The organism is Opitutaceae bacterium (assembly GCA_041395105.1).
Lineage (GTDB): Bacteria > Verrucomicrobiota > Verrucomicrobiia > Opitutales > Opitutaceae > B12-G4.
Genome location: JAWLBB010000006.1, coordinates 57,672 through 173,014, shown reverse-complemented (window position 1 = coordinate 173,014; position 115,343 = coordinate 57,672). Strand labels below are relative to the sequence as shown.

Here is a 115,343-nt window from a genome sequence, read left to right as displayed (position 1 = left end):
CCTTCTGGAGCTTGCCAATCTCCCTCCGGTGCAGGAGCAGGCGGCGCGGGCGCCGAACGGCGTGATTGTTGATGTTCCCGAAGACGTACTCGCTGATATAGGCTCCGTAGAGGAGAACCTGGCCTTTTTCGATTTTGCAGAACGCATCCGAGATCTGGGCCTGGGCCCCGCGGACCGATTTGACCTCGGTTCCGGTCAGCACGATTCCCGCCTCAAAACGCTCCCCGATCACATAATCGCGACCCACCTTGGAGTTGCGGATCTCCGGCAGTTTTCCCGGTTTCTTTTGGGCCGCGGACATGATGAATCGGAACCCTCCTTCAATATGGATGAAAGAAGGTCACCCGGAAAGGGCGCCAGCCTCAGTCGATAAACTCGTAGCTGATCTTTCCCTCGATGACTTCGCGCAACGCAATGTCCTCCAGGCTCAGCTTTTCCAGCGATTCCACCAGGGGGCGGTTGCCACGGCGCAGCTGCTTGACCCGACGCGAAATCACGTTGATCAACAGTCCCGAATCCGGGATGACCGCGCTTGCATCTCTTAGATAGTCGTCTCTCAAAACAAAACCTCCTCGTTCAAGGTGAAACGATCTCTCAAACAAGCCCGGCTGACGAGGTCAAGAGCCAATTTCCGCCGGCCACCCGGCTTTGGCCAACCGGGCCGCGGCCGGCCCGTTCATTTCGTATCGACCTGGGAGGGCGGCAACCTCTTTCAACTCCCGGCACGCACATCTTGCAGAAAAAACACTTGATCTGCCCGGATTGAGCCTCTACCTAGACCGTTTACTTTTTTTCCAGTCATGTCACAGCATCCCAGTTTCAAGTCCTCCAGCAGTCTCCAGGTCAAGCGCAACGTCCTCAAGCGCTTCGAACGCGTCGATCTGCTGAAAAAGCGCGGCGAATTCAAGGACGGCGACCGCGTCGTCGGCCTGAAGAAGACCAAGCCCGAGGAATAAGCCGTTCTCCACGGGACCCTTCCCCAGCCCGCCGATGACACTCGGCGGGCTTTTTTGTGTCTGGACGATCGCGGCGATGTCCAAACCACCCCCCCTTCGTTTCACCGATCCATCATTCTTCGAAACTTTCCATGAATCGACTCGCATCCGGTTGAACTGATGGAAAGATACCCTGCTTTCGCCAATCGAACTGAATCGACCATGAAGCCTAAACTGAACTGGGGCATCCTCGGAACCGGTAACATCGCGCACGCTTTTGCTCGCGGACTGCAGAGCTCGGAAACGGGGGTCCTGAAGGCCGTGGCCAGTCGGAAGCGTTCCTCCGCTGACGCCTTTGTCGCCGAATTCAAATCGGGCACGGCCCACGACTCCTACGAGGCCCTCCTCGCGGACCCGGAGGTGGCGGCCGTCTATATCGCGACGCCCCACCCGCTCCACGCCTACTGGGCGATCCAATGCGCCCGGGCCGGCAAGCACATTCTCTGCGAGAAGCCCATCACCCTCAATCATCCCGACACCATGGCGGTGGTCGAAGCGGCCCACCGGGCCGGAGTCTTCCTGATGGAGGCCTTCATGTACCGCTGCCATCCCCAGACGGCCCGAGTCGTCGAATTGATCCGCTCCGGTGCCATCGGCGAGGTAAAAATGATCCAGGCCGCCTTCGGCTTCCGGGCCGGGGCCAATCCGGAAAGCCGTTTGATGAACAATGCCCTTGGCGGCGGCGGGATCCTCGATGTCGGATGCTACCCGGTCTCTTTCTCCCGCCTGGTGGCCGGCGCGGCCCTCGGACGCGATTTCGCCGACCCGGTCGAGGTTCGCGGTATGGGGTTTGTCGGACCCGAGACTCGGGTCGACGAATACGCCGCCGCTCTTCTGCGCTTTGACGGCGGGATCATCGCCCAGGTCGCCACCGGAGTGCGCCTGCAGCAGGACAATCATGCCCGGATCTTCGGAACGGAGGGCTCGATCGATCTGGCCAACCCGTGGATTCCCGCCCGCGACGGTGGCGAATGGTCCTTCACCCTTCATCGCGCCGGCCAGAAGGATCCTGAGACGATCAGGGGAAACGACCCCCGCGGGCTCTACGGAATCGAAGCCGATACCTTTTTCCGCTCGCTCGAGGCCGGTCACACCATCTCCCCGGCCATGTCCCCCGCCGATACCCTCGGCAATATGAAGACGCTCGACGCGTGGCGGCGGAGCTTCGGCTTCCAGTACGACGAGGAGAAAGCGGACTTCAACCGGCCCGCCGTCCACCGTGGGCCCGTCGTTCCCTCCCCCTCGCACAATATGCGCTACGGCCGGATTGCCGGGCTTGAAAAGGATATCTCCCGCCTGATCATGGGCGTCGACAATCAGCAGAGCCTCGCCCACGCCTCAGTCATTTTCGATGATTTCTATGAACAGGGCGGCAATGCCTTCGACACCGCCTACATCTACGGTGACGGCTGGTCGGAACGCTTCCTCGGTCAGTGGATCAAGAACCGGGGTCTGCGGGAGAAGGTTGTCCTCATCTCCAAGGGCGCCCACACCCCGGATTGTCATCCCGAGGCACTCACCCGGCAGTTGCTCAAATCGCTCGAACGCCTCCAGACCGACCATCTCGACATCTACATCATGCATCGGGACAATCCGGATATCCCGGCCAGTGTGTTTGTCGACGTCCTGAACGAGCACGTCAAAGCCGGACGCATCCGGATCTTCGGCGGATCGAATTGGAGCATCGCCCGGATCGAGGAGGCCAATGCGTATGCCGAGGTCAATGGCCTCCAGGGCTTTTCCCTTCTGAGCAACAATTTCAGCCTGGCCCGCATGGTCGACCCGGTCTGGGACGGCTGCGTGGCCGCCTCCGATCCGGAAAGCCGCGCCTGGCTGACCACCCACCAGATGCCCCTTCTGCCCTGGTCCAGCCAGGCCCGCGGTTTCTTCACCGACCGGGCCGGCCCGGACAAGACTTTCGACCGGGAACTGGTCCGCTGCTGGTACAGTGACGACAACTTCAAGCGTCGCGAACGGGCCATCGAACTGGCCGAGAGCAAAGGGGTCCTCCCCATCAATATCGCCCTCGCCTATGTCCTCTGCCAACCCTTCCCCGTCTTCGCCCTCTTCGGCCCCCGGACCCTGGAAGAGACCCGGACCTCCCTCCCCGGCCTCGATGTCGCGCTCACCCCGGAGGAGCTCCGTTACCTCAATCTCGAGACGGGCACTGTTTGAGCCGGAACGGCGCGCCCAGCAGTCACGCCCTACCCAACAGGCGAATCGGTAGGGACGGACCGCCGGGCCGTCCATCGAAGCGTTGGCCGCCTTCAAACCCTACGTAGCATAGACCGTAGGGTTTGGGGCCGGTAAACAAACCGTAGCGTGCTACAGTTTGTTTACCGGCCCCGTCGCGACCCGCTTGTGGCTGTGCCACCGCCAGGAATCGAGATCCGACCAGCGGTCGACCGCCAAACGGGTTTCGATCTCGTCGCCCACTTCATAATCCTCGCGATCGGTCCGCAGGATGCGGTAGCCCCAATGCGGCGCACGGTGCGGGTCCGTCGGATCGGTGGTCAGGCTCAGTTCACCCGCCCGGGCCCGGAAGTAGATCGCATACCCGTCCAGACGTCCGGCCCGGACCACGCGGCGCGTGAACGTAAGGTCGCGGGAAAGTTCGGCCTCGCGGACGGTGTGCAGGTCGAAGGAGAACGCGGGCATTGGCTCGCAAAGGAAATGGTCGACCAGTTCCCGGTCGCCGCCCACCTGTCGGTAGTAATTGGGGTCCTCCGGCCGGTGTCCTTCGAGACTCGAGTAGTCGTAGCCATGAACATTGAGATCCCAGATGAAGGGCACAAAACGGAGGTCGTCCAACATGACCGGCTCGCAATGGAATTCGAAGAGGCTCGGCAGGATGAGTCCTCCGGGCTTGAGCACCCGGTCGCGCAGATCCGCCACGTTGGCAACCATCCCCTCGTCAAAGAGGCAGTCCCCCATCTGCTCATGCAGGATGACGTCGACCGGCTCTTGTGTTTTGAACCGGCTGCTGTGGGTCGCGATGAACTCGACGTTCTCCACGTGATTGGCCGCCGCCAGGGTCCGCGCCTGGGTCAGGATCTCGGAATGATCAATCGCATAGACATGCCCGGCGCCCTGCCGGGCTGCCAGGGCAGCGAGAATCCCGGTCCCGGTCCCCAGATCGACGACCCGGTCGCCGGCCTTGATGTGGCGGTTGATCAGTTGGTGGTAGAAGGCCATTCGCGGTTGATCCGCGAGCATCCGTTCCTGCTCGAAGAGGTCGGCAAACATCCGGCCATTGTACAGTCGATACTCCGTTTCAGCGGAATGCTCCGGGAAAAACCATGCGGCCAGACTGGGTCGGTCTTCGATCCAGCTGCGCATCATCGCCATGAGGTGTCGGAAGCGGCTGAAGAAGCGGACGCTGAGACTCTGCAGGTTTTTAAGAGACATCGGTTGAGCCCATCAGGGCGGTGGATCGCGGTTCGCCATCCATATCGGGAAAGGTCCCGACGGCAAGCCGGGTATCTCGCGAGATTCAGTCCGCCTGCCCGACCTGGAGCCAACCGCTGTCGATCAGCCATTCCTTCATCCGCTCCGGCCAGTGACGGACAGAAAGGAGGTCCGAACGATCGCCCATATTGAAGGCATGTTTGCCCTGGGCGAGCATGTGCAATTCCACCGGGACATTCGCGGCCCGGAATTTGGTGAAGAGTTCCACCGTTTCATCGTCGCACCCGTAATCGTCGTCGTTCGCGCAGAGCAGAAAGGCTGGAGGGGTATCTCCGGGAATCGTATCCGGAATGTCTCCTCCGGGATAGACCATCATCTGGAAATCCGGGCGTCCGTTGACCCGGTCAATCGGATCGGGCGCCGAGGGATCTCCATCACCCTTTTCAAAGACAATTGAGAGCACGACCGCCCCACCGGCCGAGAAACCGAGCATGCCGATCCGGTGCGGGTCGATTCCAAACTCGGCCGCCCGACTCCGCACCAGGCGCATCGCCCGATAGGCATCCTCTCGGACATTCTCGTAACTGTAGGGTGACCCCGCTTCATCGGGCAGCCGGTACTTGAGGGCGAAGGCCGTCACTCCGATGGAATTGAGATACTCGGCCGCCTGCCGGCCCTCCGCGTCGAAGACCAGTTCACGGAAGCCTCCGCCCGGTGCGATCACCACCGCGCATCCGTTGGCCGCTTCAGCCGGCGGGCGAAAGACGGTGATCGACGGATTGTGAATGTTCCGGACCCAGTAATCCCGGGCCAGTTCCGGTTCGTCGCGGCGATCCTCATAACCGGGTGCCCCGTTTACCCAAAGAGGAATCACGACCGGTTCCGATTGCGCCTGGATGAGTGCGGACATGGCAGGAAGAATCACGAACAAACGAATCAACCCAAAACCAAGGGTTTTCATGCAATCAATCTGACACCTCCGGCCGGAATGCCCAGATGATTCACGGGAATTCGTGTCCGCCGGGATGGGTCAAGGGGTCATCGCATCGATCACCGCCTGCGGAATCTCATCGAGGAGGATGTGTTCCTTCTTCAGGCCGTACTGAACGAAATGTCGGCCGTCGCACGCAAAGTATTGAGGCATGGAAATGCCGGTGCAGGTCGACGCCCGGAACCCATCCAGAGCCTCCCTTTCGTCCGCCGAGGCCAGGATGCGCGGCTCGCCGAATACCAGCCCGCCATTGCGTGTCTCGCCGGCGATTTCCCGGCCGATGACAAACCACTGCGGATTGCGCGTACGACATCCTCCATCCCACACATGCTCGGCCCCGTTACGGGTCCCGTCGTTGTTGGTGAAGAGAAGGATGAACCGACCATCGGGCAAACGGGCCATCGGACACATGGTGTGCGGATGGTCGATGAACCCGCCGTCCGGATGGTAGCGCAGACGCTCAACCGGGGACCACGTATGGCCCTGATCCGAAGAGACCGTGAATCCCGGTGAACCGAGGTAGGTCCGGCAAGCCCCCACCCAGCGTCCGTCGGATAAGGGCACCACGGTCAATTCCTGCGAATTGTAGGCGAGGCTGTCGGGGTAGCCTCGAAAAGCTTCTGCCAGTCGAATCACCGCCGGGTTATCGACATGCTTGAGGAGATCGGCGCGGATGCCCCGGGGACTTTCCGGAAGAAGGGTGAAGCGCAGGTTTCGCGGATCCGGTTCCGTCAGGATGTTCTCGCACCAGAGCAGCGCAGTCTCGCCGGCCACCAACTGCCAGTCACGCCGCATGCTCCCGGGACGCGCGTAGAAACTCAGCGGCAGCACGACCCGACCACCCGGCATGAGCTGAGGCGGATGGTTGAGGTGACCATGGATCCGGTCGGGAAACATGCTGATATCGCGATCGGGCAGAACGATCGAAGAGACGTCCGACCAGGTTGTTCCATGGTCGTCGGAGTAGAGGAAACCGAGGCTTCCGCAATCCACCTCGGGGCTGTTCGCGGCGATGCCGTTTCCGGGATGGCGACCCTCATGGAGAAACAGGTAGACGCGCCCGCTCCCTGGCACGACGAACGGACAGCCATAGGATCGGCGGTATTCGCGGGTCGAGCCCGTGATTTTCAGCGGGGCACTCCAGGTCAGCCCCAGGTCCCGGCTCACCGCACCGACAATCTTTTCATCTTGGGATCCCTCAAAGGAGCCCTGGCTCCAAGTGACGAACCAGCTTCCGTCGGCCAGGATGACAACGCAGCTCGATTCATTCTTGCGGACCGCCGCCAACTCCGGAGGTGGATTGGAGCCGCTGACGGGGGGATGGCGAAAGATGTCGGCTCGGGCAAACGGCCGCGCGGCCATGCCCTCCATCAGGCCGGCTGCCCGGTCCGGCGAATTCGGAGGTGATCCCATGACAAAGGGTAATGACCTAGCCACTGCCGTCCGGCAATTGAATTGGGAAACCGCTGAGCCAGCTGCCGACGACCATCGGGCCGGGAACCGAGTCCGGCGGAAGGATTCCTCCTATTCAGCTGATCCGCGCATCTCCGCCACCGCCAGCCGGATGAAGTTGGCGGCGGGAAACGCTGTCCCTTCGTAACCGCGAAGGGGCTCGGCCGCCACAATTTCCTCGAGCGACAACCCCTGCTCCACCAACGGCCGAAGCCGGCTCTCGAAGACCTTCAGCATCGTGATGAAGTCGATCAACTCACAGCGACCGCCAGTCCGCCGTGCCCGGTGATGATGAGCGTATCGTCGTTCACCCGCGGCAGGAGGGCTTCGCAGGCCGCGATGGTTCCCGGAAGGGATCCACCATGGGTCGTATCAATGAACGGATAACGGTAGAGCACGAAGATGTCTCCGACGTGCACGATATTGGCCTGATGGAAGAAGACGATCGCATCGCCACCGGTATGGGCGGGGCCCGGATGGTAAACCTCCACCGTCTGACCGTTCAGGTTCAGAATGATCCGATCGGGAAAGGTGACACCCGGTATCGCCGGCGCCGCAAAGGCGTCCTGGCTCATGTCGAACGGCCAGAGATACTGAGGCGACTCCAGTAGACGGCGGGTCTCCTCCTGGGCAAAAATGACCGCACCCGCGGATCCAAATCCCAGATTTCCTCCGGTATGATCCAGATGAAAATGGGTGTTGATCAGGTAACGAACCGGATCGGGAGTCAACCCGGCCACCGCATCACGGATCATCTCATAGCCTTCGGCATATTGGGAATCCACCAGCAGTGGACCGTCCTCCCCCGTGAGCAGGACCATCACGCCTCCCTTGTATTCAATCATGGAGATTCCCGCCCGCAAGGGGGTCAACCTGACCGAGGGTTCGGCCGCGGTGACACCGGCAATCAGGAGCATGCCGGCCAGCACGCCGGAAAGATTGTTCATGAGGGCAGATTCCGACGACGATCAGTTGCGGTCAACTCAAGATCCCGATGAGGTTCCCCTCCTTGCGTGCGGCGTTGGCTTTATCACACCCCGTCGGAACCTGGTCGATGGAGACGGCCGCATCCTTGCCAACGGCAACGGTTTGGGTATGCTCAAGCCATGGAATCCACTCAGAAACAGTCATTCACCCTTCCATTGGGAGCTTCGGCCCCTGACTTTCGTCTGCCCGCGACCGATGGGAAGACCTACAGTCTCGACGACTTCAATGACGCCCGGGTTCTCGTTCTCTTCTTCACCTGCAACCACTGCCCGTATGTGACCGGGTCCGACGAAGTCACCCGCCAGACGGCCGAACGCTTCGCCGGTCAGGGTGTCCAGTTCGTCGGGATCAACTCGAACAGCGTGAAGACCTACGCGGAGGATTCCTTCGATCACATGGTGGAGCGGATGAAGTCGCACCAATTCCCCTGGATCTACCTGCACGACAAGAGCCAGGACGTGGCCCGTGCCTACGGCGCATTGCGCACCCCTCACTTCTACGTCTTCGATGCCGCGCGCAGGCTGGTCTATACGGGACGCGCCGTGGACAGTCCGCGCAATACCGAACGCATGACGACCAACGACCTCGCCGATGCCCTCGAGGATCATCTGGCAGGGCGGCCGATCCGGAAACCCCTGACCAACCCGATCGGCTGCAACGTCAAGTGGGACGGCAAGGACGCCCACTGGATGCCGGCCGAGGCCTGCGACCTGGTTTAGTGTGGCGTCAGAGAAATACGGCGTCCTAAAGCCAGAACGACTTTCGTGCCCTCTCGAGGCGGGTTCAGGCCTGCGGGTCCATTGGCTCTCAGACCCAACTCAACCACCCAGGAACTTCCGGCGGCGGGGCTCCGCGTATTCACGAAATACGGACGTCTGCCGCAGACGATCGAGCAGGCCTTCCTCCTCCGGAGAAAGTTGCGGGGAATCGAGCACCGACAGGCAGTTCTCCAATTCCGAGACATCCCGGGAACCGATGATTGAGGTCGTCACTTCGGGCACCTGCAGATTCCATTTCAAGGCGAGTCGCGCCAGCAGATGGGTGTCGGCGAGACCGGCCTCCGCGCCCATCCGGAAGAGCTGCCCTTTTTGAAAAAGCTCGCGCGTGATCACCGCCATGCCGGCCGCCGCCGCCCGGGGCAGCACCTGTCCGCGGGCCGCATCGTCGGCGAAACTGAAGTTCACCACGAGGGCGTCAAAGCAACCCGCCTCGATCTGGGCCAGATAGGTTGCTTCACCGGAGAAATTGTCCGACGTGGCAAACCGGATGAGGCCCTCGCCCTTGAGGGTCTCCACAATGTCACGGGTCTTTGCCAGGTAGTCCGGGTCTTCGTCGAGGGCACTCTGAAGAATCGGGAAATTCAGGAAGTCAATCCGCTCGCGACCCATCAGCGCCAGGATCCGCTTCACCTCCGCCTTGAGGACGGCGATGTCCAGCATCTTGCGATTCCCCGGATCGTATCCGTAGCCCATCCCCTCCGGACGGGTCTGGATAAACACCGGATCGACTGTCCCGATTTCCTTGAGGTTGCGGCCCAGCGCTTCCTTCTCGGGGTCGATGGTCACGTCGAGGAAGTTGATTCCCCTCTCGAGGGCCTTCCGCAGCAGATCCCGACGCGTCGCCGTCCCGTATCCACTCGCTTTGTATCCCGGTTTGACCGCATTGGCAAAATCCTCGTTGAACCCACGGGACCGGCCGTCGGGCAGGAATTCATGCCCGCCGAGACCAACCGCGGAAAGCGGGACCCCCGGCTTATCGGGATTGGTATAAATCATGATCGGTTCGGTCGGATCCACCTTCATCGTGTTTTCCCGCCGCCTCCAGCCAAAACCGAAGGTTCCGGATATCCTCTGCGATCCGCTCGTGCTGCCGGTGCGCCTCTTCGCGCAGGCGGTCGACCGACAGGCCTTCGAGCCCCATCAGGTAGCCGGCAGCGGCCGCCGAGTCCCGGTCAGGGAAACAGGGAATCCCGGCATAGTCTGAAACCGGACTCAAATCCGCGCGATCGAAACGGTTCAACCTTGATGAATAACCCGTCGTATCCTGCAGCAGCAACCGATCAAGTGAACCGGTTCCCAGGATTTCCTTGAGTTGGTTCCGCAGCGGAAGATCGCCCGTTCCCAGAGGAACGCCCACGCTGTAAACCGCCTCGCCAACCCGGATCAGTTTCTGATCCTTGATGTGAGTGGAAATGGCCCGCGGCGCCAGCAGGACCGCCGCCTCCATCGGATCACCGTAAACGACCAGATCGTTCCCCGTGTCCAGACACGCGCCGACAAAGGGATCTTCCATACCGTCGAGAAACGTTCGCAATTCGGCTGCCTTCACATCCTCGTGGTTCTCAAAGGCGAGGCGCACACCCAGTTCGCGGGCCAGCGGGAGCACCGCCTGCATTTCGTCGCGGGTCCTCTCGAACGTCCCGGCGGCGGATTCCCGAAAGACCAGGAGGGTCCGCAGGACATCCGCACCCAGCGCGGCCGCCAATCTCAATTGGGGCTCCAGGCGTTCGAGGCAGGTTCCGCTCCCACCCACCTCCACGAAGAACCCTCTCGATTCGATGGCCCGACGCACCTTTTGCACGTGGCGGCGGTCTGCCGGATCTCCACCGAGAAATCGCCCGTTCGGGCCATTGATATTGATCTGAAGGCCTTGCAGCCCCCATTGCTCGAGAAGATCCAGGGTGGCAAAGACGTCGTAGTCACCGGCCGCCTGGTTGATGTGGAAGGAGAAGGTATCAATTCCGATTTTCATCCGTCGCTCGGCTCTACCCACGCTCATGTGCCGCCTCCGGGATCGAGCGCCGCGGACCAGCGAATCCGCGCTGATTTCATTCGATCCGATCCGTCAGTCCACCGGTTCATTCAAAATCCGTTGACAGATCGTTTTTAAGTTGTATACACTAATACAAAGAGTATTTCCTACCCCATACCATCGGAATTCGATGTTTCTCTCCAATCCATCACTCGTCGAGCTCCCATCCGATGCATTGCAGCGGGCCACCCTTCCCGACCGCATCTATACCATCCTGAAGCGACGCCTTCTAACCGGAAAGATCAAGCCCGGCCAGCGCCTTTTTGAGAAAGATCTCTCCACCAGCCTGGGCGTGTCGCGCACACCCCTGCGAGAAGCCCTGAATCGCCTGGCCAACGAAGGTCTCGTGACCAGTCTGCCCAATACCGGAATCAGCGCCACCCCGTTGACTTCCGCAGGCTTCCGCAAGCTCAACGAACTGCGTCTGGTGGTGGAATCGCAGGTCGCCATGCGCGCAGCCTCCCGGGCCACTCCCGAAGATATAGCCGCCATGCGCGAAGCCGCCGACATGCCGCCGGTCGACATTTCACGGTCCGAGACCTTCGAAGCCTATTGCCAGGCCAATGCCCGGTTCCATCTTCTGGTTGTCCGTTCGACCGGGAACTCGCTCTTTGAAGGGATCGTCATGGCGGCCCTGGATCACTTCCAGATACCCGCCTACCTTGGTTTTGGACCCCAGACCGATTCGAACAATCCCAGCCAACGCCATAACGAGCTGGTCGATGCGATCGAGGCCCGCGACGAAGCCAAAGCCCACGCCATCATGAGCCAGCACGTGATCAGCGGAGGCGATCGGATCCTCGCTGCCCTGATCGAGGCCGGCTACTGATCCAACCGATCCACCTAACGCCAACCCTCGATTGACCGCACGACCGGAATGCCATCAGTCCATCGACCAAGAAACACTCTGACCCGCCCACAACCCGGCACGACAAATCAACCCGCAGAAAAATGAACACACCTGGAACCTGTCCTGACACCCCTACCGAGTCGCCCCGAGGCCGTCTCGTTCTCGCCCTCGTCTTCTCTCTCGTCCTGAGCAGCCCGATCATCGCACAAACCACGGCGACTCCCCCAACCGGCGTGGAAGAGAGCCCCATCGTCCTGGAGGAGTTCAATGTGACCGGTTCCAATATCCCTCGGACAGCCGAAGAGGATATCCTGCCGATCAGCGCTTTCCGCAGCGAAGATTTCCAGGTCATTGGTGCCGCCACCGTCTCGGAAATCCTCGAGACCATCCCCTACTCGCAAAACATAACAATCAATGAGGGCGAAACCGGGGCCAATGGCGCCCGGGGCGATGTCACCACCATCAATCTCCGGAACCTGGGAGCCGGACGCTCCCTCGTCCTGATCAACGGCCGCCGGATGGCCGCCCACGGAGTCACGCCGGGAACCCCGCCGGTCGCCTTCGTCAACATGAGCTCCATCCCGGCCGCCGCGATCGAGCAGATCGAGGTCCTTCGCGACGGTGCGTCGGCCATTTACGGATCGGATGCCATTGGCGGTGTTCTCAACACCAGCCTGAAACATGACTATACCGGGACCGATCTGAGCGTCCGTTTCGGATTCAATGATCCGTCGCGGATGGAAACCAACGTCAACCTTGCGTCCGGCTTCGACTTCAATGACGGCAAGTCCAACGCAACCGTCATTCTCTCCTACTACAAGCGTGATGCCCTTTACGCCCCGGACCGCACGTATTCCGCACATGCCGACAACCGCCCCCTGGCACCCGAGCCCTGGGCTTCCGCCAGCAACCTGAACCGCCAGTCATCCTCCGGCCCCTGGGGTCGCTACACCGCAGTCGACGATGAGGGCACCCCCGTGCGCGTCACCGGAGTGACCGCCAGCAATGGGCGCTTCTACATCGAAGAGCCCACCAATGCAGTGAAATCCGGGACCGGCCCGTCGGCGACCTGGGATTTCCAGGGCGAAGGGCAGCTGATTCCCTCGACCGAACGCTACTCCGTCTACAGCACCTTTGATCATGAAATCAACGATCGCCTGAGACTCTTCGGCGAACTCTCCTACTACGACGCCCACAGCAAGACCCAGGCGGGCACCACCCCCATATCGCAGAGCACCGACGGAGTGGTCGTCCCGAAGACCAATTACTACAACCCCGTCGGGACCCGATTCTACGGACCGGGTACCGCCAATCCGACGGGCACGCCCCGGGACGTCGTCATTCGCAACTACCGTCCCATGGAGCTCGGCCCGCGTACCTACGAAACCGACAGCAATTCGTTCCGGGTCGTCGCCGGGATCGAGGGTGCGTTTTCCGAAAACTGGAACTTCGAGGCCAGCGCCCTCTACATGCGGGGCAAGGTCTATCAGGATTCGCAGAATGCGATGTCGCAAAGCCTTCTCACGGCCTCCCTGGCCAAGGATACCCCTGACGCGATGAATCCGTTCAGCGGACCCAACGTCAATCCGTCGAATGTCATCAATTCCTTCCGGATCACCGCCTGGGACGAAGGTATCGGCACCCTGGGTGTCCTCGATGCCCACGTGAACGGCAAGCTGATCGACCTTCCGGGGGGCAGCCTCGCCATGGCCGCCGGCGTCGCCTTCCGCAACGAAGAGATGGTCCAGAGAAACGACCCCTACGGGCTGGCCGACGACATCATCGCCCAATCCGAACAGATCGACGTGGACGCATCACGCGATGTCTATGCGGGCTACGCCGAAGTCCTCGTGCCGATTTTCGGCAAAGACAACCGCGCGCCGCTCTTTCACTCAATGGAGCTTCGCGTCGCCGGCCGCTATGAGGATTTCGGCGAAGAGTCCGCCTTCAAACCGGGTCTGGGACTCTCCTGGGCCCTGACCGACTGGCTGATGTTCCGCACCTCCTATAACGAAGGCTTCCGCGCGGCCTCTGTCACCGAACTCTTCCAGCCCCAGCGCGGTCGGCGCAACTTCCTTTACGATCCGGCCCGGGAAGGCCAGGAGGACGCCAGTGACACCGTGTCGAAGCTGGTCATCACCGGAGGCAACCCGGAGCTGCGACCCGAGCAGTCCGAGGCATTCAACATCGGCGTCGTCGTCGATGTGAAGCCGATCAAGGGCCTGTCTTTTTCGGTGGATGTCTATGACATCAAGCAGACCGACCGCATCGACAATCCGAATCCCCAGAGCGAGCTGAACCTTGACGCGGAACTGTGGGAAGCGAACGGCGGCAGCAATGTCCGCGTCACCCGTGAAGAACGCACGGCTGAAGACATCGCCCTGGGCATCCCGGGCAAACTCGCCTATGTCAGCGGCACCTACCAGAACCTCGCTTCCCGCGATGTGGCGGGCATCGACAGCGTCATCATGTATCGGCTGCCGGAAACCGCCATCGGACGCTTCACCCTGCGGACCGAAGCCAGCTACACCTCAAAGCTTGAAACGGTCGACGCGGAAGGAAACGTCTCCGATCTGCTCCGGCAGACCGCCACTCCCTTCTGGAAGGGAACCGGGAGCCTGAGCTGGGCGAAAGGCAATTGGTCGGCCGGTGCGCTCATGCAGTACACGAGCGACTATGAGGACGCCTCCAATTACGACATCGACGGCCAGCCTTGGATCATCGCCTCGTGGACCACCTTCAACGTCAATGTCGGCTATGCCTTCAAGGGCGGCATGCTCGAGGGTATGAGCCTGCGGGTCGGCGCCAACAATGTCTTCGACGAGGACCCGCCGCTGGTGGTGAGCACGGCTGACGCCTTTGACTCCGCCTATCACGATGCCCGCGGTCGCACCTGGTGGGTGCAGGCCGACTACCGCTTCTGACCGATCGGAATGACCTCTGGCCCGCCGCTCGATCAAGCGGCGGGCCATGGAGGGTGCAATGCATCGTCGATCTGACGTCGCAGCCACTGGTCTGTCTGCAGGAGAGGTGCCAGTCTACCCTGAGCCTGCCGAATGGCTCCGTCGGCCCTCCCGTCCTGTTCCGGCACATGGGAATGTCATCCTGAAGAATCCAACCGAACCGTGGCAGAGCGCGGTTTCACCAAACCAAACGTAGCATCCTAAAGTTTGTCTTGGGTATGTATTCCCGAAGACTGTGTCTGTAGCAGGAGAGACATTACGCCTCGATGCAGCGGTTGATCGAGGCGTAAAGCCTCTCCTGCTCGGACGGAAACGAGCCTCCCTCTTCTCCTACAGCGGAATATAGCAGACCGTATTGGAAAGCAGGATCATGATGAAGATCAGGCACATCGTCATGGGTCCGAGATAGATCCGTCCCGTCATCCGGAAAAAATACCGGTTGAAATAGGGCAGGACAAACATGATCGGGACCACCGCGAAGAGCAGGTTGACGTAGAGCCAGCCATCCGTCCAGAAGACCGTTCCGGTGGCCGCAAAGGTCACATACTGGACCAGGACAATGAAGAAAAGCCCAAGGGAGTTGGCGACCCCGGACACGAGGAGGCTCTTCCATTCCGGATCCCCTTCGAGGCGCATGGCCCCGTTGACCCGCAGGGAATTGGAAAGAAAGAAGACGAAGAACATCGGGGCATACATCAGGAGCAGCACGAACATGACCGGCTGAAAGGCCCGCACTCCGTTGAAGAGGAAGCGATAGTCGACGTGCAGGAACCAATAAACCCCGAAGAGCAGGAGAAAGAAGAAGAGAAAAAGGGTCACCGCGAGCAGAAAGGTGCGCTTGAGTTCCCGGAGGCTGGTCGCCGTTCCCCACATGGCGGGATGGATCCCCCGTTTCCTGCCATGAAAGCGGTAGCTCAGAAAGAAAATCAGGAATCCGACGAGACCATTGAAAATCGCCCAGAGCATGACGGCATTGTTCATCCGCTGCGGGAAGAACCAGGTCTGCTGCCGGCTCGAGGCCGCAACGAACAGCTTCTGAGAGAGCTCGGCCATCGGGATATAGGAAAAGCAGGCAATGAGGGCGCCGATGACAAAGAGACTCCAGAAGAGAAGCCGTCCCCTGCCCTCCGGCCTGGGCAGCGCTTGCGGCACCGGGCGCACCAGAAAGTTGAAGTAAGGCACTTTGGCCAGAAGGATCCGCCCGAGCGGAACGAGGGCGACCATCGACGAAACAAGGGAAACCAGGGTCAGTATCTCCTTCCAGAACCAGACCTGGTTCCGGCTGGAGAATCCGCTCTCCATCCCAAAGACCCGTTCAAAATACTCAATCTGATTGGCGGTCGCCTCGATGCTGTAGGGTTGAAAGGGGTGGATGATCCGCTCGTTGTAAACCACCCGGAGGTTCCGGTCAGCCGCCTGCCCGTAAACATGCCCGATTTCGACTTCCTCGATCGGCGGTGCTCCCGGATCCCGCCCGCTGTTGACCAGGCGGATAGCTTCCGGCGCCCGGCGCATGTCCCCGTTTTTCAATTCGTTCCGATAGGCACCCTCGTCGAAAAGGGCGTAGCTGACACCGACATTGGAACGGACATCCTTCAGCACCCGATCGGTCAGGGTGAGAACATAACCCGAGACAAAGACGGATTGGAGCTTGCTGGGCCGCCCCGTCGCCATCGCCTCGCGGCCAAAGTGACTCGCCCCCCGGATCGCGGCATTCCCGCCGGCCGAATGCCCCGTCGCCCCGATCCGGGTTTTGTCAATGTAGTTCAGATTCGGAGTGTTCGCCGCATAGTCGACCACTGCGAACATCCCGTAGCCTTCCGAAGTCGCGGCATTCGACTTCATCGACGAGCTCGATCCACCCTGCGCATAGGGGTCGATGGCGATCACCACCATGCCTCTTCGCGAAAGCTCAAGCGAGATGTTGGCGAGAGTTTCCTTGGAGCGCTGGAAACCCGGCACGACCACCACCAGCGGCGCGGGATTCTCCTCGGTTGCCGTGCGGGGTTTGAAGAGGTCCGCGACGACCCATTGGCCGTTCTGGGTCGGGATCTTGATCCCGATGACCTTGACCCGCCCGCCCGAACGCTGAACGAGCGAGGCCAGGAGACTGGCCAGGACAACCAGGAGGACACAGACGAGAAACAGGACCTTTCCGGCGGGTTCGCCGGCAGATCGCGGATGCAGGGGGGATGGGCGGGGCGGCATGATTGGGGTTACAATTGTATACAATCATACGAAAGAGGGAGAGGACCCGGGTTGTCAACCCGGTTGTCGTCACGGGCCTCAGGAATCCGGCTCTTTCCCCGCCAGACCGGTGCCTCCATCCGGCCCGCGCGGACATCTGCTTCCATCCGATGCTTCACCCGCCGCGGGCGCATCTTCCGAGCCCCCCGCGGAGACGTCAACCCAACCAGGCACTGACCAAAACCATCACGACCACCCCCCCCAGCATCGGGACGGCCGTTCGCCTGACGATGCGAAACGGGCTGACATTGGCGGCGCTGGAAACCGCGATGATGACCCCGGCAACGGGCGACATGCTCCGGAAGAGCCCTGCCGCGAGTTGACTGGGAAGCATCAGGGCCACCGCCGACAATCCCATCGGCGTCGCCGCCGCCGGGATGATCCCGGCGAAGCTGAACAGGGCGGCGTTGCCGCTGCCGGTCAGCAGCGCGATGCAGCCCACCAGCAGAACAAGGGCGATCATCATGACAAGCCCCCCGTGACCGCCGGATTCAACCAGTCCGAGGAGATCGCCGATCAGGCCCGTCGCCTTCACCCCGGTCGCGAAGGTCTCCGCCGCAACGATCAGGGTGACCACCTTGGCGAAGATATCCCCCATCCCCTTGAAGAAGTGGACGATTCCCGCCAGGGCCAGTTTCAGACTCCGGAGACGAATGATCTCGCAGGCGATGCCGACAAAAAGGCTGATCAACATGGCGGTGACCACATCCAACCGGACTTGGTGGACAACCAGCGGACTGAAAACCAGGAGGAGTGCGAGCGGCAGGATGGGAAGAAGAGCGTAGAGAGCGGGTGCCGGGGTGTCGTCCTGCGCACCGACCACCAGCTCGTCGGCGACCGATCCCGCCGCCTCTCCGTCCATCGCATCGCACCGTCGTTGCCAGAAGAAATGGAGGGCGGCAACCACCGGCATGACGAAGAGGGCGACCGGCAATTGGTGACGCACGAAATAGACAATCGGCTCAAGCCCGCTGACCTCGGCGGCCAGGTTCGATGCACCCGAGGCCGGCCCCAGATCAAGACAGGCCGTGGTGCCGATGACCGCCGCCACCGCGGCGGGTCGAAGACCGAGCCGGACCAGGGTCGGATACATGGCCACGAGCAGAAGCATGGCGAGGCCCGCCGCGCTCGGAACAAAGATGTTCAGGATCTGACCGACCAGGTAGGAAAGCGAAAGCAGGATATAGGGATTCCGGATACATGAGAGCGGACGAACGGCCAGCTTGACCAGAGCGGTCGATGCCTGGATCGACGACATGTAGCGCGCGAACCCGCCCGCCGCCATGATGATCATGCCGATTCCCGCCGCACGGGTGGAGAAGGATTCCTGGACAATCTGGAAGAGATCGAACCCGAACCATCCGGTTCCCGCTTCCGCCAGACCCGGGACCGGCTCGCCCGAAAGAAGGTGGTGCCCATAGGCGAGGAGAAGAAGGGAGAACCCCGAGAGAAAGAGCACCGCCTGCGTCTGGTACTGTCGGACGATCAGGATGATCGTCAGGCCGATGATGGCGATGGCGAGAAACCCCATGTCAGTCTCCCGCCTCGCACGAGTGTCCGGCGCGATCCCCGCGAATCGCCTCTGCCATCAATGCGGCGGCCACCGGGGCCATGCCGCCCTGATCATGCGCCACCCCGGGGACCACCTGGATTCGCCAGCCAAACGGCACCCCCATGCATGCTGCCTGCGCCTGCCCCACCTGGAAAAACCGATGCCCCCGCTCGAAGCGGTGCCTGCCCTGAAGCATCGCTTCCGGAGTCCTCCGCAGGTTGTCCTGGGTTTCGTCGATGTCCTGATCGCCAAGCAGGATGACCAGATTCGCTCCGAGTAAGGGCGGCAGGTCCGCTTCGGTCAGGCCCGTCCCGCGGAAACCATAGGGCCAGTCGTCGGTCACATTCGGATAGGTGTACCATCCGGCGTTGGCCGCGATGGCAAGACGCAGGCGCGGATCCGGGTGGAGGGCGATCATCCGGTGGACGAATTGGGCACCGGCACTGTGCCCGAAAACCATGTAGCCGGCCGCCTCCGTCTCCCCGTCCGAGGATGAAAGGTGGTCAAACACCACCTCGGGGATCCGAAAGCTCGAGACGCTTTCCGGCTTCCTTGTCCGATCCGATTCAGAAGAAAAGAGATTGCCCAGATTGTATCCGGACGTGCCGGGATAGTCCTCTTCGCTGAAGTACGGAACGACCACAAACAGGCCGAAACGTTCGGCGTCCTCGATCCAGGAGTCACGATAGTCATCCGGGTTCCGCTTCATCCCGTGAAAGACGATCACCGGAGGATCGCTCCGCTCGTAGGAATCCGCCAGGACATACCAGCACGCGATCTCCCGGCCTGTCTCCGGATCGTTGAAGACAAACTGCCCGACACCACGAGGCAACGCCCCTGAAACCGCGGCCGGGATCAGGATCGCGACCATCCAGAACAGGAGTCGAAACAAGCGCTTCCCCGGATCAGATCGTGCCATGACAGATAGCCTCAACCATATCGCGGAAGACACACATCCGCTCCCGCAGTCCGGGAACCTCGATGTATTCGCGTTCGGTGTGGTAGCCACCGCCCACCGGACCAAGCCCGCAGAGAGTGGCGATCCCGAAGGCCGAGGCAAACGACGCGTCCGACCCTCCTCCGGAAAAACTCCAGCCCAGATCCAACCCGTAGCCCCGCGCGATCCGGTTGATCCCCCGGATCAATTCCTCGGACCGGTCGTTCGGGATCATCGGCGGACGGGTGATCCCACCCGAGAGATCAATCCGGACTCCGGGATCAACCGGATGGTCCGCCATCCTTCGAATGGCCGCATCCAACCGCCGGGCGTCGTCGGGCCGGTTTACCCTTACGTCCAGCCTGCATTCGGCGAAATCGGGAACGGCATTGACCGAAACTCCCCCCTTGACCAATCCCGGGTTGATACTGATCCCCGCCTCCGGGTCGGCCAGTTTCTTCAGGGCAAGGATCATCCGGGCCATTTCCGTGACCGCACAGACTCCCTTCTCCGGGTCGACTCCGGAATGGGCGCTGCGCCCGTGGAATTGGATCGTGTAGCGAAGGACACCCTTCCGCTGCCGGACACAGGAGCCGTCCGCCCGCGCCGGCTCGGTCGTCACCACCACCTTGGCGGCCCTGGATTTTGCCTCGATCGAAGCGCGGGTGTTGGGACAACTGAGCTCGTGCTCGCCATTGAAAAACACACCGACACTTCCGTGCAGGCGGCCGGCACGATGCAACAGTTCCATCGAATTGAGGGCCATCAGACATCCCGCTTTCATATCCGCAACCCCCGGTCCCAGATAACGATCACCGCTGACCTCGAATGGTCGCCTGGCGGCTGTTCCGGCCGGAAAAACCGTGTCCAGATGGCAGATGACCAGCAGATCCAGTGCGAGGGGATCCCCATGCCATGTAAAGACACTCTTCCCGAACAGTCCGGGCTTCGGCTCCTCGATCACGACGGGCCAACCAAGCGCCTCAAAGCGCCGGGAGAACCAGGAAGCCACCTCGTTGACACCCTCCACACAGGTGGATCCGGAATCGATATTCACGAGGGTACGCAGATCGCCCTCAAACGCGCCGAGATCGAAGTCCATCTAGAGCGGATCGGCCCGCGTGAACGCCGGGCGGTTCGGTGTGTCCGGGATCTCAATCCCGCCCTCTTTGCACTGTGATGAATCCTTCATGCCATGTACTGATTGCCGAGCGGCCACCGGACTCCATCCGGGCCGTGCACGACTTCGATCGTATACATTGTATACATTCTCCTTGACAGAAGAACAAGAAATTCCGGTAAGATTTCTTCCGGACCCGGTCCAAAGACAACCGCGACCCGACTCTGTCGTCACCCATCCATTCCGTGTAGTCAAACCGCCCCCGCCAGGAACTCGATCCGAAGGATGAACCCCCCGAAACCGTCGCTGGTCGAGATCGCCGATGATGCACCGATCCAGTCGAATCTGCCGGATCGCCTCTACGCGGAACTCAAACGGCGGATTCTGACCGGCGCGATCGCGCCGAACGAGCATCTTCGGGAAAAGAAACTCTGCGAGAACCTGAAAGTGTCCCGCACACCTCTCCGGGAGGCCTTGAACCGACTGGGAAACGAGGATCTCGTCATCTTTCGGCCCCATTGCGGCTACCAGGCCGCCGCCTTGACTTCGGAGGATTACCGGCGCCTCCAGGAAGTCCGCCGTATCGTTGAGTCAAAAGTGGCCGCGCTGGCCGCCGTCCGCGCGACCGAAATCGAAATCGAGGCCCTCCGGAAAGCGGCGACCATGCCGGAGATCGTCCCTGGCGAGGACGCCAGTTTCATCCGTTTTTGCCGCGCGAACTCCCGTTTCCACCTTCTCCTCGTCCGAACTGTCCGCAATCCCCTCCTTGAGAATATCGTCATGTCGGCCCTGGATCAGTATCAACGGCCCGCCTATCTCGGGATCGGACGGGTAACCGACTCCGGCAAGGCGAGCCGCTGTCACCTTGATATCGTCGACGCCCTGAGCGAGCGGGATGTCTTCAAGGCCGAATCCGCCATGGCCAATCACGTCATCGGGGGCTCGGAACGCATCATCCGGGCCCTGGTCGAGGCGGGCCTGTAATCCAACTCCGATCCAATGAAATCTTCGCGCATGACTCCGGGAAGACCTCGATTCCTTCACTGGTCGTTTCTCCTGCTCTCCGCCGCGGTTGTCGGCACTCAGGCAATCGCCGCACACCGGATCGAAGCGGTCCGGGGAGCCCACGGCATGGTGGTGGCCGGCCATCCGGAGGCGGCGGAGATCGGAATGAGAATCCTGGCCGATGGTGGCAATGCGATCGATGCCGCCGTGGCCACCTCCCTGGCCCTCGGCGTGGCCGAACCCTACGGATCGGGGATCGGCGGCAAGTGTGCGATTGTCTATTTCGATGCCGTATCAGGCGAATGCGCATTTGTTGACGGCATGGATGCGGCGGGCATGCAAATGGACCCGGAGGCCTTCAGCGCACTCTCCTCCAGGATGAAGAGCGAAGGAGCCCGGTCGGTCGGCGTCCCGGGGTTGGTCGCCGCCCTCGCACTGGCCCATGAGAAATGGGGCAGCCGGGCTTGGTCGGAACTGGTCCAGCCCGCAGCCGAACTTGCCAGCCGGGGGTCTCTTGTCGTCCCCGGAATGCCCGTCTTTTTCTCCCGCCGGGTCGAGCGGATCCGCTCAAATCCGGAAGCCGAACGTCTCTACCTCCCGGCCGGTCAACCTCCGCTTGCCGGGAGCCGGCTCCCCAATCCGGATCTGGCCCGAACCCTGGGGATCATCGCCCGGGAGGGCCGCAGCGGTCTTTACGAAGGCGAAGTCGCCCGGACAATTGTCGAGGAACTCCAATCCGGCGGAGGGGTCCTGACCCTCGCCGATTTCAGCACCTACACCGCCCGACTCTCCCCCCCTCTCAAGATCGACTGGAAAGATCTCACCATCGTTTCCAGTCCCGCCCCGACGACCGGCGGCGCCACGGTCCTGCTGACTCTGAAGGCCCTCGAAAATGAGGACTGGAATCCCAAGGACACCCTCCTGACGGCAGAAAACATCGACCGCTGGGGACGTATGCTCCGGCAGGTCTATCCCATGATCCAGGATCAGGTGGCGGACACGGCCGACGCCCCGGACCGCTGGCAGAAGCTGGTGGACCCCGCCAACCTGGCATTTCTCCGGGTCGCAGCCGGTGAGCGTCCCGAGACCGCACCGATTGCCGATGTAGCCATTGCCCGGGACGGATGGACGACCCACTTCGTGGTGGCCGACGATTTCGGGAACGTTGCCTCGATCACCCAGTCACTGAGCGATCATTTCGGCTCCGGCGTCATTGCCCCCGGCACCGGCGTCGTTCTCAACAACTCCCTGAAGAACTTCAGCTTCGCCGAACCGGGGACCGTCAATTTCCCGGCACCGGGGAAACGACCCCGAAGCACGATCGCGCCCACACTGATCCTGAAGGACGGATGGCCCATCGTGGCGATCGGTCTGCCCGGCGGCCAGCGCATCCCCACCGCGACCCTGCAGGTCCTGCTCGACCACCTCGTCTTTGACCGGAACCTCGGCCAAGCCATCACCGCTCCACGGGTTCACCTCGTGCGCAGTTATTCCGAACGGGCCGATTCCACTCTCCTGCAATGGGAGGGGCCTCCCGCCGAAGGCGTCGCCGAGGGTCTCGCGGCAGCCGGCTGGGAAATTGAAGTCATCACCGACCCCGAAGCTTTTGGCGGATTCACCGCCATCGAGATCGGGGCCGATGGAACAAAAACCGGGTGGGCTGATCCCCGCCGCACCAATCACGCCTCCGGCTACTGAACGTGCACCGCCACCTGCCCTGGAACCGAATAGGTCTGATTGCCGGTCTGACCGCGTTCGGTCTGATCCTCCTTTTCTACCACCCGGTGCCCGATCGCCCGGAGGTCGGGGTGATGGCGGCGATCGCCGCCCTGATGGCGATCTACTGGATGACCGAAGCCATCCCGCTCCCCGCCACGGCCCTGATCCCCGTGGTGGCCCTTCCTCTGGGAGGGATCGTCGAAAGCAGCGTGATCGCCAAGTCCTACATCAACTCCATCATCTTCCTCTTCATCGGAGGTTTTCTCATCGCGCTTTCCATGGAACGCTGGAACCTCCACCGGCGGATCGCACTGGCCATCATCTACCGTATCGGCCGGCGGGCGGACCTGCTCGTCCTCGGCTTCATGGCCGCTTCGGGCTTTCTCTCGATGTGGATATCGAACACCGCAACAGCGGTCATGATGTTGCCCATCGGCCTCGCCATCATCAGCAAGATGGAGGAGGAATTCGGCAAGGAGAAGACCCACGCACTGGCCCTCGCGCTGATGCTCGGAATCGCCTACAGCTGTTCGATCGGGGGAGTGGCCACCCTGGTCGGCACGCCGACAAACCTCGCCTTCGCCCGGATATTCCAGGAATCTTTTCCGGAGGCGCCGCCGATGAGTTTCAGCCAGTGGATGATCCTGGGATTGCCCTTTTCCTTCATCATGATGGGCATTACCTGGCTGCTCCTGACCAAAGTCCTCTGCCGGTTCGACAAGTCGATGACCCTCGACCGCTCGATCATCAAGCGGGAAATCGACGATCTGGGGACAATCACCTATGAGGAACGAGTCGTGCTGGCCGTCTTCGCCGTGACCGTGTTTCTCTGGACCTTCCGCCAGGACCTTCACCTGGGAAACATCACTCTGCCGGGATGGGCCAGCCTCTGGAGAGGTTTCGGTCGAGTCGATGACGGGACGGTGGCGATCGCTTCCAGCCTCGTTCTTTTTCTCGTGCCGGCGGGGAAGGACTCCGGTCAAAGACGGATTCTCGAAGGCGACACCTTCGCGCGGCTCCCTTGGGGAATCATAGTGCTTTTCGGAGGCGGTTTCGCCCTTGCCAGCGGATTTGGGGAGAGCGGACTATCCCGGCATATCGGTGAGTCCTTCCTGGCCATCGGTCCGATCCCGATCATGATCCTCGTCGCTGTCATCTGCCTGAGTGTGACCTTCCTGACCGAACTCACCTCGAATGTGGCAACGCTTTCCATGCTCCTGCCCATCCTCGCCGGCTGGGCGGTCAGCATTCATGTCCATCCCCTGATCTTTGCCATACCGGCGACCATCTCGGCATCAATGGCCTTCATGATGCCCGTGGCCACCCCTCCCAACGCCGTCGTCTTCAGCAGCCAGCGGATTCGCATCGCCGAGATGGCGCGAACCGGACTGATCCTCAACTTCGTCGCACTCCTGGTGACGCTCGTCGTCGTCAGCCTTCTCTTTCCCCTCGTCGCCGGCAATCCGATCGACGCCTTCCCGGCCTGGGCACGATAGGTGCGGCCCAGACGCCCCCCCATCGGGCAGAACCGGCAGTCAACGCCGCCTTTATCGTCCAATTGCGTTCGCCATTTCCACCGAACGGATCGCTTCCACCAATTCCTCGAAGCCTTCGCCCTCGATCGGCGAACCCGACGGAACGGTCAGGGACCGACCGGCCCGGATCTGCCACTTGCGGGCGTCATTCCATACAAAGAGCCCCCGGTCCCCGAGGTCGCCGACGGCCTCCTCGACCGTCTGCCTGGATACGGTGTGCAACCCGGGAAAACTCCGGGCCAGAACGCGGCGGAGGATCAGGCGATCCTCCTTGGTCGAACCACTTCCGATCAGCAATGCGATCGGAGACTCGGCGTCTTTCCCGGTCACAAAGAGACGGTCCCTGACCGCTGACTCAAGCAGGCCGAGGGGGTCGAGGTAGATTAGACTCCCTTCCCGCTCCCAGTGCAGCCAGTTCGTGAAATCGACCGCCGTCGGCGGGAGCGACAGCAGATCGTCACGCAGCAGGGCGGTCGAGACATGCAGGTGCGACGCGGTGATCGACTTGGGATTGTTCGACAATTTGATCCGGCCGATGTCCGTTCCTCCGCTGACCTCTTCGCCGAGCGCGGCCTTCTCGAAGTCGATATGTGAATACTGAATGACGAAACGGAAATCCTCGATCTTCTCGCCCGTGGCCACGATCACGGTGTCACCCACCAGATCGGCAAAGCTCCAGATGATCCGGCCCGTCGTGAACACGGGAACCCTCATCCCCTCAAGGCCGGCTTCCACCCGCCCGGTCGAGGTCATCTCGGCCAGGGCGAAATCAACCCCCTCGTGGGGGCCTCCCCCATAGGACTCCTCCCGTGATTTGCTCACGTCGCCCCACCAGATCCACGGACTCGCAAACTCTTTTCCCCGCCGCAGCACCCACCGGCGGACAAGCCCGTCGCCGAGTCGTTCCAAACCGCGCGAATATTCGGAACCGATCCGTTCCCTGAGCACAGCTTCCATCTGACTGCGGTCCATCTTCAGCGCCACGGCCCCATGAAGGCAGAAGCCGGAGAAGTTGGAAGGATTTTGTTCCGGGTGCTGGCCCCGAATCCCGCATCAATGGCGCCGGTCTCCGTGAGCAATGGATCCTCCCTTCACCACCATGCGGATCGGGCGAACGGAATCAAAGAGGAAAAGAAGCGCCGACCCGGCACAAACTCGCGCCGGCGGTGTCCCTGACTTAAGCCTTTTCTCCGTCCGAGGCGCACAAATTGCAAATCGCTGCCCATCCATTGATCCCCACGCCATTTCCGTTGCCAGCGGGGACCATTCCAGACACACAAGGACACCATTACCCAAGAAACCATTCCAGAAATGAAGTTGCCCAAGATCATCCAAGGAGGGATGGGCGCGGGTGTATCCGATTGGCGATTGGCCCGCTCCGTTTCAACCAGGGGCCAGATCGGTGTGGTTTCGGGCACCGCTCTCGATCTGATTCTCGTCCGGCGACTGCAGGTCGGTGACCCAGGCGGCCATATGCGCCGTGCCCTTGAGGCCTTCCCCGATCCGGTTATCGCCGATCGCATCCTCACCCGTTACTTCATCGCGAATGGCAAGGACGCCGATCGCCCGTTTGCCGGGAAACCGATGGTGGGCAATCGGCCCAGCCGGCAACTTGAGGAATTGATCGTCGCCGCCAATTTTGCCGAGGTCTACCTCGCCAAGGAAGGACATGACGGACTGGTCGGGATCAACTACCTGCACAAGATTCAGGCCCCGCTGCTCGCCTCGCTCTACGGCGCCATGCTCGCCGGAGTTGACCTCGTCCTCGTCGGTGCCGGAATACCGATCGAGATCCCACGGGCCATCGAAAGCCTGACCCGGGGCGAACCCGTCGAATCCAAACTTCAGATACGCAAGACCGAGAGCGGGAAGGAACATTTTCTTTCCTTCGACCCCCGGAACGTTCTTGAGACGCCCCCGCCATCACTTCCGCGCCCCCTTTTCTTTCCCATCGTCTCATCCGCGTCCCTTGCCGGTCTCCTGGTCAAGAAAAGCAACGGCGGAGTCAACGGTCTCATCATCGAGGGCCCGACGGCCGGAGGTCACAATGCCCCTCCGAGGGGCAAGACTGAACTCAGTGCGGAAGGCGAACCGGTCTACGGGCAACGCGATGCGATCGATCTCGTCGCCATCAACGCACTCGGGGTGCCTTTCTTTCTGGCCGGGTCCTACGGCGGGCCGGGCCGGCTCAAGGAGGCCCTGGCCGCCGGTGCCGCCGGTATCCAGGTCGGCACGCTCTTTGCCTTCTGCGACGAATCGGGGATGCGCGCCGACATCAAGCACGACCTGATCCGGAGGTGCCAGGACAAGCAGCCCCGGGTCTTCACCGATCCCCTGGCTTCACCGACGGGTTTTCCCATCAAGGTGCTTTCCGTCCCCGACACTCTTTCGGAAGCCGGTGTCTATGACGGCCGGCAGCGCAAATGTGACCTCGGTTACCTTCGCGAAGCCTATGAACTCCCCAACGGCAACCTCGGTTGGCGCTGCCCGGCAGATGAAATCCACCTCTACACCAAGAGCGGTGGCGCGATCGAGGATACCGTCGGCCGCAAATGCCTCTGCAACGGCCTCATGGCCAATATCGGACTTCCTCAGGTCCGCGCTGAAGGCATCGTCGAATTGCCGCTGGTGACCTGCGGCGACGATCTTCAAAGCATCTTCCAGGTGGTGGGATCAGACCGGAAATCGTATACCGCGTCCGAGGTCATCGATTATCTGCTCACGGTAATTGAGTGAGCCGTTCCGGATCTTCCCAATCGAACGGAATTCCGATCGGCGGGATTGATTCGAGCGGTCAACTGACCCATCGTTCCCAATCCGATATCCTTGCCCTGAAACCGCCCGCGTGGCCCGTTCACCGGCTTCCAGCGTGCTCATCCGAACCCTCATCGTCGCACTCGCCATGTCTTCCCTGACCGAAGGCTCTCCCGCCGCCTCAAGGCCGCCCGATCGAATGCCGGATCCCGTTGTCTGGGATTCTCCCAGCGCCGACGCCCGTGGCTCCATGCCCCTGGGCAATGGGGACATTGGCCTCAACGCCTGGGTCGATGCCGGAGGCGACCTCCTCTTCTACATCGGAAAGACCGACGCCTGGGAGGACAATTCCCGGCTGGCCAAGGTCGGCCTCGTCCGGTTGAGACTCTCTCCACCCCTTCCGACCAATTCTTCATCCTTCCGTCAGGAACTCCACCCGGCGCGGGGAGAGATGATCGTCAGGACGTCGGACCCGACCAATGGCACAAGAGCGGTCCGCCTCTGGGTGGATGCCAATCACCCTGTCATCCACCTTGAGGTGGAAAGCGACACCGCGTCTACCGCAACGGCATCCTTCGAACTCTGGCGGACGGAGCCCACCGTCCTGCCCAGCATCGAGGTCGGTGATGTCCTGCTCGACCGGCTGGTCGACGGTGCCCAACGTGAACCCACGGTTGTCGAACCGGACACCGTTCTGCACAACCTTGAATCCGGAATCGGCTGGTATCACCGGAACGGGAAATCCGTCGGCCCGGAGATGACCATGAGGATTCAAGACCTCCTCGAGGCGCCGTGGAGGGATCCGATCATCCACCGCGTTTTCGGGGCCTGGATCATCGGAGACGGGGTTGAGCGTTCCGACGACTATCACCTGGTCAGCCCGGATCAAACGCACCACCGCTTCCGGATCCATGTGCTGACCCGCCAACCGGCGACGGCCGAGGAATGGTTCGAAGCGATTCTGCTCTCGGAATCGAACATCCAGGCGATCGGCCATGATCCGGCCCGTGCCGCCCACCTTGCCTGGTGGCGGGATTTCTGGTCACGCAGCCATATCCGGATCACGCCACGCGGGTCGTCCCCCCCGGCCTCCGTTCAAGCGGTCAATCGCGGCTATGCCCTGCAGCGCTATATCATCGCCTGCGGAGGCCGTGGCGACTACCCGATCAAGTTCAACGGCTCCATCTTCACCGTCCCCTGGCCGGACACCCCGGGTGGGCCCGACTACCGCCGATGGGGAACCGGCTACTGGTGGCAGAACACACGCCTCTCCTACACCGCGCTCTGCACCTCCGGCGACCTCGACCTGCTCCCCTCGCTCTACAAAATGTATGCCGGAGAGGTCCTCGATGTATCCATCCATCGGACCCATCGCTATTTCGGAATCGAGAACGCCGCCTACTTTCCCGAATGCATTTATCCCTGGGGTGCCGTCTTCAGTGAAGTCTACGGGTGGGACCCACCCGCCGCGGAGCGGACGGACAAGCTCCAGAAAAACCGCTACCACAAATGGGAGTGGGTTTCCGGTCTCGAGTTTGTCTTCATGTTGCAGGACTATTATGCGCATACCGACGACAAGGCTTTCCTGAAGGAAACCATCCTGCCCACCGCCCTGCCCGTCCTGAGGTTCTTCGACCTATTCTACCAGACCGGTCCCGACGGCAAACTGGTCATGCATCCCGCCCAGGCCCTCGAGACCTGGTGGGACGCCACCAACCCGATGTCGGAAGTGGCCGGACTCCACGCCGTTATCGGCCGGCTTCTCGACCTGCCCGGGCCGGACCTGCCCGCAGAAGACCGTCACTACCTCGAGGGCCTTCGGGAAAGGATCCCCACCCTGCCCACTCGGGAGGTCGACGGGGTCCGAATGCTCGCTCCGGCCGCTCGGTTCGAGGAAAAGCGGAACATCGAAAACCCGGAACTCTACGCCGTCTTTCCCTTCCGCATGGTCTCCTTTGAGAAGCCCAACGCGACCCTCGGCATCGAAGCGCTCCACCACCGCCTCGACCGGGGGGCGTTCGGCTGGCGACAGGAGGATATATTCATGGCCTACCTCGGACTGGCCGACGAGGCCCGCGATTACGTGGTCGAGCGTGCCTCCGTCCATGATCCCGACTCACGTTTTCCGGCCTTCTGGGGTCCCAATTACGATTGGACGCCCGACCAGGATCACGGTGGAGTCCTCGTCACCGCTCTCCAGGCCATGCTCCTTCAGTCCGAAGGAGACAGGATTTTCCTCCTGCCCGCCTGGCCGGCCGACTGGGATGTCGACTTCAAGCTCCACGCCCCCCATCGTACCACAATTGAGGGCACGGTGGAGGCCGGCGTGCTGACGGTCCTTCGGGTCAACCCGGAAGCACGCCGCCGGGATATTGTTGTCCCTGATCGCTTCCGCCCGGCGGAGGGCTGAGGCCGGAGCACTTGCCTGCCGGGTTCCGCGCAAAGACGCCCCATCACAAATCCGCATGGACCGGGAAGACCTCGCTTCGCTCCTCAGCCGAGTCCGCAACTGCACCGTCTGCGCCGACTCCCTGCCCCACGGACCCCGGCCCGTCGTTCAGATCCACCCGGATGCCCGCATCCTCGTCATCGGTCAGGCCCCGGGGACAAAGGTCCACGCCAGCGGAGTGCCCTGGGACGATCCGAGCGGCCGTCTCCTGCGCAACTGGATGGGCATTGACCCCACTGTTTTCTACGACGCCACCCGGGTGGCCATGATGCCGATGGGATTCTGCTATCCGGGGAAGGGAAAGACCGGAGACCTGCCACCCCGCCCGGAATGCGCCCCGCTCTGGCACGCTGCCTTGCGGGAGCACATGTCACGGATCCGGTTGACTCTCGTGATCGGCCTGTATGCCCAACGTCACTACATGAGTCAACGATTCGAGGGCAACCTGACCGCGACCGTCCGTTCATTCCGCTCTTTTCTTCCCGAACTCCTTCCCTTGCCGCATCCTTCCCCGCGGAACGGGCGATGGCTGGTTCGGAACCCGTGGTTCGAGAGAGAACTCGTGCCCGTCCTGCAGAAACGGGTAGCCGCGGCGCTTGCGCCCGGACGTCGCCGCAGCCGGCGGGATTAACCTTCGCTCCCATCTTTTCCACCCGCCACGCCTGGCCGGTCCCGGGACCGGCCATCGGGCGGAATCATTCGACCAGGTTCCGCATGTCGACGATAAAGACCCGGCGGGTTCCTCCGACAAACCCGTTGATGGCGACATGGCGCCAGGTCCTGTCCCAGGCCGGATGCGGGTCGACCCGCAGGACCACGTCGTCGATCGGCTGGGCGGTATTGATCCGGACGATCACCTGCTCCTTCCCTGTCTCCAGGTTCACCCAGCGCAGGGGAATCGTCCCGTCTCCGTAGGCCGTCGGTTCATGGGTGTAGGTGTCGGTCAGGATATGGGTGCCATTCGGATGAACCGTGGGGTGCCCGGAACCTGGGACCGAATCCAGGATCTTGCGAAGATCCGTTCCGTCGGCATTGACCTGGACAAAACGCAGCCCTTCCCGGTCGATGTTCAGGTTCATCGAGATCCTTTTCCCATCGGGAAACCAGGTCGCGTGGTGCCCACCTTTCACCCACTCCTCCGGACCGACCGAACAATGAAGCGGCCCACCGTTCAGGTCCGCCGTGATCCAAGCCATCCGGACCGCAAGCCGATCCGTCTTGAAAAGATCCCACTGCGGCTCCGGCTTCGCGGGAAACCAGCGGATGCTCAACATCAGGCGATCTCCCTGAGGATTGAACTTGCTGTGAAAGCCGTAGATCTCGAAACCGGCGGGATCGTTTATCCGCACGGGCGGATCGGCCTGTTCCAGGATCTCGGCGATCGAGACCAATAAACGCACCTCCCCGGTCCCTGTATCCGTCAGGTAGAAACCATCGTCCGCGGCCGGCCCTACGTTGCGTCGGGCGTTCCCAACGGGGATCCTTACGCCATAGCCGGGCTGGCTCTTGCGCATGGTGGTCATGTTGGCGGAAATCAGCCACCGTCCGTCCGGTGACGCATGATAGACCGTGCCCTGCATCCTCCTGCGCTCACCGGTGAGCGGATCCAGTTTCCAGGAAAAGGGCTGCCAGGTTTCCGTATCGACGTCGTTGAAGAACAACTCATGATCGGATCCGCCCCAGTTCAGGTTGGCCCCCATCTGCGGTTCCCAGCCGCGGGTCTCTGCCACCACCCGGTCCTTTCCGGTCTCCAGGTCCACAACCACGATATGGCCGACATCGCCCGGCTCCGGTTGTCGGTCCTCAAAGGGCATCTGAAAGACAGCAAGGTAGCGCCCGGACGGGCTGAAAGGCGAGGTGTCGAAGAAACGGTGGATACAGCCGGTCCGCTCCGGCGTGACGCACCAGACCGGCGCGAGCGGATCGAACTCGGAGTAGCTGGGAAAGTGATCGAGGTTCATGGACTGGAGGTATTCTCACTCGATTGCAGGCGGAGGGCAACGGATTTGGATCGGGATTCCCCGGAAGCCTGAAGATAGCTTCGGCAGTTGCAGGACCCCAAAACGGGGTCACCGGATCACTCAACCGAATGCCCCGTCGTTACACTCTGACAGTTCGCGTCCCCACCCGGATAACAGGACCTTCGTTCCCGGAAATGCCGTTCCAGCCCGTCCATGATGGCCGGACAACTGTGTTGCCAGCGGTCAAGAGGGATATTCTCGGTGATTCCCATGAGGAATCCCCGGGGATCCCCGGCTTCCCCGGCCAGCCGGAAGGCGATCGCCTCGACCTCCGCATCATTGAGGAGATGCTGCGATGACGGGAAATTGATCCAGAGGACCTTGTCCGGCCACGCCGCCCGTGCCTCGGCCACACTCATATCCGTATCGGGAGAAGGAGTGAAGGCTTCGATGTAGTCGAGCTCGGTTCCGTCGATCGCCTCTGCCAGCATCCGGCAGTTCGCATCAAAGTGACACCCGATCAGCTTCCCGTGCCGGTGCATGACTTCGGCCGCCTCGGCGTAGTGAGGAAGGTAATACTCGGAGAACACCTCGGGACCGATGATTTCGGGGACCACGTTCCCCCCGTAGTTCGCATGGAGGGCGGGCGAAGCGGCCACCAGCTCGTAAACCTCGCGCCGCTTCTCCACCAGGGCGCGGTAGAGCCTGAGGAGTTCGTCCCTCCGCTCCATCCACTCCAGACAGAAGGTCTCCATGCCGATCATGCGCCCGGAGATCAGCTGCTGGAGCGGTTCGAGTCCGATCTGCGCTCTCAGGATGGTGTCTCCCCCCGATGTTCTCTCGGCTTCGGCGTAGGCCGCGTAATCCTCCTCGTAGACTTCGTCACGGATGAGAAACTCGATGACCTTGTAGTCGTCCGGGGAGCGGAACATCCGCTCGTGAACCCAGGTCGTGAAACCGGCCGGTTCGAGCAGGAGACGGACCGTTCCGACCGGGGTTTCGTAGTGAACCTGCAGAAGATCCCGACCACCTTCACGGATCCGTTCCTCCGTGGCCTTCACATTCGGACAATGCGTCCTGAAGACCGCACGGCGGTCGACAATGCACATGCCCCGGTTGCGCATTTCACGCTCCGCCCTCGTCTGGGGAATCATGCATTCATACATGGTGAACGGAATCCGGTCCGCGCACCCGCCCCGCAGGGCCGTCTCAACCCGATCGCGTGGTGTGAGTCGATTCATACGGATGTTCCGCCTCCATGATCCGTGTTCGGGCGAAAGGGTCAAAACGATCGATCGGGTTCGATAAACACCCGCCTCGAGGGCTACCGCACGGTCGACTCGGGCGTCGACAGGTGTCTACGGACGTCCGAAAATCCGAGCCATGCCATCTGAATCCATCGAAACCGGGTCAGGTCAGGCCGAGGCGTTCGGCTTTTCACCCGACGCAACCGGCCTTGAAAACGCCGCGGCTCTTCAGCGCGCCCTCGACCAGGGCGGAACCATCACGGTGACCCGCCCCGGCACTTACAAGCTGGCGGCAACCGTGTTGATCGGCAGCGATACGGCGGTCCGCTTTGGGACCGGCGTCTTCATTCAGAAGGTCAACGAGCAGGGACCATTTACCCATGTGCTGCTCAATCGGGGTGCCCTGACCCGCACCTGGGACCGGAATATCGTTGTCGACGGCCTCCACGTCATCGTCAACGGCCTCGATCATGCCATGAGCGAGATTTACGGTCTCCGTGGCCAGCTCGCCTTCTCTTACGTCAGGGATCTACGGGTCACCCGTTTTCGTTGCCTCGACCTCGGGAAAACCCAATTCGCCATCCACGTCTGCACCTTCGAGGACATCATCATCGACGATGTCAGGGTGACCGGCGACAAGGATGGGGTCCACCTGGGACGGGGCCGCCGATTCACCATCCGCAACGGTGTCTTCAAAACCTTTGATGACGCCGTTGCCCTCAACGGGCACGATTACGCTTCGGGCAATCCTGAACTCGGGTGGATCGAGGACGGCGTGATCGAGAACTGCCACGATCTGCCGGATGAGAAGGAGCCGATCGGTTTTTTCTGTCGGATTCTCGCGGGCGCCTGGATTGACTGGACTGCGACCATGGAGGTTCAGAACTCCGATTCGGTCGTCTCCGAGGGGCGCCTCTACCGTGTCCAGGCCAAACCGGATGGCACCACCTGGAAATCCCTGACCCGACCCACCCATGAGAGCGGCGCGCAGATCCTCGACGGCATCAACTGGGGAGTCGTCCAGGCTGACGGAGTCCATTCCGCGGGAGTCAGGAATATCACTTTCAGGGATATCTTTCTGAGCAAGCCGCGGATCGCCTTCTCCGTCCATTTCGACAACGACCGCTACAGCCGATCCTACTATCCCGGCGCAGAGATCCCGATCCAGGAACAGATCACCCTGGATTCGATCCGGGTGCTCCATGACGCTCCGGTCGACCTGGTTTCCATCGACACTCCGGTCGATGTGTTGACCATCGCCCATTCGACCATCCGGCAAAACGGTATCCGTTTCCTCAAGAAGAGTGCCCTTGGCGATCACGGCCGGACCTCGATCAACCTGGTCGGTTGCGTCTTCGCTCACGACGGTCAGGTCGAACTCGTGACCAACCGGGTGCCGGGCAAGGAGATCATCCTCCAAACGACCGCCAGCATCGCACCGGGATCGTCATTCTCTGCGTCCGTTGATCCGGGGGAGGCAAGACTCCTCATCCAGGCGGACCTGCCGGGCCTGAAACCGATGGGATCCTGAGTTCAGGATCGCGCAGAGGCCCCCTTTCGCCATACTCCAATTGGATACGAGGATTCCCGCTTCCATTCACATATTATCGCTCATGACCCCTCCCGAATCACCCAACGAAAGCATCGCCCTGTTGATCGATGCTGACAACGCACCCGCGGCAAGAATTGACTTCATCATCGCGGAGCTCGCCACCTACGGTGTGGTCAACATCCGGCGCGCCTACGGAAACTGGAAGAAAAACGAGCTGATCAGCTGGGAAAAGGTGCTTCACGAATACGCCATCCAGCCGGTACAGCATTTCGATATCACCAAGGGGAAGAACGCCACCGACATGGCCCTGGTCATCGATGCCATGGACATCCTCTACACAAAGAATGTCGGCACCTTCTGCCTGGTCTCCTCCGACTGTGACTTCACTCCTCTGATTCTCCGACTCCGGACGGATGGCAAGAAAGTGATCGGCTTCGGCGCCCAGAAAACACCCTCCCCGTTCGTCAACAGTTGCACCCGCTTCCTCTTTCTCGATGATCCCGAAAAGATCCGCTCAGCCAAGAAGGACACCGCGTCCACCGCCAGTCAGCTGAAGCAGGACACCAAGCTGATGACCGTCCTGCGCAATGCCGTCGAGGCGGCGGCCGACGAAGACGGCTGGGCCCGGCTCGGACCGGTCGGCTCCCATATCTCCAACCAGGGATCCTTCGACTCCCGAAATTACGGGTTCAGCAAACTGAGTGATCTGTTCTCCGCCATCGATCTCTTCGAGGTCGAAAAAACCAGGAAAAACAACGTCACCGTCTATGCCGTCCGCAACCGCCGGCGGGGACGGGGCGCGGACTGAAGCGCGGGTTGACGCGCTCCGGAAGACCCTACCCACCCGGGACACAAGTGAACACCCAGCCCGTCCTCGAGTACATCAAAGCCAATTGGGAACGCTCCATCTACCGGGATGCGAACGGATCCGGTTACAAGGGCGACGACCTCCCCTACCCCTACACTTCGCCGTGCATCCGGGGTGAAGGTACATTCTCCTTCTTTTTTTACTGGGATACCTACTTCACCAACCTCGGCCTTCTCGCCCACGGGCATGATGGGACGGCAAAGGACAATATCCGCAACATGCTCTGGCTCATCCGCCGCCAGGGTTACATGCCCAACCACGTGGCCCTCCACAACCGGTCCCAGTCGCCCTATCTCTGCCGGATGGTGACCGAATATTTCACCCACGTCGGCGGACCGGAAGCCGATCCCGATTTCTTCGTCGCCTGCGCCGATGGCCTGCGCCAGGAATACAACTTCTGGATCACCGCCCGCCACTGCCCGATCGGCCTTTCCCAACACCGCCACCATGAAACCGACGAGGGCTGTGCCCGGTTTCACGACGACATCTCCAGGCGCCTCCCCTTCCTGTCCAGGGAAGCCCCCTACGCCGACAAGGTCCGGATCGGAAGCCACTACCTCGCCGAGGCGGAAGCTACCTGCGATTTTACCCCGCGCTTCGGGCGGCGCTGCCTTGACTTCTCCCAGGTCGACCTGAATGCATTGCTTTTTGAATACGAAACCATCCTGGCCGGTTATTCCCAACGGCTCGGATGGGGCGATCACGCGCTCTGGCTCGACCGCCAGGCCGCCCGCCGTGAGCGCATGAATGGCTATTTCTGGGATGAGAAACAGGGCCTCTTCCTCGACTACGACTTCGTCCACCGGCGACAGTCAGCCGTGCCGGCCCTGACCGGCTACCAGACCCTCTTCTGCGGTTTTGCCACTCCGGCTCAGGCCGACCGCCTGGTCGCCAACCTCCCCCTGTTTGAGCGCGATCACGGCATGGCCTACACGACCGAGGTTCCGGGTTGCCGCGACTACCAATGGGCCTACCCCAACGTCTGGCCTTCGATGACCTGGATGCTCATCGCCGGCCTGCGGCGCTACGGCCATGAAACCGACGCGCGGCGCCTCGCATCCAAACACGTCGCAACCCATACCCGCCTCTTCGAGCAGACCGGACGACTATGGGAAAAGACCGATGCGGAAACCGGAGAGATCGCCGGCGGCGAATACGAGGCCGCCCCGATGATGGGCTGGGCCGCCGGGGTCTACGTGGCCTGCACGGACTTTCTGGCCGGAACCTGAACAAGCTCCGTTCGAGGTCCTCCTGGAACAAGGAACTCGGAGTCACCTCCGACCACGACCTTGAAGACTTCCCTTCATCACCGGGGAAAGCTGCCGATTTAGGGGTCTCCGGTTGTTCACCCAAACACCCCTACCCATGACCGTCGCATCGAGCCTGACAGGACTCTCTCTCAACGCCTTGCGCACGGGACTCGAGTCCAGTTTTCAGTCGGGAGTGGTTGCTCTGCCGGTCCTTCCCCAGGTGGCCGCCCGGGTCATGACCATGGCGAATGATCCAAACGCGGACGTTGCCGATCTTTCCGATCTCATCCACCAGGACCAGTCATTGGCCGGAAATGTCCTCCGGATTGCCAACTCCGCGGCCTATTGCGTGGGCGAACCCGTCGTTTCCCTGAGGCAGGCCGTCATGCGCCTCGGGATGACCCTGCTCAGCGAGATCGCGGTGACCGCCTGCCTGATGGGCGAGAACTTCCGCACTCCCGGCTACGAATCCCTAAGGAAAAAACTGCTCGTCCATGCCTTTATAGCCGGAGGATTCGCCAAGGAACTGGCCCGCCAGAAACGTCGCAATGTGGAAGCCATGTTCCTCTGCGGTCTTCTCCACTCCATCGGCAAACCCGTGGCCCTCCGGCTCATCTGCAATCTCCAGGCAGACAGCCGGAGCCAGATCACAGAGACCGACATCGAAGGGCTCGTGAATCAGTATCACACCCGGGCGGCCGATCTCGTCATGCAGGCGTGGGATCTGCCCGAACAGGTCCGCCTCACCACGCTCCACCATCCCGACCCCGAAAGCGCACCGGCCTTTCAGGATGAGTCACGCATGACCCGACTTGCCGCCAGTCTGGCGGATTGCGTCGTGGACCCTGAACCGGTCGACGAAAACACCCTCCGCGGGTTTCCGGATTGGGAACCGCTCAACTTCTACCCCGACGATGTCGAGGCGGTGCTCGCTCGTCGGGAAGCCCTCGAGAAATCCGCAACCGTATTCATGTCATGAACACAGAAGACAACCATTTTGACCTGATCGTGATCGGCAGCGGGCCCGGTGGGCAGAAGGCGGCCGTCCAGGGAGCCAAGGCCGGTTTGAAAGTGGCCCTGGTCGAGCGCGAACCGAAGGTCGGCGGCGCCTGCGTCTACACCGGCACCATTCCGAGCAAGACCCTCCGCGAAGCGGCCCTGGCCATCCTCGCGGTCAAGCGAAGCGCGGGTTTTCTCGACGTGAAGATGACCGGGCAGACCGAAATCGCCACCCTGATGACCCGGCTCGACTCCGTGTTGGCCGCACACGACCGGTTGATCAGCTCCGTCTTCGCAGACAATGACATCCGCCTTTTCCGCGGACGTGGCCGCCTGCTCGACACCCACACGGTCGAAGTCCAGTCCGTAAAGGGCAAGCGCACCTCGCTTCAGGCGGAAACCATCGTGATCGCCACCGGATCACGGCCGCGAAACCCGCCGGAGATCCCGGTCGACCACGAGAGCATTCTCGACAGCGACTCCATCCTGAGCACGCTCTACCTGCCCAAGTCACTCACCGTTGTCGGCGGCGGGGTCATCGCAACCGAATACGCGACGATTTTCTCCCTTCTGGGCGTCCAGGTCACCATGATCGACAGGGGCCCCCGACCACTCGGATTTCTCGATCCCGAGTTGGTTGATCGCTTTCTCGAGGAGTTCGCCAATCACGGCGGCGTCTGGCTGGGCAACCGCGCCATCGACTCGGTCGAAGTGGGACGCCTGGGCGACGTCGCCACCACCCTTCGGGACGGCGAGGTGATCCGGAGCGAGAAAATGCTTTGCGCGCTCGGTCGTTCGGCCAACGTCGAAGACCTCAATCTGGCGGAAATCGGAGTGACCCAGGGGAAATACGGAGTGATCCAGACCGACGATCACTACCGGACATCCGTTTCCAATATCTTCGCGGTCGGCGACGTCATCGGACCCCCGGCCCTCGGATCCACCTCGATGGAGCAGGGACGCCGTGCCGTCTGTCATGCCCTGGGAATCGATCCCGGCGCGCCCTTTGATCTTGTCCCGATCGGGATCTACGCGGTCCCTGAACTCTCCAGCGTCGGATTGACGGAAGCCCAGGTCATTGAGCGCCATGGAGGTGCCCTGGTTGGCCGAGCCGATTTCTCCGAGGTGGCCCGTGCCCACATCGCGGGCCATGGAAACGGCATGCTCAAGCTCGTGACCGGTCCGGAGGGCGGCAAGCTGCTCGGCGTCCAGATCGTCGGCGATGGCGCCACCGACCTGATCCACGTCGGCGAAATGGCCCTGATCAACGGAAATGACGTCTCCGTCTTTCTGGAGAACATTCTCAATTTCCCGACCTACGGCGAGGCCTACCGGATCGCGGCCTTGAACCTGACCAATCAGGCCAGGGCCAGGAAGATCGCCTCCGTCGAACCAGCCCTGGCTGAAGTCTGGCGCGACAGCATCGATCTGCAATTCGGTGCCTTGAGCACCGGCTGAGGGCGCGGCGGCGCCACCGCTTGAAAGGTGTGGTCGGCACAGGATCCAGGCGCGGCCCCAAAAGGAAATGCCGCGCCCGGACATACATCGAACCCGTCTGGGCACTCTTGCAACAGCCCGTCGATTGAGAACCTTTGACGGATTCCCCCGATCGTGGTCGGATCGGGCATGGCTTTCCCAGACCCTTTCGTCCGGTGGGTTGCCCTGACCTGCCTGCTATCCGGTTCCGTCCTCGCCCAGAGCGAACACGTCCAGCCGCCCAGGAAGGACTGGCCCGACCCCATCGAGATCACCCTGACCGGTCATCCCACCTACTTTCACCGCCATCGGATGGAGGTCGAAGGCGTTCCCTGGGATCGCCAGGAAATCTATCAAAGCAGCTGGGCCGGCGAGATGGGGTTCCGCATCTCGGGTCTGGGTGATGAGCCCTGCACCCTCCGCCTCGAATACACCGAAATGGACATGAATGCCCCGCTCATGCGGGTCTTTGATATCCTGATCAACGATGCCGTAGTCGCCGATGAGGTCTGCATCTTCCGCCGGGTGGGAAACCGCAAGGTGCTCCGCCTCGATTTCGAGGCGACCCCTCAAGACGGGGTCATCGAGTTCTCCCAGAAAAAGAGCGTTCCCCAGGCAGATGCCCCAAGTTTCACCCTGCTGCAGCTTTACGACAAGGAGGGCCAATTGGTCGCCGAACGCTCTGCCTGGGCGATGCGTCCCGCCGATTGGGGTCTGAACGGCTACCTCGACAAGATCTACTTCGGTCCGATCCTCGACGACCATGACGCGCCTCCATGGAAGGCCACCTACAAGATCCGGGCGCACGAAACGGATCGTATCACTCCCGCCGATGTGATCGGACCCGATGGCATCGCCTACCCCAACTGGCGGCATGTGGGCATCCCGGGAGGCATTCCCGAACTGGCGGGCACCCACAACGCCGCCGACTTCGGTGCGGTTCCCGGTGATGGGATCGACGACTCCCCTGCCATTCAGGATGCCATCAATGCGGTCGAGTCGGCGGGCGGTGGCGTACTCCTGATCCCGGCCGGCACCTACCATCTGGACCGACCGATCAGGGTGACGGCCGACCACGTGGTCATCCGCGGCGCCGGCGCAGGAAGAACAAGGATCGTCTCCCGCTTTTCCATGCGGGGGCGTTCACCCGAACTGCGCGGCTTCAACACCGGTGACTCCATCGGGCCGGATACCTTCTTCTACGTCTGGGCCGACCCGAAAGGTCTGGTTCAACTCCGGATCAAGGCAGGCGATCAGGTAGTCCAGAAGATCGACCGGCCCGGCCTCTGGGAAACCCAGATCGAGTTTCGCTTTCCGGGAACCACCCTGACCGGTTCGGTGCAGCCGGGACCGACCGTTCTGACCGCCGAAGTGACCTATCGCGACGGCTCCGTCCGCTCCACCACCGCCCGGGTGGTGGTCACCGATCAGGCCATCCCGGCTGCCCGGGCCCAGGGTTCCTCGGGATGATCCTTTTCCAAGGCCGGGGCAGGTCGGCCAACCCATCCTGCTGGCCGCGGACGGTCAGAGGGGTGACTCGATTCTCTCAGTGACGACCGGTCACGGCCTCCAGGTCGGCGACCGCATCTACCTGCACGCTCCGACCACCCCTGAATGGAATGCCATGACGCGCAATGCGCATCGCGGCGGCGATTACCGGGCGAATCAATACGATGTCATCTCCGTGGAGGGCGATCGAATCGGAATCGGAGAGCCGCTGCGCCTGCTTTTCCCGACCGATGCGGGAGCCTACCTGCAGAAACTCACCCCCATGATCCGCAGTGGCATCGAAGACCTGAGTCTGGAGCAGGAGGAGGAAGCCATGATCCACGGAATCGTCTTCGAATACGGCTGGGAATGCTGGGCCCGGGGCATCGAGGTGATTCACGCCGGCTACAAGCCGCTTTACATGCCCCATGCCAAACGGAGCGAGGTGCGCGATTCCACCTTTGACCGGGTCTGGTACAACAGCGGCGGTTCGGGCTACGTCGGCTGGGAACATTCCTTCGACTGCCTGATGGAAAACGTGACCACCTTTGACATGCGCCATGCCCCGGTTCTCCAGTGGTCCTCTTCGGGAAATGTCATCCGCAGGAGCCAGTTCAACAACAGCGATGCCCAATGGCATGCCGGCTGGACCAATGAGAACCTCTTCGAGGAGCTTGTCGTCAGCTCTTCCCAGGACGGAGGTTCCTACGGAAACGGCGGCTGGGCCTCCGGGCCGGAGGACACCGGGCACGGCCCGAACGGCCCGCGCAATGTCGTCTACAACTGCGACATTTCCTCCCCCAAGGTCGGCCTCTGGATGGGCGGAATGAATGAGAACTGGCTGATCATGTACAATCGATTCACGGTGGGACGCGGTCCGGCCATCCTGGCAAAGGCCGCCAGCTTCGACCATATCATCCAGGGCAATGTCTTCGTCACGCTGGAGCCGTATCCAGGAGCCATCTACATCGGGTCAAGGGACTGCACCGGGATCGAGTTGATCAACAACCGGTTCTTCGGACCCGTCGGCCAACTCGTGGCCGGTCCCCTGCGCCCCGCCGTCGACTTCGACAACCAGGTGCTCCCATCGGGCAATATCAACCGCCCGCATGCCCCGGTCCGTTCAATCTACGAGTGGCAGAGGGAGGCGGAGAAGGCAGTCGGTGGGCCGTAAACAGTGGACGGAATTGTGGCTTTCGAGGCTTCGTGCCTCAATCCGAAACCGTCATCCGTCCACCGACCTCCGACTACCGCCCTCCGGATCCCAGAACCTTGAGGATCTTCGCCAGGTTGCGGTCCCGCTCCTCGGCCAGTTCCTGGACACTGCGATCACCGACCGATTCCTCGATCCCGCGAATGACCTGTTCCTTGGCCGCCTCCGGTATCTCCGTCCAGGTCGCCATCGATTCCCACCAGGCCGTGGCCGATGCACCGATATGCTCGATCAGGTGACGGTAGCCGCCATCGCCTCCGCCGAGATGGTAGATAAGGTGCTGTCCCATCAGGGCCCAGCGCAGACCCGGCCCGGCCCGCAGCGCCTTGTCCACATCCTCCACGCTGGCCACGCCCGAGGCGACCAGATCGACGGATTCACGCCAGAGCGCCGCGGCCAGGCGATTGGCAATATGGCCCGGGACCTCCTTCCGCAGGACGACAGGGACCTTGCCCAGGCCTGAAAAGAACCCCTTCACCCTCTCCACTACGGCCGGGTCGGTGCGGGCGCCGGGAACCAACTCCACCAGCGGAATGAGATGGGGCGGATTGAATGGGTGGGCGATCAGGGCGCGCTCCGGGTGCGTGAGCACCGACTGCATCCGCGTGATGAGCAGGCCGGAGGAACTGCTCGCAATCACGGTATCCATGCCCATCAACGGTTCAATCCTTCGGAAGAGGTCGGCCTTGACGGCATAATCCTCGCGCACCGACTCCTGGATGAAATCGGCCCCGTCCAGCGCTTCTTCCAGCCCATCGAATGCCGCAATGTGACCTTTGGCGATCCCGGCCTCATCTGCGCCCAGCAACTCGGCCTGCACCAGCCGGTCAAGATTCCCCAACGCCCGCGCCAGTCCGCGGCCAAGGGTTGGGCCATCGATGTCGTAGAGACGCACGGGGACGCCCCTCGCGGCAAAAAGCGTCGCCCAGCTGCTGCCGATCGTTCCCGCCCCAAGGCAGGCCACCGTCCTGAAGGAATGGGTGCTCATGATCGCAGGTTGCGCGCATCCGCGGCCCGTGGCAAATCCACAAAATCGGGCCGAGGTTCCGGGAAAACGGGAGGCGCGCCCGGAGGTCACGCCCTGCCCGGCCGAACCATTGGCAGGTGGGGACGGACCGCCGATCCGTCCTCGAAGCGAACGAATTGCCCATGCATGATGATCCATCGGGCAACGGTAGAGCATCGTCGCTCGGTCAACGCGTCCGGGAACCGCGAAGCCGCGGCAGGGCGCGGCTGCTCCAGTGAACAGGTAACATCCGGATCCGCCCAAACCAAACGAAGAACGTAGGGTTCTTGACGAGAAAACAAACCGTAGCAGGCTACGTTTTGTTTTGAATTGCGAAACAATACGTAGCCTGCTGGAATGGCGCTTGGTTGGCGAAAGAGTCGGATCAGCCAACGCGGTGTTGACTGCTGGTCGACGGCGGGTCCGGAGGCCCTCGCCCTACCGACCGAAATCAGAGCATCCGTGGCAGGGCTGGACGTCCTCTCCGAGGCGTAGGCTCGACGAGCCGGAGGCCCGGCCAGCCGCAAAAGTTGTCCGAGACAAAACAACGACAAGCACCCTCAACTAAGCGCCATTCTAGTCTGCTACGTATTGTTTGCCTTCAACCATGCCCTTCCTGGTAGGCAGTCCGCAGGATCCGGCGCATGACCTTGTTGGAGGCCGTGCGGGGCAAGGCGTCGATTCGGACGACGTCCGCCACCCGGAAGAGCGGATTGAGGTGCTCCCGGATCGCCTTCTGCAAGGCGGTCATCCACGCCTCCTGTGTCTGGTCATTTCCCGGCTCGACCACCAGATGGACTACCAACCGGTCCGGGCCGCCCCCGGCCGGCGGCACGGCGATCGCCGCGCTCTCCCGGACACCGTCGACCCGGTTCAGGATACGCTCGATCTCAACCGAACTGACCTTGATTCCGCCGAGATTCATCGTGTCATCGGCTCGTCCGTGGTGACGGTAGTAGCCGCCACCAAGTGTCTCGAGCTCATCTCCGTGCCGGCGGCGTGGCCGGCCGTCGCCTGACGGGGGCACCCCCCCGAAATAGACACCTTCATGGTCGGCATTGAGCAGCTCATTCGACAGGCCGATCGACGGCGGGACAAGCAGCACTTCTCCGGTCGACGACAACTCGCCTTCCTCATCGACGATGTCAAAATCGAGCCCGAGGGCCGGGCTGGAAAAAGTCGCGGGTGCCGAGGCCTGGACCACCGTCCCGGTAAGGTAGGCGCCGCCGATCTCCGTGCCCCCGCAATACTCGATGACGGGACGGTACCCGGCCAGCCACATCAGGTAGTGCATGTCCCCGGCATTGGAACATTCACCGGTGCTGCTGAAAACCCGGATCCGGCTCCAATCCAGCCCCTCCATGCAGCGACTCGCCCGCCAGGAGCGGACCAGGCTGGGGACAAGCCCGAGCATGGTGACGCCGGCGTCCTGAACAAACTGCCCGAAGGCCCGACCCGTCGGTGCATCCGGGAAAAGTGCGATCGTGGCGCGATTGATCAGGGCCCCGTAGATCAGCCAGGGTCCCATCATCCAGCCGAGGTTGGTCGGCCAGGCCAGGACGTCGCCCGGATGAATATCCTGGTGCAGCCAGGCATCGGTTGCGCACTTGATCGGCGTGGTCTGACTCCAGGGGATGACCTTGGGCTCACCCGTCGTGCCCGAGGAGAAGAGGTAGTTCGTCGACGCAGCGGGATCGGCGACCACGGCCTCGAAACCGGAATCATCACTGAGGAAACCACTCCAGGTCTGATCACAATCGCGCAACAAATCGACTGAATCTGAGGGATCCCGACCGATCACAATGGCGGGTGGCGCAACGGACTCGACGACCCGCTGATAGAGGTCGATCGACTTTCCCATCCGGACAAGCCGATCTTGGGTAAAAACCCCCTTCGTACCGGTAATCTTGAGACGCGAGGCCATCTCTTCCGCGGCAAAGCTGTCGGAAATCGAGACCACCACGCACCCCGCAAGCACGATGCCCAGATAAATGGCCACCGACTCCACGGTCATCGGCATGATGACGGCGATGGGATCACCCGGAACAAATCCGGCGTCGGTCAGGCCATTCGCCACCCGGCCACTGAGTCGTGCCAATCCGCAATAGGAAAGCCGATCGAGGTTCCCTTCGGAATCGACAAAAACCACCGCCGGCGCATCTGCCTCGGCCTGGAAACAGCTCTCCGCGATATTCATCCGCGCTCCCGGGAGCCAGTCCGGTTTCTCGAGGGGACTTTCCGGAAGCCGAATCTCCCGGAACGGTTCGTGAAATCGGATACCGAGCCGATCGATCATCGCCGCCCAGAAATCGTCCCGATTCCGGGTCGACCAGCAATGGAAATCACGGTAGTCGCCGATCCCAAGATCACCCATTACCCGCCCGATATTGCTGGTCTCCAGACAATCCGATCCGGGCAGCCAGGCCGGACGCGGGCCGTCCGCTTCGTCCCAGTCGGCATAGATCCATTCGTGGACGAACCGATGGACGGGAAAAGGCACTTCCGGTGACAACGGACCTGCAATCAACTGCCGCCACTGGTCCGACGGAGGAATCTCGAGCTCCCTGAGCGCCTTGAACGCAGCCACCAGACCGTTGGCGTCGCCCTCGGAGAGGCCCAGGCGGATCAGGTCGGTCGATGAGATTCCTCGATTCATCCGGGAGGCGTGAGAAGGCAGACGTCCGAAGAAAGTGCTCCAACCCTCACGACAACCCCTTACGCGCGGGCCCAGTCTTCCACCTGCAAGCCGGGAATTCCCACGAAATGACGCGCATTGAGCGTGGCGAGGATCAATCGATGGGCACGCGCGGTGGCGGCAATCAACAGGTCAAAATCCGGTCTGGGCTGACCTTCCCGCTCCATCACCGCCTTGATCTCACCGAAGGCATCCGCCACGGCTTTGTCGACAGGGAGGAGAACAAGGCGATTCTCGAGAAATTCGCGGTATTCCGACCAGAGGCGGTTCGAGTCTTTTTTGGCCAGGCCATAACGCAGTTCCGCCTCGCAAATACCGGAGACAGCCAAGGCCGAGTCGCCAAGTCGTCTCCAGCGATCAACTACGGATTCCAGCGGATTCGGACGCAAACGCTGCGAATAGACCGAGGTATCCAGTAAATGGGTCAGCATGCCTCAACCAATCGGGCTCGGGCGATTGTCACAGATTTCCCGGTCCGGCAATTCCAGGTCATCCTGGATGGGCCCGTATTTTGCCCGCCCTTCCTTGACACTGTCCCAGACACTCGACCGTCCCACATCCTTGGCGTCGGTCGCCGGAACGACCCGCACCAGGGGCTTGCCGCGGCGGGTCACCAGGACCGGCTCGGAAGTCCGCGCTACCGTGTCGCAGAGTTCCGAAAACCGGTTCTTGGCATCGAATAAACCCATCTCCTTCATTCGAACAAGCTAGCTGTCCAGATTGGATCTGTCAAGAAGAACCAGAATCCGACCCCGCCCTACTCCGTCTTCTGCTCGATCAGGGTGCCGAAGCGCTTGTGGATGGCCAGGGCAGGATCGATCGGGACCTCGGCCGGGACACAGTCCGGCGGTATCAGGATCGTCGGGGTCGGGCGGATCGACCTGCCCTCGAACTGCGGGAGCCAGGTGCGCTGGGCTTCCAGCATCTCGGCCGCCATTTCGCGCATTTCCTTGAGGGTGCAGACTGCCGCGGTGAGCGGGTCGAGGGCCAGGGCATGAACCAGGTGCTCCGGGTCGCCGCTCAAGGCCGCGTCCGCCACCAGCTGCTGGACGTTGACGTTGGTCTGGCAGAGCGCCGCGCATTGGGGCGGGAGCTCACCGACAACGGTGGGGCGCAGCCCGGTGTCGTCGGCAAAGGTGGGCACCTCCACACAGCAGCCCGCCGGCAGATTGGTGATATAGCCGTCATTGCGCACATTGCCCATGAAGCGGAAGGGTCGCCCAGTCGCAACGGCTTCCATGATCCAGGAACAGTATTCGGCCGACCGGCCTTCGATCACAGTGGTTTCGAACTCGAGCGGATCGTGGACGGCGTACTTCGCGGCCATGGTCGTGCCCCACTTGTAATAAGCGCCGGTCTCGCCACCAAAGGCGGGTTCGTCGCAGTAGAGATCCATCGCCTTGGCGTTCTTGCGAAACCACGGCACGTATTCCGAGAGGTGACCGGTCGATTCGGTCATGAAGTAGCCGAAATGCCGGAAGACCTCGCCGCGTACTTTCTCGTTCTTGTAGTACTCCGGCTGCTCGAACTTCTCCCGCAGCTCCGGATAAAGGTCCCGGCCCCGGTGTTCGAGGCGGAGGAACCAGTCCATGTGATTGACCCCTCCGCAGGTGTAGGTGATCTCGTGCTTGTCCGCGATTCCGCAGTAACCCGCGATCAGGTCGAGCGTTGTCTGGACGCCGTGACAAAGGCCAACGAACGGCACCGGCGAGATTCTACCCAGAGCCAGACAATTGGCCGCCATCGGATTGGCATACTGGAGCATGATGGCATGCGGCCGCGCCAGCCGCTTCATGTCGTCAGCGATCCCCACCAAGACCGGAATGTGGCGCTGGCCCCGGAAAATCCCGCCCGGACCGAGGGTATCGCCGATGCATTGGTCGACGCCGTACTTGAGCGGGATCTCGTAGTCGAGACCGAACGCCTCATTACCGCCCACCTGGATCATGACCACGACAAAATCCGCATCCTTGATCGCCTCCTGCCGATTGGTCGTGGCCCGGCAGGTTGCGGCAAAGCCATTGTCGCGGATCATCCGGCTGACGAAGGACTCCATCCGCCGGAGCTTGGTCTCGGTCGGCGCCATCAGGACGAATTCGGAGTCCTGCAGCACGGGGGTGGCCAGCATGTCGGCAATCAGCGTCTTGCAGAAGACGACAGAGCCGGCTCCGATCATGGCGATTTTCTTGGGCATGACTTTGGTTTGATTCAGGTTGAAAGAGGTCTTGCCGGCATAGGCCGGTGGTTCAGGAACCCTCATTGAAGAAGACGGCCAGGCCATCCTTGCCCGGCGCCACGATATCCAGGCGACCGGTTCCCCGCAGGTCGGCCAGGGCGAATTGAATGCCGCATCCCTTGCCCACCCCGGGCGGTCCGTACGCGACGACATGCTTGGCAAATCCGGAACCGGTCCATTTGAAGATATAGATTCCCAAATCGTCGTATTCTCCGGGGTCCCGACCGCAATGAGCCAGGTAACGCTTCCCGGTAATCAGTTCGGGCTGTCCGTCGCCGTCAATATCGGCCCATTGCAGATCGTGATACTGGCTGTTGAACGGATCGATCGGATGTTTGACCCAGGTGTGCCGGCCGGTTGTGGCGGTGGACGGTTTCCACCAGCTCAGGCCATAGCTGTGGCTGTTGCCGACGATGAGTTCACTGACTCCATCGCCGTCCAGATCGACCACCAGAATCGGAATGCTGGCATCCCCGCCGAGTTCGAATTTCTCGGAGAATGACCATTCGCCGGAAAACGGACCCGCTTCCGGAGCCTTCAGGATGCCCTTCGGGGTGATGAACTCGCCTCGACCATCGCCGTCAATATCCCCGAACCCAAGCCCGTGACCGAGAGGTTTGGTATGAAGGACATGATAGGCGAACTGACCGTGAGCGATCCGCTTGTAAGCGCAGAGCGGGCTGTTCGGCGTATTGGGAACGATCTCCAATTCACCGTCGCCGTCGATATCCCACGCACGGGTGGTTTCGATATTGCCGACATTGTCGGCGATGGTGAACTCGTCCCATTTGGCTTTTGCATCACCGGGATTTCTCCGCCACCTCAAGCTGCCGCCCCACCAGCCTCCGGTGACAAAGTCGAGACGTCCGTCTCCGTCAACGTCAATCGGGATGACGGAAAACTCGTCATAATAGTCATTGAAACGGGGCAATCGATCACCCACGAGGAACCGTTCCCGGAAATCGGGACCTTTGTACCAGAATCCGCCGGTCACGATGTCAGGCACGCCATCGCCATCAACATCGAAGACCCCGGCGGCCTCGAAGGCCTCGGCGGACAGGAAAACGCGGGAAAAGCGGATGGGCATGGATGGGGGGTGCGCTAGGTTGTCGTCTTCAGAAAGAGGTCCATGTATTCGCGTGCCGTCTGCAGATCCTTGAGCGCTTCCTCCGCCCGGCATAACGGCGTGGGATTCCCGCGCAGCGCATCGGCAAAATGGATGGCCTGCTGGCGCATGGCGTGGACCGGCGGCAAGGACGGGGAGAGCGTCTCCGGCGGGGTGCCGTCGAAGCGATCCCGAAAAACCGTGACCCGTCCCGCCGCGTCCGCGGTGAGTGGCCCGGGAATGTCCACGCGGATATTGGCCTTTTCAAAGGCGATGAAGGCCTGCTCCTGCCACTCGCTGGCCGATTGATAGGGCGCCATTTCCAGCGTGCCCGACACACCCGATACCGAGTTTACCCCGAGAACCACACCGGCCGGATCGGCGTAGCTGACCGAGTAGTCCTCCCCCATCAGGTGGCGCATCAGGTTGACCTGGTGGATATAGTAATTGACGAAGGCGTCGAGCCGGGCCACCGCCTTCTCGTCCAGCCCGGTTCCGTGCGGATCGCGCTCGAGTTCCGGATAGGGCTCGTCGGTGCGCAGCATCGGATCGTACCCGGTGCTTGGTGACGGCCACCCTCCCGGCGGCATGGTCAGCCGGATGTACTTGAGGCGTCCGAATTCGCCGTTCTGGCGCCACCCCGCCATGATCTTCCTCGCATGGATAACCGCAGGATCACTGCGTTTGTGGTAGGCGACATAAAGAGGAGTCCGGGCAGCCTGGGCCGCCTTCAGGATCCCGGAACCGACTTCCCAGGAGCGGGCGAGCGGCTTCTCGGTCAGGATCGGAACCCCTTGCTTCAGCAATTCGGGAACGATCTGTCCGTGCCGGGTGAATTGCTGGATCGCCACGATTCCGTCGACCTCCTCTTTTTCGAGGAGCTCACGATGATCGGGGTAGAGGCGCGGAATGCCATAGCGCTCACAGACCCTGCGACCCAATTCGGGCCGAAGTTCGGCCGCGGCGACAACGGTGACGCCCGGGTCGAGGACATAGTTGCGGAGGTGGGCGACCTGTCCCATGCCTCCAAGACCGATGAAGGCCAGACGCACGGGTGAAGAAGACATTGTCATAGGGTCAGAGGTTGGCGGATCGGAAGAAAGAAGGAAATGACAGAGATGGCCTTTGCGGATGGCGCGCGCTTGACTCAGGCCGGATCCGCCACCCCGACCTTCCCCAGTTTGACTCTGCGGTCCCGACTGTGAACCAGCGAAAAGACGGCCGGAATCAGCACCAGCGTGATCAGGGTCGAAGCGGTCAGTCCGCCGATGACGGTCCGCGCCAGGGGGGCCTGGGCATCGGCTCCCTCCCCGATTCCGAGAGCCAGCGGAAGCAACCCGAGGATGGTGGTCAGCGAGGTCATCAGGATGGGCCGCAGGCGGCGGCGCCCGGATTCCACGACCGCCTCATTGACGTTCATCCCTTCGCGATGCAACACACTGGCCTGGTCGACCAGAAGGATGGCATTGTTGACGACGATGCCGCCCAGCATGATGCAACCGATGGCCGACTGCAGATTGAAGGTGGTGCCGGTCAGGAGGAGCGCGAGCACCACTCCGATCCCGGCCATCGGCGCGGAAAGCATGACCACCAGGGGATTGAGCAACGACTCGTATTGGCAGGCGAGGACCATGTAGACGAGGAGAAGCGCAAGCCCCATCGAGATCAGCATTTCGACGGTCGCCTTCTGTTGCTCCTCAAAGCTCCCCGCCAGAATCATGGTGTAGCCGTCGGGCCGGGGGATGGCATCGAGGCGACGGAGCACATCGTCGGCCACCGATCCGAGATCGCGGTCGGCCACATTGACCCTGACCCGGACCAGCCGCTGCTGGTCCTTCCGGTCAATCTCGGTTGGAGCGCGACTGACACCGGTGGTAACCACGTTCCTCAGGGCGACCAGATCGCCCGTGGGGGTGGTCAGCGTGAGATCGAGGACCTCATCGAGGGTCAGTTTTCTCGCATTGGCCAGTTGCACCAGGATGCGGTAGGCATTGCCCTCCGTCCGGAAATTCCCGGCATCGGAACCCGCCACTGCCGTGCGGAGAATCGAGGTGACATCCCGCGCCGTCAACCCAAGTGCCGCCGCCTTGTCGCGATCCACCCGGATCTCCTGCTGGGGCACCCCCTCCTCATAGGAGGAATCCGCGTCAGACACACCGGGGACGTCGGCGACCGCCTGCAGGACAAGGTCGGAAAGTGCGCCGAGCGTCTCGATCTCGAAACCCCGGATCTCAACAGTGAACCCGTCCCCGCCCCCACCGAGAAGCCGCTCGAGCAGGAATTGACCCTGGGGGGCCCAGACCCGGACCTCCATGCCGGGAATGCTGTCCTCGAGTCGATTGCGCAGGGCCGAGGCGATTTCCACATTCGATCGCGACCGGCCGGCCGCCGGTCCCAGCGACGCCTGAATATCGGCGCTGCCCCCGCTCACCCGGACAACCGACGCAACCATTTCCGGCACCATATCCCTGACCACCTCCTCGACCTTCCTGATCTGCTCATCGACCAGCTCCACCCGTGTCCCCACTTCCATCCGTCCGTAGACCCGGACCTCGCCTTCGTCACTGGGGGGAAGGAATTCCCGGCCGATGAGGGGCAGCAGCACGATCGTTATGGCCAGAACACCCAAAGCGGCCGAAACCGTGGGCCAGCGATGCTTCAACGCGGCCCGGAGGAGTTCCTGATAAAAACGATCCAGCCGGTGAAACGCGACGTCCGCTTTCCGGCTCCATTTCTCCAGGCGCGGTGGCCGCCGCGGCGACGCCGCTTTCGAATGCTTCAGCAGTTTCGAAGCGAGCATCGGCAACAGACTGAGGGAGACCAGGAGGGAGCAAAGCAGGGAGAAGACGATGACATACGCCAGATCCTTGAACAAGATTCCGGATACGCCCCGAACGAACACCACGGGCAGGAAAATGACCAGGGTGGTGATGGTGCTGGCGATGATGGCGGCGCCGACCTCGCCCGCCCCGATCGCAGCGGCTTCTTCAGAGCTGTCCCCGGTTTCGTTCTTCCGGCGATAAATGTTCTCCAGGACCACGATGGAACTGTCCACCATCATGCCCACTCCCAGCGCCAGCCCCCCAAGGGTCATCAGGTTCAAGGTCAGTCCGCCGAAATAGACAAGGGCGAAGGTGGCGATGATCGAGATGGGAATGGCGACTGCGATCACCACCGTGCTGCGAACATTCCGCAGAAAGAAGAGCAGGACGAGCACGGCGAGTCCGCCCCCGTAGATGACCGAACGCGCCACGTTTTCGATGGAACGCTCGATGAAATTGCCCTGGTTGATGACGGAAACCACCTGCAGCTGCGGAAACTCCCGGTTGACCTCCTCGATCTCCTTGAGGACCGCCCGGGACACTTCGACCGTATTCGCGTCCGCCTGCTTGCGGATTCCCACCCGAAAACCACGCTGACCGTTGACCCGCTCGATCCTTGACCGGTACTGGTAGGTGTCGACGACATTGCCCACCTGCCCGATCGAGACAATCGAGCCGTCCGTCGACTCGATCATGGTCTCGCGAATATCCTCGATCGTCCTGAACTGCGCCGGAGCCCTCAGCGTGATCTCATAACGACCCGATTCGATATTGCCCGAGGGCAGGTCCAGATTGGCATCCCGCAGGGCGGCCATGACCGAGCCGAGGGGAACCCCGAGTGCCTTCAGTCGATCGGGATCGACCTCGACGCGCACCTCCCGGTAGTAACCGCCAAACAGATCCACCTGGGCGACCCCGGCCAAACGGGAAAACCGGTAGCGGATCTCGTTTTCCACCAGGGTGGTCAGTTCCACCGGGTCGAGATTGCCCGAAATGCCGAGGATGACCACCGGGAAGCTGTTGACGTCGTACTTGCTCACCCGTGGCCGCACGATGTCCTCCGGCAATTCATTGATCTCATCCTCCAACGTGGCCTGAACGTCCAACGCGGCGGCATCAATATCGGTCCCCCAGCTGAATACCACGGAGACCTCGCTGCGCCCTTCCCGCGAGGTCGAGGTCAACTCCTCGACTCCGGGGACCGTGGCGATGATTTCCTCGATGATCTGGGTGACCTGGCTCTCGATCACCTCCGGGCTGGCGCCGTCGAAATCCGTGCGGACACTGAGCGTCGGCAACTCGATCGTGGGCAGCAGATCGATCTTCAGCCGGCGGAGTGAAAAGAGGCCCAGGACGATCACGATGAGCGCGATCATCATCGTGAAAATCGGCCGGCGAACGCTCAATTCCGGAAGCTTCATTGCGTCGGATCCGCCCCGCTGCTTTCCGGAATGCTCACCATGGAACCGTCATCGAGAAGCTGCTGTCCAAGCACCACGACTTCACCGTTCAGCCCATCGCCAAAAACCTGAACACGCTCGCCATCGCGGAGGCCGGTTGAGACCTCCACCCAGCGGACCGTCTCCCGGGCATCGTCGAGGAGAAAACACCCGTCCACCCCTTCCCGCCGGGTCAGTGCGGATTCAGGAACAATGGTGGCGGACTCCACCCGGTCCAGAACAAGGGTCGCCCGCATGAACATGCCCGGCTTGAGCTTTCGCTCCTTGTTCTCGATCAGCATTTCCACCCGCGCCTGCCGGGTGGTTTCCCGGAATACCGGCGCAATCCTTTCAATCGTTCCGAGGAACGTCACACCGGGATAGGCGTCGGTGACAATCGTTCCCTCCTGACCGGGCCGCAGGGAGGCATAATCCCGCTCCGTGACGGTGATGACCGCGATGATACGGTCTATCTCAACGATCCTCAGCAATGGCGTGTTGGCGGATACGGTCTCGCCCTCGTCGACAAAGCGCTCGGCCACGATCCTCTGGGCATCCTCGCCATCCCAATCGGCCACCACACTGGAATAACCGCGGCGGATCCGCGTGGCGTTGAGGGCGGCCCGGGCCCGGACCACCTGGGCCTCCGCCACCTTGAGCCGCGCTTCCCGCGCCATCTGCGCCGCTTCCGCCACCTCGTATTCCGAATCGGAAGTGAAGCCTTTGTCCCGCAACTCATCGAGTCGCTTCAGATCCCGCAAAGCGATCTCCGCCTGGCTCCGGGCCTCGACCAGGCCGGCTTCCGTCACCGCCAGATCGGCCGCGGCCTGAGCCTCTTCAGACTCGATCTCCGCATCGTCGAGCCGCGCCACGATCTGTCCCAGATCGACCGGATCGGAAATATCAACGTAGACGCTGCGAATCCTTCCACCCACTTTGGGGGCCACGATGAACGAGGCATACGCCTCCAGCGCACCGGTGAACGTGCGTCTGAGCTCGATGGGGCCCTTTACAATCGGCGCCACCGCAACCGGAACGCGCCGGCCGCCGCGATCATTCGAGGAAGACGGTTGATCGGACCTGAATCGCAAAGCCACAAGCAGAACCAGAACCGTCACCAGGGAGACCGAGATCCAGAATGCGGGGCGTCGACTCTTCATCAGTTGCACAGGTATGGGAGGATGCCAGGGGAGCGGGTGCGGCGGTTTGTTGCGATCGGGACGTTCAGGGTCATCATCTGGAGAATCCTGGGCCGCGAAGGCGGTTCATCCCGTTCATAAAAGGCCGGCCGACCGTGGAGTCAACGGTGTCACCGGGATTACAGGCTTGCGGTGTCATCTGAATCGTTGCATCCTTGAAACAGTCACCCCTTCCAGTTCTACCCCCAAACCCTCCCACACCGTGGCCGACGGGACGCCGGATGTATCAGTCAGGACCTTGATCGATCGCATTGCCGTGATCGAAAGGCAGATCAGGCGCATCGAGGATCGCATGGGGCTCGAACCCCTGACGGTCGCATCCGCGCAGCAGGAAACCGCGGAAATCGCCCCACAGGCCCCGGCTGGCCCTTCGTCGAAACAAGACGAGTTCGAGTTCGAGGTCGGCCAGAGCTGGTTCGCCAAAGTCGGTATCATCGTGCTGGCCATCGGCATCGGCGTCACCCTGACCCGTCCCTTCCCGGGACTCCCCCCGGTCCTGCCCGCCCTTATCGGATTCGCCACCGTCGGGCTCCTCGCCCTTCTGGCCTGGATCGGGCGAAACTCATTTGAGATGCTCGCGGCCTATCTGCGCCGGGCCGCCATGGCCCTGGCCGCCTTCTCAGCCTTCCGTCTTTTCTTCTTTGGATCGCCCCCGGTCTTCGCGACCGATTCCTGGGTCGGCCGGTCGATCCTCCTGGGAGTAGCCTGCGCCAATCTGGCCATCGCGATCCGGCGCAAGTCGCCCTACATGACGGCACTCTCCCTTCTCATGGGCTTGGCCATCGCGATTCTGATCCCGTCGGAATGGTTCTCCCTCCTCGTCATCGCGGCAACCGCCGCCAGTGCGGTCGTCATCGCCCTTCGACTGAACTGGCTGTCCCTCCTTCCGGTCACAATCCCGCTGACCTACATCTCCTACGTCGCCTGGGTCTTTCTGAACCCGCTTCCGGGAGCCGAACGAGGAACGATCGGACCTCCCGACGCGGCCGTCTATCTTGTCCTCGTTTATGCGCTCATTTTCGCCGCCGGCAGCCTCTTGCGCAGCGACCGCCGGACCGAGGATGGTCCCAACGTTCTGAGCTGCGTATTCAATTGCGCGGGCGGCTACCTGACGTTCCTCCTGCACACCCTGGCCGCCCCGGCCTCCACTTTCGTCACGGCGAACCTGCTGGCCGCCGTCCTCTACCTCGGCATCGCCGTCGCCTTCTGGGTTCGCGAAAAGAGCCAGATCGCCACCTTCCTCTATTCGATGACGGGATATATGGCGGTGTCTGCCGGCCTCGTCCGTGCCTTCCAACCGCCGGATATCTTCATCTGGCTCTCGGTGCAGAGTCTGCTCGTGGTCGTAACCGCCGCCTGGTTCCGGTCGCGCTTCATCGTCGTGGCGAACTTCCTCATCTTCCTCGTCATTGTGGCGAGTTATATCGGAACGACAGAAGAGGAATCGGGCATGAGTCTTGTCTTTGGCCTGGTTGCCCTCCTGACGGCGCGCCTGCTCAACTGGAGGACGACCTACCTCGAGATGAAGTCGGAGCCCATGCGCAATGCCTATCTCTTTACGGCGTTCATCCTCTTTCCCTACGCGCTCTATCATCTGGTCCCCGATCTCTATATCAGCCTGAGCTGGATCGGCATTGCCCTGCTCTATTACCTCCTCAGCCACCTCATCCGAAACCGGAAATACCGCTGGATGGGTCACGGCACCCTCCTGCTCTCCGCGCTCTATCTCGTCTTCGTCGGAATCAATCGCCTCGAGCCCACCCAGCGCAGCATCTCCCTGCTTCTTCTCGGCGCCGTCCTCCTGACCGTTTCAGTGGTCTTCACCGTGGTCCGTTCGCGCCAACGGGAAAAGTCCGCGGCCCCGGTCGAAGACAAGGATGCCGACGGAGCCGGCTGACCCGGGACATCCGGCGCGGCCGGATTCGCACCTTTCTTTTGTCACCTCCCAAGGGCTCCCTGCGCGCCCCAATCCGACTCACCACCGGCAAGGCGCGCCCAGCGGTCACGCCCAACCTGATCGGGCTGAAGCTTGTCGCACCGATTGAATTGGGCAGTGGGTAGCGCGTGACCGCTGGGCGCGCCTTCGGAATCGCGTCTCAGATCCCGGTCGTTGGCTCCAACACTGCCGGTTTGAACCGCGTGTTCGACGAAATAGAGGACGATCCCGGTCCGGACAAAAAGGGTGAAGACAAAGAAACCCGCCCCGAATATGCCGACGGAAACCTGCAGTTCGGTCATGCTCGGCACATACTGGTAGATCTGTCCCAGGGGATCGGGCGTGTAACCCGGTATGATCAGGGCGATCCCCTTCTCAATATAGACCGAGAAATAAATGAGGATCGCCCCGGCATTCATGGTGAAGAAATTCCTTCGGGTTGCCGGTATCAGAAAGAGCAGGAATGCGACGACCGAGAAGACAATCGACATCCAGGCAAACGGCGCAATGGGCGACGGCTCGCCATGCAATCCGAAAAGGAGATACTCGTAATGCAGGAGATGCGTGGTGTTTGAATAATACTCCTTGAAGATCTCCGCCCCGAAGAGGAAGAGGTTGAAGCCCATCGCATAGGCCATGAGCTCGGCAATCTTGTGGATCGCCTCATCCTTGATCTCGAACGGAGAGATCTTCCGCAGCACCTGGAAAAGAATGAGGAGCACCGCCGGCCCCGAACAGAAGGCCGAGGCGAGAAACCGCGGTGCCAGGATCGCGGAATTCCAGTAGGGACGGGCCGCCATCCCGTTGTAAAGAAAAGCGGTCACCGTATGGATCGAGATGGCCATGGGAATCGACAGGATGACCAGCGGCGTGACGATCTTCGCGTTGTAGGGCTCACCCCGGGCCGACTTCCAGAGGACGTAGACCACCACGAAGAAGTTCAGCCCCAGGTAGGCGTTGAGGACAAGCGCATCCCATGCCATCAGGGACCGCGGGAAGTTGAGTCGGCCGATAAAGGGGATGATGTGCCAGAGGCGGTCCGGGCGGCCCATGTCGACCAGCACAAAGAGCAGGCACATGAAAATCGCGGCAACCGCGAGAAGCTCGCCGAACAGGGCCACTTCCTTGATTGGCTTCCACTGATAGACATAGGCGGGGATCACCAGGAGGACAGCCGACGCCGCCACCCCGACAAGGAAAGTAAAATTCCCGATATAAAAGCCCCACGAAACCGAGTCGCGCATGTGGGTGACAATGAGCCCGTCCCGGAATTGCCCGGCATAAGCGAAGAGCCCCTGCGCGACGCAGATGATCAGGAAGGTGATCCAGATATAATAGGATCGTCCCCCGTGGGTCAGGATTCGAATGATGGTCCGCACGTGATAGTCCCTTTCAGCTGGAGAAATAATAGAAGAACTTCGGCTGGGTGTTCAGTTCCTCCTTCAGAACAAATACGCGATGGTGATCCAGGATGTAGCGGATTTCGCTCGAAGGATCGAGCAGGTTGCCGAACTTGCGCGATCCGACCGGACAGACCTCCACGCAGGCTGGATAACGTCCCTGACGCGTCCGCTGGATGCAGAAGGTGCACTTCTCAACCACCCCCTGGGGACGCGGACGATTGCCCAGGTACTCCGTCTTCGGATTGAGTTCGTCCGACGGTATCGCCGGCTTCTTCCAGTTGAAGTGGCGGGCGCCATATGGGCAGGCCGCGACGCAGCAGCGGCAGCCGACACACCAGTCGTAATCGATGACCACGATGCCGTCATCCTCCTTCCAGGTCGCATCAACCGGGCAGGCCTTCACGCAGGGAGGATTCTCGCATTGCTGACACTGAACCGGGAAATAGAATTTGTCCTCCTCGGGCACCTCCGGAGGGTCGTAGAAGGCATCGGCGTGTTCCATGTCGACTCCCTTGCCCTTGTCCATCTGCAGAACGGTGATCCACTGGACCTGGGGATCCCGTGACTGATTGTTTTCGTCCACACAGGCATAGACGCACTTACGGCAGCCGATACACCGCGAAACATCGAGCGCGTATCCAAAGAGCACGCCCTCCATCGGCGGAGTGGCGCTGACCGACACCGGCCGGTCGAAACGTTTGCTGTAGCGGCTCTCCCAGCGCGCCAGGGTTGTGGCAAGCTCTTCGGCATCCAACTCCTTGAAGTGGGTGTTGAAGAACGAAGTGAGCGCCTCGTGATCCTTCGAACAGCCGCTCGCAGTAAAGGCAGCCGCCAGTGAAAACAGGGTCTTGATAGCGTCGCGGCGACTGATCTCCGACCAGGGATCTGCGGGGTGGGTCTTCATCGGATGTTCTCCTGTCTGCTGGGAGGGGGTAATGGCTTGATCGGCTTGAAGGCGGGGGAATGGGGATTGTGGCAACTGGCGCAAAGCAGGTATTCCTTCTGGCCGTTCCAATACCCCGTCCGCCGGCCATGATCCCCCGCCCGCCAGTTCTTCAGCTGCGGTCCGTGACACTGTCCGCAGAGCCGGTAGGACTCGGTGAAGGGAACGGGGCGACCGTCCGCGAGATGCAGCACGTCGCGGTTGCGCACGTCATGGCAATCAAGGCACCAGCGGTTCTTTTCGTCGTGCTTGAGCAGGATATTGTCGTGGAAATCGACCTCATGCCGGGTCGTGTTCACCTTGTCCGTCGGATCGTGGCAATCGGAACACGGGAAGATGTCCTCGCTGAACGGCGGCGGCGAAACGGCAACGAGCTCCTCGTCGGATGCCGGACGGTCCGGGCTCTCTGCAGTTCCCTCCGCCAGGACCCGGTCGGCCAGCAGAGAGCTCAAGCCGATGACCGCGGTGGTCACGCAAACGGACACAAGCATCCGACCCTTTCGAACTGAAGTGCCGGAGACTGCGGAAGTCTTGTTTTCAGCCATTGATCGGGATCCAGACCGGAAGTCCCCGCTTCACTGATCGCCTTCTCCAATTCAGGGCGTCAACAAACCGGCGCCGGGCCAGCCTGATCCGTCCTGCAGCGTTTCGGAACGTGAGAGGGGAACGCACTCCGTATCCTGGGGTTTGGGGTTACGACAACGGTTATACCCGAATCCCCGAAGCAAAGCGCACCGGTTCTTGTCCGACACTCCGCATGGCTTGGTTTTCCGGAAGGCCACTTTCGACCTAATCTCCAGGGCGGGCGATTTCTTGAATGCAGGCTCTCGACTCCATCCGCTCGCGGCGCACCGAAACCGCTGGTTCCGCCGTCCACGTCTTCTCTCCGGTTCTACTTCTGAAAGGAATACAGAGACCCCAGATTGAGGAGGTCTGTCAGGTCATCCAAAGCCCGGCGCGTTTCTTCGAGAAGCTGGGGATCGGCCAGATCCGCCGGATCGAGATCCGTGCGGTAGTGACGATCGATCCAGGCCTCCAGCTGGCCGAAGAGAATCTCGTCGGGAATCACCCGCGCGCGGATCGCCGCCCGTTCCTCCTCATTCATCACGATGCGCTGCCGCAGACAGGCGGGACCGCCCCCATTTCGCATGCTCTCGCGCAGATCAAAATAGTGGACCGCTCCGATCGGGTTCCATGAATCCGACACGACCTCGTCAATCAGGGAGGACACATCCGGATCCTCAAGGCAGTCCGCCGGTGCCACCAGCACCTCTCCCCGGCCCGGGACGGTCACGATCTGGCTGTTGAAGAGGTAGGTGCGGACGGCTGTGGAAACGTCCACCCGCGCGGCGGGCACTTCAATCCGGCAGAGGGCTTCACCGTTGATCCGTTCGTAGGATTCATCGAGACGCCTCAGGGCGTCCTTCCGTTCGGCGAACGCTTCTTCATGATGGAAAAGCAAGCCGCGGTGACCTACCGCGATAACGTCATTGTGAAAGACACCCGAATCCACTGCGGCCGGATTCTGCTGCAGGAAGATCACCCTTTCCGGATTCAGCTGATGAAGACGGGCAATAGCCTGGAAGGATTCGAGAGTCTGCCGGGCTGGAAACCGCACCGGACCGGTCGCGGATTCCCCCAAGGCTGAATTCCCGTAGACAAACACATGAAGTCCGGATCCGCCGAATTCCGGAACCAACCGGGTATGGTTGGCGGCTCCCTCGTCCCGCATGGCCTGCCCCCCCGGCAGCGGAGGATGAACGACAAATCGATCGGGATCCCGAAAAATCGCACGCAAGACCGCTGCGGTTTCCTCCGCCTCAAGCGCGCGATGAAGATGGCTGAGAAGATTGGCCGGAGTCAGATGAAGACGTCGATCCTCCGCATCCGAAGAAGGCGCCACCGTGGCCGCATTCGCCGTCCACATGCTTGAAGCCGAGCAGCAGGCAGCCAGAATCTCCGGCGCCTCACGGGCGGCGCGGGCGAGGACGGCCCGATCATCCTCTCCGTGAAATCCAAACAGGCGCAGGGCGGGAACCGAAGGCCTTTCGAGCGGCGGAAGCACTCCCTGGGGAACCCCCAGTCGTGCGAGCGCTCTCATCTTGGCCAATCCCTGAAGCGCAGCCGCCTTCGGATGGGACGTCCGGTGACGGTGACGGGTCGAGGCCAGATTACCCCGGGCCAATCCCGCGTAGTTGTGCGTCGGCCCAACAAGACCATCGAAATTGAACTCCAGATACATCGGGTAAAATGGGATGAGCGGACAGTTGATCGGATTCCTTCTCCAGGCAAATCGCAGACTCCAAACCATCGCGAAGCCGGAAAGATCCTCTTACCCCGGATAACGATCGACCGAGTTGAGGTAAACATCCGATTCCCGAATCAACCCGGGAACAGGTGGTCACCCGGAGTTTCCGGGCTGCCGGATTGACAGGGAGCCAACCCTCAATGACGGTCGACGCCATGAGCCAATCTGAATCGAGACGAACCTTTCTGCGTCATGGTCTGGTCGGAACTGCCGCGGCCGGGGTGGCCATGGTTGGCCTCCAGAAGACCCGGGCTGCCGAACCGCCAAAACCGCGCAGGATCGACCGCAGGGTGCTCGGCCGGACCGGCGCTGAAGTCTCCATCATCGGGCTTGGTCTCGGCAGCGCGTTCACGGCGAATCACGACGGAAAGTCCGAAGAGGTCACCGCGATCCTCCAGGCCGCACTCGATCGTGGAATCAATTACTGGGACACCGCCCGCTCCTACGGACCGAGCGAGGAACTGGTCGGTCCCATGGTCGAGAAACACCGGTCCGAGATTTTCCTGGTCAGCAAGACGGCCGACCGAAGCTACGATGGCTTCAAACGCGAACTGGAGACCAGCCTGGCCAAACTGAAGACCGACCATCTGGACCTTTACCACCTGCACAACTTCGAACCCACGAGAGACGCTGACCTGGCGGCCATCGAGAAAGGCGCCGTCCGCGCCGCCCGCGAAGCCAAGGAACAGGGAATCATCCGGAGTTTTGGCGTCACCGGGCACAGCGGTCCGGACATCCTGATGGCCGCGATACGGCAGTTCGACCCCGACTGCATCATGACGACCTTCCCCTGCACCCGTCCGGACGACGGTCGATACGAGGATGAACTGCTGCCGCTGGCCCTCGAAAACAAGATGGGCGTGATCGCGATGAAGATGGTCCGTCGGGCCCGCGATGCCGATTTCGCCGGCACGGACCTGATTCGCTACGCGATCAGCCTGCCCGGAATTAGCGTGGCCAATGTCGGGTTGGATACAATCGCTCACCTGACGGAGAACGCCGAGATGGCCACGAATTTCGAACCGATGAGTCAGGCCGCGAGGGTCGCGCTGCACCAACGGATCACCCCGCTTCTTGCCCATACGGCGACTCCCTGGGAGCGCCCCGGATATCGCGACGGGATGATTGCCTGAAGACGGGACGATCTCGGCGGGGTCAGAGCACCACGATGGGCGGACCTTCGGCTTGGGGCGTCAGGCTGACTCGCACGGAACGGTTTCGGTGAGTGCCGGCAACCTGCCAGGAGTCGCCGTTGCGCACGGTGGTCAGGTTGCCGTGATCGCCATCGCTCGGTGCCGCCATACAGACGGTGACGAGACAATGGGAAACGGCTGGAGCCGAGGTGATGGACGCAAATGGATAGACACCCCCTTCGACCGGCAGCGGATGGTGCCCGGCCGTGATCGTGAGGGCGCCCATGCCCGCGGCAATGGCCCGCAGCGAGGCATGTGGGCGCGCGATGATGAAGCCGCTCGTCTCGGCCGTGACCGAACCCCTGCCGTCGTCATTGAAGACCTGCCAGCGGGTCTGCACGTTCAGGGCTGAGGTGAGCCGAACCTCATCGCAGACAATCAACACATCAGGCTTGAGAAAAACCACGGTGCGCCGGACGAGCGTGGCAGGCAGGCCACCCCGGGCATAGGCGTCGGTCGCATCGCTGACGGCGAGCATCCAGTCCGGGCCGATCCGGTGATCCGTGAGCCTGGCGGTGGCTTGTGAAGCGTTGGTACCCTCCTCCCCTTCATGATACTGGTGGCCGCGGCCGTCAATGAGCAGAGCGGTATGGGCCGCGGTCAGGCGCAGCATCCACCTGGGATCCGCGCGCCAGTAGGCGGCCTTCAGCGGATCGTGGAGCAGGCGTTCGCCGTGGGCCGTAAAAATGAGGCTGTTGCGGTCGGCGTGCTCATGATTCTCGGGCAAGCCACTGCGCAGCGAGAGCACGGAATCGGCCGCCGTCCAGCCCGACCGCGAAACCACGATGCCCGGATACAACACCTGATCAAGTTTCAGGTCGGCGCTGCGGCGGGCCGGGACGCAGGGCTCGAACCAGATGGCGGACCAGGCGGTACTGACCGTTTCGCTGCGCACGGCTCCGGGGGAAAGCACGAGGTGGTTGGCGGTGGCATCACGGTAGTGGCGGCCGATCCAGGCAAGCGGCTCGGACCCGCTGGATCGGAAAGCGTCGCCAATGTTGAGGCAGCCGACTGGATTGTCCCGGGTGGGCGCGGCCACGGCCTGCACATAGCGGGTCATGGCAGGAAAGTCGCAACAGTCGCGCAGGTCGATCCCACAGCGGCGGCGCAGCAGCTCCACCGAAACGATGAAGTAGGTGAAGGTGAAGTGCCAGTAATCCGGACCTTCGGGGAAGGTGCCATCAGCCGGCAGTCGCGATGCAAACAGAAGCAGACTGTCGCGCGCCATGGCGGCCCAGTGCGGCGCTCGCGGGTGACGGCCTGCGAGAAACGCGGCTACGGCAGCCAGACCGGAGGTGGCGATGACCCGCAGGTTGTTGACATCAAGAATCTGTGGCCAGCGGCTGACGTCCACCCTGGGGATGCCGACGGTGCCGGGATCCATGGTCCAGCCCACCACCTGGTCGTGGTGAGTCATGCCGAAGACGGCGCGTTCCGCCGCCGGGCCCGCTTCGTCGACCAGGTGGCGAATGAGAGCATCGTGAGCGACGGCTGGCAGACCGCTCCCAAGCCAGTCAGCCGCCAGAACGGCACCGACTGAAGTCGTGCCGTTGCGCATGACGCCAACCGTATCCCGTCCGGCCTCAAGGATCCAGTCCCAGCGCTTGTAGGCAAGCATGCGGTCCAGGGCGAGTCGGGCGAGAGCGACCTGCGCCGGATCGGACTCGATTGCCTGCACGAAGGCACAGCGCTGCAGAATGTTGGCCGCGCGTGCCAAATCGGAGTTCGGATTGTTGAGCCTGAGTTCCTCGCGCAGAAAACGCTCGTCAGCCGCGAGATCGGCCCTGCGGGCGCCATCCCAAAAGGCGGCAAACTCCGGGCGCTGCAAAGTGGTGCGAATGCGCGGAACCTCGGCGGAATCGAACAGAAGGCCGAGGGACGGAACAGAGGTCATGGGTTTCGCGAAACAGGGACAGCGGGTCCCCGTGGAAACGTTCTACCGCTGCACCCGCGCGTTGCCCTTCCAGATGGACCAGATCTGGTCCTCGTCGGCGGGCTGTCCATAATCGGTGTTGAGGGTGGCGACGAGTGCCCCGGTCGCCCAACCAAACTGGACCCACTTCTCGGCGCTCCAGCCACGCAGCAGGGCGTAGAGCATTCCGCCGACGAAACCATCGCCTCCGCCGATTCGATCGAGAACCCCGATCTCGCGCGGCTCGACGATATGCCAGTTGTCGCCCTCCGACACGATGGCACCCCAGTTGTGACAGTTGGCGCTGACCACTTCCCTCAGGGTGGTCGCGAAAACCGAGGTGTTGGGGAAGGCCTTCTTGGCAGCATTGATCATCCCCTTGAAGCTCTCGATCTTGCCCGCGAGGTCCTTTCCGCCGGCCTCGGGGCCTTCGAGCCCGAGGCAGAGTTGGAAGTCCTCCTCGTTGCCGACCAGGATATCGGAGAGGCCGGCGATCTCGAGGAAAAGCTCGCGCAACTCCTTGTCCCGCCCCTTCCAGAATGTCGCCCGGTGGTTGAGATCGAAGGATACGGCCGTACCGTGCTTTTTCGCTGTGCGCGCCAATTCCAGACAGAACCGGCTGGTCTCCGGCGAAAGCGCCCCGATCAATCCGGACAGGTGGACGATCTGAACGCCTTCTTCTCCGAAAATCCGCTCTAGATCGAAATCCTTGACGTTCAGAGTCCGGCCCACTTCTCCGGCCCGGTCGTTCCAGACCCGCGGTCCGCGTGAACCCAGACCGCTGTCCGCGATATTGATCTGGTGCCGGTAACCCCAGGGCCCGCCCTGCGCCACGTCAGGTCCCTCGAAGGCGATGTGCCGGGCCGCCAGATTGTCCTTGATCATCCGGGCGATCGGGCTGCCCGCCACGAAATTGGTCAGGATCTTCACGGGCAAACCCAGGTAGGACGAAATGCTCGCCACATTGGACTCGGCACTCGTCACCTGGACGGTGAACCGGGTGCTGCTATGGACCGGCTGACCGTTGTCCGGAGTCATCCGGATGCCCATGCTGGTCGGGATCAGGAGTGACGTGACACAGTTCTGGCGGAGTTTGATCGAGCTCATATTTGGAGGTGGTAATCGGTTTTAGGGAGAGTCGAATCGGGACGAAAGGCACGGATGCTAGCAAACCCAACACGACCTGCAATGTCGGAATGAACCGATCCAAGAATCCTGAATCTCCCCTTGTTTTCCCATCGCGGCCGAAATACCTTCCACCCCAAAATGAAAAAGAAAAAGGCCGGACTGACCATACGCGAAGCAACCCTGGATGACATTCCCGCCCTTCTGGAATTAAATCGCAAGGCCTACCCGGTTCTGGCGGACGAGAACATGGTCTGGGGGGAATCGCACCTCCGCAGCCACCAGAGGGTCTTCCCGCAGGGACAGATTGTCGCTGAAACCAACGGGAAGATCGTCGGCGCGGTGGCCAGCCTGATCGTCGACCTGGGAAACGACGACCTGCGCCACCACACCTGGGCCGGCATCACCGACAGCGGCTACTTCACCAATCATGATCCCAGGGCCGACACCCTCTACGGGGCGGACATCTGCGTCGACCCCGAAGTCCGGGGACTCGGGATCGGAGCCGCCCTCTATGAAGCCCGTCGCGACCTCTGCCGCCGGCTGAACAAACGCCGCATCCTGGCCGGAGGGCGCCTCTGGAACTACGATGAGTATGCCCACAAGATGTCGGCCGAGGACTACGCCCATCGCGTCGTCACCGGCCAGTTGCGCGATCTCGTATTGAGTTTTCAACTACGTGAGGGTTTTGTCCTGCGCGGGGTCATGACGAACTACCTGCGCGACCCCAAAAGCCACAACCACGCCAGCCTGATCGAGTGGACCAATCCTGACTTCAAGGCGCTGGACGACGGCGCCCGCAAATGCCGGGTGGCCTGTGTCCAGTACCAGATGCGCAAGGTCAAGTCCTTCGCCGAGTTTTCCCGCCAGGTCACTTATTTCGTGGACATCGCCTCGGACTACCAGGCTGATTATGTCCTGCTGCCTGAACTGCTTTCGGTTCAACTGCTCTCGGCGACCGAGGCGAAGACTCCGCAGGAAGGCATGGAGAGACTCTCCGAATACACCCCGCGCTACGTCAAGCTCCTGACCGGCCTGGCCAAGAAGTACAAACTGACCATCATCGGCGGGAGCCATCCGTCCCATGTCGGCACCTCGCTGCTCAATGTCTGCTACGTCTGCATGCCGAATGGCGAGGTCGTTGAGCAACCCAAGATCCATATCACGCCAAACGAACGTCGCTGGTGGGGAATCAAGGGCGGCAATGCCCTCCGCATCATTGACACGCCCAAGGCGAGGATCGGCGTGCTGATCTGCTACGACGTGGAGTTTCCCGAGGCGGCCCGCTTCCTCGCCGACCAGGGTGCGGAGATCATCTTTGTGCCCTTCTGCACCGACACCCGCCAGGGCTATCTTCGGGTCCGCTACTGCGCCCAGGCCCGCGCCATCGAGAACCAGATCTACCTCGCGATGGCCGGCAACGTCGGGAATCTGCCCGATGTCACCAATATGGACATTCAGTATGGACAGGCCGCCGTCCTGACGCCCTGTGATTTCGCTTTCGCCCGCGATGGCATCGCCGCCGAGGCGGATTCCAATGAGGAAACCGTCCTCATCTGCGATCTCGACCTCGATGACCTGCACCAGGCCCGGCACGGAGGCACCGTCACTCCCCGTCTGGACCGCCGCCCTGAGTTGTTCCAGCTGATCACCACTCTGCCGGGTCATGTCGAATCCGAATACAGCGAGGCGAACAGCCCGCTCGGCGACCAGATCAGCCTCTCTTCCCAACGGGTCATGCCGGAAGACGAAAGCTGAGCGGCGACCGGCCGCCGGCACCGGGCGACCGAGTCCGGCTGGCTCCATCGTCAATCAAACCAACGGACACAGGGACTGTTCAGCTCGTCATCGTCGGTCTGGTCACTGTCGGTGTCTTCGTGGCCTTCGTCCGCAATTGGAGCTCACCCGATGTGATCGCCATGTCCGGACTGGCCGTGGTGGTGGCCCCCGGATTCCTAAAACTGCCGAGGTGCTGCAGGTTTTCAGCAACAGCGGACCAGTCACGATCGGAGCCATGTTCGGAGCCAGCGCCTGTTTTGCGACACCCATCGGTAACCAGACCAACACCTATGTTTTTGGCGCGGGCGGATATCGGTTCAGCGACTCTCCCCGCGTCGGAATCCTCCTGAATCTTCTGCTCTGGCTCATCGCCTCCCTGGCCATCCCCTGGCTCTTTCCTTTCCAGCTTCTGCCCTGAGCGCAGCCGGAGGGATCGGAATTCCCCTCAAAGGAGGCCGGACCGGACGATAAGGATGCCTAATCCTTTCCGATATCCTGGAGATATCGTCGGCCCTTTCACCAGTTCCGGTTGTTCCGCATCGGCATCCGGATAGACTACGGGAAAGAGAAACGGGCAGAGCCGTCATGAATCCATTTTCACTCGAGGGGAGCCGCGGTCTGGTGATCGGCATCGCCAACAACCAGAGTATTGCCTGGGGCTGCGCACAGGCTCTTGCCGCTCAAGGGGCCACCCTCGCTGTCACCTACCTGAACGAAAAGGCCGAGCCCCATGTCCGCCCGTTGGCGGAGAAACTGGATGCGCCGATCATCCTGCCCTGCGATGTGACCCATCCGGGCGAACTGGAGGCGGTCTTCGAGGCCGTTCAATCCCGTTGGGGTAAGCTCGACTTCGCTCTCCACGCGATCGCCTACGCACGAAAAGACGACCTCTACGGACGTTATCTCGACTGCTCCGCGGATGGCTTCGCCCACGCCATGTCAGTTTCCTGTCACTCCTTTCTGCGCATGGCCCGCCTCGCCGAACCTCTCATGAAAGCCGGTGGCTGCCTGCTGACACTGACTTTTTCAGGTTCGGAGCGCTATATGCCCGGCTATGGCGTGATGGGGCCGGCCAAGGCCGCCCTCGAGTGCAGCGTCAAGTACCTGGCCGCCGAACTGGGTGCCCAGGGAATCCGGGTCAACGCGCTTTCGGCCGGGCCGATCAGGACCCGGGCGGCCTCCGGCATCCCGGATTTTGACGCCCTGCAGGGGGAAATGGTGAAGCGCACCTTTATCGGGAGGCCTGTCACCATCGAGGAAGTCGGCCAAGCCGCTGCCTTCCTCGTCAGCAGGGCTGCTCGCGCCACCACCGGCACGATCCACTATGTTGACGGCGGACTTCATCAGTCCGGCTGAAACCTGACGGGACCATGAAGAAAATGACCGGACGGAACCCGACCATCGAAAACCGGACCTTCGATGAAATGTCGATTGGCGACGAGGCGACCCTGCACCGGGTGCTGTCACGGGACGACATTCTCCTCTTCGCCGCGGTATCCGGCGATGTGAATCCGGCCCATGTCGACGAGGAATTCGCCCGCAGCGATTTCTTCCAGAAGATCATCGCTCACGGCATGTGGGGAGCGGCGCTCATCTCGACGGTCCTGGGGACGGAGATGCCCGGCCCCGGAACGATTTATCTCGGGCAGACCCTCCGGTTCAAGCGGCCTGTCGCCATCGGCGATCACATTGTCACCACGGTCCGGGTGACAAGAAAGGACAGTGAGAAGTCGAGGGTCACCCTGGAGTGTTTCTGCCGCAACCAGCGAGGTGAGGAAGTGATCCGTGGAGAGGCCGAAGTGATGGCCCCGAGGGAGAAGATCATCCGTCCCCGCAAGACACTGCCAGAGGTCAAGATTGTTGAGCGATTCGTCCGCTTCCAGGAACTGATTCGTCTCGCAGAACCGCAGCCGCCTATCCGCACTGCGGTCGTCCATCCGGTGGACAGGGCAACGCTGGCCAACTGTATCGAGGCGCATGGAGATCATCTGATTATTCCTGTCCTGATCGGACCTGCCTACAAGATCAAGGCCGTGGCGGAAGCAGAGGGCCTCGCCATCGATGCATTCGAAATGATCGACGTCGCCCATAGCCATGCGGCGGCCGAGGAAGCGGTCCGCCTCGCGGAGGAGGGACTGGTCGAACTGATCATGAAGGGTACGCTCTCCTCGGAAGAGCTGCTTGGCGTCCTCAATGGGTCGATGAAGCTGCGGACCGGCCGAAAACGGACCCATGTCCACTCACTCGATGTGCCCACCTTTCCGCGAACCCTTTTCATGACCGACACCGAACTGAACGTCACACCGGATATAGAGACCAAGACGGGAATCGTCCAGAACGCGGTGGATCTCCTTCACGCGCTGGGCCGCGAATGTCCCAGAGTGGCGATTCTCTCAGCCGGAGATCTCGTTGATTTGCGCATGCCATCGACCATGGAGGCGGCCGCACTCTGCAAAATGGCCGAACGCAACCAGATCAGAGGAGCCATGGTCGACGGTCCCATGCCGTTCGATATTGCCGTCTCCAGCGAAGCGGGAGACTCGAGCAACTGTCATTCCGCTGTCGTGGGAAACGCCGATATCCTCGTTGTTCCGGACATGGAGGCGGGAAGGATCCTCGTCCAGCAGCTGCGACGCCTGATCGATGCCAGCGCCGCTGGAATTATCCTGGGCTACCGGGTTCCCGTGATCCTGCCGGGACCCGCCGACAACGTGAGGACCTGCGAGGCTTCCTGCGCCCTGGCCTGTATGTGGTCGCACTATCACCAGGAAAAGGACGCCATCCGTATCAAGACACCAAAGGTTCGATCCACACCATTGGCCTGACCCTCAACCGGCCTGGAGATTTCCAGACAAGACGATTCATCCGATCAGGGTCCTTCCCACGGACCCCGGAGCCACCCCAAGACAGACGGTCAACTCATGAGCACCACGAATATGCGTTCGTTTTTCCATCCGGAATCCATCACCGTTATCGGAGCCTCCGGGAACCCCGTCAGCCTGGGCTTCATGGTCATGAAGAATCTCATGGCCGCCGGCTTTGCCGGGCCGATCATGCCGGTAAACCCGAAATATGAATCCGTTTCGGGCGTCCTCACCTACCCTACCGTGGCTGAGCTTCCGCGGCCGGCGGAACTCGCCATCATCTGCACACCACCCGCCATGATCCCCGATCTGATCGAAGCGCTCGGTCGTCAGGGCACCAGGGCCAGCGTGATCCTGACCGCCGGACTCGACGCCCCTCCGCCCACGGGAGGACTCTCGCTTCAGGAACAGGCCCTGCAACGGGCACGGCAATCCGGCATGCGCCTCCTCGGGCCCAATTGTCTTGGATTGCTTGTCCCGGGATCGGGCATCAACGGAAGCTTCGCCCACACCGGCTCGCTGGCCGGATCACTCGCCTTTGTCAGCCAATCCGGCGCACTTTCCACCAGCGTCCTCGACTGGGCCAAATCCGGAGGGATCGGCTTCTCCTGCTTTGTCTCGCTTGGCAACAGCATCGACGTGAATTTCTCGGACACGATCGAATACCTGGCCGATGACGACGTCACCAGCGCCATCCTGCTCTATATCGAGGCGATCAGGAACGGTCCCGGTTTCATGAACGCGGCCACCCTCGCCGCGCGGAAAAAGCCCATCATCGCCATCAAATCCGGCCGGGTGCCGGACGCCCAGAAGGCTGCGGCGTCCCATACCGGCGCCCTCGCCGGGTCCGATGAAGTCTACGAAGCCGCCTTTCGTCGGGCCGGCATCCTGCGGGTGGACTCCTTCGAGGACCTCTTTGGCGCGGTCGAAACCCTGGGCAAAGCCAAACCCCTGCACGGGGACGGATTGAGCATCGTTTCCAACGGAGGCGGGCCGGGCGTGATGGCCACCGACAGCCTGGTCCTGAACGGAGGCCGCCTGGCGAGATTCTCCAAGCCGACCTTCGACCGCCTCAACGACAGCCTTCCGGCCAACTGGTCCCGGGCCAATCCGATCGACATCATCGGCGACGCCCCGCCCGAACGATATGTCCAGGCCCTGAAGATCCTGCTGGAGGACGAAGATACCGCCGCGGTTCTTTTCATTCATGCACCGTCAGCCATCGTTCCCAGCGATATCATCGCCGGGGCCATGCTCGAGACAGCCGCCGGGAGCCCCAAAACGGTTTTCACCTGCTGGCTGGGACGCGACGGGGTGGCCAGGGCGAGAGCCCTCTTTTCCGATCGACGTATCCCCTGCTTCGATACACCGGAGGATGCGGTTCATGCCTTCCTCGACATGACCCGCTACCGGAAGGGCCAATCCTACCTTGCCGGGGAAGAGACCACACCTCCGGCAGTGTCCCTCGACCGGACAAAGATAGGCGCGTGCTTTGCGTCGGTTCGCGCCGACCGGCGCAACGAACTGACCGAGCCCGAAGCCAAACAGGTTCTGGCCGCGGCGGGCCTGCCCGTCATCACCTCCCGGATCGCCGCAGATCCGGCTGCGTGCGTGGTCATGGCCCGGGAAATCGGATTCCCGATCGTCCTGAAAATCATCTCACCGCAGATCTCCCACAAATCGGATGTCGGCGGCGTTGCCCTGAATCTCGAAAGTGACGAGCAGGTGGCGGCGGCGGCCGAGGCCATGAGCCGCCGGGTGCGATCCATCCGACCCGATGCGGAATTGACCGGATTCTCCGTCCAGCAGATGGTGAAAATGCCCAGTTCGCACGAACTGATCATCGGCGCGACCCGGGACGCCTCCTTCGGTCCCGTCATCATGTTCGGGCATGGCGGCACCGCGGTCGAAGTTATCCGCGACCACGCCATGGCCCTTCCTCCCATCACCCGCTCGATTGCCGCGGATATGGTCAGCCAGACCCGGGTTTCCCGACTCCTTGCCGGCTACCGCGATCGCCCCAAGGCGAACATGGAAGCGATCTACCAGGCCCTCATCCAGCTGTCCCAACTGGTCCTGGCCTTCCCTGAGATCAAGGAGCTGGATGTCAATCCGCTCCTCGCCAACGACGAACGGGTCACCGCCATCGACGCCCGGATCAAGCTGGAGTGAGCCAGCGTCAGCGGGGCCTCAGGGAGGACCCGACGGACGGCGATGGATCGGCCGAAACGCCCGCAAACCCCGGGCAGGCACGCGGTGGGTTCATCGGCCCGTGTCTCGGGAGCCGGCCTGATCCTCACCCTCAATGATCCGCCCGGGCGGTGCCAATTCGAAAAGAAGCCCTTCGACCCGGACGTCGTCAAAGAGCGCCCGGTCGTCAAAACAGCCGAAGGCGACCGACCCGGCCGGATAATCCCGGTCGACGGCCGTCATCAGAGGCGTTTCCAGGTCGTCCACAAAAACTTCGATTTCGCCCGTCTTTCCATGGCGCACCCGAACCGTGTGCCAACCGTCAGTCAGCCGCGCCTCCGGAAGCGTCTCCCGATCGATGTTCGTCCGCTGATCGCCGCTGACCTTCTTGATGACGTTGTGGTTCTTGTCATCGGACGAGGCCGCAATATGCGCATAATAAAAATGGGTGTCGTCGATGTATCCGAAGATCACTACGACATCACGGTTGACGACCGACTCAGGTTCCAGACTCTTTGCCTTGAGCGTGATTTCAACGTCCATCCAGACATGGTCCTGCAGGAAGAGATAGGCGGTCGGACGGCGCACCGGCGGACGCTGGGCCCCCGGCTCGACCAGGGCGGCCAACGGATTTCCGTCCTCCGCGTCGATCTCCCAGGCTCCGGATGCCAAGGGCACCCACTCCCCGAAACCTTCGGAAAAATCAGTGGTCAAGGTGGCCGCGCCGGTCAGTGACCCCCAAAAGCTGGCCAGGGCGATTGACCCGACAATCGAAAGTCGTCCGGACATCATGAAACCATATCCCGTCAACCTCTGACCCGGTTCACAAGCAGAAAGGTCCGGCCCCCTGAATCTCGAAGACTCGTGCATTCGGATTGCCATTGAGGTCACCCTCTGACTGAGTGATCGTCCTCTGCAAAGGACAGGACCTCATCAATGCCCCGGATATGAGTGACGACCCCGAGATTCGCGAATTGCGGGCGCGCCTGGTGCGACTAGAGCAGGATGCTGCCGATCAGCGGGCCCGCCAGGTACGCCTCGAAAAGCTGATTGAAGTCCTCAGTGATCAGGCCGGATTGAAATCGTCCTCCACCGGGAACCCGCCGTCTCCTCCCGCTCCGGTCGGCTCGACCGTCGCGATTCAGCCGCAGGCCCCGAAGCCGCAGGACTCCAAACCTCAAGCACCACCGGCGGCGCCCCCTGCCCCGGCGGCAACTCCACCTTACACTCCGGTGAAGCTTCCGGTGGCCAAGCCGGCCACGCCTTCCGCTGCCGCGAAGGCGCTTCGTGCCCTGCACCTGCTGCCACCTGCCCAGGGTTCCGGCGAAGTCAATCTGGTGGCGTGGTGGACGACCCGGATCGGGATGCTCCTCGCCGTCATCGGCGTGGTCTTTTTCGGCGTCTATGTCTCGGTCAATACGCCTCCCTGGGTCAAACTGACCGAACTGGTCGTCGTTTCCATCGGCATCGCCCTGGCCGGTGTCCATTTCGAGAAGCGGCTTCCCAAGTTCGGAGCCGTCCTGCTGGGCGGGGGACTCGCCCTGGTCTATTTCGCCGCGCTGGCCGCCTATGCCGTTCCGGCGGTCAAGGTCACGGACAACCTGGCTGTGGCAACGTTCCTCCAACTCGGTGCGATCGCACTCATCTTCACGGTCGCCCTCAAACGCCAGTCCTCGACCGTAGCGACCATGGCGACCCTCCTCGGGTTTGTCTCCATCTTCCTCTCGATCGAAGTCGGCTTCGATGATTACGCCATTCTCGGCACGCTTGGGCTGACAGCGTTCAGCGTCGTCCTGAAACGCTGGAAGGGTTGGGCGCTGCCCATCGGGGTGGCGGCTGTCCTTCAGTATGCCGTCTACCTTACCCTCGCGGTCGCAATCTGGGATTCCGGGCTCGGCATGAGAAGCCCCTTCTTCGTATTCAGTATCCTGGGAACCGGCTTCTTCCTCGTTTTCCTTTCCGCCGTTCTTGAGGGACCTGAAGAGGACGGCCGGATGTCACGGTCCCAACGCTGGATTCAGTCGATCAACGCGCCCGTCGCGGTGGCTGCGGGATTCAATGTCGCCGTCATAGTTCTGCCGTCCGGATCCCTGTCCTGGTATTTCTTCGGGTCGGCCCTCGTCGCGCTTGCAGCCGCCTTCTGGATCTGGCGGACAGCCCCGGCTGACAGCCTCTTCACCATGTTCGCGGTCAAGGTAGCCGCTCTGACCGGGCTCGGCATCTGCACCGAATGGGGATCCCGCACCCGTTGGGTCGTCCTGGCTATAGAGGCGTTCGTGATCCTTGCTGCGGCTCAACGCACCCGCAAGCTCGTCCTCTTCCTCGTGGCGGTTCTCACCTGGATCCTCTCGCTCGGATTCTTCAAGGAGGATGCCGCAAGACTCCTCGGCCAGATGTTGACCACGGACGGACTCGTGACCGGGCTCTTCGTCCTCGCCGGTCCAATGTTCTTCATACTCCTTATCCGGTCCTGGCCGATGGATACCTTCCGCCTGCCCGACCAGTTCTCCGGAATTCTGACCCTGCCTGCGCTTGTGCCGACGTACCTGGCCTGCGGACTTGTCTTCGAACTGGCCTGGGGACCGGTTGCCCTGCTCATCACGGCGATACTGCTCGCGTTGCTTTCCCGGGTGATGCGCTCAGTCATCGCATTGCCCGCCGCGGCCATCGCCCTCTTCTACGCCCACCTCTCCCTTCACTCCTTCAATGAAGCCGCCCACGGGATTCCCTGGCTCTGGATCGGCGCCGGCTCGGTCGGTTTGACCACCGCACTGGCCGGCTGGCGATGCGCGGAGGTTGAATCCGGGAAGTACCCCGCATACCTGAATCCCCTGCTCCTTCTCGGAACCGGACTGATCGCGTCGGCACTGGCTTTGGTCGAAACGGCACTCTTTCAATCGGTCCCCATCCAGGTTGCCGCAGGTCTCAGCGGTGTTCTCGCCGCGGTCGCGGCCTGGACGGGAGTAGGAACCCGGCGGATCAGTCTCGTCGGATCGGGGGTGCTCGCGCTTGCCGCGAGCGTCGTCCTCAGCGCCTATCACCAGACCTGGGCGGTTATCCAACCGCAGGCGGATCCCTGGTATTGTGCCGCCGGTTCAGGTGCCCTTCTGGTCATGGCCGGGCTGACTCTGCGCGGGACTGTCCGGGACGGTATGGCCAAGCTGAAATGGTTCACCGCAGCGAGCATCCTGACCGGGATCACCTGCGTGTTCCTGACCTGGGCCGCGATCGACCGGAATCTGGAAATCAACGGGGCCACCTGGGCAACCGTGGGCGCGGCCACCGTTTACCTCGGTCTCGGATACGCCCACCGGTCCCCCATTGTCATGAGCATCGGCTCGATCCTCCTGGGTCTGGTGATGCTGACGATCACCGGGTCCCATCGATGGCCACCCGCAGGTTCCGAATGGATGGCACTGGCCGGGGCAATCGTCGCCGGCCTCGCCTTGGCGGCCTTCCCCGCCATAACCGATCGGCGCTATTCATGGCCCAAGGCGGGATACCGCTCCATCTGGATGGGCGCCCATGCGGCCTGCGCCCTTCTGTTCCTCGTATTGATCGCCTCCAGAAACCACGCGCCCTGGGCTGACCTGACCAGTGTTATTTGGGCGATCGGCGGTATCGCGGTCTTCTTCATCGGGCTCTTCTTCCGCTCACGTCCGCATCGTATTTCCGGGTTGATCGTCCTCGCAGCCTGCATCCTCCGGGTCTTCCTGGTAGATATCAACTCCACCCTCTACCGGATTGCCGCATTCATCGTGCTCGGTGCCGTCCTTCTTTGGGTCGGGTTCTCCTACCAGCGCTTCCGCCACCTGATCGAGGGCGACGAAGATCGGGATGTCGGTCCCGAAGACGGCACGAAACCCAATCCGGACATCAAGGACAGTCAGGGCTGAGCCCCGGCGAGTCCCGCCTGGATGATCGGAACAAGCGCATTCGTGAAAAGAACGGCATCCGCGGCGGAAAGGTGGGACCATTCCGGACAGGTGAACCTGCTCAATTGCGGGTGGTCCTCGAAATAGACTCCCGGGCGGCCGGTTTCACGGATCAACCGGTCCCAGTAATCTGCGCGCGGCCACATCGTTTTTTCGATCTCACGCAGTTCACCCGTCGAGGGACACCGGACGAAGATCACTCGCCCTCCCCGTGCCTCGATCTTGTCAAGGTCGGCCTTGATGTCGCCCATCAGCTCATCCAGACCGGGGCCGCCAAAGGGTGGGGCCATCTTGAAGAGCGGCAGCCAGATCTGCTGAACCTTTTCCTGCAGGGCCCGATCCGTCACCATCCGCATCCACATCTTGTTCCGCCAATCCCATTCGATCTTGCCGAAATACGGAGGTTCAGGCGGAAACACGCGGGTTCCCGGTCGATTCTTCAGCGGCACCCATCGGTTGAGCAGCGCGTCCAGGCTGAGGTCTTCCTTGTTGATTGAAGCAAACGCCGACTCGATCGGCACGGAGAGATAGAGGCTGGCGCGCGCCGACGGCGACCAGTCGTGGTAGTAATTGACGAAACCGGCCGCTTTCGCGGAGGGAGGCGCCGGGGCCGGGATGAAGAAAAGCCCTTCGGTCACCCCGCAGATCAATGTCCCGGTGAAGGATGGATCCTCGGCCAGATCGTGGAGGATGGGCAGCGGGCAGGCGCCGGGGATGGCCAGGTCGATCGGCCGTGGACCCGGGATCAACTGCTGCCACATGTCCAAGTCTATATCGAAAAGGACCCGAGACGAGCCGATGATCACCGTTTCGTCGGCGCCGTCCGTTCCGACCCTGGCCCGGTTCTCCGACCAGAGATCCTTTGTTTTCTCAAAGCTGGGACCGTATTGCTGGGATCGCCAATATGTCTCCCAGACGATCATGAAGAGCCCCACAATGATCACGGTCATCAGGCCGACGGCCCGCCAGTGGGCACTCGGAATCGGACGTTTCCAGTATTCCTCGGGCCACTGCGGGGGCGACTCAGAATTGGAAATAGATGAATGCACCGCCGCCTCCTTGAGTAATGATGATCACAATGAGCATGGCCGCCCAGCCCAGTCCGCCCAGCCACCAGGGCACCCGCGCGATGACCTCTTCAACCATCGAATCCCGCAGAAACCATTGCAGCAGGACGAGCGGCAGGACAACGACGGTCGTTTTCAGCATGTTGATCGAGCTCAACACCGGAACCCCGTCCGGGGTCAGGCCCGCCATCGACCGCAGGATCCCTCCCGCCGTGGCGAAATCATGCGATCGGAAGAACACCCAGGTCACCACGACGAGCACGAAGGTCAGCAATCCGATCAGTATCTTCGCGCCGGGTCTGGCAAAAGTCTCCCGTCCTCCAAAAACCGATTTCAGGAACCGTTCCACCCACAGGTAGATGCCATGAAGCAGGCCCCACACCACAAAGGTCCAGGAGGCTCCATGCCAGAAGCCACCCAGCAGCATGGTGACGATCAGGTTGACGTTGGTCCGCAGGCTGCCCTTCCGGTTACCGCCCAAGGGTATGTAGAGATAGTCACGCAACCAGGTCGATAGCGAGATATGCCAGCGGCGCCAGAAGTCGGAGAAACCGATGGCTGCGTAGGGATAGCGGAAATTCTCCGGAATGGAAAACCCGAGGCAGAGGGCGGACCCGATGGCCACGGTGGAATAACCGGCGAAGTCGAAGAAGATCTGACCGCTGAAGGCGAGCGCCCCGAGCCAGGCGTCCAGCCCGAGAACGGGATCGGTTGAACCGAAGACCGCATCGGCAGTCGGGGCGAGAAAGGTATCCGCCAGGACGACCTTCTGAAAGAGCCCCCACGTCATCAAACCCAGCCCCCATACCAGCTGCGGGCGGGTGGCCTGGTGCTCCCTGACGAATTGCGGTATGAGCTGGGTGGCCCGGACAATCGGTCCGGCCACCAGCTGCGGGAAGAAGGTCACGAAGAGAGCGAAGTCCAGGAACGACCGCGCCGGCGGCGTATTGCGCCGGTAAACGTCGATCGTATAGGACATCGTCTGGAAGGTGTAGAACGAGATCCCGACCGGAAGGATGATGCTTGGGGCGGCCGGATGGTAATCGAAGCCGTAGGCGCTGGCGGCAGCAGTGAAGTTCTCCAGGAAGAAGCCGCCATACTTGAAAAGGCCGAGCAGGCCGAGATTGGTCAATACACTGACGACCAGCCAGCTTCGCCGGACACCCGGCCGGGAGGTTGCCGCGATCTGTTTCGAAGCCACGAAATCGATGACCGTCGACAACCAAAGCAGCAGGACAAACGGCGGGTTCCAGGCCGCGTAAAAGATGTAACTCGCCACCAGTAGGTTGACCTTCTTGAAGGTCCACGGGAACGGCAGGTGGTGGACAACCAGGACAATCGCAAAGAATACGACGAAAGTGAGCGAGTTGAACAGCACGGCCTTAGGACTGACGTAGCGTCATAGGACTCCGGGCAACCTATAAGTGGAGATAATCTCCACTGACAGAAGTACCTCTGGCTGTTCCCGCATCGCCCCGCAAGCGAATTCTGCAAACGGTATCCCCATCACCCTACCGGATCGAATCCGGAAGGGTGACGGAAATCCGCCATCTCCCCATTCCTTTCCGCCTCTTAGGCCGCCGCGGCCTTGGGATCTTCGCCAAACCGATTGGCACCAGAGGTTCCTTCCTGGACGGCGAAAACAATCAGGACAATTGCCCCAACCAACGGGATCAGTCCGATGAGCACCCACCAACCGCTCCTTTCGGTGTCATGAAGACGTCGGACCGCAACCGAGATGCTGGGAATGAGAACCGCCAGGGAATACAGTCCGCTCAGCAACCCCATACCGGTGGCCGCATTGAGCGACCCGGTGATGCCGTCGACCACCGTGAGCACGATGCTGACAATCAAATTGAAAAGGACAAAATACCAAAACTCACTCCGCCGCGCCCGTCCGTTGAATACGGCGTATTTCTTCAATGCTGCCAGGTACCAATTCATGGGATGATCTCCATTGTTTTCCCCGATTCGAAGGATCAAAGAGCCGCCGGGGTATTGCGGCCGGATGATCGCTGAATGAGCTGCCCGAACCCGCACATTGGGCGGATGAACCTGCTTGGCCATCGCGCCGCCCATGCAGAGCCTTGCCGCCACTGGGACCGCAGCCTGCAGACAGAAAACCGCGAGGTCAAGAAATCCCCCATCGATCCGCCGAGGGTTCCAACGGGATCAGACTCTCCGGTTTGAGAACAAAACGTAGCTAGAACGAATGGCGTCCAGTTAGCGAAAGATTCGGATCAGCCAACGAGGTGTTGACTGCTCTTCGACCGCGGGTCCGGAGGCCCTCGCCCTGTCAACTGAAATCAGAGCATCCGTGGTAGCGCTGGACGTCCCCGGCCAGCCGCAACGGTTGTCCGAGACAAAACAACGACAAGCACCCTTAACTAAGCGCCATTCTAGCCAGGGCGAATCGACATTCAAATTGCGCTGCTGGTGAGAAGAGAAGCGGAAGCAGCGCACAATTTGAATGTCGATTCGCCCTAGAACCGTAGTGTTTTTCCCACTCAAACAAAACGTAGGATACCAACACGTCGTGCCATCGAAGCCCGGCCGGGGCCCGTGAAGCAGCCGCCGGGATCAAACGGAAACGCCGAAGAGCCGTCCGACCAGGGCGGTCAACCCCATCGCCAGCATGCCCCAGAAGCAGACCCGGACGGCACCCCGCGCCGGGGCCGCTCCCCCGGTGGCCGCGGCGACCGCACCCAGTGCGCCGAGGAGGATGATCGCGAGGACGGGAACCAGCCACAAGAGCAACGACGCCGGTGCGATCGAGACCGTCACCACCGGAATGACGGCTCCCGCCGTGAACGCCGCGGCTGACAAGCCGGGAGATTCAGCGCTTCACCGGCAGAGTGTCTGTCGGCGGAAAGGAAGGCCTTGCGATCCCCGGTCCTCCGGAGAATGATGAAGAGTCTCAGTCGGTCATAAAACCCTCACAGGAGAATCCTTTGCGACCATGAAACTGCTGAAAACATCCCTGTTGCTGGGCCTTATCGGTCCGTGCCTGATAACGGTCTTTGCCGGTGATCCAACCACCTGGATCGAGGAAGTCCGCTCCACCGAACTTGCTTTTGCCCAAAAGGCGGCCGAGGTCGGCCTGAAGGAGGCCTTCCTCGCCTATGCCGACGAGCAGGCCGTGATCAACCGGGGGGGCCGGATCCACCGGGGCAAAGAGGCCATCGCCGCCTGGTTTGATGGACAGACGCTGAAGGATGTTTCACTGGTCTGGACACCCGATTTCGTCGACATCTCGGGAGACGGCACCCTCGCCTATACTTACGGTCCCTTTACCCTGAAGGGAACCACCGAATCCGGAGAAGCCGTCGACGTCAGCGGCATCTTCCATACAGTCTGGAAGCACCAACCCGACGGCAGTTGGAAGTATGTTTACGATTGACTGCCTTCCCGGATAAACGCCGACACCCACCGTCGCTGAAGGCCTGGAGGACGCACCGCGGCGCAGCTACCCGGGATCTGCCTTCCGATTGGCGGATTCGCCGGAGCGACCACCGGCGCCAACGATGAAGTAACGTTCGGTCTGGGAAATCTCGAAGCTCCAGCCCAGACCGACCATCCGGTCCGTCAAGCGGATCGGGTCGTAAAACACCTTGACGATCTGATATTCCCGTCCGTCGTTCAGGCGACGGGAGAGAACGGTGGCGTCCGCTCCCGGGAGACGGTGGTCAAGGGCGGTCGAGGTCGGTTCGTGACGTGAATCCAGGAAGAAAACCCTGCCGCCGGGCGCAAGGCAGGATTGCACGAGTTCCCAGAATGCCTCAAAGCGTGCGGGCGGCACGTGGGAAAGCCAAAAGCTGAAAAAAACGGTGTCGAACTGTTCCGTGGGATGCCATTGAAACAGATCCGCTTCGATGTAGCGAATCTTCGTCGATCCGACCCGCGCCGCATTGATCGCGATCATCTCCGGAGATCCGTCCATCGCGGTCAACTCCGATGCAAAAGGGAGCAACTGCCCGGTCCAGATTCCGGTGCCACAGGCCAGCTCCAAAACCCGGCCGAAGGGTCCCCGGGTCAAGAGTGCGGATGAGATCTCTTCTGCTTCCGCGAACCACCGGGCATTGAGGACCGGCCCTCGATCGTAACGCCCCTGCCGGAGCCACCATTGATCGTATTCGGCCGCGCGCGCCCGGTAATAGGCGAGCTGCTGCCCGAGAAAGGCCGGGGTGTCGTCGACGTTCATCCACACTCAGTCCCGTGGAATATTCCCGGGCGCCGCCATGACCGTATCGGCAAAATCCAGGTAGTGATTCCAGTCTTCCTGAGTCAGATCGTGCGGGCCGGGCCGGCAGTGATAGCCAAGCGGCCCCGCGACAAGGCTGCCCGCGACGGGAGGCGGTTCGTCGGGGAGTTCCCTCCCCCATGCCGGGCCCGCCGCTTTCAGTGCCAGATACTCGCCGCGCGGATCGGCCCATAGATCCTCTTCGGCACTCGCGACGTAAAGGGGCCTCGGAGCGATCGCCGCGAGGAGTTGATGCTGGTCGACCGGCAGCTCCGCTTCGCGTTCATTGTAGGTGGCAAAAACAGGCGTGAACCAATGGGGGAACCGTGTATTGATGTGCAGGAGACGCTCGCCGAATCGGCGCCGGGATAGCGCCGCTCCGCCGCATCCGCTGTCATTGGATACAACCAGGGCAAACCCCGGATCACACGCCCCCGCCCAGAGCGCGGCCTTGCCCAGGCGGGAATGGCCGATAACCGCCAGGCGGTCCGGATCGATTCGCGCGTCAGCCGCAAGGACCTGCCGGGCCAGGCTCAGGCCCCACGCCCAGGCGGCGACTGCGCCCGGCGGATCGACCCCTTGATCGGTGGGCCAGAGCCGAGCCAGTCCATCCCGCCATTGGTCAGGCTCGTCCGGGGCCAGGTCGTAGTAGAAAATCGTCGCCAGGCCATATCCGCGTTCCACGATCATCTCGACCGGCCAACGGCGCACCCTCACCCCCCTCTGGGCATCGGGTGGAAGGATCAGTGCGGGATCGCTATGGACGCTTCCATTTCCCTTGAAATTCAGGCCGAGAAAGAGCGGCACGGGCTGATCCGATTCGCTCGGGAGAAAAACAGCCAGGCCGAAGCTCACCGTGGTGGCGCCATTGGAAACGTCGACGTTCCATTGTTCGCGGACGACTCCGGGAGAACCTGCCAACAACCCGGCATCGATAATCGTTGTTTTCAGCGTTACCGCCGTCTCAGAAAGAACGCCGTAGATCGTCGACTCCAATTGCCCGATCATTGCCTCTCTCGAAAGAAGGCTCGGCAGGGAATAGGAGGGAACATCGGCTTCGGTTACGATCGCCGGGGGAAGATCCATCATGGGCGGATTCTGCCACCAACCGACCTCGCCGCCAGAATATTCCGCCCTGCCCGGTGGCGGGTGATCGATCTCTTTTCAGGACACGCATCCAGGGCTGGTTGATCGCAGCGGGAAACGCCCGCGCCCCAGTTCGGCACCCCTGCTTCCTTTCGGACGGAAAGGAGCCGGGCCCGCAACGGGTCCGGCTCCCAATAGGTCCCCTCACTCAAACGACCTTGGAAGGTCGCACTGGAGCATTCAACCCGTGGTGTATCCCGTCTCGCCGTGACTGGTCAGGTCGAGCCCCCGCTCCTCGTCGCTTTCATCGACCCGGAGGCCGACAAAGGCTTTGGCCACCATTAATGCCACCACGGAAACAACCGCGCTCCAGACGATAGTCACCACCACGCTTTTGGCCTGGGCGATCAACTGGGTTGCCGTCGTCATACCTTCGGGAAGCCCTGATCCCCCCATGAAGGGCGCCGCGCAGAGTCCGGTCAGGATTGCACCGACAACCCCGCCGACACCGTGAACGCCGAAAACGTCGAGGCTGTCGTCGTAGCCGAAGCGGTGTTTGACGCTGGTCGCAAAGTAGAAACAGACCGAGCTGGAGGCGAACCCGATGAGCAGCGCCCCCATGGGACCGGCCGTGCCCGAAGCCGGGGTGATCGCGATCAATCCGGCCACCGCACCGGTGGCGATACCGACCGCGGTCGGCTTGCCGGTCCGTGCCCACTCAATGAACATCCAGGTCAGAGCCGCCATGGCAGTGGCCAGCTGAGTCACCAGCGCGGCCATCCCGGCCACTCCGTCAGCCGCCAGTTCACTGCCGGCATTGAAGCCAAACCAACCCACCCAGAGCATGGAAGCCCCCACCACGGTCAGGGGCACGCTGTGCGGGGTCAGCTGCACCTTGCCGTGACCCCGGCGTTTGCCCACCAGGATACAGGCCACCAACCCGGCGATGCCGGCATTGATGTGGACGACAGCGCCCCCGGCAAAATCGAGGACATCCCAGCTCGCGAAGAGTCCGCCTCCCCAGGCCATATGCCAGATCGGAAGGTAGGAGAGCGTGAACCAGATCGAAGTAAAGATCAGGACCGCCGAAAACTTCATCCGTTCGGCGAAGGCTCCGACGATCAGGGCGGGTGTGATGATGGCGAACGTCATCTGGAAGAAGATGAAGACCGACTCCGGAATCGATCCGCTGACCGAATCAACCGTCACCCCTTTCAGGAAAAGTTTGTCGAAACCGCCGATGATGGCGCCATCGCCGGTGGCGGCCAGGCTGTAGCCATAGACCACCCAGAGAATGCTCATGACCGCGGCGATCGCCAGGCATTGGACGAGAATGGAGAGCACATTCTTGGCCCGAACCAAACCACCATAGAAGAGAGCCAAACCCGGAAGCGTCATGAAAAGGACCAGCACGGCCGAGGTGATCATCCACGCGGTGTCCCCGCTGCTGATGGCCGGTTCGGCATCCTGGGCCGTCGCCGTGCCGGTGAGCAGGATGAGTCCGAAGGACCCGATCAGAAATCGTTTCAGGGAGTAAGTCATCATCAGAGGTTCGAGGGTTTACAGGTTGGGAACGTGTGGGAAACCCGCAAATACAGCAGAGATCATGCCACCAAATTGATCGATTGGCTTGATTTCTCACCCACCCAAACCATCCAGCGGATGATCCATCCGAATAGGTAAAGGGCGAAAAGCACGCCAGCGGAACCCGGCCCAAAGTCAGACCGATCGCTTGGGTGGCCTCGCCCCCTTCTCAAGGAGAGACAGAGACGCGAGGCGAATGATCACCCGATCGGTTGATGGATCGGGTGGCTTTCCACAGTCACCCCGTCCCGGTGGGGAGACCCGCCCCACCCGCTTTCACCTGCCGTGCCTGCGTATCGTGGTGAGAGCTGCGCTTCCGCTCGGACTCAAATTCCGGTCGGACCCGAACGGCTACTCCCCGGCAGCGGGAGCCGTCGGGCGCTCGCCGGCCAATCGATCGAGCATGAGCATGGCCTCGTTGTTGTCCCCGGCTCGCTTCAACTTGTCGATCATGTCGGATACCGTCTTTTCCTCTTCCACCTGCTCATCGACAAACCACTTCAGAAAGGAGACCGTGGCGTAGTCCGCCTCGTCATGGGCAAGTTTGTAGAGCCCATAGATGCTCTTGGATACTTCCTGCTCCTGCGACAGACTCGCCTTGAAAACATCGAGCGGCGAATCGAACTCGCTTACTGGCGCCGGGATCTGGGGAAGTTTGACCGAACCCTCCCGATCCAGCACATAGTGGTAGAATTTCATGGCATGGATGCGCTCCTCGCCGCTCTGCATGGCCATCCAGGCGGCAAACCCATCCCAGGCTTCCCGCTCAAAATAGGCAGACATCGACAGGTAAGCATGAGCGGAGGCGAATTCCATCCCGATCTGCTTGTTCAGAGCCTTTTCCAGTGTACTCGATAACTTCATTCCAGGACGGTAGCCCAAACTACCGGAGAATTCCAGACCCGAAATGGTATTGGTCCGCCGGAAGTGGATCCGTCCTTACCGGGACGAAATCGCCCGCGACGCCTGAAAGGCGCGCCAGCAATTCGATCCGATGAAAAGAGCCATGATCCCGACCCACAGGTCCTGCCACCAGACGGCCAGACCGATCAGGCCGGCTACACCGACCATCCCGACCGACGTGGCCACGAGAAGACTCTTCCTCGGGCCGAGCCCGAACCAGAGCAGGCTCCGCAGTATCTGTCCGCCATCCAGCGGGTAGACCGGGAGCACGTTGAAGATGAGAAGGACCAGGTTGATCAGGGAGGTCATCGAGACCCAGGTCCAGAAATCCTGCGAAGCGGGAGCCGCCCCCGTAATGATCAGCAGTTGGGAGGCAAAGTAGATGATGGGGATGAGCGCGACATTGACCAGTGGGCCGGCCGCAATGCTCCAGAGCTGCGCTCCGGGGCGAAAGGGCGGATTCACATAGGCGATGCCTCCGAGAGGCCAGAGGACAATCCGTTCCGCCTGGCCACCGACCTGGCGACAAGCCAGGGAATGTCCAAATTCGTGCATCAGCACAATGGCGAAAAGCGTCAGGTATTCGACCACATTCCAGACGGGCGACGCGTAGGCGCCCTGCCGCCGGCTGATCCCCCACATGGCCACAATCAGCCAACTCCAGTGGAGCCAGACCGTGATTCCCCGGAATTGAAAGAGACGGACCGACCCCTGTTGTGTTGGCAACATCCCTAATGCGCTACCGGCAAGCGGTCTCCGCAACAAGCGGAAAGGGTTCGTCCCATCGGTTCTTCCTCCGCGCACATCACCAATTGATTGCCACAATCGCCGGATTCAACGGAATAGGGGAACCCACCGGCTGCTCTATCCCATCAAATACCGCGTAATCTCCCGGATCATGATCAAATCTCCGCTTTCCCTGACTGCCCTGAGCCTGGCGCTTGGCCTTTCTGCATTGGCCGTTCTTCGGGCCGCAACCGAAGTCGACCATCTGAAGGCCGGCGATCCCGTCCCGGCCGGATCCCTCAGGACCGATCCGCGGGAGGTCGGTGACCTGCAGGACCTTCTCGCCGGAAAACGGAGCGGTCTCCGCTTCTACCGGGGTGGTTGGTGCCCCTATTGCAACAAACACCTGGAGGCTCTTGCGGAAATTGTTCCCGAACTGGAAACGTCAGGCTACCAGATCCTAGCCATCAGTCCTGACCGACCGGAGAAACTTCGGGCCAAGCCCGATCTCGGCCGACTGCCCTACACACTGCTTTCCGACAGTCCGATGACGGTTTCCAGCGCTTTGGGCATCTCCTTCAGGGTCGAGGATGAACTGGTCGACAAGTACCTGAACAGCTATGGGATCGATCTGGAGGGAGATTCAGGACAAAACCATCACCTCCTGCCCTACCCGTCCGTCTTCATCATCGACGGGGCAGGCATCATCCGGTTTGCCCATGTCGACCCGAACTACAAGGTGAGGATGGACCCCGAAGCGATCGTCGAGACAGCCAGGTCTGTTCAGTAGTCGTTAGATCCGGAAATTCAACCATGCCGGTTTTCTCGGCGTGGACGGCACGGCATGATTGACCCGGCGGGGTCTTTGCTTTGAGCATTTCGGAAGTCCTCCTTCCGATTACGATCCCGACCGAATGAATCCAGCCCGAATCCAGCGTCTTCTCCATGACGCTCTCGCCAACCACAAGGCCGGGCGATCGGACATGGCCCGGGATGGGTATGCCGCGGTCCGCAAGGCGGCCCCGAGAAACTTCGACGGTTACCACCTCGCCGGTATCCTCGAGCTCGGCCAGGGGCGCATGGACGAAGCCGAGAGACTCCTCCGCCGCGCCCACCGTCTCGACCGGCAATCAACCGCCTGTGAAAAAAAGCTCGCGATCGTTCTACTGGCGAAGAACAACCCGGTTGAAGCGGAAAAGCACCTGAGGGCTGTCCTGACCCGCGATCGGGGGGATCTCGAGGCGCTAACCCGACTGGGCGAGGCCCTCCGGCTTCAGGGCCGGGCCGGAGAAGCGGTATCCATCCTCCGGGAGTCTGCCGCCCTCCATCCGGATTCAGCGGAGGTACAGAACAACCTCGGCCTCGCTCTCAAGGATTCCGGTTCCTATGAGGAAGCCGCCGCCTGCTTCCGAAGGTCGAGCGACCTGAACCCGAAGGCCGATGCACCCCACAACAACCTGGGCATCGTGCTGAAGGAAACCGGCGACCTTGATCGGGCCATCGCGTGCTACTGGAAAGCCCTCGAGCTCAATCCCCGCTCACATCTTGCCCTGAACAACCTGGGGAACGCCCTGAAGGAAAAAGGCGATTTCCTCAAAGCGAAAACGGCGTTTGAGAAGGCAATCGAAATAACACCCACCTATGCCGTTGCCCACAATAACCTCGGCACGGTTTTCAATGAACTCGGAGATGCGGCAAGCGCCCTCGCGGCGTTCGAACGGGCGATTCTCCTCAGACCCGGCTATCACCACGCCCTGAGCAACCGATTGCTCACCCTGAACTACGGCGGAACCCTCGATGGCCGGTCCCTGATCGAAGAGCACCTCGAGGTGGGCCGGCAGTTTGAGGCGCCCTTCGCCCGGGGTCGCCGTCCCCACCCCAATCCTCGCGACCCCGACCGCCGGCTCCGGATCGGCTATGTCTCCGGTGACTTTCGCGATCATCCGGTAGCCCGCTTCATTGAACCGGTCCTTTCCCGGCACGATCGCACTCAATTCGAAGTATTCGCCTATTCGAACCACCGTCTCGAGGACGGCATCTCCGCCGACCTCAAGTCGGTCGTTGATCACTGGATACCTGTCTGGGCTCTCAATGATGAGGCCATGGCGGACCGGATCCGCGGCGACGGAATCGACATCCTCGTCGACTTGTCCGGACACACCGCCCACAACCGCCTGCTCGTCTTCGCGCGCAAGCCGGCTCCGATCCAGGTGTCCATGATCGGGTACATGCAGACCACCGGCCTGACCTCGATCGACTTCCGGGTGACCGATCATGCGATCGATCCGGAAGCCGACGGGGGATCCTCGGGCAGCGAAAAGCTCCTTCGGCTTCGTCATGGTGCGGCCACCTATCGGCCTCCGGAATGCTGCCCCGAAGTCAATCCGCTCCCCGCATTGAGCAATGGGTTCATCACCTTCGGCTCATTCAACAATCTGGCCAAGGCCACCCCGGAAGCCATCCATGCCTGGGTCGCCATCCTCAAACGCCTGCCGACTGCCCGGATGCTCATCGTGGGGCGGTCCGGACACTCTGTCGGGCAGATCATGCAGGATCAGGGCATCGCGGCCGACCGCCTCGACCTCATCGATCGATTGCCCCTCGAAGGCTACCTCGCCCTCCATCATCGGGTGGATCTTCTCCTCGACACCTTCCCCTACAACGGCGGCACAACCAACCTGAACGCCATCTGGATGGGAGTGCCCTTCGTATCTCTGGCGGGATCAAGCACAGTCGCACGAACAGGGCCCAGCTTGCTTCGAGTCATCGGGTTGGAAGACCTGGCGGCAACCAATAAGGACGACTATATCGAGCGGGCCGTCGCCGCCGCATCAAATCTCGATCAATTGTCTGCCTGGCGTCCGGTTCTCAGGCTCCGGGTTGAACCATTGCTCGGTGATGGCACAGAGTTTACGCGCGAGCTTGAAACTCAACTTCTCGCTGTCTGGAGGGAATGGTGCGCGACCGTCGGGACTGCTTCACAGAAGAATGGACGCCACGATTGAATAAAACCTGGATCAAACCCATTCCACGAAATCGACCGAATTCACCAGGCATGTTGACTCCTCCCTCCGATCTCATCTCACGAATCGTCAACCGGATCGATCTCGGCGACCTTCCGATCGATGAGGCGCTCGCCCTGGCGGTTGATGCATTCGGGGATGACCCTTGCTTCGCACTTCCTCGGAAATCCCGCCGGATCTTCGAGGAATCCGGCCCCGAGACCGAAGTCATCCTGCTCGGAACCACACCGTTCTCCAGAATCCTGATCTCCGAGGTGGACAGCCGGGTCAAGATTACGGCAGCTGTCGATGATTTCCGGGCGGGAAAGAACGAACATTTCGAAGGGCTTCCGATCATCACGTCAGAAGAATGGATCAGGCGCGCCTCCCAAGGCGGGAACATCATCGCCGTAAGCGGATGCCGCTATGATCGATCGCGTCGCTTTTTCCGGCAAATGGCCCGGGAGAAGAGCCTCGTCCACCTGAATTTCGAGCAGGCCATCCGACTCTTTGGAATCCATCCGGCCAAGGATCACCGCATCGACGACTGGGGTCCGGCCATTGCCGCCCGATTCCCTGAATTCCATAATCTGCAGACACGCCTTTCCGACGACTATTCGCGTTTCACACTCTCCTCTGTCCTGCTGTCGCAACTGACCTGCAATCCGGAATGGCTCCTCAACGCCGCCCGAATCTACTGCACCCTCTATTTCAGGTCGGGTCTCTTTGTGCCGGGTTCGCAGGAGCGCTTCGTCGATTGCGGAGCCTCTATCGGAGAGTCCACTGCCGCACTTCTCGATGCCACCGATGGGAGATTCGACCGAATCTGGATGATTGAGCCTGATCGCTACAACAGCGATACTTTGCGGAACTTCATCAAGGGGATTTCGGCCATTGATCAACCACAGAGAGTCATCTTGCATTCCTGTGCACTCGGCGAAGTCGAAGAAGAGATCCCCTTTGCCCATCAGGGTGGACACGGCGGTCACCTGCTTCAAGGGACATCAACCGATGCAGGGGTTGCTTCGGTCAAGGTGCGCCGGCTCGACGATCTTCTCGATGAACCGCCCACTTTCATCAAGATGGATATCGAAGGTGCTGAACTGAGTGCACTCCGTGGCGCCGCCGGAACCATTCATGCAGCACACCCAAGAATGGCCATCTCCGCCTACCACCGGCCGACCGACCTTGTCGACCTGACCCGGGCGGTCGACCAGCTCTCCGAGGGATACCGGATCGGACTCCGCCACCATACCGAAGAACGATGGGACACTTGCCTCTATTTCTACTGATCTTGCACCAGGCGGCAGTTAGTGATGAAACCTGCCTTCGCTCCATCTCCCGCCTTTCCGCAATGCACGCCCGTGAAGCACCTTGATTTCCTCAGGGATCGATTCGATCGATCTGTTCAAACAGCGACAGGGAACCCCCTTCATGGCCTGCCAAAATGGGCCGGGGATATCGATTGGCCTCATCGCGAACAACTGTCCTTTATTGTGTGCGGAACCGGTTTTTGGGCGACGGTTTTTCTTCACTATGCGGGACCACTTGATGTTGTCGCCGTTGTTGATGATTATCACGCCGGAGAGGTGATTCTCGGGCATGCTTGCATCAATACGGAACAACTCCTTTCACTTGTCCGGAAGCGGCCTGACATCATCTGCATCAACAGTGGCCAATCAGACGCGGGCTACAGCCACTTTGAACGCCTGGGTCTCGAGTTTCATATCCGTATGCTGAATTACCTGCAGGCGATTCGCGCCCTGCAGATCAAACCGGACATCAGGGTGTCCGACTGGATGAAGACCATCCTCAGTCGAGCGGATGATTTCCGAGAGACGGAACGCCTTCTTTGCGATGATTCATCGGTCGAGACGCTCTATTCCTCGCTTCTCTATCATCTTGAAACGGACCGGGAGTATCTCTTGGCGGTGAATCGGCCGGCTGATGCCGGATACTTTCGATCAGGACTTTTCCAGGTCCAATCCGGGGAGGTCTATGTCGACGGTGGTGCCTTTACCGGCGACAGCGTTCAGACGTTTATCCAGGCAGCTCACGGACAGTTCCGGCAGATCCATGCCTACGAGCCGGATCCGGTCAATTACCAGCAGCTTGAGGCCTGGTTGGCACGGCAAAGCCTCCACGGCTACGATTCGCGCATTGCATTGCACCTGAAGGCCGTGGGCGATGAATCCCGCACACTTTCGTTCAACCAGCATTCCAACGCCGGGTCGTATATCTCTCACGACACACCATCCGGACCGCACCCTTTTGAGAACATCAATCAAATCGATGTGCCCTGTGTCACCCTTGACCACGACATCAGCGAGCCGATCTCGCTGCTCAAGCTCGATATTGAGGGGCACGAGCTCAAGGCGCTGAAAGGGGCATCCGGCCACCTCAAACGATCCAAGCCCAAACTCGCGGTCTGTGCCTACCATTTGCCCACCGACCTGATCGACCTTCCACAGTTCATCGCCGGGCTGGAAAAAGGCTACCGGATCGGCCTCCGGCACCACAGCAACGTGCGCTACGATACAATTCTATACGCATTCTAATCCGATGCAGCCCCTGATCACTCCTCTTGACTACACCGATCCCACGGTTTTCGCCGCCGAAAGGGACAACATCTTCCTGAAGCGTTGGCTCTTCGCCGGACTTGCTGACGATCTGCCCAATCACCAGGACTTTCGATGCCTCGAGGTGTGCGGCATCCCGGTCATCCTGCAGAACTTCGAGGGAGAGATCAAAGCCTTCAACAATGTCTGCTCCCACCGGTTTGCCCGCTTGCACAGAGAGCCCTGCGGCAATCGGGAACTGCGCTGCCCCTACCACGGATGGATCTACAACGCCGAGGGCATTCCCTACGCCATTCCCCGGCGTCCCCTCATCGCGGAAATCACTCCGGAAACACTGCCCGATTATCGGTTGAGTCGATGGCACGTTCGCAAGTTTGGCCCCCTCCTCTTTATCAAGAAGGAATTCCCCGACCGGCCGCCGCCCGCGCACCAGGACCTCGAAATGCAGTTCGCCGATTTTGCCGGTCCGCTGACCAATCTGACCACGGCACTGGGGGAGGTGGTTGAACGGACCGACTACACCATCTCCGCCAATTGGAAAATCGTGGTCGAGAATACCCTCGAGGGCTATCATGTGGATTGGGTCCATCCCACCACAATCAAGAAACTGGGGTTGACCGGTCTCGTGACGTCCGATTCGTCCTCCCCGGCTCCGGCGCCTGAACAGATGGCAACGCCGGACGATTTCAAACCGGCGGGAAAAGAGGCCCGGGGAAGTCAATTCACCTTCACCGGGGAGAATTCCGCCGTGCACTCGCCCATGCCTGAGGCGATCGCGGCCAAGCTCGACCGGGTTTATTCGTTCCTCAACCGGCGGCCACAGCGACTCGAGGGTTACCGGCATTTCTACCTCTTTCCCAATTTCGTCTTCGCCTCAACCCGCGGGGAATCCTTCAGCCTCCAGATTCTCCTGCCGGTCGATGAAAAATCCACCCGCCTGACCAGCCTGCTCTTTGCCACCAACGGCCTGGGCGAGATGACCCGGATGGAAACGGCCCTCAAGAAGCAGTTCTATCTCTCGGCCGCCGAATTCGTCAGAGCCATCTTCGCGGAAGACGTCGGCATCTGCGAGGAGGTTCAAAAAGGTGTCGGAGCCGCCCACCTCAAGGGGATTCTCAGTGACGAAGAGGAGCGGATTTGCGGATTCCAGCGAGCCTGTGCCGATGCCCTGGGTCGCACCACGTCCTGAGATCCACAGCACCACGGCGGCCGCGTCCTGGGTCCAAATCCGCCCGCTGCGGCAAAATACATTTGCGACACTCCTTTCACGGGTTTACTCAAGGCCTCGAATGAGACTCATTCCTCCATCCAGGGTCGGACTCCCCAGGCGTTTCCCGTCACTGCGCTCACCGAGTTCCCTCCCGCGAGTCCACTGCCCTTTGCCGTCCCGCAAGATTCCATCATGACAGAAAATGCCCAGTCCCCGGACGTCGATCAATTCGTCCGCTTCTATGAAGACGCCATTGAAGGCATCGAGCCCAACTCGCTCGAGCCCTCAACGAAATACCACGAGATGGCACAGTGGGACTCGCTGGCCCTGCTCTGCCTGATCGCCATGATCGACTGCGAGTACGAGGTCCAGATCGCCGGAGCCGATCTTCGGGCCTGTGACACCCTGCAGGACGTCTACGATCTGGTTTCAGCCAAGAAGGCTTCCTGATTTCGATGGCCCTGGCCACGCTGAAGAACGTTCGCATTGCCGGAATCGCCTCGGCGGTCCCGAGCAACCGGGTCTCCAACTCCGACTATGCCGTCGTCTCGGAGGAACAGCGCCAGAAAGTCATCAAATACACCGGCATTCAGTACCGCCGGTGGGCACCGCAGGAGCTTTGCAGCTCGGACCTCTGTCAGGCCGCCGGTGATCATCTTCTCGGCGAACTGGGCTGGACGCCGGATGAGATCGAAGCCCTCGTTTTCGTGACGCAGACGGCCGATTACCCCTTCCCCAGCACGGCCCAGATCCTTCAGGATCGGATGGGGTTGCCCCGGAGTTGCCTGGCCTTCGATGTCAACCTGGGGTGCTCCGGATACACCTACGGCCTTCACATCCTGGGCAGCCTCCTGGAATCGGCCGGCTGCCGGAAGGGCCTGATCATGGCCGGCGACGTCTCCAAGATGCATGGCGACAGCGACCCGGCCAGCGCCGTCCTCTTCGGCCATGCCGGCTCGGCCACCGCCATGGAACGGAGTCCCGGGTCGAAACCGATTCACTTTGAGTTGGGAAGCGATGGGGCGGGCTTCCGTACGATCTACGTTCCTGCCGGTGGGGCCCGCCAGCCGGTAGGAGCAGCCGCCTTCAAGAAAGACGCGCTCGAGACTGGAGGATCCCGGGGCGCGACCGATGTCGTCCTCGATGCGGCCGACATAATGAATTTTACCCTGAGGGAAGTACCGGTCTCCATTCGAAAGTTGCTTGAAGGCGCCGCCGTCAGCGTGCCGGAAATCGATGCCTTCGTCTTCCATCAGGCCAACCTCTTCATCAACAACCAGGTCGCCCGCAAGCTGCGGATCAAGCCGGAACAGGCCCCCACCACCCTCTTTGATTTCGGCAACACCAGCTCGGCCACCGTGCCGCTGACCATCACCGCCAACCTGCGCGAACGCATCGCCGCTGGACCGGCACGAATCGTGATGTCCGGATTCGGAGTCGGCCTGTCCTGGGCCTCCGTTTACTGGGAATCCGATACCGGGGTCGTCCTTCCCGGGCTGATCGAGTTATGAACCCGTTCGACCTGACCGGGAAGACCATCCTTGTCACCGGTGCAACGGCCGGTCTTGGGCGCCAGACCGCCATCACCCTCTCCAGACTGGGCGCCCGGCTGATCATCACCGGGCGAAATGAATCCCGACTTGAGGCAACTGCTGCCGAACTGTCCGGCAGCGAACACCTCGCTTACCCGGCCGATCTGACCCAAACCGCCGCACGCGATGCGCTCGTGGCGCAAATGCCCGGGTTGGACGGGATCAGCCACTGTGCCGGCGTGACCCTCCTGCACCCCTTCAAATTCTCCACCGAGCGTCACTACCACGAGGTCTACGCAATCAACGTGGAAGCTCCCCTCTTCCTCACCCAGCGCCTCTTCAAGGGAAAGCGTCTGAATCATGGCGCGTCGATCGTATTCGTCTCCTCACTCGGGGCATTCATCGGGGCCCGCGGTCATTCCATTTACGCAGGATCCAAGGCCGCGCTGGTCGGAGTCATGCGGGTCCTGGCCCACGAACTGGCCGTATCACGAATCCGGGTGAACTGCCTGTCTCCAGGGATGGTCAAGACCGAGGTCGTCGACGGATTCGCGCAACAGGTATCCAGGGAATTGGTGGATGCCGACGAGGCACGCTACCCTCTCGGCTACGGTCACCCCGAAGATGTCGCCAACGCCGTGGCCTTCTTCCTGTCACCTGCCGGAAAATGGATCACCGGCCAGAATCTCATCATGGATGGAGGCCTGACCTGAACCATGCCCACCCTTTCGATACCCAATGTCCGTCTGGTCGGAATCGGCGCCGCCGTTCCGGTCCTGCGCCCTGTCAAATGGGAGGACCTCGGACCCGTCGCCGCAAGTCTCGTCGCTCAACGCAAGCGAGGCGAGACCGCCTATCGCCGGGCAGCCCTTCCGGACGAATGCCAATCCGACTTCTGCCACGCCGCCGCACAATACCTGATCCAGGCTCTCGAGTGGCAACCGGAGACCATCGACCTTGTGGTCATGACCACGCTGACCGCGGACTACCCGATTCCGGCGACCGCGATCATCCTTCAGGATCGCCTCGGCATCCCGAAATCCGCCGCCGCCTTCGACCTGCCCAGCGGCAGTGATGGGTTTCTCCATGGACTCCAACTCGTGGCTGCCATGCTCGCCAGCGGCGGCCTGCGCCGCGCCCTGCTCCTTTCGGGTGAGGTCTCGAAGAACGAGGGAACGGTTCTGTCCGATTCGCCTCATAAGGTCATAGCCGGCCACAGCGGAACGGTGTGCGCCCTGGAATCAGTCGAGGGTGCGCCGGCAATGGTCTTTGATTCGGGCGGTGATGGCTCCCGCTTCGGAGCGTTCCATATGCCGGTCGGAGGAGTCCGGAACCCCCCAAGGCCCGAAATGTTCGCCACGCCCGAAGGCGTTCGCGAAGCGAGTGACTTTGTCATCGATTTTCAGGCCATCGGAGCGGCCGCGCGAGTCGAATTGCCGGCTTCCGTCCAACGCACCCTTGGTCGGGCGGGGACCACCATCGACCAAATAGACCGTGCGTTCTTCACCCCGATGGAGCTGCCGGTCGAGGAAGATGTCCGTCGCACGATCGGACTTTCCCGTGACCGATACACCGGCAAGGTTTTTGACTATGGAATCAGCGGATCAGGGTCCATCCCGCTCGCCATGGTGGCCAGCGCGGCCTCAACCCTGGGGCAGAGTCGCCTGAGGCTCCTTCTCGGCGATATCGGCCCCGGTCTCTCCTGGGGCAGCGCCCTGCTCGAGGCCGAACCCATGGTCTGCCCGGAATTGATTGAAATGTGAGCCGATGCCATCGATCGATTCCGAGAATCTCTTGCTCAACGGCGATTTCGCCTCGTGGGGACGACTCGAGGACGCGGGATCACCGGAAGGCCTGAGTTGTCCGACCTGGCAACAAACCTTCCTCGCCGACCGATGGAAGGTCCGCTACGCGGGTTTGGGAGATCGGGAAGTGACCCAGGCCCGGGCAGATGCCAAAGATCCGGAAGGCCTTCCCGGATACGCCCTTGAGCTGCGGGGAATCGATGATCTCGGACAATCGGTCTTTGTCGGACAGAGAATCGAAGCGGCCGAAGCCGGACGCTACCGCCGGGCCCTTCGCTTTTCCATCGCGGCGATGGTCGATGGCGTGGACGACCCCGCCGTGCCTTTGCGCCTGTGGATCGGCACGGCCCGAAAAGCGGATATCTTCGGAAACGCCTTCAATGATGAGACCAACCTGCGGAAGCCCATCGATCTTCAGCCATTCCCGGCCGGATCCTGGGTCCATCTCGAGACGTTGATTGACGGGAACAACCTGCCCGCAACCGGACTTTCGGTCGAAATCGAGATACCGGCCGCCATCCTCGGAAAAGCAGGCGCCCGGCTTCGTCTTTCGCGGGCCATCCTGACCGATGCGGAGACACCGGACGGCCCGCCCGCCTCATCGGCCGCGATCGTCAAACCACTCCTGAGCCGGTTCTTTCAGCGCCACGACGCTTCCACCGTCAACTCCATCGGCCGGGCCCTCGTCGTCAATGCTCACGAGCTTCATTTTCAGTTCCGATTTGGTGAAATGCGGGCGTTTCCCGCCTGCACCCTCCCCCGGGAGGGGGAAGGTCTCCGGATCTTCGATCTCGACGGCCGAATCCAGGCCGGATTCACCTACGACCTGACCTACCGTTCGCGCGGTTCCGTCATCCTGAGGGCATCCAAAAAGGATCACGGTTTGCGGGATGGTTTCCTGTCCTTTGTCGGCTACCGGGCAGCCATCCTGCTCGACGCTGAACTATGATTCATTACCGGCATCACGAATTCGGAATCGAGAAAATCGAGGAAGGTCGTTCCACCTTCATCGCACCCGAGCCGGACAATGCCGCCTGGCGCGACTACCTCACCTGGACCTCCAAGGGAATTGCCGCGATCGAGCAACCGGCGCGACCCTTCTTCCATCAGGTCCAAGCTCCAAAAAGACTCCTCATCATCGGTGCCGGCACCTACGGTCGGGAACTCTATTGGATGTCACGGACTGCCCGCGGAGCGGGTATCGACTGGACGGTTGAGGGGTTCCTCAGTGATGTCCCCGATTCCCTGGACACCTTTCCCGGCTTTCCCCCGATCGTCGGACCGACCGACTATGCTCCCGGAGAACACGATGTCTTCATCTGTGCCATCGGCGATCCCGGGGATCGCGACGAAGTAACCCGACGGATACGCGCCCGAGGGGGACGCTTTCTCAACCTGATTCAACCCTCAGCCCTGATTTCCGGTGATGTCGAACTGGGTGAGGGAGTCATCATCGAATCCTTCGTCGGTATCGGAACAAACACCCGGATCGGTGATTTCTGCAGCGTCCTGGGACACGTCAATATCGGTCACGACGTCACGATCGGGAACTGCGTACAGCTATCTCCCTTTGCCTGCATCCTCGGGCGGGCGGACATTGGGGACAATGTCCTGATCGGCAGCCACGCCGTGATCTTTCCCGGAATCAAGGTCGGAACCGGCGCCACCGTCGGAGCCGGTGCCATTGCCATTTCCCATGTCGCACCCGGCACGACTGTCTTTGGAAACCCGGCCAAACGGCTTGGCTGACCTTCAGTCCGCCGGTCGGGTTGACTGCCTCCACGGACAGGTTCGGGCCAATCTCCCACAGTCTGCCGTGAGGGATTGCTTCGCCCCGGGAGTTCGCAATAGGCTGCGGCAAATCCATGTCCACCGCACCCATTCCCGGACAGAACACCACGGCCCCCCCGGTTTCACCGGCCATCCTCGGCGGCGAACCGGCCTTCCCCGGGAAACTCCACGTCGGACGCCCCAACCTTGGAAATCGCGATCGGCTGCAAGCCCGCATTGACGCGATTCTCGACTCCAACTGGCTGACCAACGACGGTCCGATGGTTCGCGAATTGGAACAGGCAATCGCCGCAAAGACCGGCGTGAAGAACTGTGTCGCCACCTGCAATGGCACGATGGCCCTGATGTTGGCCGCGCACGCTCTCGAGCTCTCGGGCGAGGTCATCCTGCCGTCCTTCACCTTCATCGCGACCGCCCACGCGCTCCGATGGCTGGGCATCACACCGGTATTCTGTGACATCGATCCGGAAACGCACAATATCGACCCCGACCGGATCGAAGCGCTGATCACGGACCGGACCAGCGCCATCATGGGCGTGCATCTCTGGGGGCGCCCTTCGCCGACAGCGTCATTGGATGCGATCGCAAAGCGGCACGGCCTGAAACTGCTTTATGACGCCGCGCATGCCTTCGGAGTCTCCCATCAAGGTCGCATGATCGGCTCATTCGGCGACGCGGAAGTCTTCAGCTTTCATGCCACCAAGTATATCCACTCCTTCGAGGGTGGAGCCGTCGTGACCACCAACGAAGCCCTGGCAGAAAAAATGCGGCTGATGCGGAACTTCGGCTTCAGCGGTGTTGACAAGGTGACCCTGCTGGGAATCAACGCCAAGATGCCCGAAGTCTGTGCCGCCATGGGTCTGACCAGTCTTGAGTCGATCGGTGCGTTCATCGGGGCCAATCGCCGGAATGATGAAGCCTATCGCGAGGAACTGCGCGACTTCAAGGGGATCGCCTACTTCGACTATCCGGAGGGATGTCATCCAAATTTCCAATACGCTATTTGTGAGGTCGATCCGTCGCTCTGTCCCCTCACTCGAGATGAATTGGTCACCGCCCTCCAGGCCGAAGGGGTGCTGGCCCGCCGTTACTTCTATCCCGGTTGTCACCGGATGGAGCCCTATGCCTCAAGGGCCACCGGCAATCCTGAAGCGCTTCCGCAGACCGACCGGGTCGGCGCCATGGTCATGGCTCTTCCGACCGGCTGCGCGGTCACGCCTTCGGATGTCGCGAAGATCGGGACCCTTCTCCGCACCATCCTCGCGCAGGCCCCAGCCATTCGGGAACGCCTTGCGCGATGAAGATCGCGGCGCGTTGGACCGCCTTCTCCGCCGCCGTTGCGATCAGATCCCTCGATCACTCAAGCAGAAAAATCTCGATCAAGCCCGTGCCTGGACCCGCAAGTCCCGTCAGATGAACGGTGTAAGCACCCGGCTCAAGATACGCCAACAAGGCCGCATCCTTGGAGTCACGCCGCAAGGGAAACGCTCCCGCCTCCTGCATGGCGGCTGACAACGCGGCCACCGATTCGAGTTGGCCCCAACTCTCGACAGATCCGAGGGACTGACCGTCGCTGAAGATCTGAAGTCGAGGTTCGCTCAGGAAGCCCGCGACCCCGAAATCGCCCAAACCGGGGCCGATGCCGCGAATCAACACCTTGGCCGGGCGGCCTTGCGCCACAACAAATCCGGCGATCAGTCTGTTCGCACCAGCTTCGACGGTCCCACGGGCAGAAAGATTCACGATTCGTGACACCCCTGGACCCGACGATCCGGCATCAAAAAGCTCAACCAGACCAACCGCTGAATCTCCGGCCCGGGATCGCACCACCGCCGTATAGGCCCCCGGATCCAGATCCACCAGCATCGCTGCGTCCGGAAATCCGGCGGTCAGCGCAAACGCCCCGACCTCCTGACTGCGTTGCGTGAGCGAGTTCAGGTTGCTGGAGTCTTCCCAGTTGTCATTCACGAAAAGCGATGTCTTGCCGCGAAAGAGCGTCAGCAAGGGATCGGATATCGCCTGCAGTTGAGACGACGCAATGGACGGACCGATCCCACGGGCAATGACACTGCGGGCGCCCGTCCCTTCCAGGACAAATCCTCCGATCTGCACCGAATCGCCGGTTGGGAGAAACCCTCTGACCGAGATATTGGCAAGACCCGATTCCGGAGGATCTTCGCGGCGCTGGACCACCTCGCCGTCACTGAATCCGATGAGGACTGAATCGCCGAGCGTCACGAAATTCGTGGCGAAGGTCGCCAACTCGGTGTCGTCGAAGGTCCAGTCGATTCCGTCAGCCGACGAGGCCAGAAGTCCGCGGCTTCCCATCAGGTAGAGAGTTTCTCCATCCGAGTACATGCCAGAGGCTCCGAACCATTGCGGAAACGGATCGAAAGACAGTTGAAGCCAGGACTTGCCATCCTGAGACGAAAACACGAAGAGGCCCGTGGCCGCGTAGAATTTCCCTCTGTGAAAGGTAGGATCACCCATCCCGTTCGGACGCTTCGGGGCAATCTGAAAGTCGACGCCGTCTGTCGATGTCCAGCTGTCATTGTAGTGGCTGAGCAAGTAGGTATCGTTTCCCCAGATGGCCGTTCGGATTTGGCGAGTTCCGGACAACTGGATGGTCACCCAAGTGATTCCGTCGACTGAGGAGTATAGAGTCCCCGTGCTGTCCGACATAAAGACCCTCTCTCCCGCGGTCCTCAAATTGAGACTCTGCGTTGTCATCGGCAGATCGGCCAGAACCGACCAGCTTCGACCATCCGGACTGGTCAGCATCTTCCCATTATAGTCATCGCAGGCCAGAAACGCATCCTTGAACCAGACGATCTCCCGCATCGGCACATCACCGTCCAGACGGACGGTCCGCCAATTCAGGCCATCATCAGACCAGGCGACTTCGCTCATGCGGCGAAAAATCACGGCAGTTGATCCGCTGCTGGCAAGGCGGCCGAAGCCCTCGGACCGCGCGGGTTCAGCCATGCCGAACCACTCCAAACCATCCGTTGAATGCATGAGCAGGCCATGGGCTCCGACGGCCACGAGTCTGTTCTGGTCCGTGGCCAGGGCGGAAATGCCATAGAGACCCGGAAGACTGCGTGACTCCCAGTCAATTCCATTGGTCGACACAAGCATCTCATCACCCAAAGCCGACGGCGCATAGAATATGCCTTTGAAATACTCGATGTCGCTCAGCGGCGTATAGGAATCGTCACCATGAACCCGGGTCCAGTCCGTACCGTTGATGCTCCGAAGTATTGTCAACCCCTGCCCGACTGCGTAGAAGGCCCCCTCAAGATACTTGAGCCCAAGCAATTCCTTCGAGAACTCCGTTGGGCGCACCGACCAGCTGGTTCCACCGTTGCTTGTCGCCACCAGTCCTTTCGTTCCCACAATGACAAACTTCGAATCCGCATACAGGATACGGTTGGGACTTCCGGGGAAGTTGACCTCGAGGAAGAAGTAACTCCCCGCAAGGTTCGTCGTCGTTTCGATGAAATGACCACCGTTGATCGGCCAGACATACCGGCCGGCTCCAAACGCGAGATCCTTTCGGATCCGATCACTGCCGAACTCGTTCACCGACCAATCGACCCGGTTGGCGGAACGGAAAAAAACGGTCGCGCCCGCACCACCCGGTGCCGGTTGGCCCATGGCGAACCATTCACCATTCGCCTTTCGGATGGTATACATCGATCCCTTGGCCCATACCGACACATCATAATCAGGAGATTGCCTGCCCCAGGTGATCCCATCCGGTGAAACCAGCACCGTCCCTCCTTCCCCGGTCGCCAGGAAAAACTCTCCGTCGTGAATCACATGGTTCAGGTTGACCGCCAACGGAGTCGGCAAACGCGCCTCCCACCGGCCGGCGTAAACGGAGAGTGCCGACAGGCAGACAATTGCAGATAAGCGGAAAGCAGCTTTCACCGTTGCCAAGACTATCTCCGCCCTGATGAGAGATCAAGCCCTTGCAGGAAAGACGGCTTGGGGATTTCCAGGAAGAGAAATGGCTCGCTCTGGGCCAGAAAGCCGGCAAAGTTCGTCGCAACTACCCCAGAGCCACGGCCGACCGTACACCTGTGCGCCGGTCCCGGGTTCCAAACCCCAAAGTGTTGGAAATATGAAGAAAACATCTGTATCGCTCTACATCCTTCCCGCGACCGCTGCGGCTGCAACCATTCTTCTGACCGCGTCGATCGCCCAGGCCGGTGCCGGGGTTTCTGCCGAAGCCAGGGCGGGGGCAGCCGCCTGGCAGGCTGCTTTCAATTCGGGCGACGAGGCTGCCGGCGGCGCGCTCTACGCCGAGGACGGCATCCTGATGGCGCCCAATGTGGAACCGATCGTGGGACGGGCCGCCATCGGCCAGACGTTCGGGGACGGCAAGAAGAATGGCTACTCCATCCTGATCCACGCCACCGGATCCGAATCATCGGGCGACCTCGGTTATGTCGAAGGCACCTGGGAATCAATCGATGCTTCAGGATCGGTCATCGATGACGGCAAATACGTCGAGGTCCGCAAGGTGATCGATGGCCAGTCGCTGATCATCCGGGACATCTACAACAGCAATCGTCCCGCCGTTCCGGCCGACATGGGCAGCACTACCGCCGCCGTCTCCACATTCATCGGCGTCTGGAACAGCAAGGACTACAGCAAGCTCGACGCCATCATTGCTCCGGACTTCAAGCGCGACGCCCCGGGAGACCTCACCGACGCCAGCGATCTCGCCGGCTTGAAAGAAGTCATGCAGGCCCTCCACACGGCCTACCCCGACTTCGCCATCACCATGGACAAGCTCGACTGCTATAACGGCGGCGGTGTCATCCGCTGGACCGTCACCGGAACCAACACCGGCCCCGGCGACGAGCCGCCCACCGGGAAAGCAGTCAAGATTTCCGGGATGACCACCGTTGCCATGGTCGACGGGAAAATCGCCGAGGAATACGTCCAGTTCGACGTCCTGGGCTGGCAACTGCAGTTGGGTAAGACCGTGCAGTAACTCGGATCAACTCCAGTTCAATTCGAGCCCGTTGGGCTCGCCGATCGCCGGGTCTTTACCGACCCGGCGATTCTGTTGACACTCCTCACACCGGCCATCATCAGGTGAGCGTCGCCCGGGACGTGAAAATCCCGTCGTCACCACTCCATCGAGATGTCTCTTTCACTCATCGCGCGATCGGCCCTCCTGACCCTCTGGGCACTGACACCATTTATCCAAATGAACGGCCAGACCAACAACCCGTTGATGTCCACCATCGTCAAGCAACATGATGCCGGACTGGAGACTCTGCTTGCCCGTCAGGTCACCGATCCATCCAGTCCCTACGTCGGGGCCATTCCGGACGACACCGGCCTCCATCATCCCGGTTCGGCGGCGGCTCTGCTGAAAAGTGCCGCAGCCGCCTACCTGAACCCGGATTCCGGATTCCATCGCGATCCCGCCCTCTTTCAGCGCATGCGGATCGCCGCCGCCTATCTGGATCGATGCCAGACGGCTGACGGAAACATCAATCTTCTCACCACGAACTTCAATTCGCCGCCCGATACCGGCTTCGCGGTGGAGAACGTCGCGTCAGCCGCCAGACTCGCCCGAATTCACCGTGACGATGTTCTCTTCGGCCTGATGGAGCCCTTCCTCCGCCGGGCGGCCGAAGGTCTGATCAAGGGCGGCATCCACACCCCCAACCATCGATGGGTGGTCAGTGCCGCCCTCGCCCAGCTCAACGAACTCTTTCCGGATGAACGTTGCGTCGACCGGATCGACGCCTGGCTGGCCGAGGGGATAGATATCGACCGCCACGGGCAGTACATCGAGCGGAGCACGACGGTCTACAATGCCGTTACCGACACCGCGCTCATCCTGATGGCGATCAAACTCGATCGACCTGAGCTGCTCGACCCCGTCCGGCACAACCTCGATGCCATGGCCCGCCTGCTCCATGCCAACGGCGAGGCGGTCACCGAGATATCGCGACGCCAGGATCTGAATACACGGGGTGATCTCCGCCGCTACTGGTTCGCCCTGCGGACGCTGGCCATCCGCGACCGGAACGGAGTCTACGCCGCCATGCTTGCCCGCTCGAGCCCGAACGGGCCGATCTGGCCCTGCTCATGGAGTTCCCCGAACTGAACGCCCCCTTCCCCTGTCGAACCGATTCCCGACGACTACGAGGACGCCTACCCGGAATACGGACTGACCCAGATCCGCCGGGGTCGGCGCAGCGCCAGCATCCTGCACACCGGCCAGAGCCGCTGGGTCAGCCTGCGCCAGGGCGAAGCAGTCATCTCCGCCATCCGGTTCGCGACCGCCTTTTTCGGGAAGGGTCAATTCACACCCACCACTTTCGAAAGAACCGCCGAAGGTTTCCGCTTCACCCAGGAACTCGAAGGCCCCTACTACCAGCCCTTGGACAGGGCCGTCCCGCCTGACGAATGGCAGGCGGTCCGGGATGAGCGCCGACAGACCGAGGTGTCCCGCATGAGGTACGAGGGTCTCATTCGGGAAACAGAGTCCGGGTTCGAGCTGACCGTCCGTGCCTCCGGCACCGATGGAGTCCCGCTGGCGATTGAGATCGCCTTGAGGGCGGGCGGCACGATGAAAGGGGTCGAGGCGATCGATGGAACGCCCGACGCCTTCCTCCTGAAACATGGTTGGGCCGGCTACAGGATGGATAACGATCTCATCACCTTTGGGCCCGGGCGGGCCGAACACGCCTACGTGACCATCCGCGGGGCCGAGGCCAAACCGGAGGGTCCCTGTGTTTACCTGACCGGTTTCACCCCCTTCGAACACACCCTGGTCTTCGAGATGAAGTAGGCGGTATTCCCCAGGCCCTTTGCCGTTCAGACCTTCGTGGGGCCGCGCCCGGGTGGGGCTTCAAAGCCTGTACATTCGTAATTCCCTCTTCATCAGCACCTGCCGGAACTGACCGGCCAGGGCACGGGATCTGCTTGAATAGCCGCCGAACTCAACCCGTTCAACGACTATGAAACAGCGCAAAATGGCCATGGGGAAGGACAAGAAGATCGCCCTCGTGGCTCACGACCACAAGAAAATCGACCTGGTCCAATGGGCCAAGTACAACCGGAACGTCCTCGTCCACCACACGGTCTACGCAACCGGCACCACCGGCAGGATTCTCGAAGCCGAACTCGGGTTTCCCATTGTAAAGCTGCAAAGCGGACCGCTGGGAGGCGACCAGCAGGTCGGCTCGAAGATCGTCGGGGCCGAGATCGACTTCCTTATCTTCTTCTGGGACCCGCTCCAGCCCCAGCCCCACGACCCTGACGTGAAGGCGCTTCTGCGCATGGCGGTCGTCTGGAATATCCCGATTGCCTGCAACCGGGCCACGGCGGACTTCATGATATCATCGCCTTTGATGGACGGCGCCTACGACCGCCTCGTCCCGGACTACGAGGCCTACCTGAACCGCCCGATCATTCCGGATGAAGCAATTGAGCCGGGGACGTCTGACACCGACCCGGTCTTGATCTCAGCCATCACCTGAAAAAGAGAGCCACTCCGCGTGTCACGGAGTGGCTCCTTCAACCCAAACCAAACCGGATTCAGATCAATCCAGCAGATAGATTTCCACGAGGGTCGTCCCCGTATCCCCGGAGACCCCCTTCACCCGGGCCGTGTAGACTCCCGGAGGCAGAGTGATGAGGATCGCGGCGTCCTGACTGCCCGAGGCAAAGGGGAAAGCCCCGACCACCTCCGCCGCGGCTTCGATCGCAGCAGCCTCGGCACTGTCCGACCAGTCGTCATTCGCCGCCACCGAAACGTCGTCCGCATCGATGATCTCCAGCGTCGGGTTGCCAATGGCGGTCGTCACGCCAAATCCCGTCAACGCGGGCCCGGCGCCGCGAACGAGCACTTGGCGCGAATCCGCACCGCCAATGACAAATCCGGTGATGAGCACTTCCTGACCAACACCGACTTCACCGCGGGAGGACTGGTTGGTCATGACGCTGGCGGCTTCGGTCAGGTCGTAGATCTCGAGCAAGACGGTGCCCACCGTTCCCTCAGCCGGAGTCACCTGGGCGGTGTAGGCCCCCGGCCAGAGCGTCGTGAGCAAGGCCGAGTCGAGAGAGCCGTCCTCCAACGCGAACGCCCCGACCACCGCCGCGGCCTCCGCCAGATCCCGCTCCGGCCCGGTCTGCCAGCCCGTGTTCGACTCAACAATCGACCCCGACGCGTCAAAGAGCCTGAGAACCGGCTCGGGCATGGGATCCGTCACCGAGTAGGCGCTCAACCCCGGCCCGACCGCACGGATCAGCACCGATTTGGGATCCGCTCCCGCCACCACAAATCCATTGATGAGCAAAGCCTCGCCGGTATTGGAGATGGCCCGGGTCGAGTTGTTGACCAGCCGGGCATTGGGCTCGCCCGGGACCCGTTTCGGCCCGAGGAAGGACGGTCCCGTATCCACAGCGCTGACCGGACCCACCGACGCCAGGATTTCATCCGAGGACACTTCATGCGCCCCGATATCCTGAACCGAACCACGGGCCTTGCCATCGATATCCAGGGCGACCGTGAGAATTCCGCGGGCCGCCGCACTGGCCACCGGACCGTCGGACGCCGGCAGCACCAACTGACGGAGGGCATTCCAGCTCAGGAGCGGATCAGCGGTGACAAACCCGTCGACCGAATCGATCCCGGCCGTCCCGTTGTGGATCATGTTCTTCGTCCAGGCCTGGTCCTCCGGGTTCTCCCCGCCGACAAAGGCGGCCGTGCTGGCCGAGGTCCGGGTCAACAGATTGTTGAACACGCGGATCCCGGTCGGGAGCACGGTCCGGTCACTCGTCCCCAGGCCGGTTCCAACGTCGATCGCCAGTCCGACATTGTCGACAAACGTATTGAAGGCGATGGTCGCACGGTCGGCCGCGAAATAACCGTCGAGAGGACCGCCACTGACTCCCGAATAGACCGTGATGGCCGCCCCGTCCCGGGCCGTGGTCGCCTCGAAGTGGTTGTTGATGATCAGGTGGTCCGTGCCGATGACCCGGATTCCGCCGGTGCCCTCGCGTCCACCTCCGTAGAACGTATTTGAATCCACGATACACCGGTTTCCATGACGGAGCGTCAGGGTGCCCTGGCTTTCGACGAACGAGTTGTAGCGATAGATGTTGTCCCCGGACTTGTTCGAGATGATCTCAATCTCCCCGTCCACCCGGGTGAACAGATTATGGTCCACCGTGGTCTGTGAACTGCTCATGGAATACTCACTCGTTCCTATCCGGATGGTCTCCCAACCGTTTTCTCCGCCAAAGATGCGATTGGCGAATTGATTGTGATCAATCCGGTGATGGTTCGGGCTGCCGTCGAGCCAGACCACTGCGGTCACGCCACTGACATTGTGCCCGCTCAGGTAGCTGTGGTCGAGCCGGTTGTAGGTCCCGTAGAAGGAGATCCAGAAGGTCCGATCGCCATTGGCGGGAATATAGTCGACGATACTGATATTGGTCACCCGGCAATGATTGGCCAGGTTGCCCGATCCCTGCCGGAATTGGACGATCTCGTCGTCATTCCCGGTGTAGGCACCTTCAAAGGACAGATCCCGAAGGACCAGCCAGGTGCCCCCGATCTCGGCCCTGGAAGCTCCGGTCAGAATGACTGATCCGGGCGTCTCGACCCCGAGGGTGATCGGATGGGCTTCCGTGCCTTCGCCGACCAGTCGGATGACAAGATCCTCCCAGGTGCCGGCCGCCATCAGGATAGTGTCGCCCGGTCCTGCCGCCGCGATGGCGGCGTTGAGCTCGGACTCACTGGTGACGACGCTGTTGACCGGCGCCCTAACCTTGACCGTGATGGTCTCGCTGTTTGCGCTTCCTTCAGTGTTGGTGACCTCCACCCAGACCTGGGTGGTCGCGGTCATCCCTTCCAGGGAGAGCGTCGCGGATTCCGCCCCAGCAATCGGAGTTGACGTATCACCGGAAACCCCCGTGTACCACTTGTAGGAAAGTGGAGCGCGGCCGAGGGAAGTGATCGTCACCATGGCGTCGTCACCGGAAACCACGAGGTTGGGGACGTTCTGCCCCACGATCAGAGGCTCGACCTGTTCCGGCGTGGTCACTTCGGATTCATTGGAGTATTCCGATTCAACCGTCGCGGTGGCCGCCTTCACCCGGTAGGTATAGGTCGTTTCCGGCAGCACCGTCTCGTCGAGATAGCCTTCCACGTCGGCGGCCAACTCGGCGATCACACTGTACTCACCATCACCGGTTTTGCGCTCGACGACATAGGCCGTTTCATCGGTCGCATTGTCAGTCCAACCCAGGCTGACCGCCACGGCTGATTCGGCTGTGGCCGCGAGGTCGGTTGGTGCCGGGAGTGTGGTCACACTGGCCAGCAGGCTCTCGATGACCAGGTTGTCCACCACCAGGTCGCCCTGGCGCTTGCTGTCCTGGTAGAAAGCGAACTGACCGAGATCGTTGTCTTGCGCATAAAAGTCGACCTGCGGCGCGTTGACCGGATCCGGCGTCTGAAAGAAGACATAGGTTCCGATTGAGGAGTCGTTGAGGAAGACCTGCAGGTTGTTGGGCAACACCGTGCCCGTTCCCAAAGTCGGATCATCGTAATCCACCGAGTTCGTATCGTGCGAATTGATCAGCAGCGTGAGGTGATTGGGGGCATCCAACAGGTAGGCGTCACCTGCCGTCGAACCCGCGATCGAGTTCACGACCACTGTTCCGTTGTTCGCGATGCGGATCTCAAAGGGTCGGAAATCCGAGTTGTTCAGCGAATCACCGATCCGACCAACGGCAAAGTGAACCCGGGTATCCGTGTCCAGTGGATCGGTGGCATCGGTCTCCAGGCTGCCGCGCTGGAAATCGAAATCGACCCGCAGATTGGAAACATTCTCGCCGTTGAACGGCTTCCGCATATGGGTCGGATCCCCATTGGAAAGGTCGCCCAAGTAATCGTAAATGAGCAGCGACTGCCCACCCAGCGGATTGGCGGGCGTCGAGGTCGCATCGATGACAACCGCGCCGTTGTTTCCGGTGTTGCCGGAAGGCGAGAAGGTATAACCGCCGGATGGCTGTTCGCCCACCGTGTCCGTATCGAAATCGGCTTCGAAATACTTATCCGTGACCGGAGGCGGGGGCTCTGAGACCAGCCCCGCCAGCTTCAGGTTGTCGAAGACAATACCGCCGGTGCGCGACGAGTCCTGGTAAAGCGCGAACTGACCCAGATCATTGTTCTCGGCGTAGAAGTCGATCTGCGGCGCGTTGGCCGGATCCGGCGTCTGGTGAAAGGTATAGGCCCCCACGAACGAGTCGTTGAGAAAGAGCTGCATGGTGTTGGGCTGAACCGTGACCATCCCGAGGGTGGCATCGTTTACCGCCACCGAATCGGTGTCGTGGGAATTGATCAGCAGGGTCAGGTGATTGGGCGCATCGGTCAGGTAATCGGCCGCCGTGACCGTCCCGTCAATGCTGTTGACCTGGATCTTGCCCCGATTCTGCAGGCGCACTTCAAAGGGGCGGAAATCCGAATTGTTCAGCGCGTCACCCGCCCGGCCAACCGCCAGTTGCACCCGGATGTTCTCGTCGTCGAGCCCGTCGGGCACCGACGACCGCTGGAAGTCCACATCCACCCGCAGGTTCGACACATTGACGCCCCCGTTGAACGGAAAACGCATATGGGTCGGGCTCGACCCGAGATCGTAAATATAGAGGGACTTGCCCGACAGCGGATTGGCCGGCGTCGAGGTCGCGTCGACAACGACCGCACCGTTCTCGGTCGTGTTGGTCGAGGGTGAAAAAGTGATCATGTCACCCGCCGGCACTTCACCGACCGTGTCCGACTCGAAGTCGTTTTCGTAATAGTTCTGCGCAGATAGGAAGGGCGTCAGCGACAGGGCCAACACCAAGGGGATCAGGGTGTGTTTCATGGATTTCAGGGGTTCAGGCGGGCAATTGATTTTATAAATATAAATTAGCGGGCGTCATGACAAGAAACAATTTCGTTAAATTGTTCTTATGCCGGGGATTCCGCCTGCTTCACGGCGCGGCGTAGACTTCGACGATGGAGATCCCCTCTCCCCCGGTGGCATCAGACACCTTGGCCGTATAGACACCGGCCGGCAGATCGACCAGCAGCACCGCATCGGCGCTGCCCGGGGTCAGCGGAAAGGCGCCGACCTGCTGCGAAACCATCGTGATCATCTCCGCGTCGCCGCCCGAGCCCCAATCGTCGTTGGTTGTGACGATCAGGCCATCCGCGTCCTTCAGGGTCAGGACCGGGTCCGCCAGCACTTCATCCGGATCCAATCCGATCGACACCGCCAATTCCGGGCCCACTCCCCTAATCAACAAACGGCGGGAATTCCCGGTCACCACGATACCGGGGATCATGACCGCATCGCCGAGGCCGACCCGACCGCGGGTGGAGATGTTCATCAGCCGCGAATCACCGCTCCCACTGCCCCCATCGTAAAGCTCGACCAGGCCGATCCCGGAACCTTCCTTGGCCCCGAGGCGTGCGCTGTAAACACCCGGGCCCAGATCGGCCAGGAGCACGGCGTCCTTTGAATCGGGCTCGAGAGGAAACCCGCTCACCTGAGCGGTGAGAGAGGCGATCGCCTCGGCATCCGGCTGCGTCCCCCAGTCGTCATTCTCGAGGATCTTCGAACCGTTGAGGGTCAACGAAATCATGGAATCGGGCAGGGCTTTTTCCGGCCCGACGAACGTCCCCATCGACGGTCCGATGCCGCGGACCAACATCGTTTTCGGCGCGTCCCCCACAATGACAAAGCCGCCGATGAGGATATTGGGGGGTGAGAGCACCTGGCCCCGGGTTGAGAGGTTGCTGAGAACCCCGTCGTCCGGCGACCAGAGTGAAAGCAGGGCGGGATCACTGGTGGTGGAACCTCGGGGATTGGTGATGACCAGCCGGTAGATCCCCTGGTCCGCCAGGGAAACATCGCTCAGGACAAGCGACGGGGTTTTTGACCCACTCACGGTGCCGTTGTCGCTCAGATCAACCCCGTCCCTCTTCCATTGGAAATCGACCTCGCCGAGCAGTCGGGCCTCCACACTGAAAACGACCCCGCCGCCCATCTCCGCTGCGGCGCTCACCGGCTGTCCCGAAATCTCGGGAACGGGAGCGACAAACTCCTCCATCAGGCCGTTGTCCCAACGGTACTTGGCGGGAATCGTATAGGTGCCCGCCGTCTGCTCGGGACCGAGTGAGGGCCAGGGATCCGGGATGTCCCAGAATGCGGGCTTTCCGGAATAGAAATAGGATTCTGCGACCTCCTGCGGCTCGCCCGGTCGCCAGACAATCACCCCGTCCTCGCTGTTTCCGTGGGCATATCCGCCGGTCGACGTGCCATCGAACGCAACAAAGGGAGAAGATGACGAAACCAATTCATTGCCGATGACGTTCTGATCGAACGTTCGGTCATCAATATCGATCCCGCGAAGGGTTACCCGGTTGCGCAGGAAAACATTATTCGGACCGATCGGCCCCCAGTAGTCGGACGCATGGACATACTCGACGATATTTCCCTCAAGCAGATTGGCGAAGGCGTAGTGCCCGTGGCCCGACAAATCCGGCGGAACCCCGGAAGAATCCCATTCTCCTCCGAAGGAGTAATTGTAGGCAAAAACATTACCGGTGGCGCCCTCCTTCCAGATCATCGAGTGACGCAGTTTCTGGAAAACATTGTTCTCGATCAGGCAGTGCGTGGTCGTGTCCGCAATCAGCGTCCCGTAACCGTGCCCGCCCCCGTCATGCCGGAAGGCATCATTGAAAAAGGAGTCGCTGATCGTGAGGTTGGCGCAGAGTTCGGTGGCGACATGGAACCGCATCGCCATAAGGCTGTGGACGTTCCGGATCCAGCAATTGGCAGCATAGAGGAAATCAGAATTCATCCGCTTGGCCGAGGCCAGGCCGTTCTCCAGGGTAAGGTCCTCGAACCCGACCCCTTCAATCATGTGAACCCGGGTCACGGTCGGATTGGCCCAGGTGAAATCGAGATGCAGGCCGCGATCCAGCATCACGACATTCCCCTCGATCGCCGTCACCTTGACCACCTGCCCGACCACGCGTCTCGCATAGCCGGTCGCGTTGTCGATCGAGTCGAGGTAATCGGGAATGTTCCGGGTCGTCGCCATGGCATCGTAGTCATTGTCCTGCCGGATGGCGATCCAGTCGCCCACCATGAGAGCCGCCGCCGACTGCAGGGTGATCGAAGTCGAGTCCTTGGTCAGTCCCGTCACAATCGGGATGTCCGCTCCGATCGCATAGCCCGATACATCGAACAGACCGGAATCCTCCGCCACCGGGTCCATGAAGAGCAGCTTGGTGTCCCGGGTCCCGGCGCCGCGCAGAATGACGCCGGGCAGATCGCGGGAGGAGATGTCCGCGAGCCGGATTCTCCGGTCAAAACGAAAGACGCCCGCCGGAAAGTAGATGACGGTATCCTCGGTCAGGTTGCTGATCAGGCTTTGCAGCCGCGCTGTGTTGTCGACCTGACCGGTCGCGTCACCACCCGCCTCCCCAAAATCGATGATGTTGGCATAGTCGGGGATGCCGCCTTCCACGCCGGCCCGCGTCCAGTCGACCAGGCGGGCCTGCAGGTCGATCGGCTCGACCACCGTCGTCCCCTCTCCCAGGGTAATCCTGATGTCATCGACCACGGTATCCACCTCCGTGCTCCCGGTTCCGATGGTGAGGTTGGTGAACGCGCTCATTTCTCCACCGCTTGTCGTGGTGGTTGCTGAAACCATCGGGACACCGTCCCAGAAAAACCGGAGTTCGTTCTGGCTGCCGGCCGTCCGCTCAATCTCGATCCGGGCGGTGTGCACGGCCATGTCATCCAGGGCGACCGCCGTTCCGTTGCCCACAGTCACGTCGCCGCTGCCTCCCATCGCACTGTTGCCCGCGACCGGCAGGTCCTTGTAGATGCGCATGCCCGCGGCCGTTCCCACGCCGATCCGGAAATAGTAGCCATCCCAACCGTCGGTCAGGTCGGTCCAGCTCTGCCCGAGATTCGCCCCGGTGATCGGCTCTCCACTATCGTTGTGCAGACCGAAACGAAAACCACCGTCGTTCGACGCACTGAACCGGGTCATTCGCAGCCGAAGGCTGATCGTGATGAGGTCACCGGCCTCCGCCAGGGCGATCGGTGCGTCAAGGGCGGCGGTCACCCGCGAAAAGTTGCCGCTGCTCAGGTATTGAAGGGCATTGCCCGCCCCCAATCCGGCCGCATCGTCGACGATCGCAGCCGTCGAAGCTGTCGCCGCAAACCAGGTGGCATCGAGCGGATCCGAGCCGCCGGTCAGCTCGCCGTCGCTAAAGTTTTCGTCCAGCAGGGTCTCCTGAGCCAGGCCACGTGACACTGCGAACACCGCCGACAGGGCAATCAGCAGAAGGGAAAGAGGGTTCTTCAACATTGGGGGAACAGGACAACCTGTGATTTGATAATTATCAAATCATGAGCCCTGAGCAAGGCCCGAATCCCTGGACTTTCCGGCTTAAGGAGCGCCCCCAAGGGGCCTCAAACGGAGGACTTCCGCGGTGCGACAGGCCGCCGGCCCGTCTCCCTGCCGACCCCTTCAGGCAGTCTCGCCCTTCAGCTTGCGGACAATCAACTCAGCCGGACAGAATCCGGTAAAGGCCGATTGCAACAGATTGGCGCCGACGAATACCGTCAGCCAGATCCAGTTGGGATGCACCCAATGGGCGAGGGCCAGACCAATGAGGGCCATGGTTCCGGCCATGGCGCGAACGACATTTTCAGTTTTCATAAGCTCAGACGCGGGACAAAGCGTCAGGAGATATAGCCCGAAAGTGAGGATCAGTGCAATTCGAATCCGGACGACACCCTGCCGCAACGAGAAGAATGATCACGACGGACCCAATCGGCTTCACATCCGTGATAAATCGGGTAACATCCAAACCATCCATCCATCCCCGATCCATCCATGAAAACCAACGAAGGAACCCTCGACCGCGTCATCCGTATCATCGCCGGTCTCGCCATCCTGATTGCCGGCTATTTCTATCAAAGCTGGTGGGGCCTGATCGGCCTCCTGCCGCTCCTCACCGGAGTCGTCGGTGTCTGCCCCGCCTACCTTCCTTTTGGCTGGAGCACCTGCTCAACGAAGTCGAATCCCCAAGCCTGAGGCACCTGGCTTCCTCTTGGTTCGGTCAAAAGCCGGAACCGACTGATCTCGCGCCCGTCCGCGATGACGCGAACTCGATTCGCAGAGACGCAGAGGATCAACCGGTGCCGGATTGAGTTGGCCCTGTCTCTGCACCTCCGCGTCTCTGCGCGAGTATTCCTTCAGTCGGCCTTCACGCTCGTCGCGAGACGGCCTCGATAAACCCGGTCACCAGCGGATGCGGGTTCCCCGCGGTCGACCGGGCCTGCGGCACAAAGAGCGTACCCACAAAGAAGGGATGCCCGGGAAGCTCGAACACGCGGATCTCGCCAATGGATCTTGGTGGTCAGTCCTCCACGGGATCGCCCCAGAGCCTGGTCGTGAGCCCCCTTTTCCCCGTTGCGGCCTGTTGGTGAGCCTTAACGAGTGTCGAGTCGATCATCACGTATTGGTTCTTGGGATCTTTGAGTAATCGCTCAAACACCGCCTCCCAGACCCCCGTCTTGGCCCAGCGGCTGAACCGCTTGTGAGTGGTCTTCCATTTCCCATATCGCTCCGGCATGTCGTGCCAGTGCGCTCCGCTGCGAAGAACCCACATCACTCCATTGAGAAATCGATGGTTGTCTTCAGCGCTGCGTCCGGGGTCTCCGGCCTTGCCAGGCAAGACATCACGAATCTGTTCAAACTGCTCCTCGGTCAACTCATATCGCTTGGCCATCCCAAGCTTGAAGCAAATAGGTGTTCAAAAGTACAGCCTTTTCGGCTCTGAATGTCGATTCGCCCGAGCAAACGCAAAGACCGGAAGGCCGGCGCAGCTGCTTGGCGACACCCAGCCGATGGATCGGGATGTGGCCACTTCGCCGTGCCGAAGTGCCAGGAATCCTTCCTCGGCAACTACCGTCTCACTCCCGCATGGCCACGGCACCTGCCGGATCTGAACCGGCAACCAGCATCTGGTCCAGCTTCATGAGGACGTCGGCAACGGGTTTCATCCCCTCCCTTTCATCGCGGCTACCCCTGGCGATCAGCCGCCCCGTCTCCGTGTAGAGGGCCACGGTCGGGAAGTTGATGAAGTCCCCCATCTTGCCCTGGATAAGGATGTTCTGGGTGAGCCATTTGTCCTGCGGCTCCGTGACAATCCAACCCGCCCCGAGAGTCATGGCATAGCGGCGCATGGCGGCACTGTTCGTATCGCTGTTGGCATGGACGAGCTGGATCTTTCCGGGACTGTGGTTCTCGATCATTTCGAGCATCGCGTCCATGAACGGACGGGCCGACTTGCACCAGCCGCAACCGCCGTTCCCATAATAGACCACGTAGAGAGCGCCGCTTGGTATGGCATCATCGGATACAGGCGCCAGGTTTCCGGAAGAGACCGTCTTTCCGTTCTTGACCAGGTAGTCGACCAGTCGCGGCTTGCCCGAAGCCGTTGGCACCCCGCCCTCGGCGATCTTGCCGGCCCGGGCCACCAGGTCCGTGAATTCCGGCTCAAGACGGAACACCTCGTTGCGGTGGATGAAAACGGCCTCGCCATTCATCACGGCGCAGAGATCGACCTTCATGCCGGCATTGAAATCCCAGCCGGGGCCAAAGCTGACACCTTCCGTGATGGTGACCTGATCCGGCCACAAGTCCGGGTTCTTTCCGATTTCTTCCAGACTGACCTCGGCAAAAGCCGAGCCCGATACAATAAAGGGAACCACTGCGGCCAGCAGCACTCCCACCGTCCCTCCTGATGGCAAATGTTTCATGGTAATACGGGGCTACGTAAGAA

At 61.4% G+C, this 115,343-nt stretch carries 90 protein-coding genes and 1 pseudogene (1 of these 91 only partly in view); 44 read left to right on the top strand and 47 right to left on the bottom strand.

The genetic code is table 11. From position 1 onward, the window contains the following. Nucleotides 1-301, bottom strand: the 5' portion of a protein-coding gene (smpB, locus tag R3F07_17005) for an SsrA-binding protein SmpB (protein MEZ5278084.1). It extends 173 nt beyond the left edge of the window; 301 of the gene's 474 nt are visible here — the first part of the coding sequence; the start codon lies at nt 299-301; its stop codon lies beyond the left edge, outside the window. Nucleotides 302-362: 61 nt separating this feature from the next. Beyond that, a complete protein-coding gene (locus R3F07_17000) occupies nt 363-560 on the bottom strand; it encodes a DNA-directed RNA polymerase subunit omega (GenBank protein MEZ5278083.1) in 198 nt (65 codons plus the stop codon). Between the two features lie 240 nt (nt 561-800). Between R3F07_17000 and R3F07_16995 the strand changes: the two genes are divergently transcribed. Together R3F07_16995 and R3F07_16990 are read left to right on the top strand one after the other, a co-directional pair. Further along, entirely contained in the window at nt 801-956 is a 156-nt protein-coding gene (locus tag R3F07_16995; GenBank protein MEZ5278082.1) for a small basic protein, read from the top strand. 201 nt (nt 957-1,157) lie between these two features. Then, nucleotides 1,158-3,170 carry an aldo/keto reductase gene (locus tag R3F07_16990; GenBank protein MEZ5278081.1) on the top strand — a complete coding sequence of 671 codons (2,013 nt, stop codon included), beginning with the start codon at nt 1,158-1,160 and terminating at the stop codon, nt 3,168-3,170. Between the two features lie 150 nt (nt 3,171-3,320). Here R3F07_16990 and R3F07_16985 read toward each other — a convergent pair whose 3' ends face one another. From R3F07_16985 to R3F07_16965, 5 genes are all read right to left on the bottom strand, one after another. Beyond that, nucleotides 3,321-4,403, bottom strand: coding sequence for a class I SAM-dependent methyltransferase (locus R3F07_16985; GenBank protein ID MEZ5278080.1), 1,083 nt, complete (start codon nt 4,401-4,403; stop codon nt 3,321-3,323). 85 nt (nt 4,404-4,488) lie between these two features. Next, the gene (locus R3F07_16980) at nt 4,489-5,313 is read right to left on the bottom strand and encodes an alpha/beta hydrolase (protein MEZ5278079.1); all 825 of its coding nucleotides are present in this window, start codon (nt 5,311-5,313) and stop codon (nt 4,489-4,491) included. Between the two features lie 120 nt (nt 5,314-5,433). After that, nucleotides 5,434-6,807 carry a sialidase family protein gene (locus tag R3F07_16975; GenBank protein MEZ5278078.1) on the bottom strand — a complete coding sequence of 458 codons (1,374 nt, stop codon included), beginning with the start codon at nt 6,805-6,807 and terminating at the stop codon, nt 5,434-5,436. A 111-nt stretch (nt 6,808-6,918) separates the two neighbouring features. After that, nucleotides 6,919-7,083 (bottom strand): hypothetical protein, encoded by a 165-nt coding sequence (locus R3F07_16970; GenBank protein MEZ5278077.1) that lies wholly within the window; start codon nt 7,081-7,083, stop codon nt 6,919-6,921. Between the two features lie 14 nt (nt 7,084-7,097). Then, entirely contained in the window at nt 7,098-7,793 is a 696-nt protein-coding gene (locus R3F07_16965) for an MBL fold metallo-hydrolase (GenBank protein ID MEZ5278076.1), read from the bottom strand. A gap of 159 nt (nt 7,794-7,952) precedes the next feature. Between R3F07_16965 and R3F07_16960 the strand changes: the two genes are divergently transcribed. Further along, a complete protein-coding gene (locus R3F07_16960) occupies nt 7,953-8,552 on the top strand; it encodes a thioredoxin family protein (GenBank protein ID MEZ5278075.1) in 600 nt (199 codons plus the stop codon). A gap of 99 nt (nt 8,553-8,651) precedes the next feature. Here R3F07_16960 and R3F07_16955 read toward each other — a convergent pair whose 3' ends face one another. Beyond that, nucleotides 8,652-9,608: an aldo/keto reductase gene (locus R3F07_16955; protein ID MEZ5278074.1), complete on the bottom strand. Its 957-nt coding sequence runs from the start codon at nt 9,606-9,608 to the stop codon at nt 8,652-8,654. Continuing rightward, on the bottom strand, nt 9,586-10,584 hold the full coding sequence (locus R3F07_16950) for a TIM barrel protein (protein ID MEZ5278073.1): 999 nt from the start codon (nt 10,582-10,584) through the stop codon (nt 9,586-9,588). The genes R3F07_16955 and R3F07_16950 overlap by 23 nt, the downstream gene beginning before the upstream one ends. Nucleotides 10,585-10,774: 190 nt before the next feature. Between R3F07_16950 and R3F07_16945 the strand changes: the two genes are divergently transcribed. Beyond that, complete coding sequence (locus R3F07_16945; GenBank protein ID MEZ5278072.1) at nt 10,775-11,473, top strand: GntR family transcriptional regulator; 699 nt, start codon at nt 10,775-10,777, stop codon at nt 11,471-11,473. Nucleotides 11,474-11,595: 122 nt separating this feature from the next. Then, on the top strand, nt 11,596-14,418 hold the full coding sequence (locus R3F07_16940) for a TonB-dependent receptor (GenBank protein MEZ5278071.1): 2,823 nt from the start codon (nt 11,596-11,598) through the stop codon (nt 14,416-14,418). Nucleotides 14,419-14,787: 369 nt separating this feature from the next. Here R3F07_16940 and R3F07_16935 read toward each other — a convergent pair whose 3' ends face one another. The 4 genes from R3F07_16935 to R3F07_16920 all read right to left on the bottom strand — a co-directional run bounded on the left by R3F07_16935 (nt 14,788) and on the right by R3F07_16920 (nt 20,295). Beyond that, complete coding sequence (locus R3F07_16935; protein MEZ5278070.1) at nt 14,788-16,665, bottom strand: hypothetical protein; 1,878 nt, start codon at nt 16,663-16,665, stop codon at nt 14,788-14,790. A gap of 196 nt (nt 16,666-16,861) precedes the next feature. Next, a complete protein-coding gene (gene dcuC / locus R3F07_16930) occupies nt 16,862-18,235 on the bottom strand; it encodes a C4-dicarboxylate transporter DcuC (GenBank protein MEZ5278069.1) in 1,374 nt (457 codons plus the stop codon). 1 nt (nt 18,236) lies between these two features. Further along, nucleotides 18,237-19,175 (bottom strand): hypothetical protein, encoded by a 939-nt coding sequence (locus tag R3F07_16925; protein MEZ5278068.1) that lies wholly within the window; start codon nt 19,173-19,175, stop codon nt 18,237-18,239. Beyond that, the gene (locus R3F07_16920) at nt 19,162-20,295 is read right to left on the bottom strand and encodes a M20 family metallopeptidase (protein MEZ5278067.1); all 1,134 of its coding nucleotides are present in this window, start codon (nt 20,293-20,295) and stop codon (nt 19,162-19,164) included. The genes R3F07_16925 and R3F07_16920 overlap by 14 nt, the downstream gene beginning before the upstream one ends. Before the next feature lie 303 nt (nt 20,296-20,598). Here R3F07_16920 and R3F07_16915 point away from each other — a divergent pair, with 303 nt between their 5' ends. Genes R3F07_16915 through R3F07_16905 form a run of 3 tightly spaced genes read left to right on the top strand, consistent with a single transcriptional unit; the run spans nt 20,599 to nt 24,533 of the window. Then, complete coding sequence (locus R3F07_16915; GenBank protein MEZ5278066.1) at nt 20,599-21,297, top strand: GntR family transcriptional regulator; 699 nt, start codon at nt 20,599-20,601, stop codon at nt 21,295-21,297. A 15-nt stretch (nt 21,298-21,312) separates the two neighbouring features. Then, nucleotides 21,313-23,016 (top strand): gamma-glutamyltransferase family protein, encoded by a 1,704-nt coding sequence (locus R3F07_16910; GenBank protein MEZ5278065.1) that lies wholly within the window; start codon nt 21,313-21,315, stop codon nt 23,014-23,016. A gap of 2 nt (nt 23,017-23,018) precedes the next feature. Further along, nucleotides 23,019-24,533, top strand: coding sequence for an SLC13 family permease (locus tag R3F07_16905; GenBank protein MEZ5278064.1), 1,515 nt, complete (start codon nt 23,019-23,021; stop codon nt 24,531-24,533). 51 nt (nt 24,534-24,584) lie between these two features. On the opposite strand, the gene R3F07_16900 is transcribed toward R3F07_16905, so the two are convergent. Next, the gene (locus R3F07_16900; protein ID MEZ5278063.1) at nt 24,585-25,394 is read right to left on the bottom strand and encodes a hypothetical protein; all 810 of its coding nucleotides are present in this window, start codon (nt 25,392-25,394) and stop codon (nt 24,585-24,587) included. A 489-nt stretch (nt 25,395-25,883) separates the two neighbouring features. On the opposite strand from R3F07_16900, the gene R3F07_16895 reads away from it, so the two are divergent. The 3 genes from R3F07_16895 (at nt 25,884) to R3F07_16885 (ending at nt 30,406) form a co-directional block, all read left to right on the top strand. Continuing rightward, nucleotides 25,884-27,308 (top strand): nitronate monooxygenase, encoded by a 1,425-nt coding sequence (locus R3F07_16895; protein ID MEZ5278062.1) that lies wholly within the window; start codon nt 25,884-25,886, stop codon nt 27,306-27,308. A gap of 109 nt (nt 27,309-27,417) precedes the next feature. After that, on the top strand, nt 27,418-29,736 hold the full coding sequence (locus tag R3F07_16890) for a DUF5703 domain-containing protein (protein ID MEZ5278061.1): 2,319 nt from the start codon (nt 27,418-27,420) through the stop codon (nt 29,734-29,736). 55 nt (nt 29,737-29,791) lie between these two features. Beyond that, nucleotides 29,792-30,406 carry a uracil-DNA glycosylase family protein gene (locus R3F07_16885; GenBank protein ID MEZ5278060.1) on the top strand — a complete coding sequence of 205 codons (615 nt, stop codon included), beginning with the start codon at nt 29,792-29,794 and terminating at the stop codon, nt 30,404-30,406. A 64-nt stretch (nt 30,407-30,470) separates the two neighbouring features. On the opposite strand, the gene R3F07_16880 is transcribed toward R3F07_16885, so the two are convergent. Both R3F07_16880 and R3F07_16875 read right to left on the bottom strand, forming a co-directional pair. Continuing rightward, on the bottom strand, nt 30,471-31,736 hold the full coding sequence (locus tag R3F07_16880) for a hypothetical protein (protein MEZ5278059.1): 1,266 nt from the start codon (nt 31,734-31,736) through the stop codon (nt 30,471-30,473). 116 nt (nt 31,737-31,852) lie between these two features. After that, the gene (locus R3F07_16875; protein MEZ5278058.1) at nt 31,853-32,977 is read right to left on the bottom strand and encodes a hypothetical protein; all 1,125 of its coding nucleotides are present in this window, start codon (nt 32,975-32,977) and stop codon (nt 31,853-31,855) included. Nucleotides 32,978-33,119: 142 nt separating this feature from the next. Here R3F07_16875 and R3F07_16870 point away from each other — a divergent pair, with 142 nt between their 5' ends. The 7 genes from R3F07_16870 to R3F07_16840 all read left to right on the top strand — a co-directional run bounded on the left by R3F07_16870 (nt 33,120) and on the right by R3F07_16840 (nt 41,790). Then, nucleotides 33,120-34,514, top strand: a complete 1,395-nt coding sequence (locus tag R3F07_16870) for a hypothetical protein (GenBank protein MEZ5278057.1) — start codon at nt 33,120-33,122, stop codon at nt 34,512-34,514. A gap of 82 nt (nt 34,515-34,596) precedes the next feature. Continuing rightward, nucleotides 34,597-35,343 (top strand): NYN domain-containing protein, encoded by a 747-nt coding sequence (locus R3F07_16865; GenBank protein ID MEZ5278056.1) that lies wholly within the window; start codon nt 34,597-34,599, stop codon nt 35,341-35,343. Nucleotides 35,344-35,390: 47 nt separating this feature from the next. Further along, a complete protein-coding gene (locus tag R3F07_16860; GenBank protein ID MEZ5278055.1) occupies nt 35,391-36,632 on the top strand; it encodes a trehalase family glycosidase in 1,242 nt (413 codons plus the stop codon). Between the two features lie 136 nt (nt 36,633-36,768). After that, a complete protein-coding gene (locus R3F07_16855) occupies nt 36,769-37,632 on the top strand; it encodes an HDOD domain-containing protein (protein ID MEZ5278054.1) in 864 nt (287 codons plus the stop codon). Continuing rightward, the gene (gene sthA / locus R3F07_16850) at nt 37,629-39,110 is read left to right on the top strand and encodes a Si-specific NAD(P)(+) transhydrogenase (protein ID MEZ5278053.1); all 1,482 of its coding nucleotides are present in this window, start codon (nt 37,629-37,631) and stop codon (nt 39,108-39,110) included. The genes R3F07_16855 and sthA overlap by 4 nt, the downstream gene beginning before the upstream one ends. A gap of 168 nt (nt 39,111-39,278) precedes the next feature. Further along, nucleotides 39,279-40,598, top strand: a complete 1,320-nt coding sequence (locus R3F07_16845) for a glycosyl hydrolase family 28-related protein (GenBank protein ID MEZ5278052.1) — start codon at nt 39,279-39,281, stop codon at nt 40,596-40,598. 79 nt (nt 40,599-40,677) lie between these two features. Continuing rightward, nucleotides 40,678-41,790 carry a right-handed parallel beta-helix repeat-containing protein gene (locus R3F07_16840; GenBank protein MEZ5278051.1) on the top strand — a complete coding sequence of 371 codons (1,113 nt, stop codon included), beginning with the start codon at nt 40,678-40,680 and terminating at the stop codon, nt 41,788-41,790. 73 nt (nt 41,791-41,863) lie between these two features. Here the strand turns inward: R3F07_16840 and R3F07_16835 are convergent, their stop codons facing one another. The 9 genes from R3F07_16835 to R3F07_16795 form a co-directional block, all read right to left on the bottom strand. Continuing rightward, entirely contained in the window at nt 41,864-42,817 is a 954-nt protein-coding gene (locus R3F07_16835) for a 3-hydroxyacyl-CoA dehydrogenase family protein (GenBank protein ID MEZ5278050.1), read from the bottom strand. 619 nt (nt 42,818-43,436) lie between these two features. Beyond that, the gene (locus R3F07_16830) at nt 43,437-45,491 is read right to left on the bottom strand and encodes an AMP-binding protein (GenBank protein MEZ5278049.1); all 2,055 of its coding nucleotides are present in this window, start codon (nt 45,489-45,491) and stop codon (nt 43,437-43,439) included. Between the two features lie 59 nt (nt 45,492-45,550). Continuing rightward, nucleotides 45,551-45,961, bottom strand: coding sequence for a type II toxin-antitoxin system VapC family toxin (locus R3F07_16825; GenBank protein ID MEZ5278048.1), 411 nt, complete (start codon nt 45,959-45,961; stop codon nt 45,551-45,553). Nucleotides 45,962-45,964: 3 nt separating this feature from the next. After that, a complete protein-coding gene (locus R3F07_16820; protein MEZ5278047.1) occupies nt 45,965-46,219 on the bottom strand; it encodes a type II toxin-antitoxin system Phd/YefM family antitoxin in 255 nt (84 codons plus the stop codon). Nucleotides 46,220-46,287: 68 nt separating this feature from the next. Continuing rightward, a complete protein-coding gene (gene melA / locus R3F07_16815) occupies nt 46,288-47,724 on the bottom strand; it encodes an alpha-galactosidase (GenBank protein MEZ5278046.1) in 1,437 nt (478 codons plus the stop codon). A 52-nt stretch (nt 47,725-47,776) separates the two neighbouring features. Beyond that, nucleotides 47,777-48,853, bottom strand: a complete 1,077-nt coding sequence (locus R3F07_16810; protein ID MEZ5278045.1) for a VCBS repeat-containing protein — start codon at nt 48,851-48,853, stop codon at nt 47,777-47,779. Nucleotides 48,854-48,867: 14 nt separating this feature from the next. Continuing rightward, complete coding sequence (locus R3F07_16805; protein ID MEZ5278044.1) at nt 48,868-49,938, bottom strand: Gfo/Idh/MocA family oxidoreductase; 1,071 nt, start codon at nt 49,936-49,938, stop codon at nt 48,868-48,870. An 80-nt stretch (nt 49,939-50,018) separates the two neighbouring features. Further along, complete coding sequence (locus R3F07_16800; protein ID MEZ5278043.1) at nt 50,019-53,114, bottom strand: efflux RND transporter permease subunit; 3,096 nt, start codon at nt 53,112-53,114, stop codon at nt 50,019-50,021. Beyond that, complete coding sequence (locus R3F07_16795) at nt 53,111-54,292, bottom strand: efflux RND transporter periplasmic adaptor subunit (GenBank protein ID MEZ5278042.1); 1,182 nt, start codon at nt 54,290-54,292, stop codon at nt 53,111-53,113. Before R3F07_16795 ends, R3F07_16800 begins: the two co-directional genes overlap by 4 nt. Nucleotides 54,293-54,533: 241 nt before the next feature. Between R3F07_16795 and R3F07_16790 the strand changes: the two genes are divergently transcribed. Further along, nucleotides 54,534-56,228, top strand: a complete 1,695-nt coding sequence (locus R3F07_16790) for a hypothetical protein (protein MEZ5278041.1) — start codon at nt 54,534-54,536, stop codon at nt 56,226-56,228. A gap of 41 nt (nt 56,229-56,269) precedes the next feature. Here the strand turns inward: R3F07_16790 and nrfD are convergent, their stop codons facing one another. From nrfD to astB, 4 genes are all read right to left on the bottom strand, one after another. Continuing rightward, a complete protein-coding gene (nrfD, locus tag R3F07_16785; GenBank protein MEZ5278040.1) occupies nt 56,270-57,646 on the bottom strand; it encodes an NrfD/PsrC family molybdoenzyme membrane anchor subunit in 1,377 nt (458 codons plus the stop codon). Between the two features lie 13 nt (nt 57,647-57,659). After that, nucleotides 57,660-58,574 carry a 4Fe-4S dicluster domain-containing protein gene (locus R3F07_16780; protein ID MEZ5278039.1) on the bottom strand — a complete coding sequence of 305 codons (915 nt, stop codon included), beginning with the start codon at nt 58,572-58,574 and terminating at the stop codon, nt 57,660-57,662. Then, nucleotides 58,571-59,104, bottom strand: a complete 534-nt coding sequence (locus tag R3F07_16775) for a cytochrome c3 family protein (GenBank protein ID MEZ5278038.1) — start codon at nt 59,102-59,104, stop codon at nt 58,571-58,573. Before R3F07_16775 ends, R3F07_16780 begins: the two co-directional genes overlap by 4 nt. Nucleotides 59,105-59,505: 401 nt before the next feature. Further along, nucleotides 59,506-60,855, bottom strand: a complete 1,350-nt coding sequence (gene astB, locus R3F07_16770) for an N-succinylarginine dihydrolase (protein MEZ5278037.1) — start codon at nt 60,853-60,855, stop codon at nt 59,506-59,508. A 221-nt stretch (nt 60,856-61,076) separates the two neighbouring features. Here astB and R3F07_16765 point away from each other — a divergent pair, with 221 nt between their 5' ends. Further along, entirely contained in the window at nt 61,077-62,054 is a 978-nt protein-coding gene (locus tag R3F07_16765; GenBank protein MEZ5278036.1) for an aldo/keto reductase, read from the top strand. Nucleotides 62,055-62,076: 22 nt separating this feature from the next. On the opposite strand, the gene R3F07_16760 is transcribed toward R3F07_16765, so the two are convergent. Together R3F07_16760 and R3F07_16755 are read right to left on the bottom strand one after the other, a co-directional pair. After that, the gene (locus R3F07_16760; protein MEZ5278035.1) at nt 62,077-64,008 is read right to left on the bottom strand and encodes a heparinase II/III family protein; all 1,932 of its coding nucleotides are present in this window, start codon (nt 64,006-64,008) and stop codon (nt 62,077-62,079) included. 42 nt (nt 64,009-64,050) lie between these two features. Next, complete coding sequence (locus R3F07_16755; GenBank protein MEZ5278034.1) at nt 64,051-65,133, bottom strand: sugar kinase; 1,083 nt, start codon at nt 65,131-65,133, stop codon at nt 64,051-64,053. A 159-nt stretch (nt 65,134-65,292) separates the two neighbouring features. Between R3F07_16755 and R3F07_16750 the strand changes: the two genes are divergently transcribed. The 5 genes from R3F07_16750 (at nt 65,293) to R3F07_16730 (ending at nt 71,966) form a co-directional block, all read left to right on the top strand. After that, nucleotides 65,293-66,909: a bifunctional GNAT family N-acetyltransferase/carbon-nitrogen hydrolase family protein gene (locus tag R3F07_16750; GenBank protein MEZ5278033.1), complete on the top strand. Its 1,617-nt coding sequence runs from the start codon at nt 65,293-65,295 to the stop codon at nt 66,907-66,909. A 211-nt stretch (nt 66,910-67,120) separates the two neighbouring features. Further along, complete coding sequence (locus R3F07_16745; GenBank protein ID MEZ5278032.1) at nt 67,121-67,348, top strand: hypothetical protein; 228 nt, start codon at nt 67,121-67,123, stop codon at nt 67,346-67,348. Between the two features lie 167 nt (nt 67,349-67,515). Further along, a complete protein-coding gene (gene fabI / locus R3F07_16740) occupies nt 67,516-68,286 on the top strand; it encodes an enoyl-ACP reductase FabI (GenBank protein MEZ5278031.1) in 771 nt (256 codons plus the stop codon). 14 nt (nt 68,287-68,300) lie between these two features. After that, nucleotides 68,301-69,755 carry a bifunctional enoyl-CoA hydratase/phosphate acetyltransferase gene (locus R3F07_16735; GenBank protein MEZ5278030.1) on the top strand — a complete coding sequence of 485 codons (1,455 nt, stop codon included), beginning with the start codon at nt 68,301-68,303 and terminating at the stop codon, nt 69,753-69,755. A 96-nt stretch (nt 69,756-69,851) separates the two neighbouring features. Next, on the top strand, nt 69,852-71,966 hold the full coding sequence (locus R3F07_16730) for an acetate--CoA ligase family protein (protein MEZ5278029.1): 2,115 nt from the start codon (nt 69,852-69,854) through the stop codon (nt 71,964-71,966). Between the two features lie 90 nt (nt 71,967-72,056). Here the strand turns inward: R3F07_16730 and R3F07_16725 are convergent, their stop codons facing one another. Beyond that, on the bottom strand, nt 72,057-72,776 hold the full coding sequence (locus R3F07_16725; GenBank protein MEZ5278028.1) for a hypothetical protein: 720 nt from the start codon (nt 72,774-72,776) through the stop codon (nt 72,057-72,059). A 155-nt stretch (nt 72,777-72,931) separates the two neighbouring features. On the opposite strand from R3F07_16725, the gene R3F07_16720 reads away from it, so the two are divergent. Next, entirely contained in the window at nt 72,932-75,880 is a 2,949-nt protein-coding gene (locus R3F07_16720) for a DUF2339 domain-containing protein (GenBank protein ID MEZ5278027.1), read from the top strand. On the opposite strand, the gene R3F07_16715 is transcribed toward R3F07_16720, so the two are convergent. From R3F07_16715 to R3F07_16700, 4 genes are all read right to left on the bottom strand, one after another. Beyond that, nucleotides 75,871-76,869: a hypothetical protein gene (locus R3F07_16715; GenBank protein MEZ5278026.1), complete on the bottom strand. Its 999-nt coding sequence runs from the start codon at nt 76,867-76,869 to the stop codon at nt 75,871-75,873. The genes R3F07_16720 and R3F07_16715 overlap by 10 nt on opposite strands. Before the next feature lie 73 nt (nt 76,870-76,942). Beyond that, nucleotides 76,943-78,364: an MBOAT family O-acyltransferase gene (locus R3F07_16710; GenBank protein MEZ5278025.1), complete on the bottom strand. Its 1,422-nt coding sequence runs from the start codon at nt 78,362-78,364 to the stop codon at nt 76,943-76,945. Nucleotides 78,365-78,558: 194 nt separating this feature from the next. Further along, nucleotides 78,559-78,930: a DUF805 domain-containing protein gene (locus R3F07_16705; GenBank protein ID MEZ5278024.1), complete on the bottom strand. Its 372-nt coding sequence runs from the start codon at nt 78,928-78,930 to the stop codon at nt 78,559-78,561. A gap of 636 nt (nt 78,931-79,566) precedes the next feature. Next, entirely contained in the window at nt 79,567-79,812 is a 246-nt protein-coding gene (locus R3F07_16700; protein MEZ5278023.1) for a VIT1/CCC1 transporter family protein, read from the bottom strand. A gap of 133 nt (nt 79,813-79,945) precedes the next feature. Here R3F07_16700 and R3F07_16695 point away from each other — a divergent pair, with 133 nt between their 5' ends. Further along, nucleotides 79,946-80,386: a DUF4440 domain-containing protein gene (locus R3F07_16695; GenBank protein MEZ5278022.1), complete on the top strand. Its 441-nt coding sequence runs from the start codon at nt 79,946-79,948 to the stop codon at nt 80,384-80,386. 66 nt (nt 80,387-80,452) lie between these two features. Here the strand turns inward: R3F07_16695 and R3F07_16690 are convergent, their stop codons facing one another. The 5 genes from R3F07_16690 to R3F07_16670 all read right to left on the bottom strand — a co-directional run bounded on the left by R3F07_16690 (nt 80,453) and on the right by R3F07_16670 (nt 85,528). Next, nucleotides 80,453-81,187: a class I SAM-dependent methyltransferase gene (locus R3F07_16690; protein MEZ5278021.1), complete on the bottom strand. Its 735-nt coding sequence runs from the start codon at nt 81,185-81,187 to the stop codon at nt 80,453-80,455. A 6-nt stretch (nt 81,188-81,193) separates the two neighbouring features. After that, nucleotides 81,194-82,315, bottom strand: coding sequence for an acetylxylan esterase (locus R3F07_16685; protein MEZ5278020.1), 1,122 nt, complete (start codon nt 82,313-82,315; stop codon nt 81,194-81,196). 237 nt (nt 82,316-82,552) lie between these two features. Beyond that, nucleotides 82,553-83,857: an ammonium transporter gene (locus R3F07_16680; protein ID MEZ5278019.1), complete on the bottom strand. Its 1,305-nt coding sequence runs from the start codon at nt 83,855-83,857 to the stop codon at nt 82,553-82,555. 390 nt (nt 83,858-84,247) lie between these two features. Then, nucleotides 84,248-84,760, bottom strand: coding sequence for a ferritin (locus R3F07_16675; protein ID MEZ5278018.1), 513 nt, complete (start codon nt 84,758-84,760; stop codon nt 84,248-84,250). Between the two features lie 75 nt (nt 84,761-84,835). After that, nucleotides 84,836-85,528: a site-2 protease family protein gene (locus tag R3F07_16670; protein MEZ5278017.1), complete on the bottom strand. Its 693-nt coding sequence runs from the start codon at nt 85,526-85,528 to the stop codon at nt 84,836-84,838. Nucleotides 85,529-85,697: 169 nt separating this feature from the next. Here R3F07_16670 and R3F07_16665 point away from each other — a divergent pair, with 169 nt between their 5' ends. From R3F07_16665 to R3F07_16610, 12 genes are all read left to right on the top strand, one after another. After that, a complete protein-coding gene (locus tag R3F07_16665) occupies nt 85,698-86,315 on the top strand; it encodes a peroxiredoxin-like family protein (GenBank protein MEZ5278016.1) in 618 nt (205 codons plus the stop codon). Between the two features lie 124 nt (nt 86,316-86,439). Beyond that, on the top strand, nt 86,440-88,530 hold the full coding sequence (locus tag R3F07_16660; protein MEZ5278015.1) for a tetratricopeptide repeat protein: 2,091 nt from the start codon (nt 86,440-86,442) through the stop codon (nt 88,528-88,530). Nucleotides 88,531-88,580: 50 nt separating this feature from the next. Next, a complete protein-coding gene (locus R3F07_16655; protein ID MEZ5278014.1) occupies nt 88,581-89,819 on the top strand; it encodes an FkbM family methyltransferase in 1,239 nt (412 codons plus the stop codon). Nucleotides 89,820-90,023: 204 nt separating this feature from the next. Then, complete coding sequence (locus R3F07_16650; GenBank protein MEZ5278013.1) at nt 90,024-91,085, top strand: FkbM family methyltransferase; 1,062 nt, start codon at nt 90,024-90,026, stop codon at nt 91,083-91,085. 4 nt (nt 91,086-91,089) lie between these two features. Beyond that, on the top strand, nt 91,090-92,295 hold the full coding sequence (locus tag R3F07_16645; protein MEZ5278012.1) for an aromatic ring-hydroxylating dioxygenase subunit alpha: 1,206 nt from the start codon (nt 91,090-91,092) through the stop codon (nt 92,293-92,295). 213 nt (nt 92,296-92,508) lie between these two features. Then, entirely contained in the window at nt 92,509-92,766 is a 258-nt protein-coding gene (locus tag R3F07_16640) for a phosphopantetheine-binding protein (protein MEZ5278011.1), read from the top strand. A 5-nt stretch (nt 92,767-92,771) separates the two neighbouring features. Further along, nucleotides 92,772-93,827 (top strand): ketoacyl-ACP synthase III, encoded by a 1,056-nt coding sequence (locus tag R3F07_16635; protein MEZ5278010.1) that lies wholly within the window; start codon nt 92,772-92,774, stop codon nt 93,825-93,827. Next, a complete protein-coding gene (locus R3F07_16630) occupies nt 93,824-94,561 on the top strand; it encodes an SDR family oxidoreductase (GenBank protein ID MEZ5278009.1) in 738 nt (245 codons plus the stop codon). Before R3F07_16635 ends, R3F07_16630 begins: the two co-directional genes overlap by 4 nt. Nucleotides 94,562-94,564: 3 nt before the next feature. Beyond that, nucleotides 94,565-95,611 carry a 3-oxoacyl-[acyl-carrier-protein] synthase III C-terminal domain-containing protein gene (locus R3F07_16625; protein MEZ5278008.1) on the top strand — a complete coding sequence of 349 codons (1,047 nt, stop codon included), beginning with the start codon at nt 94,565-94,567 and terminating at the stop codon, nt 95,609-95,611. Nucleotides 95,612-95,615: 4 nt separating this feature from the next. Beyond that, nucleotides 95,616-96,602: a hypothetical protein gene (locus R3F07_16620; protein MEZ5278007.1), complete on the top strand. Its 987-nt coding sequence runs from the start codon at nt 95,616-95,618 to the stop codon at nt 96,600-96,602. Continuing rightward, a complete protein-coding gene (locus R3F07_16615; GenBank protein ID MEZ5278006.1) occupies nt 96,599-97,402 on the top strand; it encodes an acetyltransferase in 804 nt (267 codons plus the stop codon). The genes R3F07_16620 and R3F07_16615 overlap by 4 nt, the downstream gene beginning before the upstream one ends. A gap of 116 nt (nt 97,403-97,518) precedes the next feature. After that, complete coding sequence (locus tag R3F07_16610) at nt 97,519-98,745, top strand: DegT/DnrJ/EryC1/StrS family aminotransferase (protein MEZ5278005.1); 1,227 nt, start codon at nt 97,519-97,521, stop codon at nt 98,743-98,745. A 55-nt stretch (nt 98,746-98,800) separates the two neighbouring features. On the opposite strand, the gene R3F07_16605 is transcribed toward R3F07_16610, so the two are convergent. Beyond that, nucleotides 98,801-101,377: a hypothetical protein gene (locus R3F07_16605; GenBank protein ID MEZ5278004.1), complete on the bottom strand. Its 2,577-nt coding sequence runs from the start codon at nt 101,375-101,377 to the stop codon at nt 98,801-98,803. A 193-nt stretch (nt 101,378-101,570) separates the two neighbouring features. Here R3F07_16605 and R3F07_16600 point away from each other — a divergent pair, with 193 nt between their 5' ends. The 4 genes from R3F07_16600 (at nt 101,571) to R3F07_16585 (ending at nt 104,958) form a co-directional block, all read left to right on the top strand. Then, nucleotides 101,571-102,449, top strand: a complete 879-nt coding sequence (locus R3F07_16600; protein MEZ5278003.1) for an ester cyclase — start codon at nt 101,571-101,573, stop codon at nt 102,447-102,449. A gap of 153 nt (nt 102,450-102,602) precedes the next feature. Then, the gene (locus R3F07_16595; GenBank protein MEZ5278002.1) at nt 102,603-103,580 is read left to right on the top strand and encodes a hypothetical protein; all 978 of its coding nucleotides are present in this window, start codon (nt 102,603-102,605) and stop codon (nt 103,578-103,580) included. Between the two features lie 348 nt (nt 103,581-103,928). Next, on the top strand, nt 103,929-104,267 hold the full coding sequence (locus tag R3F07_16590; protein MEZ5278001.1) for a hypothetical protein: 339 nt from the start codon (nt 103,929-103,931) through the stop codon (nt 104,265-104,267). Nucleotides 104,268-104,436: 169 nt separating this feature from the next. Continuing rightward, entirely contained in the window at nt 104,437-104,958 is a 522-nt protein-coding gene (locus tag R3F07_16585) for a methylglyoxal synthase (GenBank protein ID MEZ5278000.1), read from the top strand. Between the two features lie 63 nt (nt 104,959-105,021). On the opposite strand, the gene R3F07_16580 is transcribed toward R3F07_16585, so the two are convergent. The 3 genes from R3F07_16580 to R3F07_16570 form a co-directional block, all read right to left on the bottom strand. Next, nucleotides 105,022-109,350, bottom strand: coding sequence for a chondroitinase-B domain-containing protein (locus R3F07_16580; GenBank protein ID MEZ5277999.1), 4,329 nt, complete (start codon nt 109,348-109,350; stop codon nt 105,022-105,024). 109 nt (nt 109,351-109,459) lie between these two features. After that, nucleotides 109,460-112,858: a glycosyl hydrolase family 28-related protein gene (locus R3F07_16575; protein MEZ5277998.1), complete on the bottom strand. Its 3,399-nt coding sequence runs from the start codon at nt 112,856-112,858 to the stop codon at nt 109,460-109,462. A gap of 162 nt (nt 112,859-113,020) precedes the next feature. After that, nucleotides 113,021-113,212, bottom strand: coding sequence for a DUF2892 domain-containing protein (locus R3F07_16570; protein MEZ5277997.1), 192 nt, complete (start codon nt 113,210-113,212; stop codon nt 113,021-113,023). 177 nt (nt 113,213-113,389) lie between these two features. Between R3F07_16570 and R3F07_16565 the strand changes: the two genes are divergently transcribed. Beyond that, a complete protein-coding gene (locus R3F07_16565) occupies nt 113,390-113,590 on the top strand; it encodes a DUF2892 domain-containing protein (GenBank protein MEZ5277996.1) in 201 nt (66 codons plus the stop codon). A 311-nt stretch (nt 113,591-113,901) separates the two neighbouring features. On the opposite strand, the pseudogene R3F07_16560 reads toward R3F07_16565, so the two are convergent. Continuing rightward, nucleotides 113,902-114,287, bottom strand: a pseudogene (locus R3F07_16560) (IS5 family transposase). A gap of 184 nt (nt 114,288-114,471) precedes the next feature. Continuing rightward, on the bottom strand, nt 114,472-115,320 hold the full coding sequence (locus tag R3F07_16555; protein MEZ5277995.1) for a hypothetical protein: 849 nt from the start codon (nt 115,318-115,320) through the stop codon (nt 114,472-114,474). Nucleotides 115,321-115,343: the final 23 nt, after the last annotated feature.

Bases quoted from the DNA above. Each gene is read 5' to 3' on its own strand.
- R3F07_16765 (MEZ5278036.1), top strand. From the start codon at position 61,077: ATGAGCCAATCTGAATCGAGACGAACCTTTCTGCGTCATGGTCTGGTC.
- R3F07_16965 (MEZ5278076.1), bottom strand. From the start codon at position 7,793: ATGAACAATCTTTCCGGCGTGCTGGCCGGCATGCTCCTGATTGCCGGT.
- R3F07_16985 (MEZ5278080.1), bottom strand. From the start codon at position 4,403: ATGTCTCTTAAAAACCTGCAGAGTCTCAGCGTCCGCTTCTTCAGCCGC.
- R3F07_16600 (MEZ5278003.1), top strand. From the start codon at position 101,571: ATGAAGAAAACATCTGTATCGCTCTACATCCTTCCCGCGACCGCTGCG.
- R3F07_16870 (MEZ5278057.1), top strand. From the start codon at position 33,120: ATGCCATCTGAATCCATCGAAACCGGGTCAGGTCAGGCCGAGGCGTTC.
- R3F07_16675 (MEZ5278018.1), bottom strand. From the start codon at position 84,760: ATGAAGTTATCGAGTACACTGGAAAAGGCTCTGAACAAGCAGATCGGG.
- R3F07_16935 (MEZ5278070.1), bottom strand. From the start codon at position 16,665: ATGCCGCCCCGCCCATCCCCCCTGCATCCGCGATCTGCCGGCGAACCC.
- R3F07_16590 (MEZ5278001.1), top strand. From the start codon at position 103,929: ATGAGGTACGAGGGTCTCATTCGGGAAACAGAGTCCGGGTTCGAGCTG.
- R3F07_16895 (MEZ5278062.1), top strand. From the start codon at position 25,884: ATGAAGTTGCCCAAGATCATCCAAGGAGGGATGGGCGCGGGTGTATCC.
- melA (MEZ5278046.1), bottom strand. From the start codon at position 47,724: ATGCCCAAGAAAATCGCCATGATCGGAGCCGGCTCTGTCGTCTTCTGC.
- R3F07_16925 (MEZ5278068.1), bottom strand. From the start codon at position 19,175: ATGGCACGATCTGATCCGGGGAAGCGCTTGTTTCGACTCCTGTTCTGG.
- R3F07_16915 (MEZ5278066.1), top strand. From the start codon at position 20,599: ATGAACCCCCCGAAACCGTCGCTGGTCGAGATCGCCGATGATGCACCG.
- R3F07_16865 (MEZ5278056.1), top strand. From the start codon at position 34,597: ATGACCCCTCCCGAATCACCCAACGAAAGCATCGCCCTGTTGATCGAT.
- sthA (MEZ5278053.1), top strand. From the start codon at position 37,629: ATGAACACAGAAGACAACCATTTTGACCTGATCGTGATCGGCAGCGGG.
- R3F07_16615 (MEZ5278006.1), top strand. From the start codon at position 96,599: ATGATTCATTACCGGCATCACGAATTCGGAATCGAGAAAATCGAGGAA.
- R3F07_16690 (MEZ5278021.1), bottom strand. From the start codon at position 81,187: ATGAACGTCGACGACACCCCGGCCTTTCTCGGGCAGCAGCTCGCCTAT.
- R3F07_16910 (MEZ5278065.1), top strand. From the start codon at position 21,313: ATGAAATCTTCGCGCATGACTCCGGGAAGACCTCGATTCCTTCACTGG.
- R3F07_16640 (MEZ5278011.1), top strand. From the start codon at position 92,509: ATGACAGAAAATGCCCAGTCCCCGGACGTCGATCAATTCGTCCGCTTC.
- R3F07_16685 (MEZ5278020.1), bottom strand. From the start codon at position 82,315: ATGATGGATCTTCCCCCGGCGATCGTAACCGAAGCCGATGTTCCCTCC.
- R3F07_16730 (MEZ5278029.1), top strand. From the start codon at position 69,852: ATGAGCACCACGAATATGCGTTCGTTTTTCCATCCGGAATCCATCACC.
- R3F07_16955 (MEZ5278074.1), bottom strand. From the start codon at position 9,608: ATGATTTATACCAATCCCGATAAGCCGGGGGTCCCGCTTTCCGCGGTT.
- R3F07_16995 (MEZ5278082.1), top strand. From the start codon at position 801: ATGTCACAGCATCCCAGTTTCAAGTCCTCCAGCAGTCTCCAGGTCAAG.
- astB (MEZ5278037.1), bottom strand. From the start codon at position 60,855: ATGTATCTGGAGTTCAATTTCGATGGTCTTGTTGGGCCGACGCACAAC.
- R3F07_16555 (MEZ5277995.1), bottom strand. From the start codon at position 115,320: ATGAAACATTTGCCATCAGGAGGGACGGTGGGAGTGCTGCTGGCCGCA.
- R3F07_16715 (MEZ5278026.1), bottom strand. From the start codon at position 76,869: ATGACCGTGATCATTGTGGGGCTCTTCATGATCGTCTGGGAGACATAT.
- R3F07_16625 (MEZ5278008.1), top strand. From the start codon at position 94,565: ATGCCCACCCTTTCGATACCCAATGTCCGTCTGGTCGGAATCGGCGCC.
- R3F07_16970 (MEZ5278077.1), bottom strand. From the start codon at position 7,083: ATGCTGAAGGTCTTCGAGAGCCGGCTTCGGCCGTTGGTGGAGCAGGGG.
- R3F07_16800 (MEZ5278043.1), bottom strand. From the start codon at position 53,114: ATGAAGCTTCCGGAATTGAGCGTTCGCCGGCCGATTTTCACGATGATG.
- R3F07_16885 (MEZ5278060.1), top strand. From the start codon at position 29,792: ATGGACCGGGAAGACCTCGCTTCGCTCCTCAGCCGAGTCCGCAACTGC.
- R3F07_16630 (MEZ5278009.1), top strand. From the start codon at position 93,824: ATGAACCCGTTCGACCTGACCGGGAAGACCATCCTTGTCACCGGTGCA.
- R3F07_16670 (MEZ5278017.1), bottom strand. From the start codon at position 85,528: ATGTTGCCAACACAACAGGGGTCGGTCCGTCTCTTTCAATTCCGGGGA.
- R3F07_16835 (MEZ5278050.1), bottom strand. From the start codon at position 42,817: ATGAGCACCCATTCCTTCAGGACGGTGGCCTGCCTTGGGGCGGGAACG.
- R3F07_16945 (MEZ5278072.1), top strand. From the start codon at position 10,775: ATGTTTCTCTCCAATCCATCACTCGTCGAGCTCCCATCCGATGCATTG.
- fabI (MEZ5278031.1), top strand. From the start codon at position 67,516: ATGAATCCATTTTCACTCGAGGGGAGCCGCGGTCTGGTGATCGGCATC.
- R3F07_16920 (MEZ5278067.1), bottom strand. From the start codon at position 20,295: ATGGACTTCGATCTCGGCGCGTTTGAGGGCGATCTGCGTACCCTCGTG.
- R3F07_16720 (MEZ5278027.1), top strand. From the start codon at position 72,932: ATGAGTGACGACCCCGAGATTCGCGAATTGCGGGCGCGCCTGGTGCGA.
- R3F07_16975 (MEZ5278078.1), bottom strand. From the start codon at position 6,807: ATGGGATCACCTCCGAATTCGCCGGACCGGGCAGCCGGCCTGATGGAG.
- R3F07_16705 (MEZ5278024.1), bottom strand. From the start codon at position 78,930: ATGAATTGGTACCTGGCAGCATTGAAGAAATACGCCGTATTCAACGGA.
- R3F07_16880 (MEZ5278059.1), bottom strand. From the start codon at position 31,736: ATGAACCTCGATCACTTTCCCAGCTACTCCGAGTTCGATCCGCTCGCG.
- R3F07_16795 (MEZ5278042.1), bottom strand. From the start codon at position 54,292: ATGAAGAGTCGACGCCCCGCATTCTGGATCTCGGTCTCCCTGGTGACG.
- R3F07_16695 (MEZ5278022.1), top strand. From the start codon at position 79,946: ATGAAACTGCTGAAAACATCCCTGTTGCTGGGCCTTATCGGTCCGTGC.
- R3F07_16980 (MEZ5278079.1), bottom strand. From the start codon at position 5,313: ATGTCCGCACTCATCCAGGCGCAATCGGAACCGGTCGTGATTCCTCTT.
- R3F07_16595 (MEZ5278002.1), top strand. From the start codon at position 102,603: ATGTCTCTTTCACTCATCGCGCGATCGGCCCTCCTGACCCTCTGGGCA.
- R3F07_16825 (MEZ5278048.1), bottom strand. From the start codon at position 45,961: ATGCTGACCCATTTACTGGATACCTCGGTCTATTCGCAGCGTTTGCGT.
- R3F07_16635 (MEZ5278010.1), top strand. From the start codon at position 92,772: ATGGCCCTGGCCACGCTGAAGAACGTTCGCATTGCCGGAATCGCCTCG.
- R3F07_16735 (MEZ5278030.1), top strand. From the start codon at position 68,301: ATGAAGAAAATGACCGGACGGAACCCGACCATCGAAAACCGGACCTTC.
- R3F07_16645 (MEZ5278012.1), top strand. From the start codon at position 91,090: ATGCAGCCCCTGATCACTCCTCTTGACTACACCGATCCCACGGTTTTC.
- R3F07_16580 (MEZ5277999.1), bottom strand. From the start codon at position 109,350: ATGAAACACACCCTGATCCCCTTGGTGTTGGCCCTGTCGCTGACGCCC.
- R3F07_16755 (MEZ5278034.1), bottom strand. From the start codon at position 65,133: ATGAGCTCGATCAAACTCCGCCAGAACTGTGTCACGTCACTCCTGATC.
- R3F07_16990 (MEZ5278081.1), top strand. From the start codon at position 1,158: ATGAAGCCTAAACTGAACTGGGGCATCCTCGGAACCGGTAACATCGCG.
- R3F07_16565 (MEZ5277996.1), top strand. From the start codon at position 113,390: ATGAAAACCAACGAAGGAACCCTCGACCGCGTCATCCGTATCATCGCC.
- R3F07_16570 (MEZ5277997.1), bottom strand. From the start codon at position 113,212: ATGAAAACTGAAAATGTCGTTCGCGCCATGGCCGGAACCATGGCCCTC.
- R3F07_16655 (MEZ5278014.1), top strand. From the start codon at position 88,581: ATGTTGACTCCTCCCTCCGATCTCATCTCACGAATCGTCAACCGGATC.
- R3F07_16760 (MEZ5278035.1), bottom strand. From the start codon at position 64,008: ATGACCTCTGTTCCGTCCCTCGGCCTTCTGTTCGATTCCGCCGAGGTT.
- R3F07_16810 (MEZ5278045.1), bottom strand. From the start codon at position 48,853: ATGCCCATCCGCTTTTCCCGCGTTTTCCTGTCCGCCGAGGCCTTCGAG.
- R3F07_16960 (MEZ5278075.1), top strand. From the start codon at position 7,953: ATGGAATCCACTCAGAAACAGTCATTCACCCTTCCATTGGGAGCTTCG.
- R3F07_16585 (MEZ5278000.1), top strand. From the start codon at position 104,437: ATGAAACAGCGCAAAATGGCCATGGGGAAGGACAAGAAGATCGCCCTC.
- R3F07_16855 (MEZ5278054.1), top strand. From the start codon at position 36,769: ATGACCGTCGCATCGAGCCTGACAGGACTCTCTCTCAACGCCTTGCGC.
- R3F07_16610 (MEZ5278005.1), top strand. From the start codon at position 97,519: ATGTCCACCGCACCCATTCCCGGACAGAACACCACGGCCCCCCCGGTT.
- R3F07_16750 (MEZ5278033.1), top strand. From the start codon at position 65,293: ATGAAAAAGAAAAAGGCCGGACTGACCATACGCGAAGCAACCCTGGAT.
- R3F07_16950 (MEZ5278073.1), bottom strand. From the start codon at position 10,584: ATGAAAATCGGAATTGATACCTTCTCCTTCCACATCAACCAGGCGGCC.
- R3F07_16665 (MEZ5278016.1), top strand. From the start codon at position 85,698: ATGATCAAATCTCCGCTTTCCCTGACTGCCCTGAGCCTGGCGCTTGGC.
- R3F07_16875 (MEZ5278058.1), bottom strand. From the start codon at position 32,977: ATGAATCGACTCACACCACGCGATCGGGTTGAGACGGCCCTGCGGGGC.
- R3F07_16680 (MEZ5278019.1), bottom strand. From the start codon at position 83,857: ATGATGACTTACTCCCTGAAACGATTTCTGATCGGGTCCTTCGGACTC.
- R3F07_16940 (MEZ5278071.1), top strand. From the start codon at position 11,596: ATGAACACACCTGGAACCTGTCCTGACACCCCTACCGAGTCGCCCCGA.
- dcuC (MEZ5278069.1), bottom strand. From the start codon at position 18,235: ATGGGGTTTCTCGCCATCGCCATCATCGGCCTGACGATCATCCTGATC.
- R3F07_16805 (MEZ5278044.1), bottom strand. From the start codon at position 49,938: ATGTCTTCTTCACCCGTGCGTCTGGCCTTCATCGGTCTTGGAGGCATG.
- R3F07_16620 (MEZ5278007.1), top strand. From the start codon at position 95,616: ATGCCATCGATCGATTCCGAGAATCTCTTGCTCAACGGCGATTTCGCC.
- R3F07_16725 (MEZ5278028.1), bottom strand. From the start codon at position 72,776: ATGATGTCCGGACGACTTTCGATTGTCGGGTCAATCGCCCTGGCCAGC.
- R3F07_16775 (MEZ5278038.1), bottom strand. From the start codon at position 59,104: ATGCTTGTGTCCGTTTGCGTGACCACCGCGGTCATCGGCTTGAGCTCT.
- R3F07_16660 (MEZ5278015.1), top strand. From the start codon at position 86,440: ATGAATCCAGCCCGAATCCAGCGTCTTCTCCATGACGCTCTCGCCAAC.
- R3F07_16820 (MEZ5278047.1), bottom strand. From the start codon at position 46,219: ATGGGTTTATTCGATGCCAAGAACCGGTTTTCGGAACTCTGCGACACG.
- R3F07_16575 (MEZ5277998.1), bottom strand. From the start codon at position 112,858: ATGTTGAAGAACCCTCTTTCCCTTCTGCTGATTGCCCTGTCGGCGGTG.
- R3F07_16845 (MEZ5278052.1), top strand. From the start codon at position 39,279: ATGGCTTTCCCAGACCCTTTCGTCCGGTGGGTTGCCCTGACCTGCCTG.
- R3F07_16780 (MEZ5278039.1), bottom strand. From the start codon at position 58,574: ATGAAGACCCACCCCGCAGATCCCTGGTCGGAGATCAGTCGCCGCGAC.
- R3F07_16830 (MEZ5278049.1), bottom strand. From the start codon at position 45,491: ATGAATCGAGGAATCTCATCGACCGACCTGATCCGCCTGGGCCTCTCC.